Below are 113366 nucleotides of genomic sequence, written 5' to 3'. Positions count from 1 at the left end.
TCAAGCGACCTTGCGCTCGCTAGAATTGCGCACTTTTTGATCAGAGGCGCCGAAAGCGCCCGTCGGGATTGCCCTCGCCACCGCCAGGGCAACCGCTTTCAATGCCGAGGTTAGCTATGTCCACCACCCCCGCTCCTACCACGCCGAAGGTAGGGTTTGTCTCTCTCGGATGCCCGAAGGCATTGGTCGATTCCGAGCGCATCCTGACCCAGCTGCGCATGGAAGGCTATGAAGTCGTGCCGACCTACGAGGACGCCGACGTAGTGGTGGTCAACACCTGCGGCTTCATCGACAGCGCCAAGGCCGAGTCGCTGGAAGTGATCGGCGAAGCGATCAAGGAAAACGGCAAGGTCATCGTCACCGGCTGCATGGGTGTCGAGGAAGGCAGTATCCGTGACGTGCACCCAAGCGTGCTGTCGGTGACCGGCCCGCAGCAGTACGAGCAGGTAGTCAACGCCGTGCACGAAGTGGTGCCCCCGCGCCAGGACCACAACCCGCTGATCGACCTGGTGCCACCTCAAGGCGTCAAGCTGACCCCACGTCACTACGCCTACCTGAAGATTTCCGAAGGCTGCAACCACAGCTGCAGCTTCTGCATCATTCCATCGATGCGCGGCAAACTGGTCAGCCGTCCGGTAGGTGAAGTGCTGAGCGAGGCCGAGCGCCTGGTCAAGGCCGGCGTCAAGGAGATCCTGGTGATCTCCCAGGACACCAGCGCCTATGGCGTCGACGTCAAGTACAAGACCGACTTCTGGAACGGCCGCCCGGTCAAGACGCGCATGCTCGAGCTGTGCGAGGCCCTGAGCAGCCTGGGTGCCTGGGTGCGCCTGCACTACGTCTACCCCTACCCCAACGTCGACGACGTGATCCCGCTGATGGCGGCCGGCAAGATCCTGCCGTACCTGGACATCCCGTTCCAGCACGCCAGCCCGAAAGTGCTCAAGTCGATGAAGCGCCCAGCGTTCGAAGACCGCACCCTGGCGCGAATCAAGAACTGGCGCGAGCAGTGCCCTGAGCTGGTGATCCGTTCGACCTTCATCGTCGGCTTCCCAGGCGAAACCGAAGAAGACTTCCAATACCTGCTCGACTGGCTGACCGAAGCCCAGCTCGACCGCGTTGGTTGCTTCCAGTACTCCCCAGTCGAAGGCGCCCCGGCCAACGACCTGGGCTTGGACGAAGTGCCGGACGACATCAAGCAAGACCGCTGGGACCGTTTCATGGCCCATCAACAGGCGATCAGCGCCGCGCGCTTGCAGCTGCGCATCGGCAAAGAGATCGAAGTGCTGATCGATGAGGTCGAGGAACAAGGCTCGGTTGGCCGCAGCTTCTTCGATGCGCCCGAGATCGACGGCAGCGTGTTCATCGACGGCGACCATGGCTTCAAGCCCGGCGACAAGGTCCGTTGCCGCGTAGTCGATGCCGACGAATACGATATGTGGGCTGAGCCTGTCTGAGGCTTTTCCCCACCGCGAGCCCCGCCAACTGGCGTAATGCTGTTCACTTAAGGTTTTGGGACTGCTTTGCAGCCCCTCGCGGGCAAGCCCGCTCCCACAGGTAGAGCGCTTGATCAGAGAACAGCGCAATCACTGTAGGAGCGGGCTTGCCCGCGAAGGGCTGCAAAGCGGCCCCAAAGCAGACGACACATGTCTTGAGTGAGCAGCGTACGCCAACTGGCGGGGCTTTTTTTTGCATCTATGGTTCATGAGAGGGCCGCCAGGCCTGCCGCCTCCCGCAGAGGCGGCGATCGAGACAACGCACTCGGAGGATCACAGGGATGCGCTCGGCATTGACGCTGCAAACCCCGCATGTAAGCGACTACCCCGAGCTGGTTCGAGTCTGGGAAGCCTCGGTTCGCGCCACCCATGACTTCCTGCCCGATGCCTACATCCTGCTGCTGCGTGAGCATGTCCTGCGTCAGTACCTGGATGCAGTAATGCTGATCTGCTGCAAGGACAACGCCCGGCGCATCCTTGGTTTTGCCGGGGTGGCCAACGGCCGCGTCGATATGCTCTTCGTCGCCCCCGAGCAGCGTGGCAAAGGGGTCGGCAAGCGTCTGCTGCACTACGCCATCGATGAGCTGAACGCCGAACGGCTGGACGTCAATGAGCAGAACCCGCAAGCGCTGGGCTTCTACCTGCATGAAGGCTTCGAAATTGTCGGACGCTCGGCTACCGATGGTCTTGGCCAGCCCTACCCTCTGCTGCATCTGCAATTACAGCCGCGCAAACGCGAGCAACCCCGCTAGGAAACAGGGCAAATGGTACAGATTCCCAGCCCCAAGCACGTCTTGGCAGGTACAATGGCCGGTCTTTCCCTGCCTTTAGCGAATCGTCTCCATGTCTGAACCCGTGCGCCTGTCCAAACGCCTCATCGAGCAACTCGGCTGCTCCCGCCGCGAGGCCGAGCAGTACATCGAGGGCGGCTGGGTGACAGTCGATGGCGTAGTGGTCGAACAGCCCCAGTTCAAGATCGACGGCCAGCAGGTCGCCCTGCTCCCTGGCGCCCGCGCCGAGGCGCTGGAGCCGGTCACCCTGCTGATCAACCAGCCTGCCGGTATGGACGCTGAAAGCGCCCGCGCCAGCATTGGCATGGACAACCTCAGCCAAGCCCACAGCCAGGACGTGCGGCCGTTGCACGGCCACTTTGCCCGGCTGGCCTGTGTCGCACCGCTGGAGCGCGGGGCGACTGGCCTGCAGCTGTTCACCCAGGACTGGCGGGTAACCGGCAAGATCGAACGAGACCTGCGCAAGCTGGAGCAGGAATACATCATCGAGGTACGTGGCGAGGCCACCCCGCAAGCGCTAGAGCGCCTGGCCCGGGGCATCACCCGCAATGACCGCGAACTGCCCAAGGCCAAGGCCAGCTGGCAGAACGAGACCCACCTGCGACTGGCCTTGAAGAACCCCCAGCCCGGCCAGATCAGCGAACTGTGTGCCAGCCTGCGGCTGGAGATCGTCAGCATGCGTCGGATCCGCCTGGGCGGTGTGGCGATGGGCAAGTTGGCCCTGGGCCAATGGCGCTACGTCGCCGTTACCGAACGTTTCTAAGCGATACCGCCGCGCAGCCTGTGCGTGGCATTGAACAGGATTTGCCGCAATGAACCACAACGACGTCCTGCGCAGCGTGCGCTACATGCTCAAGCTCAATGACCCGAAGATCGCCAAGATCATCGAGTTGTCTGGCTTGGCAGTGTCCACCGAAGCAGTCGCCAGCTACATGAAGAAGGAAGAAGAACCCGGCTTCGTGCGCTGCCCAGATGAGGTCATGGCGCACTTTCTCGATGGCCTGGTGATTCATCGCCGTGGCCGCGATGACAGCCGCGCGCCGCAGCCACTGGAGCTGCCGGTGACCAACAACACCATCCTCAAGAAGCTGCGGGTGGCGTTCGAGCTCAAGGAAGAAGACCTGCACGCCATTCTCAAGTCGGTCAATTTCCCGGTGACCAAGCCTGAGCTCAGCGCACTGTTTCGCAAGGTCGGCCATGAGAACTATCGCCCCTGCGGCGATCAGCTGCTGCGCAACTTCCTCAAGGGCCTGACCTTGCGCGTGCGCGGCTGAGTGGTCATGCAGCATACGGTTTCGCCCGTCGGCATCGTGCGTTCCTGCTTCAAGGAAAAGTTCGCCATCCCGCGCCAGCCACAGCTGGCCCCGGCTGCGCGTGGCGTGCTCGAGCTGTTGCCGCCGTTCGACCAGGGCGATGCCGTGGCGGGCCTGGAACAAGTCAGCCACGTCTGGCTGTTGTTCCTGTTCCATCAGGCCCTGGAAGACAAACCGCGGTTGAAGGTGCGTCCGCCGCGCCTGGGCGGCAACAAGAGCATGGGTGTGTTCGCCACCCGCGCCACCCATCGCCCCAATGGCATCGGTCAGTCGGTGGTCCGCCTTGAGGGTGTTGAGCCGGGGCGTTTGCTGCTGTCGGGGATCGATCTACTTGACGGCACCCCGGTACTGGATATCAAGCCGTACGTGCCCTACGCCGACAGCGTCAGCGGCGCCAGCAACCTGATGGCCGACGGCGCCCCTGTGGCGATTGCCGTGGACTGGACCGACAGCGCCCTGCTTCAGGCAGGCGAGCACGCCCAGCGCCTTGGCGAGCCGCTGGTGGAGCTGATCGAGCAGTGCCTGGCGCAGGATCCGCGTCCGGCCTATCAAGTGCCGCCGGTTGAGCGGGTGTATGGGGTCAAGTTCTGGGATGTGCAGGTGCGCTGGCATTATCCGCAGACCGATCGGATTCGGGTGCTGGAAGTAGCGCTCGACTGCTGATCCGCTGCCTGTACTGGCCCTATCGCGGGACAAGCCCGCACCCACGAGCGCTGCAACCAACGTGGGAGCGGGCTTGTCCCGCGATGAGGCCAGTGCAGGCAGCACAATTAAGGCATAAAAAAACGCGAGCCAAAGCTCGCGTTTTCTTTTGCTGCTTTCGCCTTACTTCTCGACGAAAGCACGCTCGATCAGGTAGTCACCCGGCTCACGCATACGCGCCGAAATCTTCAGGCCGAAGCTGTCGAGCACTTCGCTGGTTTCGTCGAGCATGCTCGGGCTGCCGCAGATCATGGCGCGGTCGTCTTGCGGGTTGATCGGTGGCAGGCCGATGTCGCTGAACAGCTTGCCGCTGCGCATCAGGTCGGTCAGACGGCCTTGGTTCTCGAACGGCTCACGGGTCACGGTCGGGTAGTAGATCAGCTTGTCACGCACCGCCTCACCGAAGAACTCGTTTTGCGGCAGGTGCTCGGTGATGAACTCGCGGTACGCCACTTCGTTGACGTAGCGTACGCCGTGAACCAGGATCACCTTTTCGAAACGCTCGTAGGTTTCTGGGTCCTGGATGACGCTCATGAACGGCGCCAGGCCAGTGCCGGTGCTCAGCAGGTACAGGTGCTTGCCCGGGTTCAGGTCATCGAGAACCAGGGTGCCGGTTGGCTTCTTGCTGATGATGATCTCGTCGCCTTCCTTCAGGTGCTGCAGCTGGGAGGTCAGCGGACCGTCTGGCACCTTGATGCTGAAGAATTCCAGATGCTCTTCCCAGTTCGGCGAAGCGATGGAGTAGGCGCGCATGAGCGGACGACCGGTCTCCTGCTGCAGGCCGATCATCACGAACTGACCGTTCTCGAAGCGCAGGCCCGGATCACGGGTGCACTTGAAGCTGAACAGGGTGTCGTTCCAGTGGTGAACACTGAGGACACGTTCGTGGTTCATGTTGCTCATCTAAGGTGACTCCTGAAGAAATACGCAGCGCGGACCAAGCGCACAGTTGCGCGATAGTTTAGGGGCAGCGACAATATCTGTTAAATGGATTATCAAGATATGTCTTATCGGTTATATAGATATGCGATTCACCTTACGCCAGCTTCAAGTGTTCGTCGCCGTGGCTCAGCACCAAAGCGTGTCCAAAGCCGCCGGGGTGCTGGCGTTGTCGCAATCGGCCGCTAGTACCTCGATTACTGAACTGGAGCGCCAGTCCAGCTGCCAGCTGTTCGACCGCGCCGGTAAACGCCTGAGCCTCAACGCCCTGGGCCATCAGTTGCTGCCCCAGGCCGTTGCCCTGCTCGACCAGGCCAAGGAGATCGAAGACCTGCTCAATGGCAAGTCCGGCTTTGGCTCACTCTCGGTCGGCGCCACCCTGACCATCGGCAACTACCTCGCTACCCTGCTGATCGGCAGCTTCATGCAGGTGCACCCAGAAAGCCAGGTCAAGCTGCATGTGCAGAACACTGCGCACATTGTGCAACAGGTAGCCCACTACGAAATTGATTTGGGTCTGATCGAAGGCGATTGCAACCATCCCGATCTTGAAGTGCAACCCTGGGTTGAGGACGAGCTGGTGGTGTTCTGTGCGCCGCAGCATCCCTTGGCCAAGCTCGGCCGGGCGGACATCGAAACGCTGTCCCAGGAAGCGTGGATCCTGCGCGAGCAGGGCTCCGGCACTCGCCTGACATTCGACCAGGAAATGCGCCACCAGCGCGCCAACCTCAACATTCGCCTGGAGCTGGAGCACACCGAGGCGATCAAGCGCGCCGTTGAGTCAGGCCTGGGTATCGGTTGCATCTCGCGCCTGGCCCTACGCGATGCGTTTCGCCGCGGCAGCCTGGTGCCGGTGGAAACGCCCGAGTTAGACCTGTCGCGCCAGTTCTACTTCATCTGGCACAAGCAGAAGTACCAGACTTCCGCCATGCGCGAGTTCCTGGAACTGTGCCGCAGCTTCACCGCCGGGGTAAGGCGCAGTGACGAGATCGTATTGCCACCAATCGCCTAGAGCAGGATCACGCCCCAGACCAGCGCCACCATGACCAGTGACACCAGCTGCGCAGCGCTACCCATGTCTTTGGCGTTCTTCGACAGTGGGTGGCGCTCCAGCGAGATGCGGTCGATAGCAGCCTCAACCGCCGAGTTGAACAACTCGACGACCAAGCCGAGCATGCACACGGCGATCATGATGGCTCGCTCGGCGCGGCTGACCGGCAGCCAGAACGCGGTCGGGATCAGCAGCACATTGAGCAGGACCAACTGGCGGAAAGCGGCTTCGCCCTTGAAGGCAGCGCGCAGGCCGTCCAGCGAGTAGCCGGCGGCGTTGAAGATACGTTTGAGGCCGGTCTGGCCCTTGAATGGCGACATGTGCGTCACTTCACCGATGAAAGGCCAGCAGGCTATAGGAATACGGGTCAAAAAAGCGTGAAGTTCACGCGCTTTAGCTGCTGGCAACTGATTCAAGCTGTTGCAAGAGCAGCGCGGCCTGGGTTCGGGTACGTACGCCGAGTTTGCGGAAGATCGCCGTCACGTGGGCCTTGATGGTCGCCTCCGAGACGCTCAGCTCATAGGCGATCTGCTTGTTCAGCAAACCTTCGCAGACCATGGTCAGCACGCGGAACTGCTGCGGAGTCAGGCTGGCCAGGCCCTCGCTGGCGGCCTTGGCTTCAGGCGAGACATCGACCTTGTCAAAGGCCTGCGGCGGCCACCACACCTCGCCGTCGAGTACCTTCTGCACGGCGTCCTGGATCACCTCCAGCGGGCTCGACTTGGGAATGAAGCCGCTGGCGCCGAACTCGCGCGACTTGACCACCACCGCGGCCTCTTCCTGGGCCGACACCATCACCACCGGAATCTGCGGGTACTGCCCGCGCAGCAGGACCAGCCCGGAGAAGCCATAAGCCCCCGGCATGTTCAGGTCGAGCAGGACCAGGTCCCAGTCGGACTTTTCGGTCAGGCGGGTTTCCAGCTCGGCGATGCTCGCCACTTCTACCAGGCGTACATCCGGGCCAAGGCCGAGGGTAACGGCTTGGCGCAGGGCGCTGCGAAACAGCGGGTGGTCATCGGCAATCAGGATTTCGTAAGTGGCCATCGATCTGTTGATCCTGTTCTGTGCCAGGCGCGTGAGGGATAGGTGCGCCGCCTGACAGGCAACTCAAGGCGCGAACGGCAGGGCCGCCGGCCGGTAAGGCACGGCGAAGTCCGGGGTAACAGCAGCTTCGTCGTGCCCGAAACGGCGCCAAGAATGCCGAGCACGGTCCGGGTGGTCAAGCCCGCCGTACCCGCCCACCCTGGCTGCCAGCGTGGTCATTATGAACCAATATGCCATCCCTGCCCCTTGGACTATAGGAAGGTATGCAAACGTTGATGAGGGTCATCCTGCATGTCCAGCGGCAAATGGCGCTTGGCACTCAAGTAATGCAGGCTGAACACATCCAGGTAAGCATCCAGGGCTTGCGAGGCCTGGCCATCACCTGCCAGATCCAAGCACATCGCCGCTACTTCCGCGGTGCAGAAGTGGTCATCGCGCTTGGAGCGGCGCAGGCGGTAGCGCGACATCTGCTCGGCCTCAAGGCTGAGGACGGGGAAGCGATCCAGGTAGGGGCTTTTGCGAAACATCTTGCGCGCCTCGGTCCAGGTCGCGTCGAGCAAGATGAACAGCGGCCGCTTGCCCGGCGCCAAGCTGACTTCACTGACCACGCGCTCCTGGGCGACGAACTCGCCAGGGAAGACGATATAGGGCTGCCATTGCGGCTGATCGAGCAGCGCCAGCAAGCCTGGGTCGACCGCCGTGCGCTGCCAGCCGAACGCCGAGGTGTCTTCGACCAGATCGGCAATCAGCCAACCGGTGTTGGTCGGTTTCAGTGGCTCGGTGTCATGCATCAGCAGGCATACGCCAGCATTGGCATTGACCTTGGGCTTCAAGGCGCACAGGCAATGGCTGGCGATCACTCGGCAATCGTTGCAGCGTACCGCTCGCGAACCACGCGCAACGAAGGGTTTGATGCTGCGCGCCAGACGCTCGGCGCGCAGGCGCGCGACCGCGTGACTCATGACGGCAAGCCTGGGGACAGGGAAGGAATGGGCACTTCGACAACTCGGGGCGAATAAAGCGACAGTCTACCAGAGCGCAGGTCATTTGCCGTGCAGGTGTGCCAGCGGCTCCCTTATAATTGGCGCTTTGGCGGCCTGGATTAACCCCGCGCACGCGAGGTTTGATGGAACGCCGCCCGCCGGCGCAGGTCAAAGCGCCAGTCATCGAACCAGGAGAGATTCATGCTGCGTCTTATCGTCCCGACCCTGAGCCTTCTGCTCACCCTGCCCCTGGCGGCCCAGGCGGCTTCCAAGCAGGACTACGAGCTGAACCAGTTGCTGCAGAAGGTCGCCAAGGAAAGCAGCGTTGGCACCCCGCGTGCGATCAACGAAGACATCCTCGATCAGGGCTACACCGTTGAAGGCAAGGCGCTGATCAATCACCTGAGCGTGCGTCAGGAACATGCCGAGCGTATGCAGTCCAACCCGCAACAGGTGCGCAGCCAGCTCGGCGACAGCGTGTGCAGGAACAACGGCTATCGCAACCTGCTGTCCAGAGGCGCGGTGCTGGTCTATCGCTTTACCGTGTACAAGAGCAATAGCCCGGTCATGGATCAAGCGTTCGATGCCGCCAGCTGCGCGGCTGGCAGTAAAAAGAACAAGTAATTCAGGCCATCTGATCGGCTTCACTTGGCGCGCCGCTGCTCTTCCTCGGCGCGCAACTCAGCCAACAAGGCCTGGAGATAGCGCGAATGTACTTCGCCGCTACCCAACCTGCGCCGGCATTCTGCTTCAAGGCTCAGGTGATGAGCCCGGGCCGCGTTCTCCAGCAGCTTGTACAACTGCTGATCCACTTCGATGACCAAACGATGCATGGGGCCACCTCCCGCATCGAGCCCTCTGTCCCCAGTTAACCAAAGCCGCACAGCGGTTGGAGGCCATCCGACCAGCGGCGATCATCCAGCCATTCGGCACGATCATGCGCCAGCGTCTAGATTGATAACCAACACCTGCGAATTTCCGGCGAGCATGGCCGGGCACGCGGCGTTGCGTTACTCAGTACAACAACGAGATGGACTTATCAGCACTGCATCATGGCCTTGAAGGCCTACTGCAACGCTCGGGGAGCACACTCGAGCCACAGCAGCCAGCGACACACGCAGTGTCGCGGCCGGGCATCACCATCGGCCCGGTCAGAGGTTTTGCTGCAGAAGGAGACGTTGAATGCCTTACCAACCCAATGAGCTTCTGTTCAAACATTTCAGGGACAACGGGATCGACCTGAGCAAGATCGACGAGCAACTGCAACTGGTTGCCCCTACCAGCGCCAACCTGCCGCTGTACCGCGACATGATGCTGACCATCCTGCGCATGGCCCATGACGACAGCAATCGCTGGAACGCCAAGATCACCCTGCAGGCCCTGCGCGAGCTGGATCATTCTTTCCGCATCCTCGAACGCTACCGCAGGCGACGCAAAGTCACCGTGTTCGGCTCTGCCCGTACCCCGATTGAACATCCGATGTACGCCTTGGCACGCGAGCTGGGGGCAACCTTGGCCCGTTCGGATTTGATGGTGATCACAGGTGCCGGCGGCGGCATCATGGCCGCCGCCCACGAGGGGGCGGGCAGCGAGCACAGTCTGGGGTTCAACATCACCCTGCCCTTCGAGCAACACGCCAACCCGACGGTGGATGGCACCGACAAGCTGCTGCCGTTCCACTTCTTCTTTATCCGCAAGTTGTTCTTCGTCAAAGAGGCCGATGGCTTGGTACTGTGTCCGGGCGGCTTCGGTACGCTCGATGAGGCGCTGGAAGTATTGACCCTGATCCAGACCGGCAAAAGCCCGCTGGTGCCGGTGGTATTGCTCGATTGCCCTGGTGGCAGCTTCTGGCAAGACTGTTTGAACTTCATCAGCCGACAGCTGGAGGAGAACCGCTACATCCTTCCCACCGACCTCAAGCTGGTGCGCCTGGTGCACAGCGCCGATGAGGCAGTGGAAGAGATCAACCAGTTCTACAGCAACTATCACTCAAGCCGCTGGCTGAAAAATCAGTTCGTGGTCCGCATGCACCATCCGCTCAGCGAAGCTGCGCTGTACGACATTCAGGAGGGATTCGCTGACCTGCGCCTGAGTGGCAAATACCACCAACTGCCAGATACTAACGTGGAACATGAAGTAGGCAACTACAGCCATTTGACTCGCCTCACGTTCGCCTTCAACGGCCGTGATCAAGGTCGCCTACGGGAGCTGGTGGACTTCATCAACCTGCCAGAGAACTGGGCCAAACCGCAGCCGATGCATACCACCCAGAGGGCACGGGAAGCGCTTAAGGTCAGCCAAGCAGCAAACTAGTAGTCATCCAAATCTCGGCCGCTCAAGAGGCGGCCGATCATCTCCATGGAAAACCCACGGTAGGCGAGAAAGCGTGTCTGCTGGGCACGACTGCGCGGATCGACCGGACGCTGCCCGGCAAACTTGCGCTGCCAGACATCCTGCAAGCGGGCCGCCCAGTCCACTCCGCTTTCGCGCAAGGCCTGTTCAACATCGCCTCGATCCAGACCACGCTGGCCAAGCTCCTCACGAATACGTGCTGGGCCATAACCGGCGTTGGAGCGATAGGAAATGAAACTCTCGAGATAACGGGCTTCACTGAGCAGCCCTTCTTCGGCGAGCCGATCGAGCGCGGGCTCGATCAACTCATCCGAAGCGCCGCGCTGACGCAGTTTGCGCGTCAGTTCGACCCGCCCATGCTCGCGACGTGCGAGCAGGTCCATGGCTGTCCGTCGAACGGCGACGGGGGTGTCGAGTACGACGGACATAACGGTAGATCAATAACCCGCTTCGGCGTCAGCCAAGTCATCCGCACCGGCATCAGCAGCAGCAGCCTTGCCTGCAGCGGCAACGGCACCGACGTTGAGCAGCTTGTCGCGAATCTGCTTCTCGAGTTCGGCACCGATGGCCGGGTTCTCTTGCAGATACTTGGCCGCGTTCGCCTTGCCTTGGCCAATCTTGTTGCCTTGGTAGCTGTACCAGGCGCCAGATTTCTCCACGAAGCCGTGAGCAACACCCAGGTCGATGATCTCGCCGTTGCGGTAGATGCCCTTGCCGTAGAGGATCTGGAATTCAGCTTGGCGGAATGGCGGCGAGACCTTGTTCTTGACGATCTTCACGCGGGTTTCGCTACCCACGACTTCATCGCCTTCCTTGACGGCGCCGGTACGACGGATGTCCAGGCGCACCGAGGCGTAGAACTTCAGGGCGTTACCACCGGTGGTGGTTTCCGGGCTGCCGAACATCACGCCGATCTTCATACGGATCTGGTTGATGAAGATGACCAGGCAGTTGGCGTTCTTGATGTTACCGGTGATTTTACGCAGCGCCTGGGACATCAGACGGGCCTGCAGGCCCACGTGCATGTCACCCATTTCGCCTTCAATCTCGGCCTTGGGTACCAGGGCTGCCACGGAGTCGACGATGATCACGTCAACCGCGTTGGAGCGCACCAGCATGTCGGTGATTTCCAGGGCTTGCTCGCCGGTGTCCGGCTGCGAGACCAGCAGGTCGTCGACATTGACGCCCAGCTTGCCGGCGTATTCAGGATCGAGGGCATGCTCGGCGTCGACGAAGGCACAAGTAGCGCCATTTTTCTGGGCTTCGGCGATGACCGACAAGGTCAGCGTGGTTTTACCCGAAGACTCCGGGCCGTAGATCTCGACGATACGGCCTTTTGGCAGACCACCAATGCCCAGGGCGATGTCCAGCCCCAGCGAGCCAGTGGAGATAGCCGGGATACCGGTACGCTCCTGATCGCCCATGCGCATGACTGCGCCTTTGCCGAATTGGCGTTCGATCTGACCCAGGGCCGCAGCCAAGGCGCGCTTCTTGTTGTCGTCCATTGAAATCCTCACGTGATCGACTGGCCCTGTATGGCCGGAATAACTGTATAAGTAGCCAGTATTATTCCACAGGGATGCATTTCCGCAAACCCCTGTTGTCGAATTACTCGGCACCAAGCTGTAACAAGCCGTCTAACGCGGCGATCACCGTTTGTCGGCGCACCGCTTCGCGGTCGCCGTCGAAGTGGCGGCGCTCGCTGCATACACGGCTACCGTCGGCCCAGGCCAGCCATACGGTGCCTACCGGTTTGGCCGGTGAGCCGCCGTCGGGCCCGGCCACACCGCTGACCGCCACGGCAAAGCGTGCCCCGCTTGCGGCCTGGGCGCCACGCACCATGGCCTCGACCACTTCCTGGCTGACCGCCCCAACCTGGCCGAACAACACCTCGGGCACGCCCAGCTGGCGGGTTTTCTGTCGATTGGAATAGGTCACATAACCTGCTTCGAACCAGGCCGAACTGCCGGAGACACGCGTGATGGCCTCGGCGATGCCACCGCCCGTGCACGACTCAGCCGTGCTCACCTGGGCATTGAAGCGGCGCATGTGCTCGCCAAGACGGGCGGAAAGAACAGTGATCGGGTCCATGACGAGCTCCTGGGAAGATTGGCCACTACCCTAGCAGAGAGTTTCCGGGCTGGTTACTGCCAGATCTTGCCCACACGCTGCGCCAGCCAGCGGGGCCGGAAAATGAATGAAACGCAGGTAACTGATTAACCCCGCGCAGCCAGGCGAACAGTCACTAGGGCGCGCCATGGTATCGCCCGCCGAGGCCTTGTCAATTGACGCGCAAGGATCAAGCCCCCAGGCGCGTAATAATGCTCGACGCGCAAGACTGATCAGTGCTGCAAGCCCCGAATGTAGTCCTGACAGGCGCGCAGGGCGATCAGTCCGCGATCGCCGTCGTCGCTGATGGCGATAATTCGTCGAGCATGCGCCGGGTCAAGTCGGGCGCGTACGGGGCCATGATCCATGCCGCCGGGGGCGGCGGTGGCAGGCACGCCGGCACAGGCGGCGTCGCGCTCGACCAGGACCGACAAGCGCAGATCGGCAGTAGCAAGGCGATCACGCAGGCGTGCTTGAGTCTGTTGCACATCGGCAAGCTCCTGGAAATGTCTCGATTCACTGTCATGCAGGCGTTGTTCAAGCCCCAGGCGCTGGTCACGCTCGGCCAGCAACTGGCGATTGATCAGCAGCGCCTGCTCGCGCAGCTGCTGCTCATGCCGCTGGGCCTGCTGCGCCAGTTGCCCGCCATAACGCCAGGCCTGGACTTGCCAGGCCAGCGTCACACAGAGCACAACCAGCAGCGCGTACAGCCCGAACTGCACACGGTTCAACACAGCACCTCGCGGGCACGCGCCCACCGCTTGAGGCGGTCATCCAGGCCATTGAGGCCGCCGTTGATGTGGCGGGTAATGCGGTTGAACTCACCGCGATCGGCCAGCGCATTGAGCCCGCGTGAATGCCAGAACCAGGCCGCCGACTCACAGGCCCAGCGTGGCTGCTCGAGCATCTGCGGTTGTGCCAGCAAGCGCTCGTCACCGAACAGGGCTCGGCTGCAGGCTTGGTAATTGTTGCGCCCGGTGACCTGGATCAGGCCACGGCCGCAATACAGCTGGCCATCGCCATCGGCCTGGGGCGTATTGCCCAGGCGCAGGGCCAGGCTGCCGGTGTCATAGCGTGCCAGATAGCGATCGCTCCCCAGCTCTTTTACGTAACGCAGCTGGCCGGACTCATGGCCAACCTGGGCGAGAAACGCGGCAATTCGCTTGGGATGATTGATCTCCCAACGGGCCATGGCCTCGTTGAGTGGTGCGAGAAACGCGCCGGCTCGTTGGCCGGCGAGAGGATAAATCTGCTTGAGTTGGCTCTCCGTGAGCATGGGGTACCTCCTGGTTTAGTTCGAACTCCAGTTGAAGCCTAGAGCCTTCATGTGACCCTAAGTGCTCGACAATAGAGAGCAGTGGCTTCTTCGGGCACAGGGAAACCCGTACTGGGGATAAATGATGAGAACCACTTAACCTAAAACGAAAAAGCCCAGACGAGGCCTGGGCAAAAGTTGCGACTTTAACTTTCAGCCGCCTTAACTGCATTATCCGATGTAAGAACCTGAACTTAGCACGCATTATTCCTACATCACGCGCAGAAATCACCTACAAACAACAACTCAACACCAAAAATATGCAAGCCGCAACTCATTAACTATCGGCCTCTAGAGCGCCATGCGACCAGGGCAGCAAAAACAAAGCAGGGTATTGCCACGACAATACAGAAAATCGCTAATCGTGTAGACTGCTCATTGTACAAGGTAACGATTTGACGATTCATTCGATCATCGAACAAGATTCGCCCTTGCTGGGTAGCCATTTGGCGAATTGTAACACCCTGCTCTTTGTCTTCTACGGTCAGCCTTACTTTGTAACCTATTCGCAGCCCCAATTGATCGAAGGCGTCTTTGTACGCAAACATGGCCTTACCGTACAGCACACCTTGCAGCCTGTAGGACACGCCAAACTGCAACAGCGACTTATCAACTCTCCATTCATCAGCGTATCCACTAACCCATCCATCCAAAGTAATCTGACTAAGGGGATCTGGCGCTATGTAAGTTTTTTTGTCGTAGCAATAAAATGTAGCAAAGACCATCATCGTCACACCTACACATAGCAGGTAGACTATCTGCATTCGTGTCGTCTTCGGCGGGGGATTTTCGCAGGAATACTCCATTGGCTTACTTTAAGCTTCCGTAAAATTAATGTGTCCTTAGCATGAAGAAATCAGTGATAGCGATCAATACCCCCGAAGCTCCATTGCAAGCCAGGATGTTCGAAGGGTCCGATATCTATGTTCCAGCCACGAGAAATGGGGAGAGGAAAAATCATCGGAAGCGAATCAACCTCGACATAACCTGCGCCGCCACTACTAGCACGCGTGTCTACGTAGTGAACAACCTCATCGCTGGCAAGCACTACAGCCTTGCTAACAGGGTTCCAACGAGTGACTGCGATACGGCTCTTGTATTTGGCTTTAATCTGCGCCAACGAGACGAGCTTCAGGTCAGGCGCGATCCAATACTGCGGGTAGACCGCATTTGAATTGGCCCTCAGGTGCTTCTCCCAAACCGGCTTCACCAAGGACTGATACACATTACGTGCAACGTCAGATGTAATAATTCCCGCAACCCCAGCGCCTACACCTATAGCGGTTAAGGGCACAGACAAGCTCGAAGCTCCGGCGAGAATGGTTACACTGCCCAACACCCCAGCTACATTTCCTACCAAGCTGATAACATCCCCCACTTGGAAAGTGCCATGATTACGGTACTCTGCGGTAATTTTCAGAAAGACCGTAGTGCCCGCCAGCAGATTGGTTTTAATGTTGAGAAAGGGCGTGAATCCTGCGGTCAATTTGACGATCGAAGTCACTCCCGCCACTGCGGCGCCAGCCTGTGCAGCCTGATTGACCAAAGCAAAGCCACGTTTATCACTATTGTACTGGTCAACCAGCGACGTCCCCGCGACGCCAACACCAATGGGTTTATCGACATACCCAAGGATGATTTCCACTTTCTTTCCCATGCCCTATCGCTCCTTGATAATGGTCTTGAACGCCACACTCATGCGCAGCCGGTTACAGCTTGCCGCTGGCGCCCTAGCAGCGTGCGGTACTTCACCATTCATGACGACAACGCGCCTTGGCTTGGGCTGAACCGTCATGACGATGCTGTCCTTGTCATCGTCGTAGAACACTAGCTCGCCACCCCAGCAGCTTGCCCAGTGGTCATTACAAAATACGATGACGCTTTGTCCCGGCTCCTCGGGAGTGTTGTCCCGGTGAATTGGTCCGTCCTGCGCACTGGTCTGACCATTGGCATAGACACCTAAAAGAGTAGCGTTGGGCATATGCGCCGCTTTGATACGCGCCCAGAAGTCGGCAAGAAAACCCCAGCCGGGCCGCTCGCGTAACTCCTGCTCACAATCCTCCAGTTCGTTTCGCCGTGAGCCTGCAATGAAACTGTGCCAGGAGGGCCGCTCAAGTGGTCCATACGGATAGGGCCAGCCATATCGCCAGATAGACTCACTCAGTTTTTGATGGAGCTGGGCGTGATCTTCTGCACTAATACCTTCATCGATCACGCAGATATCCCTATAAGCAATTACACCACTCATTCTTCGACTCTCCTTTGTCGTCAGATTCCTGGTACGGGATCTGACAATAGAGAGCATTGCTTTCAAGGGGCATAGGGAAACCTCACCAGAAGTTGGGTGTTCCTTCCCTATGCCTGGATAAAATCAGCATGCTCAGGTGCCCTACCCTTGGCCTGCGCCTTGCCCGCCTTGCCACCATTGCACTGCACCGTGGTGCGCCAGCCGGAGCTGGTGAACACCTGCTCCACCGACTCGATCAGGTACAGGCCATCGAGCCCGGCGATAAAGCCCGTGGCCTCGATGCTGCGCTCGGCAAACAAGTCGGTGCGCCCGGGCATGTCCAGGCGCACGCTGGCAGTGGCGCGATTGAAGCTGGCCAGACGTGCCTTGGCGGCCTGCTCGGCAGCGTTGCGGTTGGGGTAGACATGGCGATCGGTGTGCACCGGCTGATCACCCGGCGGCACCTCGCTGTTGTTCAGCTCGACCACTTGCAGGGCGCCGCTGGCACTGTCCTGGTGACGCGTACGCACCGCTTTGTGGGCGTGTTTGTTATCCAGCCTGAACTGCCACTGGCTCACCGCGCTGCGCTCAAGGGTAACCACCCCCAGTGGCTTGCCACTGGCGCTCTGCCCGGCTTGGCGGGGAAGCACCAGCAGTTGGCCGTTGGCAAGCTTGGCGGTGCAGTCGTACAGCCGTGCCAGGCGGGTGATGAAATTGAGATCCGACTCGCTGTATTGATCGACCCGGTCGACGTGGCTGAGCACCGGACACACTGCCTGCCAGCCGTTGCGCGCGGCGATCTGGGCGACGATCTGTTGCACTGAGACGAACTCCCAGCTGCCGCTGCGAATGGTCTTGCCGCTGCCGCACAGGTCACTGGCCTTGCCACGGATCACCAGGCTGTCGGGCGGGCCGGACAGCTCTACCTCGTCGACCGTATAGCGGCCCAGGCGAGTCAGTGGCTGTCCGGCGTACCCCAACTGCACCTCGATCGAGGCTCCCCGCGCAGGCAGGGCCACGGCGCCATCACGGGCATCGATGCGCAACTCGAAATCATCCGACTCCATGCCCGGTTTATCCGTGGTGCGCAGCAGGAGCAGGCGGTCGTTGATCAGTGCGGTGATGTCGTGACCGTCGGCGACGATGCGAAAGATCGGTTGCATGACAAGACTCCTCTATCAGTCCCACAGCAGCAGCGTGCCGCTGGTTTGCACCGCCAGGGCTGGCAGCAGGATGAGCACACCGGCCCGAAACGGTTGGGCCTCGTCCGCCAGGCCCTGATTGGCGGCCAGCACGGCCTCCAGCGTGCCATTGAGATGGCCGTAGTAGTGGTGGCAGAGGCTATCGAGCAGATCGCCCTCAGACGTCATGCAGGTCTTGGCCATAGCTGACGAACTCCAGTGAGAATCCTTGTTTGCGTGGAATACCGCCGGCCAGCAAGCTGGCCTGTTCTTCCTCGATACTGGTCAAGCACCAGGTGCCAAGCACCTCACCGTAGCCAGTGATCAAAGACAGCGGCAGCAACTGGCGGCCAATGCCGCGCAAGGTCTGCAGCTGGCCCAGGCCACCTTTGAAACCAGGGAAGATCGCACCACGAATGCTGATGGTCTCCTCGCCGCGGCTGACCGCCTGCTGCGCGTTGTCGCGGCTCAGGCGCTCCTGGCCGGCCCAGCGAAAACGCGTCTGCCGGCGTAGTTGATCGAACGCGGCGGTATCGAGGTTGAAGTAGTACGGTGCAGCGCCAGGCTTGAGTGGTTGCAGCACCAGCAGGTGGGGAAACGGTTTGATCGCCTGCGCCGCGGGTGTGGTGTCAGGCGCAAAGCCCAAGGTCGACAGCGCGTCACTGACCGTCGTACGCACCTCGCCCACCACCCGACGAATCGCCGCTCCCGCCTTGCCCGCATGTTCGGCAAAGCTATCGATGCGCTCGCGCACCTGGCGTACCACGGCGAGCGTCTGGTCATATTTGCCAATCGCCTTGTCGACCCTGGCCTGGGCTGCGGAGATCGCACGCAAGGTGCGCTGCAGCCGCAGTCCAATCGCCGGCCCGACCACCGGCAGGCCTTCAAGATCGGAGGCCGCACTCTGCACGTGATCGATTGCCTGGTTGAGCGGGTCAAGCATGGCATCGGCACGCTGGCGCCCGGCCTCCCCGGCCTTGACCAAGGCATGCAGCCCGGCTTGTAGCTGTTGCAGGTAAGTCATGAAGCGTCCTCAGGCAACGTGGGGGGTGTCGGCCAACTGCACCGACTGCGCCCGCTCCATCAACTCGCTCAGGGTGCGCCGGGCAATTGCCTCCATTTGCTGCAGCACCGAGGGGTCATCGAGGGTGGTGTTCAACGTCAGGGGCATGTTGGCAGTGAAGGTGAACTGCTGATTGATCGGCGGGCGGGGGCTGGTTGCTGGAGTCGGCACTGTCGTAGCGGGTATCGATGGCTGCTCAGTGGCGGTATCCAGCCTGCGCGCCGCCTCACCCACGGAGGTAGGTGCCTTGCGCTGCTCGCTGACAGGGGCTGGTGGATTTTGGCTGGAACCCATGGACAGGGTTCTGGCCAGCCAGCCGCCGACGCTTTCTCCGCCCATGCTGCCCAGCGCCCCACCGATCAGGCCTCCGATCGCCGTACCAATGACGGGCACTACCGAGCCGATGGCGGCGCCGGCTGCGGCGCCGGCCAGGGTGCCGCCCAGCCCACCCACGGCAGCGCCGTAACCTTCGAGCTTTTCTTGCGAGCTGCCTTCACTGCTGAAGGTTTGGGCAATCTGCAGACCGGCATCCACCAGGGCGCCACCTGGGACACGCTTGAGCAATCCTTTTGCCAAGGGGCGCGCGCCACTGACCGCCTTGAACATCGATGGCTGGCCTGGCACAGGAGACATCTTGGGAACATTGGTTTGCTTCGTAGATTGCGCGGAGCGGATGGCGCCACCGGCAGTATCGCTGCCCATCTGCGCAAGCCGGTTTGGCGCCGCAAAACCAAGCCGTGGGGTGCTTGAAGCGTTGTTTCGTCTAGATTCATCAGCAAGTGGAGCGTCTGCGAAGACGCTAGTTACCGTTTGAGCAAGCGCGGTGACCGAAGTGGGGTTCTGCGCCCGTTCCTGCTCTTGGCCGTCCTCCTGGTCTTCGATTTCCTCCTCTTCCTCCTCTTCTTCTATTACCGGTCCGGGTCCACCCGTTTGCTGACCTTCAGCAACCTGGGAAAGTGTTGTCGGCACTTTTCCTGGACCTTGTGCTGCCTCAGGGGAATCCTCGCCTGCGAAATACTTGTAGATAAATTCACCGGCTACGCCACCGAACTTCTCCCCGACATAGCCGCCGACCAGCTCGCCGATGTCATCAGCGTTTTTCTTGCCAATTACGCCACCCAGTGCGGCACCTATCAGGCTGCCGCCCAACTCACCCAGTGCGCCGCCAACCGCCTTGGCTTTCTCTTCACCGGGATTGCCAAGGACCAACGAGTCAACAACCTTCAGACCCGCTGAGGCCCCGGCCATATTGCGCCTGCTTTTTACCGCTTCTGTCGCTCGCTGCTTTTGCTCAGGTGAAAGCTTCTGCTTCGCTTGGTACCCAGCCCAAGCGGTGGCAAACACAGCGCTCCTGACAGCGAACAATCTCGATTCGGCCTTAAAGGCCTCAAAACTCACTTCCACCTGGGGCAGCTCCGGGCGCTTGGCAGGCTTCGCAGTGCCCTCGTTCGGTGCAGCGTCGGATACATCCGTTGCAGCATGTGCTGCCTTGGCTTGGGTCGCTACAGGTAGCGGCATGGGGATCTGCCACGGGCCAGGCGCAATCAGCGCCTGGCGTGCCAAGATCTGGTAGCGGCGCTGCAAGCGCTCGACGGCAGCGGCCTCACGCTCGAGCCTGTCGATCTGCGCCTCGTGCGTTTGTGCCTGGTCAATCGCCAGCGCACCCTCCACTTGACCGGTCTTGTCCAGTTCAAGCCCCAGGCGAAACACCTCTGAGCTGATCCGCCCTAGGCGGATGCTATCCGCTTGCTTGCGCAGCGGCGCCAGCCGTTGGCGCAGCAAGTCAAAGGTGATGCCCAACGTCTGAGCAAGCGTGACGGCGGTGCCGAGCGCGGATACTTGTGTATCGGCCATCCGTTCCTCCTTTTACTCCGAAAGCCACCAGACCATGTCGCTGTGCGACATGGTCATGATTTCGCTCGCGGAAAAGTTCAACTCCTTGGCCAGCCGCTTGGCAGCGGCTTTCTGCCGAGCCGGGTCAAAGCTCGTCGTCCTGCACCAGGCGAAAGTAGCCGCTCTGCAAGCGGCTGTAGTCTTTCAGGGCCAGGCCTTCGAGGTCCTTGACACCGACCTCGGCCAGCGAGGCGAACAGGTTCAGTTCACGCTGCTCGTCATCGCCCGCGCCACCCGCTTGGGCATTGCGGATGTCACGCACAGTCGGCGCACGTAGCGACAGGCTGTCGACCTGTACGCCGTTGGCTTCGCTGGCACGAGACAAGCGCACCGTCACCCGCTCAGCGTTCAGGGTCAGCCATTGCGGAAGCTTTTTCGCTTGAGCCATGTCGGTTCTCCTTACAGGCCAAGGGCTGCACGTTGCGCGGCCAGTTGGTCGACACCGTCGATCACGCGCTTCATGCCCAGGGCATCGATCTCGTAGACCAGGCGGCCATCGACTTCGAGCTTGTAGTAGGTGACGGCGACGCTGTGCTTGATCTCGGCTTTGTCGCCGGATTTCCAGTCGCCCATGTCGACTTCCTTGAGCGAGCCACGCAGGGTGACCACCACTGGATTGATCTTGCCCTTGAGGCCCTTGAAGGCGCCGCGGAAGGTGCCGTTGAAGGCACTGGCATCGGCCAGGCCGAAGAACTTCAGGGCTTCACGGCGCACACCGGTCGTGGTGAACGCAGCTTCCTGTTTCTCCATGCCCTGGTCCATCTCGACCGGCATATCCATGCCGCCGGGGCGGTGCTCTTCCATCTTCAGGGTGAGTTTGGGCAGGGTCAGGCTGGGTACATCGCCCTGGAAGCTGACGCCGTCGACGAACAGGTTCAGGTTGGCCAGGGTTTCGGGAATCATTGCCATGTAGATGCGCTCCTTAAGCGGCGGAATCGAGGACTTCGGTCAGCCACTGGTTGGTGACTTCGACGCGGAAATTGGGGTTTTCGGCAGGCGGGACATCGGTGAAGCGGATGTTCCAGTACACCTTGCCCTGCTCCAGTTGGCTGGCGGTGTTCAGTTCAGGGTCGGCGTAGACCTCGAAATTGATGATCGCGCCCTGGTTCTTCAGGTCGCGCATGAAGGCCTGCAGGCCCTCGGTGACGTCCTTGACGTAGGTGGCGGTGATCGCCCGGTCGACTGCCCATTTGTGGCCGTAGAGAATCGCGTCCATGACGATGTCCATGGTTCGCACACGAGTGACGAAGGCCCATTTCGGGTCGCTGGACAGGGTGCGGTTACCCCACAGGCGGAAACCGTCGTCGCGAATGATGGTGGCGATGTTGGCGTTGTTCAGCAGGTTGGCGCGGCAGCTGTCGTCGCCATCGAGGAACTCCACCGGACGGCGGGTACCCGTGATACCGACGAACTCCTTGTTCGACGGCGAGGCCCAGAAGCCGTATTCGCTGTCAGTCCAGGCGAACAGGCCGGCGACCCAGGCCGAACCTGGTGCATCGACGGTGGCCTCGGCGTCGTTGTCCCAGTAACGCACGCCTGGGTCGACCAAGAAGGCTCGCTTGGCGCCAAAGTTGCCAGCGTAGGCGATGGCCGCCTCGTCGGTGGTGTTCGGCCCATCGATGATGGCGATGGCGCGCAGTTTGTCGGCCAGCGCGACCAGCGCGGTGCCAACGGCCTCGACGGCACTGTGCTGGGGCGCCACCAGCAGGCGTGGCTGGGCGTTGAAGCGGCTCTTGCCGTCGAGTAGCGCTTGCAGGCCGGTGCGTTTGCCGTCCGCTTGAACCGCGCCGATGATGGCTGCGGTCTGCTCGGCGGCGTCTTCGACCTTGGCTACGCCACAGGCGACGATGACGGCCTTAGCGCGGCTGTAGATTGCCCGGCAGGCCTTGGTGATGGCCGCGCTAGCGCCGAACGCGGCCACCGCTTCGCGCTCGCTGGTGATCATCACCAGGTCATTCGGCTTCGCGGTGGTGTCCGCGCCAGGGGTGAAGGTGTCGACCAGGCCAATGATCGAGGAAGACGGCAAGGCGATAGTGCGCGCGCCGGTGTCAATGTTCGTTACGGTAACGCCGTGAAAGAAGCCAGACATAGACTCTCCAGATACGAAAAGGCCCCGCGTCAGCGAGGCCAGAAGGGATACAGCAGAAAGGAAAACGCCCCGTTAGTGCGGGGCGTCATTGGGTGTGGTCGTTGATCCAGGGCGGCGCTAAAGGGCGAAAGTCGCTGTAGGGGAAACGGCTGTCTTGCGGCCAGTCGCGCAGGGCCTGGCGATACATTAACAAGGTAGTGAATTGGTCAGCGGGAAGCGTGGTAGGGAGAAACATATCCTGCTCGTCGCGGTGACGGGTTACCAGCCACTCGCTGGCAGACACTTGGCCGTCCCGCCAATTTCGCTCGACCATTTCAAGGTCAGCTATGGTCGGCTTATACACCGGAGGCTCGATAAGGATCGGCAAGCCGTCTGCATCATGGCTTCTGACCTTACCCCGTTCAGGATTGGCGATCGTACTCTGATAGAGCTCCTCGCTGATTTCCTTGGCATCATCCGGAATATCGTTGTGAATACCTGGCAAGTAACAACAGCCAGTAATTGCGCTATACAAACGCATAAATCCTCCAGTTATTTACCAATAGCGAGCCAGTACAACGTTCCCGCCACCACAGTGACAGCGGCATCACGCGCGGCGATGGTCACGCCGACATTGGTACGGTTGAAACCGTTCAAGTCAGGGGTGGTTGTACCGGCATCCGAAATGCACTGCACGTTGTAGCAGGCGCTGGGGAACGCAATATTGAACGGGACATTGGCTGCCACATAGTTGACTGCCTCACCGTGGGCGTAGCCTCCCCACTGTATGACCAATCCTCCTAGCCAAGACGGAAATACGATATAGCCATTGGGTGCCAAGCTTGCTGTAAAGCCGAAACGCATTTTCTTAGGTGTGATCACCACATCATCAGCAATGCCTGCATCGACCTGGGCTTGGGTAGCGATTTGATCGGTAGTGAACGCGGACGACCAGAACATGCTGGACACGCCGCCTACCACGTTGTATTGCCCGAACCAGAAACGCCGACGATCCGCGAGGCTGCCGTTTTCAAATGCCAGGTAATACGTAGCATCAGCCCTGGGTGAAATTGCCAACACGGAGAGCAGATTATTACCAGTTGAAGGCGGGCCGCCGGGCGTGGGGCTGGTCGGATGGCCCCCGGTATACGCCAAATACAAGCCACCCGAAACTACAGCCTCAAATGTAGCTAGCAGTGGCGCGGTTGAAGTAGCCAAGCCCACCCCGTTCAAGCGCTTGAGTACAGACTGGGCAACCGCCAGCGCTGTCATCCATTTGGTATTGTCAGCGCCCGTTTCGGCGATTGACTGGGTAGCCTTGTCCGCCAGATTAACCTTTCCTGCCAACGCATTGGTCATGGTGGCAGCAAAATTGGGATCATTGCCCAAGGCAGCTGCCAGCTCATTCAAAGTGTCCAACGCAGCCGGCGAGGATGCCACCAAGGCCGCAAGAGCATTTTGCACAAAGGCCGTATTCGCCAACTGATTAGTATTGGTTCCAGCTGCGGGCGTCGGTGCGGTTGGCACTCCTGTAAAAGTCGGGCTGGCTAATGACGCCTTGAGCGCCAGCGCCTGGTCCACCTGGGTCTTGGTGTAAACATCAGTCAGTCCGTAACCGGCAGCCGTGGTCGGATTGGTCGCAGCCACCACGCGCCCGTAAATATCAACGGTTACGCTACGGTACGTCCCGGCTACAATTCCCGTGCGACCAAAAGCCAAGCCAAAGGTAAGGCCCGTAACGCCGAGGGCAATGGTCGCATCAGTCAACAGTTGCCACGCTGTATCGCTGTTGACCGTGCCGCGCTCGACCATCACCAGCAGACCAGGAGTGACCTTGGCGCTGGTGTCCGCATCCGCGCAACGCGTCCAGGGGCCGCCCGCAACGACCTGGTACAGGCCATTATCTTTGGCAGCGGCTTGGTTCTTCACCAGTACACGCGAACCGGCCGGCAGTGCCACCCCGTCAATGGTTTGCAGCCCGCTGAGGGTAATGGCATCCGTCGTAGCAGCGAGCACCGAATGCTTGAAATCCTGCTTGGCCAGCTCCTCAGTCACCCATTCACGAGTGGCCAGCACCACGCTTGGATCGATCTTGAGTTGCACATTGCTAGAGCTGCTGACGATCAGGTTCAACCGTACCACCTGGGTACGACCCGACCCCTGACTAAGCAACGGCTTGAAGGTCGGCGCGCAGTTGGCCACCGCCACCATGTCACCGTCCGCGTCATAAAGGGCAATTTCGCGAATCCAGCGGCCGCCGACGTCGGCGGGAATGACCTGCTCGGCCACGATCACCGCATTGTTCTTCTCATCGACCTTGAGCTGATTGAGCGGCGCGCGGCGCCACTCGTTGAGCAGCGAGGTCCACGCCGCCGTCGGCATCGGCAAGACGGGGTTATCCACGCCTGATGGATTGCCATCACCAACGGCCATTTGCGTGATGGTCCAGGGAATGCCCAGGGCATCGGCATTAGCCTGCTTGGCCGCGCCGACGTTGGTCAGGATCGCGTAAAACTGTGAGGTCTGGTCAACCATAATGAACGTCCAGATAGTCAATTGTGTGATCGCGGCCACCACGCCCAATCTCGCCTGTGACCTCCAGGTCAACGGCTTGCGGCGGGTAGACGTCGAGTTCGTCGCCGTCGTAGATCGACGGGGCTAGGTACAGGCGACCGGTCGCTTCCAGGCTGATCGCCAGGCCAGTCATGTGCCGGCTGACCGGTCGGGCGTCATCGATCAGCCAGGTCAGTTCCCGATAGGTTTCTTCGCTGATCCCTTGGTCAGTCACGCCGACCTTGAGCGCGAACGTACCCGGCACGCCCTTGGGTTCTGTCTGCCACCACTCGACCACCTCGATCAGGTAGCCGAACGGCTCGACCACCCGGCGCAGCGCGCCGATGGTTCCTTTGTGGGCATGGATGAAGAACGCCGAGCGGATCACTGAGCGCTTGATCGCTTCCGGCCAATTGTCATCCCAGCGATCCACCGACCAAGCCCAAGCGAGCTGGTACAGCAAATGCGCCGGGCAGGTGTCGGGGTTGTACAAATCGCGCAGGGGAACATCTGTACTTTGCGTGGCAGCGACCTCTAGGGCGCGCTCCAGAGGGGTACGGTTGAGCGGCAGGAGGCTGGTCATCAGTCACCCCGCACAACGGTATAGCCCTCGCACCACGCCGCCTGAGCCTTACTTGGCTTGATGTCGACCCAGCCGGGTATTTCCACACGTGATACGCCGCTGATGTGCAACTGGGCATCCACAGCCGAGCGCGCTACCTCTACTCCCAAGCGACGACGTGGGTTTATCCACGCCTCAAGGCGCGCCTTGCACAGCGCCATTACCGCTTCATTTTCCGGTCCGGTTCCGGCCAGGTAGACCTTGGCATCGATTCGATAGGGCAGGATCTCGGCGCTCTGCACCACAACGCGATCAGACACCGGTCGAACGTCGTCATCATTGAGGTAGGCACTCACAATGCTCTGCAATGGCGCCCCTGCCGAGCCGTCGCCTTCAAGCGAAAGTACGGTCACCACCACCTGCGCCGGTAGCGGACTCTCCGCAGTAGCGTCGGCCACCAGTGCAGAGGCATTGCGTGCATGCAGGATGTAACTGTTGCGAGGCCCGGCTGTAGTCAGTCCCTCATAGACCAGCTGTACACGTTCGCGTAATGCATCATCCTCCTCCATGATCGCCTCTACAGGCGGCACCGCGCCCATATCCCCAGCCTGGATCACCAGGCGCTGAAGGTGGACGTTCGCGGCTAACTGGTCCAGATCCGAACCCGTTGCATAGGCCAGCAACAACGCCTTGGCCGCATCGTTGATACGCGCCCGGTTGAGCAGCTTGCGATAAGCCCCGACCTCCAGCAGCTTGGTGACCGGATCGCTTTCGAGCTGCGCCGTCCAGTCATCCCCCAGGTGGGCGCGGAAGGTCTCTAGGTCGGCTTGGTAAAGGTCTTCATAGTTAAGGTCTTCGAGTAGCTGCGGTGCGGGCAAGCGGGAGAGGTCTACCTGGCTCATACGCTCACCTCCAGCAGGGCTTCGTCGCCCAGATAGCGGCCACTCAGGAGCAGGCTGACCTGGCCATCGAGTACCGCGACCACCTTGACCCGCTCAAGCTTCAGGCGCGGTTCCCAGCGGCCCAGGGCACGAGCGACCTCGGCTTGCACGGCACTCTTCCAGCCTTCGTTGACCGGCATGTCGACATAGCGACGCAGCTGACTGCCGTATTCGGGGCGCATGCGGCGGCTGCCAAGCGGGGTGGAGAGAATGTCGTCGATCGATTGGCGAAGGTGAGCGATGCCGGCCAAGGGCTGGCCGCTGCGGCGGTCCATGCCGATCATGGGGCACCTCCTGCCGCGGACCAGCCTGCACAGGCAGGCGCATGCTGATGGAGTTTCATAGTTGCCTCCTGATATGAAAAAGCCCGCAGCAGCGGGCTTTGTTCAATGTTTGTGATTGGCCGTATTCCCGGCCGTATCGATGATCCGGCCGCTGCCGTGGATATCGCCGCTAACCTGCAGCGGGCCGTTGATCGCGACGCTGCCGGTGAGGGTGATGGCTGCACCATCGAGCGTGATGGCGCCATCGCTGACCTGTACGGTGCTGGCGCCGACTGTGACCGTGGCGTTACCGCTGGGCAGGTGGATGTCGTAGCGACGCGCTTGCCAGTCATAGGCCAGCGAGCCGCCATCGTCGAAATACCACGCCGCCACGTGATCGCGGTTATCCGGCGGGCTACCCGCATTGCCATACAGGCCTGGCACGAAGGTGCCCTGGGCCGGCTCCCCGCTGGGGCTGACCAGTACGCCCTGCTCGCCCAGGCTCGGCGCCCGCCAATGCCGAGCCTTGCCGGCAGCGAGGGAATGCCAGCGCAGCCAAGCACTGGTCCAACCACTGCCGTCGGCAACCCGCACTCGCGCGGCCGCAAGGTCAACCGCTACCACCCGGCATGGGATCAGCAAGCTGGCAAGCATGCGATCGTGCATGGCACTGGCGTAACTCATGCCAGGTCCTCCGGGGCGAAATAGCGGCTCTGATTACCAGGCCCGGTATCTGGATCGATGCCCAGCAGCAAGCTACCTGCGGGCTGATCCGGCCAGGGCCATTGAGGCTCGCCGAGCAGCACCGGCTGATCCCAGCGCACTTTCCAATCGCCCGCTTCGAACTGCGCCTGCACATTGCGGCTGGCTTCGACGAAATCCAGCCCCCAGAACTGTTGGCGCAACAGGTCCATCAATTGCGCCGCCAGCAGGCTGCCTTGCAGGCGAGCCTCAGGGTTGAGGGCATCGGCGGTAATATCAGCCTCGAAACTGGCGATCAGCACCGAGCGTCCATCGCGCGGCGCAGCGTCAGCTGTCATGCGCACGATGCCATGGCGCAGCGCCGGCAAAGCGGGGGTATTGCCTAGGGTTGAATGTGCATCGACTGACGCCAGCTCGGGCATCGCCTCACGGATCGTCGCGGTCAATGCCGCATATAAAGTGGTCAATTCGCTCATGCCATGCGCTCCTACCGCTCGTCCGTGGGGGATGCGTCGCGCAGCCCAAGTCGCTTCGCTGCCCAGCGCTCGTAAAGGCCGATGGCGACATCGGCGCCGGCCATGGCGGTCAAGCAGCCAAAGGCGCTAGCCGTCCAGATCGACATACCAGTGGCATACAGCAGCATCACGGTGGATACCCCACATACCATGCATGCCCCAGAGCGCAGCGCCAGCCGTCGCACCAGCGACCAGCCGCGGGCGCCAGCTTTGTCGGCGCGCCACATTTCGCCAGAAATACCCCCCAGCAATGCCAGGACGATTACCAGCCAGAGCGGCATCTCCAGCAACGCTTGTTGCTCGTTCGTCACTGTCCTGTCTCCTGTGTGATGCCCGCCGGCAACTGCCGGCGGATCGATTACCGTTGATCGCGGCATTCCAAAAAGCCCGGCCCGCCAGGCTTTTCAGTAATGCGTTGGCAAACCGCCGGCCACGACTGGTGACGCCGCACGGTTACGCTTCAAATTGGTGACTCCGACCGCGGCCGCCTGCCCGCCGGATAACTGTTCGTGGTGCTTTACGCTGCACACCCGGGCCAGTTGCCAACCCTCTGAACAGTTGAGGCCTGTTCATCGCTGCCTGTGTAACAACCGGTTGCTGACCGGCTTGAGACACAGGTTATGCATTGATGCATATGCAGTCAATGCATTTCTTCAAATTTCTATGCGTAGGAATTTGCAGATATGCATCCAAGCTATGCGCCATGCAGGCTGTAGGAGTTTTCACAAGGCAAAAAAAAACCCGCCGAGGCGGGTTTTCTGTCGAGCAGGTTATTTAGCGGGCGTACATGCCCCACCAGAACACATGGCCGAGCAGGCTGATCTGCTCCTCCTGCATTTGCTGGAAGCTGTAGTCTTCGTCGGGATGCTCATCGCGGTTGAAGCTGCGCAGCCGAATCCCGGTGGGCAGGCGGTAGACCTGCTTTACCCGCAATTGGCCGTTATGGTTGATGGCATAAAGGTCGCCGTCGACGATGTCACCGATCGAGCACTTGCCAGTATTGACCCCCACTGTGGCGCCATCGCGAAGCACTGGCAGCATGCTGTTGCCGCGCACTGTCACGCACTTGGCATTATCGAACTGCACACCGTTGTGGCGTAGGCTGCGCTTGCCGAAACGCAGGCGCGCGCGCTCGCTTTCCTCGATGACGAATCTTCCTGATCCTGCTGCCAATTCGACCTCACGAAGAAAAGGTACCGACACCTCGTCATCCTCGACGGGGGTTTCATCGTCCCACAGGCTGATGTCACTGAGCTCGGCGTGCCCATGGGCCGGTTGCGCCGCTTCACGCGACTCGCCCAGCTCGACACGGCCACGCAACTGATCGGTGCTCACGCCAAAATACTCGGCGATCCTCGACACGTGCTTGTCCGAAGGATCGACGATCTTCTCGCTGAGGATCCGCGACAGGGTGGATTGGGGAACGCCCGTGCGCCGGTACAGCTCCGTCGGGGACAGGCCGTGGCGGTCGAGCAAGGTTCTGAGTACGGAGGCTACGTTGCGTTTTTGCATAAGATGCATAATGCAGGCAGAGCAATGGAAATGCAATCGATGCATTAACGCGAGAATACCGGGGCTGCGCAGATTTGCCCCACCCTCCCGCACCTGCAACACCCACAAAAAGCCTGTACCATTGCCGGTTTGAAAATCGCCAACCGAATCACCCGCTGTAAGGCCCCGAATGTCTGATCTCTCCGCACACACACCGATGATGCAGCAGTACTGGAAGCTGAAGAATCAGCATCCGGACCAGCTGATGTTCTACCGCATGGGCGATTTCTACGAGATCTTCTACGAAGACGCGAAGAAAGCCGCCAAACTGCTGGACATCACCCTGACCGCACGCGGTCAGTCGGCCGGCCAGTCGATCCCGATGTGCGGGATTCCATTCCATTCGGCGGAAGGTTACCTGGCCAAACTGGTCAAGCTCGGCGAGTCGGTGGTGATCTGCGAGCAGATCGGCGATCCGGCTACCAGCAAGGGCCCAGTCGAGCGTCAGGTAGTGCGCATCATCACCCCGGGTACGGTGAGTGACGAAGCACTGCTCGACGAGCGCCGCGACAACCTGATCGCTGCCTTGCTCGGTGACGAGCGGCTGTTCGGCCTGGCGGTGCTGGACATCACCAGCGGCAACTTCACTGTGCAGGAGATCAAAGGCTGGGAAAACCTGCTGGCCGAACTTGAGCGGATCAACCCGGTCGAGCTGCTGATTCCTGACGATTGGCCACGTGATCTGCCGGCCGAGAAGCGCCCAGGCTGCCGCCGTCGTGCACCGTGGGACTTCGACCGTGATTCGGCACGTAAAAGCCTCTGCCAGCAGTTCGCGACCAAGGACCTCAAAGGCTTTGGCTGCGACAAGCTGACCCTGGCCATTGGCGCGGCTGGCTGCCTGCTGAGCTACGCCAAGGAAACCCAGCGCACCACCCTGCCCCATCTGCGCAGCCTGCGCCACGAGCGCATGGACGACACGGTCGTGCTCGACGGTGCCAGCCGGCGCAACCTGGAACTGGACATCAACCTGGCCGGTGGTCGCGACAACACCCTACAGTCGGTCATCGACCGCTGCCAGACCGCCATGGCCAGCCGTTTGCTGAGCCGCTGGCTGAACCGTCCGCTACGCGACCTGAAGGTGCTGCAGGCGCGTCAGGATTCGATCCGCTGCCTGCTCGATGGCTACCGCTACGAGAAACTGCAGCCGCAGCTCAAGGAAATCGGTGACCTGGAACGGATCCTCGCCCGGATTGGCCTGCGCAACGCCCGTCCTCGTGACCTTGCCCGCCTGCGCGATGCCCTTGGCGCCCTGCCCGAGCTGCAAAACGCCATGGCAGAGTTGGAGGCGCCGCACCTGGCCCGCCTGGCCGCGATCACTGGCACCTACCCGGAACTTGCCAGCCTGCTGGAACGAGCGATCGTCGATAACCCACCCGCGGTGATCCGTGACGGTGGCGTGCTCAAGACCGGCTACGACAGCGAGCTTGATGAGCTGTTGGCCATGAGCGAGAACGCCGGCCAGTTCTTGATCGACCTGGAAGCACGCGAGAAAGCACGCACTGGCCTGGCCAACCTCAAGGTCGGCTACAACCGCGTGCACGGCTACTTCATCGAACTGCCGACCAAGCAGGCCGAGCAAGCCCCCGGGGACTACATTCGCCGCCAGACCCTCAAGGGCGCCGAGCGCTTCATCACCCCAGAGCTCAAAGCCTTTGAAGACAAGGCACTGTCAGCCAAGAGCCGTGCCCTGGCGCGCGAGAAGATGCTCTACGACGCGCTGATGGAAACCCTGATCGGCCACCTGGCGCCGTTGCAGGACAGCGCCGCGGCACTGGCCGAGCTGGACGTCTTGAGCAACCTGGCCGAGCGCGCCCTGACCCTGGACCTGAACTGCCCAAGCTTCGTCGACGAGCCATGCCTGCGCATCGAGCAAGGCCGCCACCCGGTGGTCGAGCAGGTCTTGACCACCCCGTTCGTGGCCAACGACCTGGGCCTGGACAACGGCACGCGGATGCTGATCATCACCGGTCCGAACATGGGCGGTAAATCGACCTACATGCGTCAGACCGCGCTGATCGTGCTGATGGCGCACATCGGTAGCTTCGTCCCGGCGGCGCACTGCGAGCTGTCGCTGGTCGATCGCATCTTCACCCGTATTGGCTCCAGCGACGACCTGGCCGGCGGGCGCTCGACGTTCATGGTCGAAATGAGCGAAACCGCCAACATTCTGCATAACGCCACCGACCGCAGCCTGGTGCTGATGGATGAAGTCGGTCGCGGCACCAGTACCTTCGATGGCCTATCGCTGGCCTGGGCCGCTGCCGAGCGCCTGGCGCAGCTGCGTGCCTATACGCTGTTCGCCACGCACTACTTCGAGCTGACCGTACTGCCGGAGAATGAGCCGCTGGTGGCCAACGTGCACCTGAACGCCACTGAGCACAATGAGCGCATCGTGTTCCTGCACCATGTGCTGCCTGGCCCTGCCAGCCAGAGCTACGGCCTGGCCGTGGCGCAGCTGGCCGGTGTACCGGCGCCAGTGATCCAGCGTGCCCGCGAGCACCTGGGCCGCCTGGAAACGACCAGCCTGCCGCATGAGGCGCCGGTGACCAAGGCTGCCAAGGGCGAACCGCAAGCGCCGCACCAGAGCGATCTGTTCGCCAGCCTGCCTCACCCAGCCATCGAGAAGCTGGGCAAGCTAGACCTGGACGACATGACGCCGCGCCAAGCTATCGAAATGCTATATCAACTGAAGAACCTGTTATAACGGCCGCCTGCGCAAGCTGGTAGAATCCCGCGCGGTTTGCTGGTGCTGCAGGTTATTAGCCTGGCCTGCAGCCACATACCTGTGAACCGCGCTGCCCTGCAAGGAAGGGCACGCTGCCGTTGCCTGAGGAGAAAATTAGAAATGACCTTCGTCGTCACCGACAACTGCATCAAGTGCAAGTACACCGACTGTGTTGAAGTCTGTCCGGTGGACTGCTTCTATGAAGGCCCGAACTTCCTGGTCATCCACCCGGACGAGTGCATCGACTGTGCACTGTGCGAGCCAGAGTGCCCGGCTCAAGCCATTTTCTCGGAAGACGAAGTGCCTGCGGGCATGGAGAACTTCATCGAGATCAACGCCGAGCTGGCGGAGATCTGGCCAAACATCACCGAGAAGAAAGACGCGCTGCCGGATGCTGAAGAGTGGGATGGCAAGACCGGTAAGATTGCTGATCTGGAACGCTGATACGCTTAGCGTTTCGGTTCAAGGAAGGTGGCCTTAGGGCCGCCTTTTTTATTGCCTGGGATTTGATCAGCAACGAAAACGCCCAAGGCTGAGCTTGGGCGTTTTCTGGAAGCTGGGTGAGGATTGCTCTGGCACTGAACGGCGGGCAAAAAAAAGGGGCGGTTTGACCCGCCCACATTTTTTCCGTAGTCCCTGTTTGTCCCAAACATCGTCCTGATGAATCGCTCCTGCGATGTCCTTGGCCTTCTTCCTGAGGGCCTGTGCCTGTCCGTCGGCACAGTTCGAATACTAGCGATTTCATTTTGCGAGACAAGCGCTGCGGCTTTCAAAACATTACTACGGAAACACTTCTTCATATTTAATAAATCGTTAATTTTCAATTGGTTAAGAAACGGATAGGTTTGAAAACGACAATGATTTACTAATCTGTAGGTCGATGACTTACAGCATGTGTGAGCAATTTCTTACACGGGATGCAACTGGGGTAGCAGTCGACACATTCCTTCACTTGCAAAATGGGGATGCTTTGGGGGCTTTGGACTTTGGACTTTGGTATTGCAGGCTTATCCATTCTTTGTGGCGACGCCACTGGCCCCTTCCGCCTTTACGGCGGCTTACTTTTCTCTTGGGAAAAGTAAGCAAAACCGCTCGCTCCTGCATACGGCCCTACGCTGCGCTTCGGGTTCCCTCGCTGCGGGCTTGCTCCCGTGAGGACCGCGCTGTACGGCCCCTCCTGGGCCGCAGCGCTTGACGGCCATCCATGGCCGTCACCTCACTCCGCAAGCCCTCCGCTCGGCCTCCTGACGTCGCGAATCTGTAGCGTCTGAACCTGCGCGCACTAAGATCAAAAGCAGGCGAATCGCTACGCTCTCGCAGAAACCAAAGCCAAAGCCAAAGCCAAAGCCAAAGCCAAGTATCGAATTTTTATTTTGTGTTGTTTGTTCAGGCCTCTTCGCGGGCAAGCCCGCTCCCACAGGTACCGCACTGTTCTCCCGGCTGGCGGTGAGCCTGTGGGAACGGGCTTGCCCGCGAAGAGGCCGGAGTATCCAGCGCAGATGCCACTATCGCCAGATAACGCCAGCCCAGGCGCCGCCACTAACTTCGCGACGTCAGGAGGCCGAGCGGAGGGTTTGCGAAGGGAGGTGACGGCCATGGATGGCCGTCAAGCGCTGCGGCCCAGGAGGGGCCGTACAGCGCGGTCCTCCCGGGAGCAAGCCCGCAGCGAGGGAACCCGAAGCGCAGCGTAGGGCCGGATGCAGGAGCGGGCGGTTTTGCTTACTTTTCCCAAGAGAAAAGTAAGCCGCCGTAAAGGCGGAAGGGGCCGGTGGCGTCACCACAAAGAATGGATAAGCTCCCGATTCAAGAACTCAAGAAACTCAAACTCCCCGCAAAACAAAACGCCCCGAGATTATCGGGGCGCTTAGCGAACAAACGGTAAAACAAAAAACACTACTTACTGAAACAACGACTCACTAGACAGCCCATTCTTCTCAAGAATCTCCCGCAGCCGCTTCAGGCCTTCAACCTGAATCTGCCGCACTCGCTCCCGAGTCAGGCCAATCTCCAACCCCACATCCTCCAGCGTACTGCTCTCATGCCCCCGCAACCCAAACCGACGTACCACAACCTCACGCTGCTTGTCGGTCAACTCTCCCAGCCACTGGTCAATGCTCTGCGACAGGTCATCATCCTGCAGCAACTCACACGGGTCGGTAGGTCGATCATCCGTCAGGGTATCGAGCAGCGTCTTATCCGAATCCGGCCCCAGTGAAACGTCTACCGACGACACCCGCTCGTTAAGCCCAAGCATACGCTTGACCTCAGCGACCGGCTTCTCCAGCAGGGTGGCGATTTCTTCCGGGGACGGCTCGTGATCGAGCTTTTGCGTCAGCTCCCGCGCAGCACGCAGGTAAACGTTGAGCTCCTTGACCACGTGGATCGGCAGGCGAATGGTGCGGGTCTGGTTCATGATCGCCCGTTCGATGGTCTGGCGGATCCACCAGGTCGCGTAGGTGGAGAAACGGAAACCACGTTCCGGATCGAATTTCTCCACGGCGCGAATCAAGCCCAGGTTGCCTTCCTCGATCAGGTCTAGCAACGACAAGCCACGATTCACATAACGGCGGGCGATTTTCACGACCAAGCGCAGGTTGCTCTCGATCATGCGTTTGCGACCGGCAGGGTCGCCTTTTTGCGAGAGGCGTGCGAAGTGCACTTCCTCTTCGGGGGAGAGCAGCGGCGAGAAGCCGATCTCGTTCAGGTACAGCTGGGTAGCATCAAGCGCCCGGCTGTAATCGATGTACTTGTGTTGCTTGAGCGACGAGGCCTGTTTGGCCTTGGTCCGAACCGAAGGTACAGCAGGTTCGTCTGACACCACATCCGTTTCCAAAACGATGCCCGTCTCCATCAGGAGGAGGTCATCGTCGATGTCAAACTCCGGCACTTCTTTACTGAGAGCCATTGTTATAGTCCTTTGCTGAGTTCGAACTCAGACTCTAGCGACACCTGATTCCCTGGCAGCGCTGGAGCCTGTCCCCTCTACATCCAAGGAACAGGCCGGGTACAACGATCAACGACGTGGCAAGAACTGGAGCGGATCGACGGGTTTGCCCTGGCGGCGAATTTCAAAATGCAGCTTAACCCGATCGGTGCCCGTAGACCCCATTTCAGCGATAGCCTGCCCTGCCTTGACCTGCTGCCCCTCCCGAACCAAAAGCCTGCGGTTATGACCGTAGGCACTGACGTAGGTATCGCTGTGCTTGATGATGATCAGTTCGCCGTAGCCCCTCAAGCCACTCCCGGCGTAGACCACTGCACCACCAGACGCAGCAAAAACAGGCTGTCCCAAATCACCGGCGATATCAATGCCTTTATTCAAACTACCGTTTGAAGCGAATTTTCCAATCAGCACGCCGTTGGCCGGCCAGGTCCAACCACCGGCTGTACGCTCTGCGGCAGGCACTGTGGTGACCACTGGTGTGGTGGTTGCCGGGGTTGTTACAACGGGTTTACCACTGCTCGCGGGTGGCGTCGTGGTGGTCCCAACCGGGCGCCGGATGACCGTGGTCTTGCTCGACGAAGAAGGGCTGGAGACCACTGTGGTACTACCGGTCGAACCACTGCTGAAACGAATCGGTTGCCCCGGGCGGATGGTATACGGCGCACTGATATTGTTGCGTGCGGCCAGCTCCTTGTAGTCCCAACCGTAACGGAAGGCGATCGAGAACAGCGTGTCGCCCGGCTTGACGATGTACTGCCCCGACGTCACGGTCGGACGCTTGGGCGCCGCGTTGTTGCGGTCGACCACCCGCGCGCCGCTCGAGCCGGTGCTGGAACAGCCCGCCAGCAGGGTGCCCATGGCCAGTGCAACCAGCAGGAGCTTGAAACCCGACCGATCCTTGCGCTGCAGACTGATTGTGTGACCCACCCGCGCTCCCCTCATGGTGCCGAAAACCGATATGACGAAACGAAATGCAATATTGTTGCAATTATAACCGAGCCCACGGCCATTGGGTGGGCTGGAGAAAGATCCGACGCCGCTTCAGGACTTACGGACACCCCGCCAGATAGACACAGCCACGCGGCAAGAATTCGTCAGCGCGGTAAATATTCCGTGTGGCTCAAGCCAGCGGGCCATTGAGCAGGGGCACGAAGCGCACCGCGCCGAGCACCCGCCTGGAGAAGCCATGCTCCTCGCGCACGATCAGCATCAGTTGCTGGGTCTCCCCTGCCGGCCCTACCGGGATCACCAGGCGTCCACCGGGCGCCAACTGATCGAGCAACGCCTGGGGTACCTCAGGTGCAACCGCGGTGACGATGATGCCGTTATACGGCGCCAGCGCCTGCCAGCCGTCGCACCCGTCGCCCCAGCGGAACACCACGTTGCGCAGGTTGAGCTCGAGCAGGCGCTCCTTGGCCCGGTCTTGCAGAACCTTGATCCGCTCCACCGAGAACACGCGCTCCACCAGTTGCGCCAGGATCGCGGTCTGGTAGCCCGAGCCAGTTCCAATCTCCAGCACCTTGTCCAGTGGCCCCGCCTCCAGCAGCAGCTCACTCATGTGCGCAACCATGAAGGGTTGGGAGATGGTCTGGTTATGCCCGATCGGCAGCGCGGTGTCCTCGTAGGCCCGATGGGCGAGCGCTTCATCGACGAACAAGTGACGCGGCGTACGGCGAATGGCCTCGAGCACCTTGGGGTTCGAGACGCCCTCCTCGCACAAGCGCTGGATCAACCGCTCCCGGGTACGCTGGGAGGTCATGCCGATACCGCGGCGCAGCAGATCGTCTTGTTCGCGCATCAGAGCACGCCCTCCAGCCAGCCATCGAGCTGCTCGAAGGCATCGTTGAAGGTGCGGTCGAGCTGCAAGGGGGTGATCGACACGTAGCCTTGCATCACCGCATGGAAGTCTGTCCCCGGCCCGCCGTCTTCGGCGTCACCGGCCACGGCTATCCAGTAGCCTTCCTTGCCGCGCGGATTGACCACCTTGGTCGGTGCCGCCGCCCGCGCTCGATGCCCGAGGCGGGTGAGCTGGATGCCACGGATGTGCTCCAGCGGCAAATTCGGGATATTGATATTGAGAACAATGCGCGCTGGCAGTTGCAGACGCGCCTGCGCCTCGACCAGGCGCCGGGCGATGTAGGCCGCAGTCGGCAGGTTGTCTGGCGCGCGCGACAGCAGCGAGAACGCCAGCGAGGTGCCCCCCAGGAAGCGCCCCTCAAGGGCCGCAGCGACTGTACCGGAGTACAACACGTCATCGCCCAGGTTCGCCCCCAGGTTGATACCCGAGACGACCATGTCTGGCGTCTGCGGCAACAGGCCGTTGAGCCCCAGGTGCACACAATCGGTCGGCGTGCCATTGAGGCTGATAAAACCATTGGCCAGCACCTGCGGGTGCAGCGGGCGGTCCAGCGTCAGCGAACTGCTGGCGCCGCTTTTGTCTTGATCCGGGGCGATCACCACGCACTCGGCATAATCGGCCAGCGCAGCATGCAGCGCGGCAAGGCCGGGTGCGGTAACACCATCATCATTGGAAATCAGAATACGCATGGGCTGTCCGTCTGCCCTACCGGCACCAGATCGACAAGCTCGCGCACCACCACGGTGGCGAAGCATCCGGCCGGCAGGACGAATTCCAGTTGCAGGATATCAGGCTCGGGATAATGCCACGTCAGGCCGCCAATAGGGAGCCGCAGGATGCGTCGTTCGTGACTCATGCCCGCTCGTGCCAGCCAATTGCACAGATCGGCATGCCGTTCAGCGATGCTCGACTCCAGCTCGGCGGTCGCGCCGCCGGCGGGCGAGGCCCCTTCGCCCCACATCGGGCCGGTCGGATGCAGGTCGAGAATGGCCAAGCGCGGATCGGAACATTCAGCCTCACCCGCAGGAAAGAAGCTACGACTGTCGGTGAAAGCCAGCAGATCGCCAACCTGTGCCCGCTGCCAGCTGCCATCGGCGACCCGCGCTGCCAGCACTTGGTTGAACAGGTAGCTACGCCCAGCCGAAAGCAGACGTGAGCGGACATTGCGCTGTTCCGGCAGGGCAGCACGCGCAGCCCACTGCTGCGCATCATGCACGTTGCCGCCCGCATGGCCGAAGCGTTGGCTGCCGAAGTAGTTGGGCACGCCTTGAGCCTTGAGCTGCTGCAAACGCACATCCAGCGCCACGTGATCAGCTGCCAGGGCAGTCAGGCGCAGGGTAAAACCGTTGGCCGAGTGGGCGCCGCGTTGCAGTTTGCGCTGGTGGCGCACCTGTTTGAGGATACGCAGGGTGTCGTCTTCGGCGCGCGCCAGGTCGGGGTCGGCCTTGCCCGGCAGATGCAGGCTGAACCACTGGCGGGTCAGGGCCTGGCGATCCTTGAGACCGGCATAACTGATCGAACGAACTGGCACACCAGCCGCGCGCGCCAGACGGCGAGCGGCTTCCTCGGTGTTCAGGTCGCGCTTCTCGACCCACAGCCACAGGTGCTCACCCTGGCCAGACAACGGAATGTCGAGCACTTCGTCGACCTGGAAGTCTTCGGCCACAGCCTTGAGCACTGCGCTACCCAGCGCCGCACCCGAGGCCCGTGGGCCGAGCAGTTCGAGTTCGGTCATGCTGGCAGCAACAGGGCGACCGCGTGCACAGCGATACCCTCCTCGCGGCCGGTGAATCCGAGCTTCTCGGTGGTCGTGGCCTTGACGTTGACCTGGTCGAGTTCAACCTGCAGGTCTTGGGCAATGAGTTGGCGCATGGTCTCGATATGCGGGGCCATCTTCGGCGCCTGGGCGACGATGGTGGCATCGATGTTGCCGACCATCCAACCCTTGGCCTGGACGATGCCAACGACATGGCGCAGCAGCACCCGGCTGTCGGCGCCCTTGAACTGCGGATCGGTATCGGGGAAGTGCTTGCCGATGTCGCCCAACGCGGCTGCACCGAGCAGTGCATCGCTCAAGGCGTGCAACACCACGTCGCCGTCGGAATGGGCCAGCAGGCCGTATTTGTGAGGGATATGCACCCCACCCAAGGTAATGAAATCACCGTCGGTGAAACGGTGCACATCGTAGCCATGGCCAATACGCATAGAAAAACGCCCTGATTAAGTCAGGGCGGGATTCTACCTGCTTTGGCCGGCATTGGGCGCATGGTTTTGGGCCCGCAGCGCCCCGTCACAAGCTCCGCGCACTCCCTGTAGGAGCTGGCTTGCCTGCGAGGGGCTGCGCAGCTGCCCCAACAACGCCTACAGCCGCCCCAACGCTACCGCATGATGGCGCAGATGCTCATCGATGAAGCTGGCGATGAAGTAGTAGCTATGGTCATACCCCGGCTGCAAGCGCAACACCAGCTCATGACCAGCCTTGCGCGCCGCCTGCTCCAACGCCTCAGGCTTGAGCTGCTTCTCAAGAAAATCGTCGCGATCGCCTTGGTCCACCAACAGTGGCGGACACTGTCCGGCCGGCGTTTCGGCCAGCAGCACACTGGCATCCCATTCACGCCAGCGCGCACGGTCTTCACCCAGATAACGCGAGAACGCCTTCTCGCCCCACGGGCAATCCATCGGATTGCTGATCGGCGAAAACGCCGATACCGAACGGTACCGCCCAGGGTTACGCAAGGCGCACACCAATGCACCATGACCGCCCATCGAGTGACCACTGATACTGCGCTGATCGGACGCCGGGAAATGCGCCTCGACCAGGGCCGGCAGTTCCTCTACCACGTAGTCATGCATGCGGTAGTGCTGGGCCCAGGGCTGCTGGGTAGCATTGAGGTAGAAACCTGCCCCCAGACCGAAGTCCCAGGCGCCGTCCGGGTCGCCCGGCACCTGATCGCCACGCGGGCTGGTATCGGGTGCGACGATGATCAAGCCCAGCTCAGCGGCCAGGCGCTGGGCGCCGGCCTTTTGCATGAAGTTCTCATCGGTGCAGGTCAAGCCGCTGAGCCAGTACAGCACCGGCAGCTTGGCACCCTGCTCTGCCTGCGGCGGCAGGTAGACGGCGAACACCATGTCGCAACCGAGGACCTTGGAGTGATGCCGGTAACGCTTGTGCCAGCCGCCGAAGCTCTTCTGGCAAGAGATGTTTTCCAGGCTCATGGCTGACCTCAGAAGTGGATCACGCTACGGATGCTCTTACCTTCATGCATCAGGTCGAAGGCTTTGTTGATGTCCTCCAGGCCCATGGTGTGGGTGATGAAAGTATCCAGCGGGATCTCGCCCTTCTCGGACATTTCCACGTAGCTGGGCAGCTCGCTGCGTCCGCGCACGCCGCCGAACGCCGAACCACGCCAGACGCGACCAGTCACCAACTGGAACGGACGGGTAGCGATTTCCTGGCCGGCACCGGCGACACCAATGATCACCGATTCGCCCCAGCCCTTGTGGCAGCATTCAAGCGCCGCACGCATCAGTTGGACATTGCCCACGCACTCGAACGAATAATCGACGCCGCCGTCGGTAAGGTCGACGATGACTTCCTGGATCGGGCGGTCGTAGTCCTTGGGGTTGACGCAGTCGGTGGCGCCGAGCTGGCGGGCGATCTCGAACTTGCTCGGGTTGATGTCGACGGCAATGATCCGCGAGGCCTTGGCCTTTACGGCACCGATGATCGCCGACAGGCCGATACCGCCCAGGCCGAACACCGCCACCGTGTCACCTGGCTGGACCTTGGCGGTATTGAGCACGGCGCCAATGCCGGTGGTGACGCCACAGCCGAGTAGGCAGACCTTCTCCAGGGGTGCTTCTTTCTGGATCTTGGCCACGGAAATTTCCGGCAGCACGGTGTACTCGGAGAAGGTCGAGGTGCCCATGTAATGGAACAACTGCTGGCCTTTGTAGGAGAAACGGGTAGTACCGTCCGGCATCAGGCCCTTGCCTTGGGTAGCGCGGATGGCCTGACACAGGTTGGTCTTGCCGGAAAGGCAGAATTTGCACTTGCCGCACTCGGGGGTGTACAGCGGGATGACATGATCGCCGACTGCCAGCGAGGTGACGCCCTCGCCCACTGCCTCGACGATTGCCCCGCCCTCGTGGCCGAGAATCGACGGGAAGATGCCTTCCGGGTCGGCGCCAGACAAGGTGTAGGCATCGGTATGGCAGACACCGCTGGCGACCACGCGCAGCAGCACTTCACCGGCCTTGGGCATGGCGACGTCGACTTCGACGATTTCCAGGGGTTTCTTGGCCTCGAAGGCTACGGCAGCACGGGACTTGATCATCAGGGTCTCCAGACAGTGGGTCGATTCGATCCATCCAGTGTAATTCACCGCTGTTTGATGAATAATCAGGGCAAAGACAAAACATTATTGCCATACAGGGATAATCGATGAGTAATCGCTGGGAAGGCATCGACGAATTCGTCGCGGTGGCCGAGTTGGGCCAGTTCACCGCAGCCGCCGAGCGCCTGGGGGTTTCCTCCTCTCATATCAGCCGGCAGATCGCCCGCCTGGAAGAACGCTTGCAGACCCGCCTGCTGTATCGCAGCACCCGCCGGGTCACCCTGAGCGAGGCGGGACAGACGTTCCTGCAACATTGCCAGCGCTTGCAAGATGGCCGCGAAGAAGCGCTGCGGGCCATGGGCGACCTGGCCAGCGAGCCCAAGGGCCTGCTGCGCATGACCTGCGCGGTGGCCTATGGCGAACGCTTCATCGTGCCACTGGTGACGCGCTTCATGGCGCTGTATCCGCAGCTACGGGTGGAAGTGGAACTGAGCAATCGCACCTTGGACTTGCTGCATGAGGGCATGGACCTGGCGATCCGCCTGGGCCGCTTGCAGGACTCAAGGTTGGTCGCCACCCGCTTGGCGCCACGGCGGATGTTCCTGTGCGCCTCGCCGGCCTACCTGGAGCGGTATGGCCGCCCGCACAGTTTGTCTGAATTGGCGCGGCACAATTGCCTGATCGGCAGTTCGGATATCTGGGCGTTGAAGCAGGACGGGCGCGAATTCAGCCAGCGGGTGCAAGGCAACTGGCGTTGCAACAGCGGCCAGGCGGTGCTGGATGCGGCGTTACAGGGGATGGGGCTGTGTCAGCTGCCCGATTACTACGTGCTCGAACACTTGAACAGTGGTGCGCTGGTGTCGTTGCTCGAGGCGCATCAGCCGCCCAACACGGCAGTGTGGGCGCTGTATCCGCAGCAGCGGCATCTGTCGCCGAAAGTGCGGCGGTTGGTGGATTATCTGAAGCAAGGGTTGGGGCAGTTGCCGGAGTACGCCAGCCATCAAGCAAGCAGATGAACCTCCCACGCTGCCAGACTGATGTCTCGCTCTGGGTGCAATCAGCGGCGAGCAGCCCAACGCTGGCGCAACCACTCCAGATCTTCCGGGCGGGTAACCTTGATGTTGTCACTGCGCCCCTCGATCAGGCGCGGTGCCAGCCCCGCCCATTCCATGGCCGAGGCCTCGTCAGTCACCGCCACATCAGACACCAGGCACTCGGCCAATGCCCGATGCAACGCGCCGAGCCGAAACATCTGCGGGGTAAATGCCTGCCAGATGGTGCTGCGATCAACCGTAGCGCTGACCCGACCATTGCCATCGGCTCGCTTGAGCGTGTCACGCGCCGGCACTGCCAGCAAGCCACCCACCGGATCATCCGCCAGCTCCGCCAGCAGCCGGTCCAGATCGCTACGGGCCAGGTTCGGCCGCGCAGCATCATGCACCAACACCCAGTCACCGTCCGCCGCCCCTTGGGCATGCAACAGCAACAAGGCATTGAGCACCGAGTCAGCCCTTTCGCGTCCGCCGGCAGCGCGCTGGATACGCGCATCGCTGGCGCAAGGCAGGCCGGGCCAGTAAGGATCATCGTCAGCAATACTGACCACCACGCCCTTGAGCGCAGGATGGCCGAGGAAACAGTCGAGACTATGCTCGAGAATGGTCTGCCCACCCAATTGCAGATACTGCTTGGGCCGATCGGCAGCCATGCGGGCACCGACGCCCGCCGCGGGAATCACGGCCCAGAAAGCCGGTAGTAGTGGGGTCATTTTTGCGGCAGCTGGTAGAGGGTTTCGCCCTCCTTGACCATCCCCAATTCATGACGAGCCCGTTCCTCCACGGTCTCCATACCTTTCTTCAACTCCAGGACCTCTGCATCGAGCACGCGATTACGCTCCAGCAGCCGCTCGTTCTCGGCATGCTGTTCGTCAATCTGCTGCTTGAGCTCGGTCACTTGCGCAAGGCTGCCGCTGCCGACCCAAAGGCGGTACTGCAGGCCACCGAGCAACAGGAGCAAGATGAGAAACAACCAATAAGGACTGCGCATCAAAGTATCCAGGGTTAAAAGGCCGCAGCCACGAGGCTCCCGATAGCACGAAGCCTGGCCAAGGCCAGGCTTCGTCGACAGAAACCCCGTAGGAGGTGTCTGAGGGTTCAGTACGAACGTTCAGACATCCTCGGCTGCTGCCTTTTTACCATCTCTTGCTTAGCCGCGAAACTCGGCACGACCACGGTACACCGCCTTGGCGCCCAGTTGCTCTTCGATGCGCAGCAGCTGGTTGTACTTGGAGACGCGGTCGGAACGGCACAGCGAACCGGTCTTGATCTGGCCAGCAGCGGTACCCACGGCCAGGTCAGCGATGGTCGAATCTTCGGTTTCGCCCGAACGGTGCGAGATGACCGCGGTGTAGCCAGCGGCCTTGGCCATCTGGATAGCTTCCAGGGTCTCGGTCAGCGAGCCGATCTGGTTGAACTTGATCAGGATCGAGTTACCGATGCCCTTCTCGATACCTTCCTTGAGGATCTTGGTGTTGGTCACGAACAGATCGTCACCGACCAGCTGCACCTTCTCGCCGATCTTGTCGGTGAGGATCTTCCAGCCAGCCCAGTCGGACTCGTCCAGGCCATCTTCGATCGAGATGATCGGGAAACGCTCGGTCAGGCCTTTGAGGTAGTCAGCGAAACCTTCGGCATCGAACGACTTGCCTTCGCCGGACAGGTTGTACTTGCCGTCTTCATAGAACTCAGAAGCGGCGCAGTCCAGGGCCAGGGTCACGTCGGTACCCAGCTTGTAGCCAGCGTTGGCGACAGCTTCGGCGATAGCGGCCAGGGCATCTTCGTTGGAGGTCAGGTTCGGCGCGAAACCGCCTTCGTCACCGACGGCAGTATTCAGGCCACGGGCCTTGAGCACAGCTTTGAGGTGGTGGAAGATTTCGGTGCCCATGCGCAGGCCATCGGAGAAGGTCTTGGCGCCAACCGGCTGAACCATGAACTCCTGGATGTCGACGTTGTTATCGGCGTGCTCACCACCGTTGATGATGTTCATCATCGGAACAGGCATGGAGTACTGGCCAGGGGTGCCATTGAGGTTGGCAATGTGCGCGTACAGCGGCAGGTCCTGGTCCTGGGCGGCGGCTTTGGCGGCAGCCAGAGACACAGCCAGGATAGCGTTGGCGCCCAGCTTGGCCTTGTTCTCGGTACCGTCCAGCTCGATCATGGCGCGGTCGAGGGCTTTCTGATCGAGTGGATCCTTGCCCAGCAGCAGGTCGCGGATCGGGCCGTTGATGTTGGCAACGGCTTTCAGCACGCCCTTGCCCATGTAACGGCTCTTGTCGCCATCACGCAGCTCCAGCGCTTCGCGCGAGCCGGTGGAAGCACCGGACGGCGCGCAAGCGCTGCCGATGATGCCGTTGTCGAGCAGTACATCGGCTTCCACGGTGGGGTTGCCACGCGAATCGAGAACTTCACGACCTTTGATGTCGACGATCTTTGCCATTGTTGTAAGCACTCCAGAATTGACGAAAACAACGCAGCTTAGGGAATTCGAGCCTTTCACCAGGCGAATATGCAGAGGGCAGGCCTGGCGAAGGGGGAGCCCCTGACCGGAAGGTCAGGGGTAGAACGGGCGGTACTTTACCCGAGAAATGAGCTTTACGCGGTTTCTACCGTCGGAAAACTTTTCACCAGGTCGTCCAGCTGCTTGAGCTGAGCCAGGAACGGCTCCAGCTTGTCCAGACGCAGGGCACACGGGCCATCGCACTTGGCGTTGTCCGGATCCGGATGGGCTTCCAGGAACAAGCCCGCCAGGCCTTGGCTCATACCCGCCTTGGCCAGGTCGGTAACCTGCGCACGGCGACCACCGGCGGAGTCGGCGCGACCACCCGGGGTTTGCAGGGCGTGAGTCACGTCGAAGAACACCGGGTACTCGAATTGCTTCATGATGCCGAAGCCGAGCATGTCGACCACCAGGTTGTTGTAGCCGAAGCTCGAACCACGCTCGCAGAGGATCAGCTGGTCGTTACCCGCTTCGACGCACTTGTTGAGAATGTGCTTCATCTCTTGCGGGGCGAGGAACTGGGCCTTCTTGATGTTGATCACCGCGCCGGTCTTGGCCATGGCCACGACCAGATCGGTCTGCCGCGAGAGGAAGGCAGGCAGCTGGATGATGTCGCACACCTTGGCTACCGGCTCGCACTGGTAGGGTTCGTGGACATCGGTGATCACCGGCACATTGAAGGTTTGCTTGATCTCTTCGAAGATCTTCAGCCCTTCTTCCATGCCAGGACCACGGTACGAGGTGACCGAGGAACGGTTAGCCTTGTCGAAGCTCGCCTTGAACACGTAGGGGATACCGAGCTTCTCGGTAACCCGCACGTACTCTTCGCAGACCTTCATGGCCAGGTCACGCGATTCCAGCACGTTCATGCCGCCGAACAGGACGAACGGCTTGTCGTTGGCGATCTCGATGTTACCGACGCGAATGATCTTCTGGGTCATGGATCAGGCCTTGTTCTTCTGCGCCAGGGCCGCCTTGACGAAACCACTGAACAGCGGGTGGCCGTCACGCGGGGTCGAAGTGAACTCTGGGTGGAACTGGCAAGCGACGAACCATGGATGATCCTTGGACTCGACCACTTCGACCAGCGCGCCGTCGCCGGAACGACCGGAAATCACCAGGCCAGCATCGACCAGCTGTGGCAGCAGGTTGTTGTTGACTTCGTAGCGGTGGCGGTGACGCTCGACGATCACGTCCTTGCCGTAGCAGTCGTGGACTTTCGAGTTGCCGCTGAGCTGGCATTCCTGTGCACCCAGACGCATGGTGCCGCCCAGGTCGGAGGCCTCGGTACGGGTTTCGACGGTACCGGTGTTGTCGGCCCACTCGGTGATCAGGCCAACCACCGGATGACCGCTGTTGCGATCGAACTCGGTGGAGTTGGCGTCGGTCCAGCCCATGACGTTACGGGCGAACTCGATCACGGCGACCTGCATGCCCAGGCAGATGCCCAGGTATGGCACCTTGTTCTCACGGGCGAACTGCACCGCCTTGATCTTGCCTTCGACACCGCGCAGACCGAAACCACCCGGAACCAGGATGGCGTCAGCGCCTTCGAGCAGGCTGGTGCCTTGGTTCTCGATGTCTTCGGAGTCGATGTAGCGCAGGTTGACCTTGGTACGGTTCTGGATACCGGCGTGGCTCATCGCTTCGATCAGCGACTTGTAGGCATCGAGCAGTTCCATGTACTTGCCGACCATGGCGATGGTGACTTCCTGCTCTGGGTTGAGCTTGGCGTCTACCACCTTGTCCCACTCGGACAGGTCGGCACCGTTGCACTGCAGGCCGAAGCGCTCGACGACGAAGTCATCCAGGCCCTGGGCATGCAGTACGCCTGGGATCTTGTAGATGGTGTCGACGTCTTCCAGGGAGATCACCGCGCGCTCTTCAACGTTGGTGAACAGTGCAATCTTGCGGCGCGAGGAAGCGTCGACCGGGTGGTCGGAGCGGCAGATCAGCACGTCAGGCTGCAGGCCGATGGAGCGCAGCTCCTTGACCGAGTGCTGGGTCGGCTTGGTCTTGGTTTCGCCTGCGGTGGCGATGTACGGGACCAGGGTCAGGTGCATCAGCATGGCGCGCTTGGAGCCCACTTCGACGCGCAGCTGGCGGATGGCCTCGAGGAACGGCTGCGACTCGATGTCACCCACGGTACCGCCGATTTCCACCAGGGCTACGTCGGCATCGCCGGCGCCCTTGATGATGCGACGCTTGATCTCGTCGGTGATGTGCGGGATGACCTGGATGGTTGCGCCCAGGTAATCACCACGGCGCTCTTTGCGCAGCACGTGCTCGTAGATACGGCCGGTGGTGAAGTTGTTGTTCTGGGTCATCGTGGTGCGGATGAACCGCTCGTAGTGGCCCAGGTCAAGGTCGGTCTCGGCGCCGTCGTGGGTGACGAACACCTCACCGTGCTGGAACGGGCTCATGGTGCCCGGATCGACGTTGATGTACGGATCCAGCTTGAGCATGGTGACCTTCAGGCCCCGCGCTTCCAGGATGGCCGCCAGGGAAGCCGAGGCAATGCCTTTCCCCAATGAAGAAACAACACCGCCCGTGACGAATATGTAGCGCGTCATGAAAAACCCTAGAAGTCTGCGTTAAAGCGGCCAGCGCCGCCGGAGAAAGCGAAGGAAGGCCGAAGCCCCCGATCACCTGCGTCAATCACAGTGCATCTCGAAAAACTGCCGCGTCTGTACAGACCAGGGGTTTCCCCGGCATGGAGCTCGCTCGTCATTTTAAGAAATCAGCCCAGCAAAAAACTGCTTGGTAATCGGCAACTGCTGTGTTTTCGATGAACCCACAGAAGTTGTATCAAGAAGGGAGGGTAGTCTACCGGAATGTACCCTTCAGCTCAAACCTTGCGCGTTCGTCGGCATCTGCCAATGCAACTGGCAGTCGCCCTGCCCCAGTGCGGGCAAATTGGCCACTGCCAGCAAACGCTCGCCCTGGTACAGCAAAGGCAAGCGCGAACGCAGGAAATGCGGGACCTGCTGCTCGTTGAGCAGGCGCTTGAGATCGCGCCGGCCTCGCCCGGCCAGTTCCAGCACTTCACCGCCCTGGCGATAGGCTATGTGCAGGTTTTGCCGGAACGACGGGCCGCTAAGATGCACGCTGCCATTGTATGGAAGGTGCAGCGGCTTGCTGGGATCAGCCCACGGCTGGGGACCCTCAGGGGTTTTGAGCCAGTCGCCGCTCAGCCACCAGATGCGGCCATGGCTGCGCTGCAGCACACCGTCGGTCAGACGCCACACCGGCTGGGCATCGACAGCGGCATCACGCAGGGCCTCCCAGCCTACCCAGTGCCGTGCGTCGGGTAACCGCGTGCGCGCACTGAGCCAATACTGCAAGGCGTTGCGCTGACGAGTGACTGACAACGCCCGCAAGGCATCCAGGGCCAGTGAATCCAAGCCCTGCCATGGCGCCGATGCACTTTGCCCTGCGCCGGCAAGGTCATCTCGAGCGAGCTCGTCGAGCAAGCCTAACGCTTCGCTCAGGTGTTCGGCACTGCGCGCCAGGTTCTGCTCCGCCTGCGGCCAACGCTCACGTAGCAGTGGCAATACTTCCCTGCGCAGGTAGTTGCGCGCGAACGTGGTATCGCCATTACTGGGATCTTCGATCCAGGCCAGCCGGGCGTGTTCGGCATACGCTTGCAACTGCCTGCGCGACAGGTTCAGCAGCGGCCTGACCAGCCGACCCTGCCCTACCGGCCGGGATGAGGGCATGCCGGCCATACCGCGCAGCCCTGCCCCGCGCAACAAGCGAAACAGCAGGGTTTCAGCCTGGTCGTCGCGGTGCTGCCCGGTGAACAGCACATCGCCTGGGCCGAGGATATCGATAAAGGCCTTGTAGCGCGCATCACGGGCTGCCTGTTCAAGGCTGGCGCCGGGTGCGACCTGGACGTGGATAACCTGCAGCTCGATAGCCAGGCTGTCGCAGATGGATTGGCAATGGGCAGGCCAGCCGTCGGCAGCAGGCTGCAGGCCGTGGTGGACATGGAGGGCGCGCAAGGGCGGTGTAGCGTGGGTGCTGGCGTAGTCAGCCAGAACATGCAGGAGGGCGGTGGAGTCCAGGCCGCCGGAGAAGGCGACGTACCAGTTTGCGCTGTTCAGCCATGGAGACAGAGCTAACTTGATCATCGGTTTCCCGCCTGGTAGCGCACTGGGGCCGCTTTGCGGCCCTTCGCGGGCAAGCCCGCTCCCACAGGGATAACGCCGAACTTGAGAGCGCGCTGTACCTGTAGGCCCACAGAGTTAGCGCTTGCCTCGAGCACCTCGCTAACCTTGTGGGAGCGGGCTCGCCCGCGAAGGGCCGCAAAGCGGCCCCCAGCAGATCAGAGGCCGTAGCTCATCAGGCGATCATAACGGCGCTTGAGCAGGGATTCGTTATCGAGCTTGCCGAGCATATCCAGCTGCTCGACCAGGTCGGCACGGATGCTTTCGGACATTTTCGCAGGGTCACGGTGGGCGCCGCCCAGCGGCTCCTGGATAACCTTGTCGACGATGTTCAGGCTCTTCAAGCGCTCAGCCGTGATACCCATCGCTTCCGCGGCATCGGCAGCCTTGTCGGCGGTCTTCCACAGGATCGAAGCGCAACCTTCCGGCGAGATCACCGAGTAGGTGGAGTACTGCAGCATGTTCAGCTGGTCGCACACGCCAATGGCCAGTGCGCCGCCTGAACCACCTTCACCGATCACGGTAGCGATGATCGGGGTCTTCAGGCGGGCCATGACGCGCAGGTTCCAGGCAATCGCCTCGCTCTGGTTGCGCTCTTCGGCGTCGATACCTGGGTAGGCACCCGGAGTATCGATGAAGGTCAAGATCGGCATCTTGAAGCGTTCGGCCATTTCCATCAGGCGGCAGGCCTTGCGGTAGCCTTCCGGACGCGGCATGCCGAAGTTGCGGCGCACCTTTTCACGGACTTCACGGCCCTTCTGGTGACCGATGACCATCACCGGCTTGCCATCCAGACGCGCAGTACCACCTACGATGGCGGCGTCATCGGAGAAGTGCCGATCACCGTGCAGTTCTTCGAACTCGGTGAAGATGTGCTGCAGGTAGTCCAGGGTATAAGGACGACGCGGGTGACGTGCCAGGCGGGCGATCTGCCAGCTGGTCAGATTGCCGAAAATGCTTTCGGTGAGGGTGCTGCTCTTGTCTTGCAGACGGGCAATCTCATCGCTGATGTTCAGCGAGTTGTCGTTACCGACCAGGCGCAGCTCTTCGATCTTGGCTTGCAGGTCGGCAATCGGCTGTTCGAAATCGAGGAAATTCGGGTTCATAGGCATCCGTCTTGGGTCTACGGCCAGGCGGCCGGCCGGTTGATCCGTTTGGCGCCCTACCTTAAGGGATCAGGCGCGTTCAGGTCGAGATTAAAATTCGTCGCTTTAGCGGTATTGCAGGAAGACGTTCTCACGCCCGAACTGGTCACGCAGGGCCTGAATCAGGCCATCGGCGGGGTCAATTGACCATTCGTCGCCAAAGCGCAACATAGCTTTGGCATCACTGCCGGTGTATTCCAGGGTGATCGGGCACCCCCCGCGATGGCGGGTGATCAATTCGCCCAGCCAGCTCAGGCGATCGCCCTTGAGCGCGTCGTGCGCCACTTTAAGGCGCAGGCTTTCGGCCAGCCGCGTGCGCGCATCTTCCATGGTCATCACTTGCTTGACCCGCAGGCGCAGGCCGCCGGAGAAGTCGTCGTTACTGACCTCGCCCTCGATCACCACCATCGCATCGGTCTGCAACAGCGCTTGCGCGGCCATGAAGGCATCGGCGAACAGCGAGGCCTCGATCCGCCCTGAGCGGTCGTCGAGGGTAACGAAGCCCATCTTGTCGCCCTTCTTGTTCTTCATTACCCGCAGAGCAATGATCATGCCGGCCACCGTCTGTACTTCCCGAGACGGTTTGAGGTCGATGATGCGCTGGCGGGCGAAGCGGCGGATCTCGCTTTCGTATTCGTCGATCGGGTGACCGGTGAGGTACAGGCCCAGGGTGTCTTTCTCGCCCTTCAAGCGCTCCTTGAGGGTCAGCTCACGGACCTTGTGGTGGTTGGCGTAGACGTCGAGATCTTCTTCGACGAACAGCCCGCCAAACAGGTCGACGTGACCACTGTCGGCCGTACGCGCGGTCTGTTCGGCGGATTTCACCGCTTCTTCCAGTGCCGACAACAGCACGGCACGGTTGCGGTCGATGTTGGCCTGGTACGCCTTGATCTCGTCATGGAAGTGCGGGCCGAGACGGTCCAGCGCACCACTGCGGATCAACGCATCGAGGGTACGCTTGTTGACGCGCTTGAGGTCGATGCGCTCACAGAAATCGAACAAGTCCTTGAACGGGCCGCCCTTGGCCCGCGCCTCGACGATCGCTTCCACCGGCCCCTCACCGACGCCCTTGATCGCGCCCAGGCCATAGATGATGCGGCCATCGTCGTTGACCGTGAACTTGAACTCGGACATATTCACATCCGGCGCATCGAGGCGCAGCTTCATGCTGCGCACTTCCTCGATCAGCACCACCACCTTGTCGGTGTTGTGCATATCCGCCGACAGCACCGCGGCCATGAACGGTGCCGGATGGTGGGTCTTGAGCCAGGCGGTTTGATAAGAAACCAGGCCATACGCTGCCGAGTGCGACTTGTTGAAGCCGTAGCCGGCGAATTTTTCTACCAGGTCGAAAATGTTGCCTGCCAGATCAGCATCGATGCCGTTGTTGGCACAACCTTCGATGAAGCCCCCGCGCTGCTTGGCCATCTCTTCGGGCTTTTTCTTACCCATCGCACGCCGCAGCATGTCGGCGCCACCGAGGGTATAGCCGGCCATGACCTGGGCGATCTGCATCACCTGTTCCTGATACAGGATGATGCCGTAGGTCGGTGCCAGCACCGGTTGCAGGCCTTCGTACTGGTAGTCCGGATGCGGATAGGCCAGCTCGGCGCGACCATGCTTACGGTTGATGAAGTCATCCACCATGCCCGACTGCAGCGGCCCTGGGCGGAACAGCGCCACCAGTGCGATGAGGTCTTCCAGGCAGTCGGGCTTGAGCTTTTTGATCAGCTCTTTCATGCCGCGCGATTCGAGCTGGAACACCGCCGTGGTTTCGGCCTTTTGCAGCAGCTCGTAGGTTTTCTTGTCGTCGAGTGGGATGAAGTCGATATTCAGGTCGGGCAGTCCGCTCTTGGCCTGCTCACGGTTGATCGTCTCCATCGCCCACTTGATGATGGTCAAGGTCCGCAGACCAAGGAAGTCGAACTTCACCAGGCCAGCAGCCTCGACGTCATCCTTGTCGAACTGGGTTACCAGGCCGCCGCCTTCCTCGTCACAGGCAATGGGCGAGAAATCAGTGAGCTTGGTCGGTGCGATAACCACACCCCCGGCGTGCTTGCCGGTACCGCGGGTAACCCCCTCGAGCTTGAGGGCCATTTCCCAGATCTCGCGCGCATCCTCATCGCCCTTGAGGAAGTCACGCAGGATCTCTTCCTGCTCGTAGGCCTTCTCCAGGGTCATGCCGACTTCGAACGGAATCATCTTCGACAGACGGTCGGCCAGGCCATAGGACTTGCCCTGCACCCGCGCCACGTCGCGCACCACTGCCTTGGCCGCCATGGTGCCAAAGGTGATGATCTGGCTGACCGCGTTACGCCCGTAGGCATCGGCCACATACTCGATCACCCGGTCCCGACCGTCCATGCAGAAGTCAACGTCGAAGTCGGGCATCGATACCCGTTCCGGGTTGAGGAAACGCTCGAACAGCAGGTCGTAGGCCAGTGGGTCGAGGTCGGTAATCTTCAGTACATACGCAACCAGCGAGCCTGCACCCGAACCCCGGCCTGGGCCTACCGGCACGCCGTTGTTCTTGGCCCACTTGATGAAGTCCATAACGATCAGGAAGTAACCGGGGAAGCCCATCTGGATGATGATATCCAGCTCGAACTTCAAGCGGTCGAGGTAGACCTGGCGCTTGGCCTCATAATCTTCAGTGGTGTCCTTGGGCAGGATGACCGCCAGGCGTTCTTCCAGGCCTTCATGGGAAACATGGCGCAGATAATCATCAATGCCCATGCCGTTGGGCGTGGGGAAGTCAGGCAGGAAGTGCTTGCCCAGTTGTACCTGGATGTTGCAGCGCTTGGCGATTTCGACGGTGTTGGCGATGGCATCCGGCAAGTCGCTGAACAGCTCGGCCATTTCTTCCGGGCTTTTCAGGTACTGCTGGTCGCTGTACATGCGTGGACGACGTGGGTCGTCCAGGGTCCAGCCCTCGCCGATGCAAACGCGCGTCTCGTGGGCATCGAAGTCGGTTTGCTTGATGAAGCGCACGTCGTTGGTTGCCACCAGCGGCGCCCCCAGCCGGTCGGCCAGGGCCACGGCAGCGTGCAGGTACTCTTCGTCGCCAGCGCGATTGGTGCGCTGTACCTCGACATAGAAGCGCTCAGGGAACAACGCCATCCAGTCGCGCAGCAACGCCTCGGCGTCATCGGTGCGACCACCAAGCAAGGCCATGCCGATATCACCCTCGCGGGCCGCAGACAGGGCAATCAGCCCCTCGCTGGCCGGCGCGATCCAGTCACGCTGGATGACCACCAGGCCATTGCGCTGACCATCGACCCAACCGCGCGAGATCAGCTCGGTGAGGTTGCGATAGCCCTTGGGGTTCATGGCCAAAAAGCAGATGCGCGACAGCGGTGCTTCCGGGTCTGCACCGGCCAGCCAAAGGTCGGCGCCGCAGATCGGCTTGATCCCGGCGCCCATGGCGTTCTTGTAGAACTTCACCAGCGAGCACATGTTGCTCTGGTCGGTAATCGCCACCGCCGGCATGTTCATCCCGGCCAAGGCCTTGGCCAGCGGCTTGATCCGCACCAGGCCATCGACCAGGGAGAATTCGGAGTGCACGCGAAGGTGAACGAAGGAAACCGACATGGAAGGTCCTATAGCAGAGCAAGACAACAAGCGCGGGATTGTACCGCAACAGGCAAAGATTGAGTGGCGCGGTGAAACAATTGGGGCCGCTGCGCGGCCCCAATAAGCGGATCAGATCAGCGAGGTAGAGACGCCCTCACGCGCCTCCCAGGCCGCACGCACCGGCGCGAACGAGCGCCGGTGAATCGGCGTTGGCCCCAACCGTGCCAGCGCTTCCAGATGCACCGGAGTCGGATACCCCTTGTGCCCGCCCATCCCATAACCCGGATAGATCAGCTCGAACGCGCTCATCTCCCGATCACGGGTGACCTTGGCCAAAATCGATGCCGCAGCGATCGCCGGCACCTGGGCATCGCCCTGCACCACCGGCGCCGCCGGTACGGCCAGCTTGGGGCAACGATTGCCGTCGATCAGCGCCAGTTTCGGCATGATGCTCAAACCCTCGACCGCGCGCTGCATGGCCAGCATGGTCGCCTGGAGGATGTTCAGACGGTCGATCTCTTCGACCTCGGCGCGAGCAATGCAAAAGGCCAGGGCCTTTTCACAGATTTCGTCGAACAGCGCCTCGCGCTTGGCCTCGGTGAGCTTCTTCGAGTCGTTCAGGCCCAGGATCGGCCGATTGGGGTCAAGAATCACCGCAGCGGTGACCACCGCGCCGCACAGCGGACCGCGACCGACTTCATCGACACCGGCGACCAGCTCTTCGACCAGGTTGAAATCCAGTCCCATCTGCATCTAGCGTTGCTCCAGCAAGGCAAGCACCGCCTCTGCCGCCTGGTTCGAGGCGTCACGACGCAAGGTGCGGTGAATCTGATCAAAGCTCTCGGTTTGCTGGCTGCCATCGGCCACCAGTGGGGCCAGGGTCTGCGCCAGGGCCTCGCTGGTCGCAGCGTCCTGCAGCAGCTCGGGCACCAATAGGCGTTGAGCCAGCAGGTTGGGCAACGACACGTACGGGCTCTTCACCAGGCGCTTGAGGATCCAGTAGGTCAACGGTGCCAGGCGATAGGCGACGACCATCGGCCGTTTGTACAGCATCGCCTCCAGCGTCGCCGTGCCCGAAGCGATCAACACCGCGTCGCAGGCTGCCAGCGCTTGGTGCGACTGACCGTCAAGCAAGGTCAAGGGTAGGTCGCGGCCTTCGAGCATCTGTTCAACCTGGGCGCGACGCGCCTGATTGGCACATGGCAGCACGAAGCGCACCCCCGGCACCAACGCTCGCAGGCGCTCGGCGGCATCCATGAACAATGCGCCCAAACGGCCGACTTCACCGCCGCGGCTGCCCGGCATCAGCGCGACCAGAGGCCCCGCGCTCAAACCCAGTTCAGCGCGCGCGGCCTGTCGATCAGCGTCCAGCGGGATGGTATCGGCCAGCGGATGCCCGACAAAGCGCACCGGTACGCCCTGCTCTTCGTAGAACCGCGCCTCGAATGGCAGCAGCGTCAGCATCAGGTCGCAACCTTCACGGATCTTCAGCACCCGCTTCTGCCGCCACGCCCACACCGAAGGGCTAACGTAGTGCACGGTCTTGATCCCGGCCTGACGCAGCTTGAGTTCGATATTGAGGGTGAAATCCGGCGCATCGATGCCGATGAACACATCCGGCTTCTCGGCGATCAGGGTCTGGATCAAGGCCTTGCGGCGCTTGAGCAGCTCGCGCAGGCGCCCCAGCACTTCCACCAGGCCCATCACCGCCAGGCGCTCCATGGGGAAGTACGACTGCATGCCTTCGGCTTCCATCAACGGACCGCCGACACCGATGAACCGCACCTGGGGGTGACGCGCCTTGAGCGCACGCATCAAGCCCGAGCCAAGAATGTCGCCGCTGGCCTCGCCCGCGACCAACGCTACGCAGAGCTGGCCCATGTCAGCGAGTGATGCCGCGAGCGGAATTCACGATCGACTCACGGAACAGCGCAACCTCAGGGTGTTGGCTGGCGAGCTCTTCGAGCTCTTTGAGCGCGTCTTCAACCGTCAGGCCTTGGCGATAGACAGTCTTGTAGGCGCGTCGCAACGCATGGATCACTTCATCGCTGAAGCCACGACGGCGCATACCCTCGAAGTTCATGCTGCGCGCTTCGGCAGGGCTGCCGAACACGGTGACGAAGGCTGGTACGTCTTTGCCGATCGCGGTGCCCATGCCAGAAAACGCATGCGCGCCGATATGGCAGTACTGATGCACCAGGGTGTAACCGGACAGGATCGCCCAGTCGCCAACGTGCACATGGCCCGCCAGTGCAGTGTTATTGACCAGGATGCAATGATTGCCGATCACGCTGTCGTGGCCGATGTGGGCATAAGCCATGATCAGGTTGTGATCGCCCAGGGTGGTTTCCGCGCGGTCCTGGATGGTGCCACGGTGGATGGTCACGCCTTCGCGAATGACATTGTGGTCGCCAATCACCAGGCGCGTGGCCTCACCCTTGTACTTGAGGTCAGGGGTGTCTTCACCAATCGAGGAAAACTGGTAGATGCGGTTGTGCTTGCCGATCCGGGTCGGCCCTTTGAGCACAACGTGCGGGCCGATGACGGTGCCCTCCCCGACTTCGACATCGGGCCCTACGATCGACCAAGGGCCCACCTCGACGCCTTCGGCCAGCTTGGCCGAAGGATCGATGATCGCCCGCGGATCAATCGAATTCATAGGGAACGTTCCGCGCAGGTAATTTCAGCCGAGCAGACTGGCTTGCCATCGACCAGGGCGCGGCACTCGAACTTCCAGATCATGCTCTTGCGGCTGAGGAACTTGGCTTCCAGCACCAGTTGATCGCCCGGCAGTACCGGCTGACGGAAACGCAGCTTGTCGGAGCCGACGAAATAGTAGAGCGTGCCATCGGCAGGCTTGGCGTCAAGCATCTTGAATCCGAGAATCCCGGCCGCCTGGGCCATCGCCTCGATGATCAGCACGCCCGGCATGATTGGATGCGCGGGGAAATGGCCATTGAAGAACGGCTCATTGATGCTGACATTCTTGTAGGCACGAATGCTCTGGGCCTCGAAGTCCAGCTCCGTCACACGGTCCACCAACAGGAACGGGTAACGGTGAGGCAGGTATTCGCGAATCTCGTTGATGTCCATCATTTCGGGGGGAAGCCTGTAATAAGAATAGGGAGCGCAGGTGCTGACCACACGCTCCTTTTGCAATCCAAAGAGGAGCCAGCTAGCGACGGTTCACTCTTGCTCAGGAAATGGTATCAGCCTTCTGATGTCGGCTGGCCACCTGAGGTCACGGTATCGACACGTTTTTCCAGTTGCTGGAGACGCTTGGCCATCTCGTCCAGCTGACGAATGCGCGCCGCGCTTTTGCGCCAATCGCCCAAGGTCTGCATGGCCGTACCCGAAGAATAGCCACCCGGCTCGGTGATCGAACGGGTAACCATGGTCATGCCGGAGACGAATACGTTGTCGCACACATCGATATGACCGACCATGCCAACGCCGCCGGCGATGGTGCAATGCTTGCCGATGCGGGTGCTACCAGAAATGCCGACACAGGCCGCCATCGCGGTGTGGTCGCCAATCTGCACGTTGTGGGCGATCTGGATCTGGTTATCCAGCTTGACCCCGTCACCAATGCGCGTGTCCGACAGCGCGCCGCGGTCGACCGCAGTGTTCACACCGATCTCGACGTCGTCGCCAATGGTCACGCCGCCGATCTGGGCGATCTTGCGCCAAACGCCCTTCTCGTTGGCAAAACCGAAGCCTTCACCGCCGATCACGGCGCCGGACTGAATGGTCACGCGCTGGCCGATGGTCACGTCGTGATACAACGTGACCCGCGGCGCCAACCAGCCACCTTCGCCAATCACGCAGCGAGCACCGATGAAGCAGTGCGCGCCGACGGTTACGTTGGCCGCAATCTGCGCACCGCTCTCGATCACCGCGAACGGTCCGATGCTGGCGCTGGCGTCCACCTGGGCATCTTCGGCAACCACGGCGCTGGGATGAATACCCGCCACAGCCTTGGGCTTGGGATCGAACAGATGGGAGATGCGTGCATAGGCAAGGTAAGGATCAGCAACGATCAGCGCATTGCCTGCGTAACCTTCGGCATCCGCAGCCTTGAGCAGTACCGCCGCAGCCTGAGCGTTATCCAGGTACTTGCGGTACTGCGGATTGGCCAGGAAGCTCAACTGCCCGGGACCGGCCTCCTGCAAGGTGGCCAAGCCGGTGATTTGCAGCGACTCGGGCCCCTTGAGGGTGGCGCCGAGCGCCTCGGCCAGTTGGCCGAGCGTCATGGTCAGGGTCATATCAACGGGCTTGGTTCATGCGCTCGATGACTTGGCGAGTGATGTCGTACTGCGGTTTGACATCGATCACTGCGCCGCGCTCGAGCACCAGGTCAAAGCCACCCTTCTTGATCACTTCTTCCACAGCGCCGTCCAGCTTAGGCTTGAGCTGCTTGAGCATGTCACGGTCGGCAACGGCCTTGGCTTCGTTGAGTTCCTTGGACTGGAACTGGAAGTCACGGGCTTTTTGCTTGAATTCGAGCTCCAGGCGCTCACGCTCTTGCTGCTGCATCTTATCGCCGCCCTTGATCAGACGGTCCTGGATGCCCTTGGCGCTGCTTTCCAGGCTCTTGAGCTTGGTCAGCTGTGGGCCGAACTTCTTCTCCGCATCCACTGCGTACTTTTTCGCAGCGTCCGACTCGAGCAGTGCCATCTGGTAGTTCAGCACGGCAACTTTCATTTCGGCGAAAGCCGGGGTGGCGACCAGCGCCGCGGCCATAACGGCCATTTGAGTCAACTTACGCACGATGCACTCCTGAATAAACCGTTGTCGTTAAGCGAGGGCCGACCTTAGAAGGTCTGGCCCAGAGAGAATTGGAACACCTGGGTATCGGCTTCGTCCGGCTTCTTGATCGGCATCGCCAGGCTGAAGCTCAGCGGGCCCAAGGCTGTAATCCAGGTCACGCCCAGGCCGACCGAGCTGGCCAGGCCAGACAGGCCGACTTTCTCGCAATCAGGCTTGGAGCCGCAATTGGTGTCGAACACGTTACCCACATCCCAGAACACGGAAGTACGCAGCGAGCGCTGGTCCTTGACGAACGGCAGCGGGAACAGCAACTCGACACCACCTTGAACCAGCACGTTACCACCGAATGGCAGCGGATCCTGATCCGGGTCGGCGACAGTGCCTTGGTTGCCGGTAACACCCGCACCACGGCTTGGCGTACTACGTGGACCCAAGCTGCTGTCCTTGAAGCCACGCACCGAGTTGAAACCACCCGCGTAGTAGTTCTCGTAGAACGGCAGGCCGGAAGTGCCGCCGAAGCCGTCGCCGTAACCCAACTCAGTGTGCAGACGCAGGGTGTAGTCGTTGTTGATTGGCTTGAACAGCTGGCCGCGGTAGTCGAGCTTGTAGAACGACAGGTCGCTGCCCGGCACTGTGGTTTCCAGGGTCAGGCTTTGCGAATGACCACGGGTTGCCAGCACGCCTTTGTTCAGGGTCGACTCGGACCAACCGACCGACGCCTTGAAGTTGAGGAAGTTATCGCCTTCCTTCTCGACGAAGTCGAAGATCTCGTCAACGGTGTAACGGCCAGTCTTGAGTTTGTCCTGCTGTACGGTCAGGCCGTAGGTCAGACGCGACGTTTCGCTGATCGGGTAACCGATGCTGACACCGGCGCCCAGGCTGTCTACCGCGTAGCTGGCTACGTCGACGTCGAGGTCGTCGTAGTCGGTGCTGCGGTAGAAGGCGTTGTAACCCAGGCTGACGCCATCGGCAGTCCAGTAGGGGTCAACGAAGCCGAAGTTGTAGCGGGTCTGGTATTCGCTTCGGGTCAGGCCGATCGACACCTTGTTACCGGTACCCAGGAAGTTGGTCTGGCTGATCGAGCCACCGAGGATCAGGCCCGCGCTCTGGGCGAAACCGACGCTGGCGGTGATCGAGCCGGAAGCCTGCTCTTCAACGCTGTAGTTGACGTCGACCTGGTCGTCGGTGCCTGGCACTGGCGGGGTCTCGACGTTGACTTCCTTGAAGAAGCCCAGGCGCTCCAGACGGGTCTTGGACTGGTCGATCAGGTAGGTTGACGCCCAGCCGCCTTCCATCTGGCGCATTTCGCGACGCAGCACTTCGTCTTCGGTCTTGGTGTTCCCGCGGTAGTTGATGCGGTTGACGTAGGCACGCTTACCCGGGTCGACCACGAACATGATGTCGACGGTGTGGTCTTCATCGTTCGGTTGCGGCACGCCGTTGACGTTGGCGAAGGTATAGCCTTCGTTACCCAGGCGACGGGTGATCAGGTCGGACGTGGTGGTCATCACCTTGCGCGAGAACACCTGGCCAGGCTGCACCAGCAGCAGCGACTTGACCTGGTCTTCCGGCACCTTGAGGTCGCCGGACAGCTTCACGTCACGAACGGTGTACTTCTCACCTTCGTTGATGTTGACGGTGATGTACACGTGCTTCTTGTCCGGGGTAATCGATACCTGGGTCGAAGCGATGTCCATGTTGATGTAGCCGCGGTCCAGGTAGTAGGAACGCAGGCGCTCCAGATCACCGGAGAGTTTTTCGCGGGCATACTTGTCGTCGTTCTTGAAGAACGACAGCCAGTTGGTGGTCTTGAGCTCGAACAGTTGACCAAGCTCTTCATCATCGAAAACGGTGTTGCCCACCACGTTGATGTGCTGGATGGCAGCGACCGTGCCTTCGTTGATCTTGATCTTCAGGCCAACGCGGTTGCGCGGCTGCGGCACCACCTCGGCGTCGACTTCAGCCGAGTAGCGCCCCTGGGCCACGTACTGACGCTGCAGCTCGTTACGCACACCTTCAAGGGTGGCGCGCTGGAAGATTTCGCCTTCGGCCAGGCCCGACTGCTTCAGACCTTTCATCAGGTCTTCGGTGCTGATCGCCTTGTTGCCTTCGATCTCGATGCTCGACACCGACGGGCGCTCGACCACGTTGATGATCAGGACATTGCCGTCGCGGCTCAGCTGGATGTCCTGGAAGAAGCCGGTCTTGAACAGCGAACGGGTGGAGTCCACCAGGCGACGGTCGTCGACCTGATCGCCCACGTTCAGGGGCAAGGCGCCGAACACGCTGCCGGCGGAAACCCGCTGCAGGCCGTTGACACGAATATCGGAGATGGTGAAGGACTCGGCGTGAACTTCAGCGATCATCAGTGCGGAGAGGACCGCAGTTAGCAGCAGACGTTTCATGAAGTCCTTTTATTCCAACTGGCAATAAACAACCTGCCGCGAAAGGGCGGCAGGTTCGCAATGCGAAGCTTTTATAGTCGACCCAGATCGTTGATCAGGGCGAGCAACATCACCCCTATGACCAAACTGATACCGATCTGGACCCCCCAACCTTGCACCCGATCCGACAGCGGACGACCGCGCGCCAACTCGATCAGGTAGAACAGCAAATGCCCCCCATCCAGTACTGGAATGGGCAGCAGGTTAAGAACCCCCAGGCTTATGCTCAGGTAGGCCAGGAAATTCAGGAAATCCCCAACGCCCGACTGGGCTGAAGCGCCCGCCACTTTAGCAATGGTTATCGGTCCGCTCAAGTTTTTTACCGAGAGCTCCCCGAACAGCATTTTCTTCAGCGATTCAAGGGTCAGTATGCTCATGTTCCAGGTACGCGAGAGGCCCTCGCCCACCGCTTCGAGCGGCCCATAGCTGACTTCGCGGAGCATCTTGGCGGGCCATTCGCCACCTTTGACGCCAGCCCCGAGGTAGCCACCGGAGGCTTGACCTTCGCCTTTACGGGCCAAGGTCACCGGGATATCCAGCACCGCGCCGTCACGCTCGACGCGCAATTGCACCTTGGCCTCGGGACGAGCACGGACACTGTCGACCACTTGTTGCCAGTCGTTCAGGGCAGCGCCATCCAGGCTCAGCAGCTTGTCACCGGTCTTGAGCCCGGCAGCCGCAGCCGGCCCCTTCGGATCGATCTCGGCCAGCACCGGGCTGATTACTGGACGCCAGGGGCGCAAGCCCAGCGACTGGATCGGGTCAGGCTCATCCGCGCCTTTGAGCCATTGATCGAGCTTGATCTCGTGCTGACGCTCGGCTGTGGCGCCTTCATCGAGAACGCCAACACGCAGAACACCGCTTTCGCCAAGACGCCGTACCAACTGCAGATTGACCGCTGACCAACCATTGGTCGCCTTACCGTCAACCGAAACGATTTCTTGACCTGCGACCAAGCCAGCAGAAGCGGCCAGGCTCGCCGGCTCAACGGCACCAATCACCGGGCGCACCTGCTGAGTGCCGAGCATGGCCAGGGCCCAGAAGAACACGATGGCCAGGAGGAAGTTGGCTATAGGCCCGGCAGCAACGATGGCGATACGCTGCCCTACCGGCTTGCGATTGAACGATTGATCGACCAGCGCAGGCGGCACGTCGCCCTCGCGCTCGTCGAGCATCTTGACGTAGCCACCCAGCGGAATCGCCGCGACGACGAACTCGGTGCCATGGCGGTCGTGCCAGCGCAGCAGCGGCGTGCCGAAGCCGACCGAGAAACGCAGCACCTTGACCCCACAACGGCGGGCCACCCAGAAGTGGCCGAACTCATGGAAAGTGACAAGTACACCCAGCGCCACCAGGGTGCCGATAATCATGTAGAGCGCAGTCATATCCATCTCCGAATGACGTTCAGCACAACTCTGGAGCCACTACGCATCAGCGAGCGTGACGCCGCAACCATTCACGGGACAGCTCCCGGGCACGCTGGTCGGCAGCAAACACCGCATCCAGCGAGGGCAATGACACCACCGACTCCTGGTCGAGCACCTGTTCGATCATACCCGCGATCTCCGGGAAGCGGATACGCCGCTGGAGAAATGCCTCGACCGCCACTTCATTGGCCGCATTGAGTACCGCCGGGGCGCTATTACCCGCCTCGGCCGCCTGGCGCGCCAGGCGCAGGCAAGGGAAGCGCTGCTCGTCGGGGGCCTGGAAGTCCAGGCGAGCTACCGCGAACAGATCCAGCGGGGCAACCCCGGAGTCGATCCTTTGCGGCCAGGCCAGGGCGTTGGCGATGGGGGTGCGCATGTCCGGGTTACCCAACTGGGCCAGCACCGAGCCATCGACATAATCCACCAGCGAGTGGATCACGCTCTGGGGATGCACCACCACTTCCACCTGCGCCGGCGCCGCATCGAACAGCCAGCAGGCTTCGATCAGCTCCAGGCCTTTATTCATCATGCTCGCCGAATCGACGGAAATCTTGCGCCCCATCGACCAGTTGGGGTGCGCGCACGCTTGTTCTGGAGTGACATCCTCAAGCTCGGCTGCCGACGTTTCGCGGAACGGCCCACCAGAGGCAGTCAGCAGGATGCGGCGCACCCCCACAGCACTCAAGCCCTGGGCATAATTGCCCGGCAGGCACTGGAAGATGGCGTTGTGCTCGCTGTCGATGGGCAGCAGTACCGCGCCACTGCGCCGCACGGCGTCCATGAACAGCGCGCCGGACATCACCAGGGCTTCTTTATTGGCCAGCAAGACCTTCTTGCCCGCCTCGACTGCCGCCAGGGTTGGCCGCAGGCCGGCAGCGCCGACAATCGCCGCCATCACCGCATCCACGTCGCTGGCAGCGGCCACTTGGCAAAGCCCCGCCTCGCCTTCCAGTACTTCGGTGACGCTACCCGCGGCACTCAGACCAGCACGCAAACGGCTAGCGGCCTCGGCGCTCGGCACCACGGCGTAGACCGGACGATGACGCAGGCACAGGGCCAGCAACTCATCCACCTGCGAGTAACCGCTCAGGGCGAACACCTGGTAACGCTCAGGATGACGGGCGATCACATCCAGCGTGCTAAGGCCGATCGAGCCGGTGGCACCCAGCACCGTAATGCGTTGCACTCGGCTCACATGACACCCCATTCAGCAGCCCAGAGCAGCACGGCGAACATCGGAATCGCGGCGGTCAGGCTGTCGATGCGATCGAGCACGCCGCCATGCCCAGGCAGCAGATTGCTGCTGTCCTTGATCCCTTCGCGGCGCTTGAACATGCTTTCGGTGAGGTCGCCGACCACCGAGGCCATGACTACCACCACGGCGCCCAGCAAGCCCAGCAGCAGCTGGCCGATGCTCCACTCGCGCACCAGACCGACACCCAGCGCAATCAGCAGGCTGACGGTGAGGCCACCATAGACGCCCTCCCAGCTCTTGCCTGGACTGACGTGCGGGGCCAGCTTGCGCTTGCCAAAGGCACGACCGGAGAAATACGCGCCGATATCGGCGGCCCAGACCAGCACCATGACCGACAGGATCAGGCCGTTTCCCAGCGGCCAATGCTTGAGCAGCACCAACCCCTGCCAAGCCGGCAGCAACACCAGCAGACCAATCAACAGACGGCAAGCGGCGCTGCTCCACAGCTCGCTGCTACGCGGATACGTCAGTACCAGCCAGGTGGCCAACCCCCACCAGATCACCGAAGCGCCGAGCACCCAGGGCGCCAGGTCCGGCATCAGGTACAGCAGCATCAGCGCCCCGGCAACCACCGCGGCGTAGGCAATGCGCAGCGGCTGGGCCATCAGCCCAGCCAAGCGTGCCCATTCCCAGGCGCCAAGCGTTACTACGAAGCCGATGAAGAGGGCGAAATCCCCGCCATTGAGCAGGAAGAAGCCACCCAGCGCGATCGGCAGCAGGATCAGCGCGGTAATGATGCGTTGTTTAAGCATTAAGCACGAGCTCCAGCCTCGACCTGCTCGCTGGTCTTACCAAAGCGGCGCTGGCGCGAAGCGAAATCGGCCAGGGCGGTACGCATGGCCTCGTGTTTGAAGTCCGGCCAGAACAGGTCGGAGAAATACAGCTCGGCATAGGCCAGCTGCCACAGCAGGAAATTGCTGATGCGGTGCTCGCCACCGGTCCGGATACACAAGTCAGGCAACGGCAGATCGCCCGTCGACAGGCAGGTCTGCAACAAGCCAGGGGTGATGTCGTCCGGGCGCAGATGACCGGCCTGGACCTCACGGGCCAACCGCTGGGCGGCCTGGGCGATGTCCCACTGACCACCGTAGTTGGCGGCGACCTGGAGAATGAAGCGATTACCCCCCGCAGTCGCAGCCTCGGCCTCGCGCATGGCTGCTTGCAGCTCCGGATGGAAGCGCGAGCGATCACCAATGATGCGCAGGCTGATGTTGTTCTCGTTGAGGCGCCGAGCTTCGCGGCGCAAGGCCGTGAAGAACAGCTCCATCAACGCGCCGACTTCTTCCGCCGGACGCTGCCAGTTTTCACTGGAGAAGGCGAACAGGGTCAGCACCTCGACCCCAGCCTCGGCACAGACCTCAATCACCGCACGCACGGCATCGACGCCTGCTTTGTGACCGGCAACGCCGGGCAGCAGACGCTTCTTCGCCCAGCGATTGTTGCCGTCCATGATGATCGCAACGTGGCGCGGCACCGAGGACGGTGCCGCTTGCTTGGTCTTATCCATGAAGAAAACCCTGGCCTCAGACGGCCATCAGGTCCTTCTCCTTGGCTTTCACGGCGACTTCGATCTCGGCCACGAACTTGTCGGTCAGCTTCTGGATGTCATCAGCGGCGCGACGCTCTTCGTCTTCGCTGATTTCCTTTTCCTTGACCAGGTCCTTGAGCTGGCTCAGGGCGTCACGACGGATGTTACGCACAGCGATACGACCGTCTTCTGCCGCATCACGCGCCTGCTTGGTGAAGCCCTTACGGGTTTCTTCGGTCAGCGGCGGCATGTTGATCAGCAGCAGTTCACCAAGGTTGGTCGGGTTCAGGTTCAGACCTGCACTGGCAATCGCCTTGTCGACCGCGCCGAGCATGTTGCGCTCGAAAGCGACGACCTGCAGGGTGCGCGAATCCTTGACGGTGATGTTGGCCACTTGCTTGATAGGGGTGTCGGCGCCGTAGTAAGGCACCATCACACCCTCCAGAATGCTCGGGTGGGCGACACCGGTGCGGATACGGCTGAACGCGTGCTGGAGCGACTCCAGCGACTTGGTCATGCGTTCCTGAGCATCTTTCTTGATTTCGTTGATCATGCTTGGCCTTCCTCGATCAAAGTACCTTCAGCGCCACCCACCACGATGTTCAGCAGGGCACCAGGTTTGTTCATGTTGAATACCCGCAATGGCATCTTGTGGTCGCGGCACAGGCAGATTGCGGTCAGGTCCATCACGCCAAGCTTGCGATCCAAGACCTCATCATAGGTGAGGTGATCGAACTTCTCGGCATGCGGATCCTTGAATGGATCGGCAGTGTACACACCGTCGACCTTGGTCGCCTTCAGCACCACATCAGCATCGATTTCGATGGCACGCAGGCAGGCTGCGGAGTCGGTGGTGAAGAACGGGTTGCCGGTACCGGCGGAGAAAATTACCACATCCCCGGAGTTGAGGTGGCGAATAGCTTTGCGACGATCGTAATGATCGGTGACGCCAACCATGGAAATGGCCGACATGACCAGGGCCGGGATGTTCGAACGCTCGAGGGCGTCGCGCATGGCCAGGGCGTTCATCACGGTGGCAAGCATGCCCATGTGGTCGCCAGTAACGCGATCCATGCCGGCTGCGCTAAGCGCTGCGCCGCGGAACAGGTTGCCGCCACCGATGACCAGGCCTACCTGGACACCGATACCGACCAACTGGCCCACTTCCAGGGCCATACGATCCAATACTTTCGGGTCGATCCCGAACTCTTCCGAGCCCATCAGGGCCTCGCCGCTAAGTTTGAGCAAAATGCGTTTATAGCGAGGTTGGCGACCACTCACCTGCTGAGCCATTGCGAGTCTCTCCTGCGGCGTCTTTAAGAAAATTCTGCGCGGGCTGGATACAGCCTGCTAACTGTAGCGTGGCGCTGCTTCAGCGCCAGCGGAGCCAGGTCGGATAAACCCGGCACCGGTTTGACAAAGAGGCTGCGCGCGTGAGCGGGCAGCCTCTTTGGGGCGACAGACGGAGTCTGTCTTACTGCTTGGCAGCAGCCAGCTGAGCGGCAACTTCTTCAGCGAAGTTGTCAACTGGCTTCTCGATGCCTTCGCCGACTTTGAAGTAGGTGAAGGAAACGATTTCAGCACCGGCTTTCTTGGCCAGTTCGCCGACCTTGATCTCCGGGTTCATGACGAAGGCTTGCTCTTTCAGCGAGGCTTCGGCTTTGAACTTGGTGATACGACCGTTGATCATGTTCTCAACGATGTTCTCAGGCTTGCCAGCGATTTTGTCGGCGTTCAGCTGCAGGAAGACAGCCTTCTCGCGCTCGATGGCTTCGGCGGAGATTTCCGACGAATCCAGGAACTCTGGGTTCGACGCAGCAACGTGCATAGCGATTTCTTTGGCCAGCTGGACGTCGCCGCCCTTCAGGACCACAGCCACACCGATCTTGTTGCCGTGCAGGTAGGTACCGACCACGTCGCCTTCGACGCGCACCAGGCGGCGAATGTTGACGTTCTCGCCGCACTTGGCAACCAGGGCTTCGCGAGCGGCTTCACGGGAAGCGATCAGCGGAGCTGCGTCGGTCAGCTTCTCGGCGAAGGCTTGCTCAACGCTTTCAGCGACGAAGTTCTTGAAGTCGTCTTGCAGGGCCAGGAAGTCGGTCTGCGAGTTGACTTCCAGCAGAACGGCTACCTTGTCGTCGGCCTTGATGGCGATAGCGCCTTCAGCGGCAACGTTGCCAGCCTTCTTGGCGGCCTTGATGGCGCCCGAGGCACGCATATCGTCAATGGCTTTCTCGATGTCGCCGCCAGCCTTTTCCAAGGCCTTTTTGCAATCCATCATGCCTTCGCCGGTACGCTCGCGCAGTTCTTTTACCAGCGCTGCAGTAATTGCTGCCATTTCAAAATCCTCTTGGAAAGTTTTTCAACCATTCCACCCGCTCGTCACGGGCGTTCAATTCTGTAAATCCACTGTCTTCTCGCCTGCGAAAAACATGATGCGGCGCTAATGCTGACAGGAGGATTTCAGGTGGCAAAAAGGGGGCCAAGCCCCCTTTTCGCGTGCTAAGTAGACGCCAGGCGTCAATTACTCAGCAGCTGGTGCCGCCGCTTCTTCAGCGTAGACTTCGGTGCCGCCAGCAACGTTGTTGCGGCCGCGGATGACAGCGTCAGCCATCGAAGTCATGTACAGCTCGATGGCGCGGATGGCGTCGTCGTTGCCTGGGATGATGTAATCAACACCTTCCGGGCTGCTGTTGGTATCGACAACGCCGATAACCGGGATGCCCAGCTTGTTAGCTTCGGTGATCGCGATGCGCTCGTGATCAACGTCGATAACGAACAGAGCGTCAGGCAGACCGCCCATATCCTTGATACCACCCAGGCTGCGGTCCAGCTTCTCCAGATCGCGCGAACGCATCAGAGCTTCTTTCTTGGTCAGCTTGGTGAAGGTACCATCTTCGGCCTGGGTTTCCAGGTCACGCAGACGCTTGATCGAAGCGCGGATGGTTTTGTAGTTGGTCAGCATGCCGCCCAACCAGCGGTGATCAACGTATGGCGAACCGCAACGAGCTGCTTGCTCGGCGACCAGTTTGCCGGCGGAACGCTTGGTGCCGACGAACAGGATCTTGTTCTTGCCCTGGGCCAGGCGCTCTACGAACGACAGAGCGTCGTTGAACATTGGCAGGGTTTTTTCCAGGTTGATGATGTGGATCTTGTTACGCGCGCCGAAAATGTATTTACCCATTTTCGGGTTCCAGTAACGGGTCTGGTGACCGAAGTGCACACCGGCCTTCAGCATATCGCGCATGTTGACTTGGGACATGATAGTTCCTTGATAAGTCGGGTTGGGCCTCCACGTATCCCAATGACCAACCCGCGAAGCCGAAGCGTTCGGGGCACCCAGGCCATCGTGTCGACACGTGTGTGGGTTTAAGCTTGCCGGGACCTCCCGGAAAGCGGCGCATTTTATACCACAGACCGCGCACGAACGGAACCCGAATACTGCCTCGTCCGTCAGCGGCTTTTGCAGCCAGCGGCCAATCGCGCCAAAATGCCTCCAATAGACCGCAGCAACAGCGTCTTTATCCCGACAGATCGACGCCCTGCTCTGCTAGAATCCGGCCTTTCCCGTTTGTTCGCGCCCCATGTGGCGCCGTAGAGAGCCTGTAATGACCGTTACCATCAAGACCGCAGAAGACATCGAGAAGATGCGCATCGCCGGCCGCCTGGCCGCTGAAGTGCTGGAAATGATCGAAGAGCACGTCAAGCCCGGTGTCACCACCGAAGAGCTCGACCGCCTGTGCCATGACTATATCGTCAACGTCCAACAGGCCATCCCGGCGCCGCTCAACTACAAGGGCTACCCCAAGTCGATCTGCACCTCGATCAACCACGTGGTCTGCCATGGCATTCCCAATGACAAGCCCTTGAAGAACGGCGACACGCTGAACATCGACGTCACCGTGATCAAGGACGGCTACCACGGCGACACCAGCCGCATGTTCCATGTCGGCACGGTCCCGGTATGGGCCGAGCGCCTGTCGCAAGTCACCCAGGAATGCATGTACAAGGCCATCGAGCTGGTCAAGCCAGGCTGCCGCCTGGGTGACATCGGCGAAGTGATCCAGAAACACGCCGAGAAGAACGGTTTCTCGGTGGTGCGCGAGTTCTGCGGCCACGGCATCGGCAAGGTGTTCCATGAAGAGCCGCAGATCCTGCACTACGGCCGCGCGGGTACCGGCATGGAGCTCAAGGAAGGCATGACCTTCACCATCGAGCCGATGATCAACCAGGGCAAGGCTGACACCAAGGTGCTGGGCGATGGCTGGACCGCCATCACCAAGGACCGCAAGCTCTCGGCGCAGTGGGAACACACCCTGGTGGTGACGGCTACCGGTTACGAAATCTTCACCCTGCGCAAAGACGACACCATCCCCCGTACGTCGGCCTAATACCTTCAGGAAAGCGACTCGATGCCCCAGGTGGATCCCGAGCTGTTCGACCGCGGCCAGTTCCAGGCGGAACTGGCGCTCAAGGCAAGCCCCATCGCTGCCTTCAAGAAAGCCATCCGCCTGGCCCGCGAGGTGCTCGACAAGCGCTTTCGCGAAGGCCGCGAGATCCGCCGGCTGATCGAGGACCGCGCCTGGTTCGTCGACAACATCCTGCAGCAGGCCTGGAACCAGTTCCAATGGCAGGACCCTAGCGGCATCGCCCTGATCGCCGTGGGCGGTTACGGACGCGGCGAACTGCACCCGTTCTCCGACATCGACCTGCTGATCCTGCTCGATGGCGCCGAACACGAGCAGTACCGCGAAGCCATCGAAGGTTTTCTGACCCTGCTCTGGGACATCGGCCTGGAAGTCGGCCAGAGCGTACGCAGCGTCGAGGAATGCGCCGAGCAGGCCCGCGCCGACCTGACGGTGATCACCAACCTGATGGAAAGCCGCACCATTGCCGGCCCCGAGCCCCTGCGCCAGCGCATGCTCGAGGTGACCAGCACCGCCACCATGTGGCCGAGCAAGGAGTTTTTCCTGGCCAAGCGCGCCGAGCTCAAGGCCCGCCACCACAAGTACAACGACACCGAGTACAACCTGGAGCCCAACGTCAAAGGCTCACCCGGCGGCCTGCGCGACATCCAGACCGTGCTCTGGGTCGCCCGTCGCCAGTACGGCACACTCAACCTGCACGCCCTGGCTGGCGAAGGTTTCCTGCTGGAGAGCGAAAACGAACTGCTCGCCTCCTCCCAGGCCTTCCTCTGGCGGGTGCGCTACGCCCTGCACATGCTTGCCGGACGCGCCGAAGACCGCCTGCTGTTCGACCACCAGCGCAGCATCGCCGCGTTGCTTGGTTTCAGCGATGACAACCCCAAGCGCGCCATCGAGCAGTTCATGCAGCAGTACTACCGGGTGGTGATGAGCATCAGCCAGCTGTGCGACCTGATCATCCAGCACTTCGAGGAAGTCATCCTCGCTGACGACGACAGTGGCACCACCCAACCGCTCAACGCTCGCTTTCGCCTGCACGATGGTTATATAGAAGCGGTCAGCCCCAACGTGTTCAAACGCACGCCGTTCGCCATGCTGGAGATCTTCGTGCTGATGGCCCAGCACCCGGAGATCAAGGGTGTGCGCGCCGACACCGTGCGTCTGTTGCGCGAGCATCGCCATCTGATCGATGACAACTTCCGCAACGATATCCGCAATACCAGCTTGTTCATCGAGCTGTTCAAGTGCGAGATCGGCATCCACCGCAACCTGCGCCGGATGAACCGCTACGGCATTCTCGGCCGCTACTTGCCGGAGTTCGGCCTGATCGTCGGGCAGATGCAGCATGACCTGTTCCACATCTATACGGTCGATGCGCACACCCTCAACCTGATCAAGCACCTGCGCAAGCTGCAGTACACCCCGGTTTCGGAGAAATTCCCGCTGGCCAGCAAGCTCATGGGCCGCCTGCCCAAACCCGAGCTGATCTACCTGGCCGGGCTCTACCATGACATCGGCAAGGGTCGCCAGGGCGATCATTCCGAACTCGGCGCGGTCGACGCCCAGGCCTTTGGCGAGCGCCACCAGCTGCCAACCTGGGATACCCGGCTGATCGTCTGGCTGGTACAGAACCACCTGGTGATGTCCACCACTGCCCAGCGCAAGGACCTGTCCGACCCGCAAGTGATCAACGACTTTGCCCTGCACGTGGGCGACGAGACGCGCCTGGACTACCTGTATGTGCTGACCGTGGCCGACATCAACGCCACCAACCCCAGTCTGTGGAACTCCTGGCGCGCCAGCCTGCTGCGCCAGCTCTATACCGAGACCAAGCGCGCACTGCGTCGGGGCCTGGAGAACCCGCTGGACCGCGAAGAGCAGATCCGCCAGACACAGAGCGCCGCGCTCGACATCCTGATCCGCGAAGGCACCGATCCGGACGACGTCGAGCAACTGTGGTCGCAACTGGGCGATGATTACTTCCTCAAGCACACCGCCGCCGACGTGGCCTGGCACAGCGATGCGATTCTGCAGCAGCCGGCCGATGGCGGCCCATTGGTGCTGATCAAGGAAACCACCCAGCGTGAATTCGAGGGTGGCACGCAGATCTTCATCTATGCCCCCGACCAGCACGACTTCTTCGCCGTGACCGTGGCGGCGATGTCCCAGCTCAACCTGAACATCCATGATGCGCGGATCATCACCTCGAGCAGCCAGTTCACCCTCGACACCTACATTGTCCTGGACAACGATGGCGGCTCGATCGGCGATAACCCCCAGCGGGTCAAGCAGATCCGCGAGGGCCTGACCGAGGCCCTGCGCAACCCCGAGGACTACCCGACCATCATCCAGCGCCGGGTGCCGCGCCAGCTCAAGCACTTCACCTTTGCCCCGCAGGTGACCATTCACAACGATGCCCAGCGTCCGGTGACCATCCTCGAGATCATCGCCCCTGATCGCCCAGGCCTGCTGGCGCGGATCGGGCGGATCTTCCTGGAGTTCGACCTGTCGCTGCAGAACGCCAAGATCGCCACCCTCGGCGAGCGCGTGGAAGACGTGTTTTTCATTACCGACGCCGACAACCAGCCGCTGTCCGATCCACAGCTATGCAGCCGCCTGCAGGAAGCGATCATTCAGCAGTTGCAAAAAGGCCAGGCCAGCGATGCCAGCCCTACCCGCGTGACCTTCTAACGATTGACGAGACCTTGCGCCGATGAACCATGCCTTGACCCAGCTTCAGCCCTACCCGTTCGAGAAACTCCGCGCCCTGCTGGGCAGCGTGCAGCCGGCGGCGGACAAACGTGCCATCGCCCTGTCGATCGGCGAGCCGAAGCACGAATCGCCGGCGTTCGTCGCCAAGGCCCTGGCCGACAACCTCGACAAGCTGGCGGTGTACCCCAGCACCCTCGGCCTGCCGGCGCTGCGCCAGGCGATTGGCCAGTGGTGCGAACAGCGCTTCGGCGTGCCAACCGGCTGGCTGGATGCCGACCGCCATATCCTGCCGGTCAACGGCACCCGGGAGGCGCTGTTCGCCTTCACCCAGGCAGTGGTCAACCGCGCCGATGACGGCCTGGTGATCAGCCCCAATCCGTTCTACCAGATCTACGAAGGCGCAGCCCTGCTTGCCGGTGCCACCCCGCACTACCTGCCGTGCCTGGAAGACAACGGCTTCAATCCGGACTTCGACGCAGTGCCGGCAGAGGTGTGGCAGCGCTGCCAGATCCTGTTCCTGTGCTCCCCAGGCAACCCCACTGGCGCCCTGGTGCCGATGGACACCCTGAAAAAGCTGATCGCCCTGGCCGATGAGCACGACTTCGTGATTGCCGCCGACGAGTGCTACAGCGAGCTGTACTTCGACGAAGACGCGCCACCACCAGGCCTGCTGAGCGCCTGCGCCGAGCTTGGTCGTAGCGATTTCAAACGCTGCGTGGTGTTCCACAGCCTGTCCAAGCGCTCCAACCTGCCAGGCCTGCGCTCGGGCTTCGTCGCCGGTGACGCCGAGATCATCAAGCCATTCCTGCTGTACCGCACCTACCACGGCTGCGCCATGCCAGTGCAAACCCAGCTGGCCAGCGTCGCCGCCTGGCAGGATGAAGCCCACGTACGCGCCAACCGCGACCAATACCGGGCCAAGTACGATGCGGTGCTGGATATCCTTCAACCGGTAATGGATGTTCAGCGTCCGGACGGCAGCTTCTACCTGTGGGCCAAGGTGCCGGGCTGCGATGCAGAATTCACCCGCGACCTGTTCCAAGCACAGCACGTGACCGTGGTGCCGGGCTCCTACCTGTCGCGAGAGGTGGATGGGGTCAACCCAGGAGCAGGCCGGGTGCGCATGGCGCTGGTTGCGCCGTTGGCTGAGTGCATCGAGGCGGCTGAACGGATTCGGGACTTCCTGAGCAACCGCTGATTCCAGCAGCGAGCAAGCTGGCAAATTGACGATCAGGGGCCGCTTTGCGGCCCCCTTCGTCTTATTTGACCTGCCCCAAGTTCGCCTCACTCATATCCAGCTCACCCAGCACCTGGCGCACCACCTCATCGCCTACCAGATGCTGACGGTGCAGGTTGTACAATTCCAGACGCTGCGCCCGCAGTGCTTTCACCCGCAGGCGACGCTCCAGCAGGTCCATCTGCTCAGCCAGGGTGCGCGCTTCGGCAGTGTCGTTGTAACTGTCCAGCTCATCCCGATACTCAGCCATCAAACGTGCCTTGAGCTCGGTAGCCAAAGTCGCCTGCGCGGCGTCCTGCGGCGCATTGGCGTCGATCACCTCCTCTGCTTCCAAGGCATGAATGGCTGCCTCGGCCGTGCGCCGCCAGGCTTCTTGTACTTCTTGCTGCAAACGCTCGTCCGGGCTTTTGGTCACACCGCGCAACAGGATCGGCAACGCAATACAGGCGCCGATCAACGACAGCAGGATTACCCCCGCCGCGATGAAGATGAGCAGGTCTCGCTCAGGAAACGCCTGGCCTGCCCCCATCAGCAGCGGTACCGACATCACGCCCGCCAAGGTCACCGCGCCGCGCACGCCACCGAGCGTCAGCAGCCAACACGAACGGGCGGTGGGCATCAGTACCAGCTCGGGCTTGCCGCGCCAGCGGCGCACCACGCCAATCGCCCGCCAGATGCTCTGTACCCAGATGAAGCGCAACAGGATCAGCGCGGCGAAAATCGCCAGTACGTCCAGGCAGCGATAGGCCAGGGTCGGCCAGATGGTCGCCTCATGACTGACCACAGCCTTGATGATGTCCGGCAACTGCAGGCCCAGCAGCAGGAAGATCAGCCCATTGAAGGCGAACTCCAGCAGCGACCAGACGCTACGGTTGAGCAGACGTGTGCTGGTCTGGCGTGGCAGCAGATCGAGCCAGCTTTGCATCATCCCCGCCGCCACCGCCGAAAGAATGCCCGAAACACCGAGGCGCTCGGCCAGTACATAGGCAGCGAAAGGCAGCAAAAGCATGAACACCACGTGGGTGGCAGGGTCATCCCAGCCACGGGCGATCATCCAGGCACGCAGGCGACCGATCAGCCAGCTCAGCGCAACCCCCACCGCCAGGCCTCCCAGCGCCACCAGCACGAATGTGAAACTGGCCTCGGCCAACGAGAAGGCACCGGTAATCGCCGCCACCAGGGCGAACTTGAAGGTCACCAGGCCCGTGGCATCGTTCATCAGCGCCTCACCCTGAAGCATGTGCATCAACGGCGTAGGCAAACGGTCCTGGGTAATCGCCGAGACTGCCACGGCATCGGTAGGCGACAACACGGCAGCCAAGGCGAAGGCCACTGGTAGCGGGATGCTCGGCAGCAACCAGTGGATGAAGTAGCCGGCCCCGACCACCGTGAACAACACCAACCCCACCGCTAACGCAACCACCGGGCCACGTATACGCCACAGCTCACGCTTGGGGATGCGCCAGCCATCGGCGAACAGCAACGGCGGCAAGAACAGGAACAGGAACAACTCCGGCTCCAGCGCCACATGCAGGCCCAGGCTCGGCCAGGCCAGCAGTGCCCCGGCCGCGATCTGCACCAGCGGCAGAGGTAGCGGGATCATCCGCCCCACCAGTTTTGACACGCTTACCAGCGTCAGCAGGATGAGGACGGTATAGGCTGACTGCATCAGCAAGCTTCCTGTGTAATTCGAAAAACCCTGGCGGGGCAAAACATCGCCATTGAAACAATATGTTAGCGGCGTGCAGCAATAATGCACCGCTGCACCATAGTCGCAGGCGAGCGGAGAATATGTAACACAATGCTACCCGACATCAGGTGACACGCTTCGCCCTTGCGCGCTCGGCAGCCAGCCGTGGCGCCAGGCTCGTCGATGTCGCATAATCGCCCTCACCTTTTCTTCACGGAGTATCGGGACGCCTACCCCAAGGCGCCCCAGGCATTCAATGGCTTACACTCTCTACGGCATCAAAGCCTGCGACACCATGAAAAAAGCCCGTACCTGGCTCGAAGAAAAAGCCATCGGCTATCAATTTCACGACTACAAGACTCAAGGCATCGACCGCGACAGCCTGAATCGCTGGTGCGACGAGCACGGCTGGGAAGTCATCCTCAACCGTGCCGGCACCACCTTCCGCAAGCTCGACGATGCCAGCAAAGCCAACCTCGATCAGGCCAAGGCCGTCGAATTGATGCTGGCCCAGCCGTCGATGATCAAGCGCCCGGTGCTTGACCTCGGCGAGCGTACCCTGGTCGGCTTCAAGCCTGACCTGTACGCCGCAGCGCTGGCCTGAGTCCGCTCCGCTTCCACCCTATTTCGCAAGAGGTAATCGCATGTCCACTACTCTGTTCAGCCTGGCCTTCGGTGTCGGCACCCAGAACCGCCAGGGCACCTGGCTGGAAGTCTTCTACGCGCAACCACTGATCAACCCGAGTGCCGAGCTGGTCGCTGCGGTCGCGCCGATTCTCGGCTATGAAGGCGGCAACCAAGCCATCGCCTTCAGCAACGCCCAGGCTGGCCAGCTGGCCGATGCGCTCAAGGCCGTCGATGCCACCCAATACGCCCTGCTGACCCGCCTGGCTGAAAGCCACAAGCCGCTGGTCGCGACCTTGCTGGCCGAAGACAGCGCGCTGACTTCGACCCCAGAGGCCTATCTCAAGCTGCACCTGCTCTCGCACCGCCTGGTCAAGCCGCACGGCCTGAGCCTGGCTGGCGTGTTCCCGCTGCTGCCAAACGTTGCCTGGACCAACCAGGGCGCCGTCGACTTGGCCGAGCTTGCCGAACTGCAACTCGAAGCACGCCTGAAGGGCGAGCTGCTGGAAGTGTTCTCGGTCGACAAGTTCCCGAAAATGACCGACTACGTGGTCCCGGCCGGCGTACGTATCGCCGATACCGCCCGCGTGCGCCTGGGCGCCTACATCGGCGAAGGCACCACCATCATGCACGAAGGCTTCGTCAACTTTAACGCCGGCACCGAAGGCCCAGGCATGATCGAAGGCCGCGTGTCCGCTGGCGTATTCGTCGGCAAGGGCTCGGACCTGGGCGGCGGTTGCTCGACCATGGGCACCCTCTCCGGTGGTGGCAACATCGTGATCAAGGTCGGCGAAGGCTGCCTGATCGGCGCCAACGCGGGTATCGGCATTCCGCTGGGCGATCGCAACACCGTTGAAGCTGGCCTGTACATCACTGCTGGCACCAAGGTGAACCTGCTCGACGAGAACAACCAACTGGTCAAAGTGGTCAAGGCCCGCGAGCTGGCCGGCCAGACTGACCTGCTGTTCCGACGCAACTCGCTGAACGGCGCAGTGGAGTGCAAGACCCACAAGTCGGCCATCGAGCTGAACGAGGCGCTGCACGCGCACAACTGAGAACCTCGCGGGGTTTGAAGTGATAAGATCGGGTCTGGCGTTAGCGCCAGGCCCGTTTTTATTTCCAGGTCCCTCGATCATGTTTCAGCCCTCCCCGTGGCGTGCCGACTTTCCCGCCATCGCCGCTCTAGAACGCCAGCACCAGACCTATCTGGACAGCGCCGCCACCACGCAAAAGCCCCAGGCCCTGCTCGATGCCCTGAGCCATTACTACGGCCATGGCGCGGCCAACGTTCATCGTGCCCAGCACCTGCCCGGTGCGCTGGCCACCCAAGCCTTCGAGACCAGCCGCGACAAGGTCGCCGCCTGGCTCAATGCCGCCGATTCGCGGCAGATCATCTTCACCCATGGCGCCACTTCCGCGCTGAACCTGCTGGCCTATGGCCTGGAACATGGCTTCAACGAAGGCGACGAGATCGCCATCAGTGCCCTGGAGCACCACGCCAACCTGCTGCCGTGGCAGCAATTGGCGCGGCGGCGCAATTTGCGCCTGGTCATCCTGCCGCTGGATGAGCAGGGGCACATCGACCTCAATCAGGCGCTGCAACTGATTGGCCCGCGCACCCGCCTGCTGGCAGTCAGTCAACTGTCCAACGTGCTCGGCACCTGGCAAGCACTGCCCGCCCTGCTCGCCCACGCCCGCGCCCAAGGCGCATTGACCGTGGTCGACGGCGCGCAAGGCGTGGTGCATGGCCGCCACGATGTGCAGCAGCTCGAATGCGACTTCTACGTGTTCTCCAGCCACAAACTGTACGGACCTGAAGGCGTAGGCGTCCTGTATGGGCGCCCGCAGGCCTTGGAACAGCTGCTTCATTGGCAGTTTGGCGGCGAGATGGTGCAACTGGCCGACTATCACGGCGCCAGTTTTCGCCCTGCGCCGCTGGGCTTCGAGGCGGGAACGCCGCCCATTGCCGGGGTCATTGGCCTGGGTGCGACCCTCGACTACCTGGCCAGCCTCGACCCACACGCCGTCCAGGCCCATGAAACCAGCCTGCATCAGCACTTGCTGCGCGGCCTGGCCGATCGTGACGGCGTGCGTATCCTCGGCATGCCGCAAAGCGCCCTGGTGAGCTTCGTCGTCGACGGTGTGCACAACGCCGATATCGCTCACCTGCTGACCGAGCAGGGCATTGCCGTACGCGCCGGGCATCATTGCGCGATGCCGCTGCTCAAGGGGCTGGGGCTGGAAGGGGCAATTCGGGTATCGCTGGGCCTGTACAACGACAGTGACGACTTGCAGCGCTTCTTCGACGCGCTGGATCAGGGCCTGGAGTTGTTACGATGAGCCTGTCGAGCGAGGCCAGCCAAGCGCTGCAGGCATTCCAGCAGGCTCGGGGGTGGGAACAACGAGCGCGCCTGCTGATGCAATGGGGCGACCGACTGGCGCCGCTCAACGAGCGCGAAAAGACCGAGGACAACCGTGTCCATGGCTGTGAGAGCCTGGTGTGGCTGGTCGCCAACCAGCAAGGCGGACAATGGCAATTCAAGGCCGCTAGCGATGCACGCTTGCTGAGGGGGCTGCTGGCCTTGCTGTTGGTCCGGGTCCAGGGGCTCGATAGCGCCGAGCTGTCGCAGCTTGAGCTGGGAGCGTGGTTCACCGAGCTTGGCCTTGAGCGCCAACTGTCGCCCTCGCGCAGCAACGGCCTGCATGCAGTACTGCAACGCATGGCTCAGTTGGCATCCGCCGCCTGAACGTGGCTGGGAAACCGCCGCTAAGGGCTGCAAAGCAGCCCCGGTGCCGGAATCTGCAAACGCTGCGCTAAGCCTTCAAGGCCTTCTTCGGATAGATGTCATAGCGACTCGATTTGCCCTCAAGACTATGACTGGGCTTGGGCCCGTCGATAATCGGCGCCTTACGCGGCCGCTTGACCACGACCCGGTGCGAAGCCAACGCCAAGGCTGCCTCGAGCAACGCCGGCGCATCCAGGTCGTCACCGACCAACGGCCGGAACACGCGCATTTCCTTCTTCACCAAGGCACTCTTGTCGCGGTGCGGGAACATCGGATCCAGGTAGATCACCTGTGGCGCCTCGCCCTGCCAGGTGCGCATGCGCTCGATGGCGTTGCCCACCAGCAAACGCATCCGCTCAACGATTGGCCCGACCTCGACATCCCCACGGCCGCGCGCCAGGCCATCTTCGAGTAACGCGGCAATCAGCGGCTGGCGCTCGATCAAGGTCATCTGGCAGCCAAGGCTGGCTAGCACGAAAGCATCTTTCCCCAGCCCGGCAGTTGCATCCAGCACCTGCGGCCGCACGCCCTGAGCGATACCGACCGCCTTGGCGATCATCTGCCCATTGCCACCCCCGAACAAGCGCCGATGCGCCGCCTGGCCCTCGACGAAGTCGACGCGCACCGGACCCGGTGCCTGCGGCCCCAACTGCTGGATCTGCAAGCCGTCCACACCTACCTGCACGGCAAACTCCGCCGCCTCGTCAGCCAATGGCAACCCCAGCCGCTCAGCCCATACGGCCGCCTGCGCCTGGTACTCGGGCGCCAGCGCCTCGACCCTGATGCCTGTGCCCTGCTCTTGCTCTACCATCCGATCCCGCATCCAAAATAATTAATGAAACGCCGGCCACGGCCGATACACGCAGTATCCGCTATTCTGCCAGAGCACAACACGCGCGACTGCCATGTCAGATACCCTTCCCATCGGCTTGACCTACCTGTCGCCTGTCGGCAACTACGGTCGACAGAATACCCAGGCCCTCGGCGGCGTCAGCCACCTGTGGCAGGATTTCTTCGCCCAGGCGTTGGCCGACCAGCAAGGGCAAGAGGCCGACGCCGTCAGCCAAGCGCTGGTGCAGTACGACAACGAAAGCGGAGAACCGATCGGGGGCGCCCGTGCCCTGGCGTTGATCGATGCCCAACGTGCTTGCAGCGTGCAAGACACCGAGGTCAAGCCTCCCGAGCCGCTGTTCCTGCCCAAGGCCGAACTTGAAGCCAACCTGCTCGAGCCTGCCCCCGAACCGTTCAGCGCCGCCGAGTTGATCGAGCAACAACGCGATCTCGATCTGAGCAACAGCTGGCTGCGTCCGGTGGTCATGAGCCAGGGCCATGCGCAACCTGAACCTGGTGCCGCGCCTTCGCCGCGCCCACTGCACCTACCGATCGCCGAATTTGAAATGGACCTGCTGGACCCGGCGCCAGAACCGTTCGATGAGCCGACCCTGGCCCAGCAGCAGAATGCGCTGGAGTTCGACATTCACTGGGCACGCCCTGTCGTGCTGAACAACGTCCGCGCCCACGCTTGAGCTCAGCGGCAGATCTGCCAGAGCCCCATGTCGAGATGAAAGTGGTTGTGGTGCGCCGCGTTGTAGTCAGGCCCTAATACCGTATTGAAACTCTCGCAGGCCGCTTGCCGCACTTGCCTGAGAAACTGCGCGTTCTGCCCCCCGCCCTGCCAGTGCTGCGCCAACACGATGCGCTGACCGTCCTTGAGCCGAAAGGCGCTGATGTCCAAGGCATTGGCCGTGGCATGCTGGCTCAGCCGACCTTGCTTGCGGTTGTAGACGTTGCGACAGGCAAAGCTGCCAAGGTGCTCAACCTCCACCACCGGCTGGCCAAATACCCGCTGCGCCGCCGGTTGCAAGCCATGCGCCTCGAACAGGGCATAGGCCACCGCCAGCGGGCAGGTGGCGAGAAAACTACTGCTCAGCCGCGCCTCACCAGCCTCTACTCGCCACACGTTCTGCAGCGGACATTGCGCCGTCGCTGCGCTGTCGGCCTGGGCTCGGTAGCGCAAGACCGAGGTTTGCAGCGCCTGCTGGCACAAGGCCGGGTCCTTGCGCAGACGCGACAGCTTATAAGGTGTGAGCAAGTTCGGCGGCTGCCGCACATCCAGCGCCGCCCACGGATTCCACTGCGCGGGTGGACGCCAGCCCAGGTACCAGGCCTGGCCCGCTGCGAGCAGCAGCACCAACAGCAGCCAGCCAAGCCAGCGCATCTGGGCTCAGCGTCGGAACAAATCGTTGAGCTGGGCAAACGGCAGCGCCTGCTCGGCGTAGCTGAAGGTGCCCTGCTCGCGAATCTCCAGCGCCGCCCGCTGCAACGCGCCGAGTGCCGCCCGGGCCAGCGATGAGCCGACGCTGATACGTCGCACCCCCAGGTCTTGCAGTTGGTTGACGCTCAGCGGCACGCCCGCCAAGCCCATCAATACATTCACAGGTTTCGGTGCCAGCGCCTGGACCACCGCACGCACCTCATCGACACTGCGCAGCCCTGGGGCATACAGCACATCAGCGCCGGCTTCGGCATACGCCTGCAGGCGCAGGATGGTGTCATCCAGGTCCATGCGCCCATGCAGCAGGTTCTCGGCGCGGGCACACAGGGTGAACGCAAATGGCAGGCTACGCGCCGCCTGTACCGCTGCACGCACGCGTTCCACGGCCAGGCCGAGGTCATAAATGGGCGCTTCGCGGCGACCGCTGGCGTCCTCGATCGAACCGCCGACCAAGCCCACCTCAGCGGCGCGCAGAATGGTCTGGGCGCAATCGTCTGGCAGGTCGCCGAAACCATTCTCCAAGTCCGCAGCCACCGGCAATGGCGTGGCATCGACAATCGAGCGGGCATTGGCCAGGGTTTCGTCCAGGCTCAGCTCAGCCTCGGCATCCGGCCGCCCCAGGCTGAAGGCCAACCCCGCACTGGTCGTGGCCAGCGCCTCGAAGCCCAGACTGGCCAGCAGCCGAGCCGAGCCAGCATCCCAGGGGTTGGCAATGACAAAGGCGCCATCACGCTCATGCAGCGCCTTGAAGGCCTCCGCTCGCAGGGTTTGCACATCCATGGTTACAGCTCCGGCAGGTTGAGAAGTGGTCAGAGTAGCCCTAGTTGTTCGACCTCAGGGGCACGTGGCAATTCAGCTAAAGGCGCAAGGCCCGGCAAGCGCCCGCTCAGCCGTTGATGAAAACGCTGGGCCAAGGCCGCTGCCAGGCGGTTATCCGAGGTATGCAGGAAGATGTACGGGCTACGCCCCTGTTCGATCCACTCAGCGACCTTGCCCACCCACGGCGTGAGGAAGTGCTCATTCGCCTCAAGCTGCGGATGGCCAATGAAGCGCACCTGTGGGTGCTGACTGAAGGCCGCAGGTCGCGCTGGCACATTAGGTTTCTTCGACTGGGCATGCAGCACTGCCGGCTCGCGCGAGTTACAGCTGAACAGGGCCCGCGGATCCAGGCAGATGCGCTCCACCCCGCGTCCATGCAGCAGGCGGTTCAGCGCCCGCTCTTCATCGCCACGGGCAAAGAACCGCGGATTACGCACCTCGACCGCCACCGGTACGCCAATGTGTTCAAGGAAGTGCGCAAGCTCACCCAGCCGCGCCGGGCTGAACACCGCTGGCAGTTGCAGCCAATAGGGCGAAACCCGTGGACCAAGGGGTGCTAGCAGGCGAGTGAAGTCGATCGCCGATTGCAGCTGCTCACGCAGGTCACCGGCATGGCTGACATCTCGCGGAAATTTGGCGGTAAAGCGAAAGTGCGCTGGCATGACCTGAGCCCAGCGCTCTACCGTGGAAGGCGCTGGACGGGCATAAAAGGTGGTATTGCCCTCGACCGCGTTGAATACCTGGCTATACAGGCCTAGAAACTCAGTGGCGCGGGCGTCGGCGGGATACAGGTAATCGCGCCAGGCGTTTTCGCTCCAGGACGGACAACCGAGAAAATAAGGCAGAGGCGATGGATTCATCCATCAAATGTACAGATCCAGCCCCAGCACTTCCATATCCCAATCGGTGAAGCCGGCAGTGGCCAGGTAGCTGGCCAAAGCGGTCGCGGTGCGTCGATCGCGCGCACGCGGGAAGATCAGATCCTGCTGACGGGCTGGCAGACCAGCGCCACCACGGCGGGTCCTGGCCTCTTGTGGGACTTCGCTGTCTTCGATCAGCTCGGCATCTTCGACAGACTCATCACGCACCTGCGCCTTGCGCGGTGCGCGCTTGATCGGGTAGGACTGAGAAGAGAAGCCGTCGATACGCATGGAATGAACACTCAGGATCAATGATGGCAATTTAGCAGCATCAGAGATCCATCGCTAATGCCGTTGTGATAACTGGACCACAGTTCCCACGAAAGGTTTAGCGCGAATGTAAATAGCCGACGAACTGCGGTTAACGAGGCGCCTTGGGCGTGGCCACGTTATCGCGCAAATAGACGGGCTGAGCCTGGTCGGCGGCAATCGCCTCACCGCGTGCCCAAGCGTAGCCGGCCAAGCTGAGGATATCCAAGGCGGTGGGCAGCAGGCTGGCATCACTGTCGCTCACCTGCGCAGCCAGGCGCGGCGCGTAACCCCAGCCAGTCCCCGCACCGAACCAATCACCGCCTGCCTCAGGCAAGGCCACTCGCTCTGGCGGCAAGACGGCTTCGCGGCCGAGCAGGCGCATCTCACCCTCGCAGGCCTGGTAGCAGCCCCAGTAGACCTCATCCATCCGCGCATCGATGGCCGCCGCAACGTGCTGCGTGCCACGCTCGCGCAAGGCCCGTTGCGCCAAGGCGGCCAGGTTCGATACCGGCAGCACCGGGCGCTCCAAGGCGAAGGCCAGGCCCTGCACCACACCAATGGCGATGCGCACCCCGGTGAACGCACCTGGGCCACGACCAAAGGCGATGGCATCCAGATCACTCAGCGCCACGCCAGATTCCGCCAGGATCTGTTTGATCATCGGCAGCAGCTTCTGCGCGTGTTGGCGGGGGATCACCTCATGGTGGCTGGTCACCTTGCCGTCATGCAGCAGCGCAACGGAACAGGCTTCGGTGGCGGTATCCAGGGCCAGCAGGGTGGTCATCGAACGGGTTTCCAGGGGCAAAGAGAAAAGAGCGCCAGTATAAACGACAACGGCCCGCAAGCGGGCCGTTGTCGTGCATAGGCGTGGATCAGCTCAAGGCTGCCAGGACCTTGGCGGTGATCGCTTCAACCGAGCCGACACCTTCGATGTGGCTGTACTTCGGCTTGCCAGCGTTGGCGGCCGACAGCTTCTGGTAGAAGTCCACCAGCGGCTTGGTCTGGCTGTGGTAGACCGACAGGCGATGGCGCACGGTTTCTTCCTTGTCGTCATCACGCTGGATCAGTTCTTCACCCGTGACATCGTCCTTGCCTTCCACTTTCGGCGGGTTGTACTGAATGTGGTAGGTGCGGCCCGAGGCCAGGTGCACGCGGCGACCGGCCATACGGCCAACGATTTCTTCGTCGTCCACGGCGATCTCGACTACAGCATCGATATCGACACCGGCGGCAACCATGGCTTCAGCCTGAGGGATGGTCCGTGGGAAGCCGTCGAACAGGCAGCCCTTGGCGCAATCAGGCTGGGCGATACGCTCCTTGACCAGACTGATGATCAGGTCGTCGGAGACCAACTGACCGGCGTCCATGACTTTTTTCAGTTCCAGACCCAGTGGGGTGCCGGCTTTGACGGCAGCACGCAGCATGTCACCGGTGGAGATCTGTGGAATGCCGAACTTCTCGGTGATGAACTTTGCCTGAGTACCTTTACCGGCCCCGGGAGCTCCCAGCAGAATTACGCGCATCTTGTGCTCCTCATATTTTTTTATGCAAATCAATGGATTCGGCGTCAGGGCCAATTCCGGAAAATCGGGTATCGACCAGAAAATCGGTCAAAAGGCTGCTCAAGATACACAGCACCCGGCGACCAGACAAGCGTCCCAAAGTTGCAGCAAAGCGCCACTTGCGACCTGCCGCCGCAGGGGTTGCGCCCAGCGCAACCTCCCTTCTCGCCCCGGCCCTGCCCCGGCACTGGGCCAGACTCGCGGCTGGCCAGGCGCCGCTTAACCGGTGTTGCGCAGGCCGGCGGCAATCCCTGCCACAGTGACCAGCAAGGCCTGCTCTAACGGGCTGTCCAGAGCGGCTTGGCGGCTGCGCGAGCGCGCCAGCAGCTCGGCCTGGAGCCGATGCAGCGGGTCCAGGTAGGTGTTGCGCAGGCTGATGAATTCCAGCGTCTCAGGGCTGTGCGCCAGTAGCACCGGCTGCCCGGTCAGACTCAGCACCACCTGGCATGACTGCGACAATAGGTCGCGCAGCTGCGCCCCCAACGGGAGCAAGTCGGGTTGCACTAGACGTTGGTCGTAGGCCTCGGCGATTTGTGCATCGGCCTTGGCCAGGACCATTTCCAGCATGTCGATCCGGGTGCGGAAGAACGGCCACTGCTCACGCATCTGCGCCAACAGTTCGCCCTGGCCACGGGCCAAGGCATTGCTCAGCGCGGTTTCCCAGCCTAGCCAGGCTGGCAGCATCAGCCGGGTTTGCGTCCAGCCGAAGATCCACGGAATGGCCCGCAGGCTTTCAATGCCTCCGGCGCGGCGTTTGGCCGGGCGACTGCCCAATGGCAGGCGGCCCAGCTCCTGTTCAGGGGTCGACTGGCGGAAGTACTCGACGAAGTCGGGATTCTCCCGCACCACGTCGCGGTAGGCCTTGACCCCATCGGCGGCAAGCTGGTCCATCACCTCGCGCCAGGCAGGTTCCGGCAGCGGCGGCGGTAACAGGGTCGCTTCGAGCACAGCCGCTAGATAAAGGTTGAGGTTTTGTTCGGCGATGCCCGGCAGGCCGAACTTGAAGCGAATCATCTCGCCCTGTTCGGTCGTACGGAAACGGCCCGCCACCGAGCCCGGGGGTTGCGACAAGATGGCCGCGTGCGCCGGGCCGCCGCCACGGCCAACGGTGCCACCGCGGCCATGGAACAACAGCAGCTCGACCTGGTGCTCGCGACAGATGCGCACCAGGTTCTCCTGAGCGCGGTACTGGGCCCAGGCCGCCGCCGTGGTGCCAGCGTCCTTGGCCGAATCGGAGTAACCGATCATCACCTCCTGGGGCCCACGCAGACCGGCGCGGTAACCCGGCAAACCGAGCAGGCGCTGCATCACCGGCCCCGCGTTATCGAGGTCGGCCAGGGTCTCGAACAGCGGCACCACGCGCATCGGCCGGGTCAGCCCGGCTTCTTTGAGCAGCAACTGCACCGCCAGTACATCCGACGCCGCGCCCGCCATGGAGATGACGTAAGAGCCGAGTGAGGCGGCAGGCGCCGCGGCGATTTCCCGGCAGGTGTTGAGCACCTCGGCAGTGTCTGCCTGAGGCTTGAAGTGAGCAGGCAACAACGGCCGACGGTTGTTCAGCTCGGCCTGGAGAAACTCGATACGCTGCTCTTCGTTCCAGTCGGCGTAGCGGCCAAGACCTAGGTAGTCGGTGATTTCCGACAGGGCATCACGATGACGGGCAGCATCCTGGCGCACATCCAGGCGCACCAGGAACAGGCCAAACGTCACTGCCCGACGCAGGCAGTCAAGCAGCGGACCATCGGCGATCACGCCCATGCCGCACTCATGCAGCGAGTGGTAGCACAGCTGCAGTGGCTCGATCAGCTCACGTGTATCGACCAGCACCTCGGCACTGGCCGGCTGGCTGCTGGTCAGGGATGCATGCGCCCAGGCGCGCGTTGCACGCAGGCGATCACGCAGTTGCTTGAGCAGGCTGCGATACGGCTCGGCGCTGTCACCGACCCGCTCGCGCAATGCGCCGCTGGCTTGCTGCATCGACAACTCTGCGGCCAGGTAATCGATATCGCGCAGGAACAAATCGGCGGCCATCCAGCGCGCCAGCAACAACACTTCGCGGGTCACGCAAGCGGTGACGTTGGGGTTGCCGTCGCGATCGCCGCCCATCCACGAGGCAAAACGAATCGGCGCCGCCTCCAGCGGCAGGCGCAGGCCGGTGGCCTCGAACAGCGCCTTGTCGACCTTGCGCAAGTGGCTGGGGATCGCCTGCCACAGCGAGTGCTCGATCACTGCAAAACCCCACTTGGCCTCGTCCACTGGGGTGGGTCGAGTGCGACGGATTTCTTCGGTGTGCCAAGCTTCGGCGATCAAGCGGCGCAGGCGCTCGCGAATCTGCTGGCGCTCGGCAGGGGTCAAGTCGCGGTGATCCTGCGCAGCCAACTGAGCGGCGATGGCATCGTATTTCTGGATCAGGGTCCGCCGGGCAACTTCGGTGGGATGAGCGGTGAGCACCAACTGGATGTCCAGCTTGGCCAGCTGGCGGGCCAGGGCGTCATTGCTGTGTCCTGCTTGCTTGAGGCGCGCCAGCAACTCGGGCAGCACCCGCGCCTCGAAAGGCTCTGGCTGACCGGCTTCGCGGCGGTGGATCAGCTGATACTGCTCGGCGATGTTGGCCAGGTTGAGGAACTGGTTGAAGGCGCGCGCCACCGGCAGCAGCTCTTCGTCGGCCAAATCGTCCAGGGTCGAGCTCAACTGCTCGGCGCCGCCACGCCTATCAGCCTTGGCGCTGTGGCGGATGTCCTCGATCTTCTGCACAAACGCATCGCCGTGCTGCTGGCGAATGGTTTCGCCAAGCAACTCCCCCAACAGATGGACATCTTCACGCAAGCGAACATCGATATCGGTCATCAGGCCCTCTCTGTGGCGCGGCTGCTCCGCGCTCCGCTCAGGAAACTGCATGTAGCCAAGAGTGCCCATAGCGACCCGCTCAAGGCAAGCCTGCGGCGGGGTTAGCAACTAAAGTGAATGCAGGGCAGTCCACTCACTGCCCCTTTTGAGGCTTCACCATCGTAGGGGGCTGTTGCGCAGCCCATCGCCGGCAAGCCAGCTCCTACACACAGCGCAGACCTTGTAGGAGCTGGCTCGCTGGCGATAAGCCGCAGCCGCCCTGAAAACGACGTCCACACGAGGTCACCATGAAAATCCGCGAACTCGCCCAGCACTGGGAACAGAACGCCACCGGCAGCTTGAGCCCCACCAGCCATGTGTTGCATCTGGACCTTGAGTCCGAAGCGCGCCTGGCCGCGCTGATCGACATGTACCCCAAGCGCACCGCCGAAGAACTGCTCGGCGAACTGGTCGCCTGCGCCCTTGAAGAGCTGGAAGCCAGCTTCCCCTATGTCCAAGGCCGGCAGGTGATTGCCACCGATGAAGAAGGCGATCCGCTGTACGAAGACATCGGCCCTACCCCGCGCTTCCTAGCCCTGTCACGGCGCCACTTGCATGAGCTGAGCAACACCGCTGAAGAGCCCGGCAACTGACGCTTTGCTTGCGCACCACACGGCTGTGCGCTGCCGTGCGGGCGCAAGCTTGCCCGCCATTCGTGACCACCCCCCCCCGCCCAGCCCGCTGACTGATCAGTCAGAAAAATACTTGCCAAGCCTAGGTATTTTTTTCTGAACTATTGGAAAAACGCTCCGGTCCGACCAAATAGCCATCACGCTAAAACCCTGCACACAGTTGGCTGTGCACAGTTCAGCTGAAATGCGCGCACTGTCAGGGAATAGGCGATGGACTGCTACGGACATTGTTATCAGGAGTGATCCAATGGAGCTGACCAACATGAAGACCCGCACTTCGCCAACCTCATCCACTCACTTGCGCGGGCTCAAGCTGGCCGCGCTGGCCCTGGGCAGCAGCCTGGTACTGGCCGGTTGCGCGGGCAAGCCGCCAAGTGAGCAATATGCCGTGACTCAATCGGCGGTGAACTCCGCTGTCAGTGCCGGTGGCACCGAGTTCGCAGCCGTGGAAATGAAGGCCGCGCAGGACAAGTTCAAGCAAGCCGAAATCGCCATGCACGACAAGAAGTACGACGAAGCCAAGCTGCTCGCCGAACAGGCCGAGTGGGACGCGCGTGTCGCTGAGCGTAAGGCGCAAGCGGCCAAGGCCCAGAAGGCCGTGCAGGACTCCCGCCAGGGCGTCCAGGACTTGCGTGAGGAAGGTCTGCGCAGCGCCGAATGAGCCTGCCCAGCGTTCCCTGAGCCTTCGTAACTGATCAAAGGATGAACATTATGCGCAACTACGTCATGATCCCCGCCCTGCTGGCCCTGAGCGTTGGCCTTGCCGCCTGCTCGCATGACCCAAACCCTAACCTGGAATCGGCCCGCACCAACTTCTCGGCGCTGCAAAGCGACCCGCAGTCGAGCAAACTGGCCGCGCTGGAAACCAAGGACGCCCAGGATTGGCTGAACAAAGCCGACAAAGCCTACCTGGACCGCGAGAACGACAAGAAGGTCGACCAACTGGCCTACCTGACCAACCAACGGGTTGAAGTTGCCAAGCAGACGATTGCCCTGCGTGCCGCCGAAGGCGAGCTGAAAAACGCTTCTGCCCAGCGCGCCCAGGCTCGCCTGGATGCCCGCGATGCACAGATCAAAAAGCTGCAGGACAGCCTCAACGCCAAGCAGACCGACCGCGGCACCCTGGTGACCTTCGGCGACGTGCTGTTCGACTTCAACAAAGCCGAACTCAAGAGCAGCGCCCTGCCCAACGTGACCAAGCTGGCCCAGTTCCTTCAGGAGAACCCTGAGCGCAAGGTGATCGTCGAGGGCTACACCGACAGCGTCGGTTCGGCCAACTACAACCAGACCCTGTCCGAGCGCCGCGCCGCTGCCGTACGCATGGCCCTGGTACGTGCTGGCGTCGACCCAGCGCGCATCGTTGCCCAAGGGTATGGCAAGGAGTACCCGGTAGCGGAAAACTCCAGCAACTCGGGCCGCGCGCAGAACCGTCGGGTGGAGGTGACCATCTCCAACGACAACCAGCCAGTGGCACCGCGTACCGTGAGCCAAGCGCAGTAAGGCTTGGTGCACGAACGAAAACCACGGCGTAAAGCTGTTCACTGATGTTTTGGGCCGCTTTGCGGCCCTTCGCGGGCAAGCCCGCTCCTACAGGTACGGCGCCGACCGTTAGAGCGGCGCTATCCCTGTGGGAGCGGGCTTGCCCGCGAAGGGCTGCAAAGCGGCCCCAAAATCTTCAGTGGGTAGCTTTAGGCTTTAATGTCGCTTTTTGGGGTGGGCGCTGAGAGTTTAGGCATCCACTTGGACATGCCCAAGCGACTCACCAATCACTGAACCTGCTGCGGCGTCTCTTCGCCCATGCAGCGCACCGCGCGCTTGCGGTTGTCCACCAGCACGCCAGTCAGGCCTTTTTGCTGGGTATCGAACAACACCAGTACACCATCCACGCATTGCGCCACCTGCGGCGCTGCGTCCAACGACACCTTGTAATCCTCGCCGGGCACGGTCTTGAGCATGGTGTAGTCCTGCAACAGCAGGGCATCCTCAGGCTTGGCGAAATGCAGGTAGCCGTAATACCACAGAGCCCCAACCGTCACGATGATGCTGCCGACACCGGTCAGGATCAGCGGGATGGCGTTGCGTTCTTCACTCATTGCTGGTTCTTCTCGTCAGGGTAGTTGGGCACTTCGGCCAAGCGGCGCAGGCCGTTGAAATGGCTGGGGTCGTCCATGAAGCGCAGCATTACCTGGCGCCAGGTCGGGTCGGCGAAGGTCTGCACATGGCCGCCTCGGGTCAATTGCAGCACCCGCGGCGGCGGAGCGTGCTGATACAGGCGGATGCCGTTGTCCATCGGCACCAGGTTGTCATCGATGCTGTGGAAGAACAGTTTCGGCGGGCTACGCACGTGCTCGATGGAGCGAATCGCACTGTCACCGTCCGGTACCAGCCAGGACAGCGGCACCTGTAACGGCCAGGTCAGCCATGAGGTGCTCAAGGCGAAGCGGCCGACCGCGCGGTAGCTGGCCGGTACCCCATCGAACACCAAGGCGCTGAAGCGCTGTTGCTGCTCGGGATGCGCGGCCAGGTAATGAATGGCCATGGCGCCGCCCAGGCTCTGTCCCAGCAGCACCAGCGGCTTGCCACGCACTTCAGGGGCCTGATCCAACCAGGCCATGGCCGCCGCAATGTCCTGGTAGACGTCGGGCAGGCTCGGCGTGCCCTGGGACAGTCCATAGCCGCGGTAATCGATCATCAGCACCTGATAACCCTGCTCCGGCAGCCAGTAGCTGCCACCTAAATGCCCGGGCAGGTTGCCGCCATTGCCGTGCAGGTGCAGTACCGTTCCCTTGACCTCGACCCCCGCCTTGGCCGGCAACCACCAGCCATGCAGGCGCACGCCATCGGCAGTGGTAAGCGTCACGTCGCGATAGGCCAACTTGGCCCGCTCAGGGGTGAACGGCTGGCCGGGCTCTGGATAGAACAGCAGGCTGCTGCAACCGCTCAGGGCCAACAGCAGCCAGCCGAGGAGCAGGCCGCGCCTGGCCTCAGAGAATGTTCGCGTAGTCGGCTTCAATGCGATCCAGGCTCAGGTGGTTGAGGAAGTTGGAGAAGCACATCCAGGCCGACAGCGCGTTGAGGTCGCGGAACTGCTCAGGCAGGTACTTGGGCGGCTCGACCAGGCCTTCCTCGACCAGTTGGCGCAGGGTGCGCATGTCTTCCAAGGTGGTCTTGCCGCAGAACAGCAACGGAATCTGCTCGAGCTTGCCCTTCTTCACGGCCAACTGAATGTAGTTGTAAACCATGATGAAACCCTTGAGGTAGGACAAGTCCTTGGTGAATGGCAGGCCATTGGGCACCGAGCCGCGAAATACCCGGCTGGCATTGCTGTAGCTCTGGCCGATCTCGAAGCCCTGGCCGCGGAAGAACTCATAGACCTGCATGAAGTCTGCGCCCTCCTCGACCATGTGGATGGCGCGGGTGCGGTTGGTCAACTTGCGCAGGCGGCTGGGATAGGAGGCAAAGGCAATCACCTCCATGAGGATCGCCAGGCCTTCCTGGGTCACCGTCGACGAGGGCGGGCCCTTGGCCAGGAAGGTGCAAATCGGCTGGTTCAAGCCATTGAGCGTGGTGCCGACATGCACCAGCCCCTCGTGGACCTCCAGCGCGCGCACGTCGCGGCTGTTGAACATGGCGTCGGCGCGCACCTTGATGTAGTCGGCACCGGCCGCGGCGTCAGCGACGATGCCGTCGGACTCGAACACACGAATGGTGCTTTCAGCCTCACCGAACACCTTGTTCAGGCGGCGCTGGAGAATGTCCACCGCCTCCTTGGCAGTCAGGTTCTTCGGTTCGTCCTTCAGATCGCCCCGGCCATCGATGTTGTTCAGGTAGTCCGAGAGCATCAGGCCCAGGTCAGCCAGGGTCGGGTCGCCGGCATGGAAGGCATCGGAAGCGGCGCCATACAGCTCCTGGGAGATCAAGCCGAAGTCTTCGGTGCCGCGCGCTTCGAGCATGCGCACGACCATGCGGTACTCCTTGCACATGCGCCGCATGATCTGCCCGACCGGGTTGAACTGGCCGAGCTGGCGGGTGATATCCCGCTCGATGTTCTGGAACTCTGCTTTCAATGCAGCAGAATCGAACGACAGCGGCCGCGACTGGTAATAGGCTCGGTCCACCGCCGGCGGCTCCTTGCCTTTGGTCTTGAGAAAGCCCTGGCGGATGCTGTCATCCCACTTCACGGCATCGAGCACGCGAATCGGGGTTTGCGCGGCGACAATACGGTCGGACAACGCACGGATAGTCTGCTGGTACTCGTCCACACCGAATTCCTTGTATCGGCTATTACTTGCCAGCGCGCTGGAAGCGCGCCACTTCGACGAACAGATCGGAGTTGGCTGGATCGTCCAGGTAGGCCAGGACGCGCTCTGTGGGGCTGTCGATCAGCACACCGGGGCCATTGTCTTCTGGCACTTCGGTACTACGCCCGGTCAGTTCCTTTTTCTGTACAGCCTGCTGCACCTGATCGACATCGAGGTTGTAGATCACCAGGTCCTTGCCGTCCTGGCTGACCTCGAAACCGCCAATCAGGAAATTGCCCCCCAGCCGCTTGGGAACGCCGGCTGAGAGATACCAGCGGTTGCCGTGGCGGGCAACGGTGAAGGTGTACTCCTCAGCCGGCTTGCCTTGTGCGCGCGCCACCGCCTTGTAGGTGTTGCCCCCGGCGCGACTGATCGCCAGCTTCAGCGGCTGGCCCCAGGCATCCTTGCTGCTCCACTTGCCCAGCAGGGCCTTGGGCGCCGCCTGATTAGCGGGGAGTGGATCACCGAAGGTCACCAGACAACCGCCCAGCAGCAGGAATGACAACGTCAACAACACCACACGCCAGGCTTTCATCAGGTTCTCCTTGAAAAGTCGGTCGCTACCTAGGCCGAGGCCAGCACCAGGTGCAGGTACCGGGTAAGGATAGCGAGCATCTGCCCATCGGCTTGCGCATTCGCATCCATGAGCAGGCCCTGATATTCCATCTGCTCGATAATCGCCGTCAACATCTGGGCGTCCTGTTCCGGCTGACGCGAGCCGACTACCTGGAGCATCTGCCGCGCGCCGTGCAGAAGAATCTGCTCATGGGCGCGGACCAAGTCAGCCAAACGCGGGCACAACAGCGCCTCTTGGCGAAAAGCCTGCTCGGCCATGAGGAAGTCACGCCGGTTATGCAGTTGGCGGCTGACGTAATCGGCGGTCATGCGCGCCACTTCGTCGACCAGGCGCGCGCGTGATTGCGCGCTGCCATCACCCTGAGCCAGCAACTGGCGCAACACCACTTCGGTGTTGGACCAGAGCTTGGCCATGTACGCGGCGCTGCGCTCGACGTACTGGGCGAAGGTGTCGGTGAGCAGGTCTTCGATGTCCTTGAAGTAATAGGTAGTGGCCGACAGCGGCACCCCAGCCTCGGCTGCCACCGCGCGGTGACGCACGCCGCGCACGCCATCGCGCACGACGATGCGCATGGCCGCGTCGAGAATCAGCTGGCGGCGCTGCTCGCTGCCCTGGCGGCTGGTCTTGCGCCCTTGGTACTGCACGCTCTCGGCGACAGCGCTGGCCACGCCGGCCGCGCCTTGTTGGGCGTTTGCTGGTGTCACGGTGGGTACCTCATAAAGTTGAATGTTGTCTGTGCCGTCTCTGTCGGGGGGCAAGCCCGCTCCCACGTAATCAACATCAGCAGCGAACTACGTGGGAGCGGGCTTGCCCCGCGATAGAGACGGCACAGGCACGCTAAGACTCAAGGCAAGAAAAAGCCGCCCAATAAGGCGGCTTGTTCAGATCACTCAGGCCTGCGGACGCATGTGCGGGAACAGGATCACATCGCGAATCGACGGTGAGTTGGTCAGCAGCATCACCAGACGGTCGATGCCGATACCTTCACCCGCAGTCGGCGGCATGCCGTACTCCAGCGCGCGCACGAAGTCGGCGTCGTAGTGCATGGCTTCGTCGTCACCGGCGTCTTTCTCGGCCACCTGGGCCAGGAAGCGCTCGGCCTGGTCTTCGGCATCGTTGAGCTCGGAGTAGGCGTTGGCGATCTCGCGACCACCGATGAACAGCTCGAAGCGGTCGGTGACGGCGGGGTTTTCGTCGTTGCGACGGGCCAGCGGCGAGACTTCGAACGGGTACTCGGTGATGAAGTGCGGCTGTTCCAGCTTGTGCTCGACCAGCTCTTCGAAAATCATCACCTGCAGCTTGCCCAGGCCTTCGTGGCCGAGCACCTTGGCACCGGCTTTCTTGGCGATCGCACGGGCCTTGTCGACATCTTGCAGGTCGGCGGCGGTGAGCTCCGGGTTGTACTTGAGGATCGAGTCGAATACCGACAGGCGCACGAACGGCTCGCCGAAGTGGAACACTTTGTCGCCGTACGGCACGTCAGTGCTGCCCAGCACCAGCTGCGCCAGCTCGCGGAACAGCTCTTCGGTGAGGTCCATGTTGTCGTTGTAGTCGGCATAGGCCTGGTAGAACTCGAGCATGGTGAACTCGGGGTTGTGCCGGGTCGAAACGCCTTCGTTACGGAAGTTGCGGTTGATCTCGAAGACCTTCTCGAAGCCACCGACCACCAGGCGCTTGAGGTACAGCTCAGGCGCGATGCGCAGGAACATGGCCATGTCCAGCGCATTGTGATGGGTCTCGAACGGCTTGGCCGCAGCACCACCAGGGATAGTCTGCAGCATCGGCGTTTCGACTTCGAGGAAGTCGCGCTCGATGAGGAACTTGCGGATGTGCGAAATCACCTGCGAACGCACACGGAAGGTGTGGCGGGTTTCTTCGTTGACCATCAGGTCGACGTAGCGCTGGCGATAGCGCTGCTCGGTGTCGGTCAGGCCGTGGTGCTTGTCCGGCAGCGGGCGCAGCGACTTGGTCAACAGGCGCACGTTGGTCATTTCGACGTACAGGTCGCCCTTGCCGGAACGGGCCAGGGTGCCTTCGGCGGCGATGATGTCGCCCAGGTCCCAGGTTTTCACGGCAGCCAGGGTTTCTTCAGGCAGGGTCTTGCGGTTGACGTAGACCTGGATACGCCCGGTCATGTCCTGGATAACCATGAACGAGCCACGGTTGAGCATGATGCGACCGGCGACCTTGACCGGGATCGCTGCAGCTTCCAGCTCTTCCTTGGTCTTGTCGACGTATTGCTTCTGCAGGTCATTGCAGTAGCTGTCGCGGCGGAAGTCGTTGGGGAAGGCCTGACCCTTCGCACGTTCTGCGGCAAGTTTTTCCTTGCGCAGGGCGATCAGGGTGTTTTCTTCCTGTTGCAGGTCTTGCGCTTCGGTCTTCAGATCGCTCATGTCGTCATTCTTTCCATCAGGTATTCATTGCCCTTTTCGGGCAGGGCGCGCGATGCCGGCAGGCGGCCGGGCATCGCGGCGGTGGTGTGGCTTACAGCCCCTGCTTCAGGCTCGCTTCCAGGTACTGGTCGAGGTCGCCGTCGAGGACTTTCTGGCAGTCGCTGCGCTCGACGCCAGTACGCAGGTCCTTGATGCGCGAGTCATCGAGTACATAGGAGCGGATCTGGTGGCCCCAGCCGATGTCCGACTTGCTGTCTTCCAGCGCCTGCGAGGCGGCATTGCGCTTTTGCATCTCCAGCTCGTACAACTTGGCCCGCAGCATTTTCATGGCGGTGTCCTTGTTGGCGTGCTGGGAACGTTCGTTCTGACAGGCCACCACGGTGTTGGTCGGCACGTGGGTGATACGCACCGCCGAGTCGGTGGTGTTCACGTGCTGACCGCCGGCACCGGAGGAGCGGTAGGTGTCGATACGCAAGTCGGACGGGTTGATCTCGATCTCGACCTTGTCGTCGATCTCAGGCGAGACGAACACCGCCGAGAACGAGGTGTGCCGACGGGCGCCGGAGTCGAACGGGCTCTTGCGCACCAGACGGTGAACGCCGATTTCGGTGCGCAGCCAGCCGAAGGCGTACTCGCCCTTGATATGCACGGTGGCACCTTTGATGCCGGCGACTTCGCCTTCGGACAGCTCGATGATGGTGGCGTCGAAACCGCGCTTGTCGGCCCAGCGCAGGTACATGCGCAGGAGGATGTTGGCCCAGTCCTGCGCTTCGGTACCGCCGGAGCCAGCCTGGATGTCCAGGTAGGCGTTGTTCATGTCCATCTCACCGCTGAACATGCGACGGAACTCAAGCTGGGCCAGGCTTTCTTCCAGGCCTTGCAGCTCGGTCACGACGTCGCTCACGGCGCCTTCGTCATTTTCCTCGACGGCCATGTCGAGCAGGTCCTGGCAGTCGGCCAGGCCGTTGGACATCTTGTCCAGGGTCTCGACCACCTGCGCCAGCATGGCACGCTCGCGCCCCAGGGCCTGGGCGTACTCGGGTTTGTTCCAGACGGCCGGGTCTTCCAGCTCGCGGTTGACTTCGATCAGGCGATCAGCTTTGTGATCGTAGTCAAAGATACCCCCGAATGGACTGGGAACGCTCGGTGAGGTCCTTGATGGTGTTCAGGATCGGTTGGATTTCCATGGGCAGGCTACTCGCGCGAATTCGGTGAAAAGCCGGTGAGTATAAACGAGTCTGTCCCATGGCGGCAGACCCGCCGGGCGGTGGGTTTGGCTTGCGTGCCGGTTTTTTCCAGCCCAGGTTGCAAGTGCCGGCCCAATCCTGGGGCAATCAGGCGATGCCGACCTGATTGCGCCCACTGTTCTTGGCCTGATACAAGCCCTTGTCCGCCGCCGAGATCAACTGCCGGCAATGACTGCCAATGCTCGGGGTCAGGGTGGCCAGGCCGATGCTGACAGTCAGGTGCGCGTCAGTTTCAGGGGCGCAATGGGGAATATTCAGGCCACGCACGGTCTGACGCAGCTTCTCGGCGATCAGCCGCGCGCCGCCTGGGGAAGTATTGGGTAGCACCAGGGCGAACTCCTCGCCGCCATAGCGCGCCGGCAGGTCGGTCGGTCGCGAGCACGAGCCACGAATGGCCTCGGCCACCTGGCGTAGGGCTTCGTCTCCGGCCAAGTGGCCGAAACTGTCGTTGTAGAGCTTGAAGTAGTCGACGTCGATCATCAGCAGCGATATCTGCTGCTGCTCGCGCATCGCCCGGCGCCACTCAAGCTCCAGGTATTCGTCGAAATGGCGGCGGTTGGACAGCCCGGTCAGGCCATCGGAATTCATCAGCCGCTGCAGCATCAAATTGGTGTCGAGCAGTTGTTGCTGGCTGACGCGCAAGGCTCGATAGGCCTCGTCGCGCTGCAACAGGGTCAGGTAAGAGCGCGAGTGATAGCGAATCCGCGCCACCAACTCGATGGTATCGGGCAGCTTGACCAGGTAATCGTTGGCGCCGGCGGCGAATGCCGCGCTCTTGACCAGTGGATCTTCCTTGGTCGACAGGACGATGATTGGAATGTCCTGAGTGGCCGGGTTATTACGGTATTCGCGCACCAGGGTCAGGCCATCCAGGCCCGGCATGATCAGGTCCTGGAGAATCACCGTCGGCTTGATGCGCATCGCTTGGGCCACGGCCTGGTGCGGGTCGGCGCAGAAGTGAAAGTCGATGTTCTCTTCATGGGCCAGGCCACGGCGTACCGCTTCACCGATCATGGCCTGATCGTCGACCAGCAGGACCATCGCCGAATTCTCGTTGCTGGTCGTGAAACCTTCGATCGGTAGATCATTCATGCCTATTCACCAGGTCACTGCCGGCCAGGCGGCGTGGTTCAATACATATCGTCATTTCGAAAAAATTTCCATCAGTCGCCCGGCAATCCGCTCCAGAGGACGGATCTCCACCGCAGCGTCGATCGCCGCAGCCGCCTTGGGCATGCCGTACACCGCGCTGCTCTGCTGGTCCTGGGCGATGGTGAGAAAACCCTGCTGGCGCATCATCTTAAGCCCTTGGGCACCGTCGCGGCCCATGCCGGTCAGCAGCACGCCGACGGCATCGCCACTCCAGTAACGGGCCACGCTTTCAAAGAACACATCGATCGAAGGCCGGTAGATTTCGTCCACTGGGTCGGCAGTGTAGGCCAACTGGCCGCCCTTCATCAGGCGGATATGGTGATTGGTGCCGGCCAACAGCACCTGCCCAGGCTGTGGCGGTTCGCCTTCGCGAGCCAGGCGCACCACCAGCCCGCAGGCGCTGCTGAGCCATTCGGCCATGCCTGCGGCGAACACCTGATCGACATGCTGGACCAGCACGATCGCCGCGGGGAAGTTCTTCGGCAGGCCCTTGAGCAATATCTCCAGGGCAGCCGGGCCACCCGCCGACGAGCCGATCGCCACCAGCCCCAGCCGTTGGGACGCCTCGCGCAGCGGCGCGGCGACCGGCCGTGGCGTGCTGGCCCGTTGTTGGCCGATCAGCCAGCCAATATTGAGAATCTTGCGTAATAGCGGCGCGGCCGCCTCGCGGGCATCGCCTGCGCCCAAGGCCGGGGTGTCGACCACATCCAGGGCGCCGTGGCCCATGGCTTCGAACACCCGATGCACGTTCTGCTTGCGATCGACCGTGACGATGACAATGGCGCATGGCGTTTCGGCCATGATCCGCCGAGTCGCCTCGACCCCGTCCATCACCGGCATGATCAGGTCCATCAGAATCAGGTCTGGGGTCTGCTCGGCGCAGCGCTGCACGGCTTCGGCGCCATTGGCCGCGACCCAGATCACCTGATGCGCGGGCTCAAAGGCCAATGCCCGGCGCAAGGCCTCCACGGCCATGGGCATGTCGTTGACGATGGCGATCTTCATCCCTGTGCACCTCCGATCAACTCGACCACTGCGTCCAGCAGAGCATCGTCATGGAAACTGGCCTTTGCCAAATAGTAGTCGGCCCCGGCATCTAGTCCACGCCGGCGATCTTCTTCGCGGTCCTTGTAGGACACCACCATGACCGGCAGCGATTGTAGGCGCTGGTCGCGGCGTACCAGGGTCACCAGCTCGATGCCATCCATGCGCGGCATGTCGATGTCGGTGATCAACAGGTCGAAGTCCTCCCCGCGCAGCGCGTTCCAGCCATCCATGCCATCGACAGCGACGGCCACGTCATAGCCGCGATTACCCAGCAGCTTGCGTTGCAGCTCACGCACGGTCAGCGAGTCGTCGACCACCAGCACGCGCTTGCGTGCCGCCCCTTTGAGTGGCTGGCCGCCACGCTCGATACGTTCCAGACGGCCCGTGGTGAGCAGCTTTTCCACCGAGCGCAGCAGATCCTCGACATCCACAATTAGCACCACCGAGCCGTCGTCGAGCAAGGCGCCGGCGGAAATGTCCTGGATCTTGCCCAGGCGCGGGTCGAGCGGCATCACTACCAGCACCCGCTCACCGATCAGCCGCTCCACTGCCACGCCATACAGCTGGTCACGCTCGCGGATCACCACCACGCGGATGCTGTCCTGCTCCCCCTGCCCTGCCGGGCGGTTGAGCAACTGACTGGCCGCAACCAGGCCAATATGGCGCTGTTCGTGCCAGAAGTGCTGTCGGCCTTCGATCTGCACAATGGCTTCGCTAGGCACATCCAGGGTACGTTCGATATGCGCCAGCGGGAACGCATAGGCCTCGCCGCCGACCTCGACCACCAGGCTGCGCACCACCGACAGGGTCAGCGGCACTTCGAGGTGGAAACAGCAACCTTGCCCAGCGACCTGGGTCAGTTCGATCGAGCCACGCAGCTCGCGAACCATGTGCTGCACAGCGTCCAGGCCGACCCCGCGCCCGGAGACTTCGGTGACCTTGTCGCGCAGGCTGAAACCGGGCAGGAACAGGAAGGTCAGCAGTTCGGCCTCGCTCATCTGCGCCACCGTCTCGACCGGCGACAGGGCGCGCTCGACGATACTCTGGCGCAAGCGCTCCAGATCGATACCTGCGCCGTCGTCGCTGATTTCAACAATCAACAACCCGGCCTGGTGCGAGGCGCGCAAGCGAATCACACCGTCGCCCGGCTTGCCGGCCAGCAGGCGCCGTTCTGGCAACTCGATACCGTGGTCGACGGCGTTACGCAGCAGGTGGGTCAGCGGGGCTTCGAGTTTTTCCAGCACGTCGCGGTCGACCTGGGTCTTCTCGCCTTCGATCTGCAACTGCACCTGCTTGCCCAGCGAACGACCAAGGTCACGGACCATGCGGCTCTGCCCGGCCAGCACATCGGCGAAGGGGCGCATGCGGCACGCCAGCGCCGTGTCGTACAGGTTCTGCGCACGCTGGCTGGCCTGCCAGCCGAACTCATCCAGCTCGGCGGCCTGCTGCTGCAGGATCTGCTGGGTCTCACCCAGCAGGCGCTGGGTTTGTGCCAAGGCGTCGAGCACTTCCGGGCTTTGGCCACTGCCTTCGAGCTCGGCCTTCAAGCCATCGAGGGCGCGCATACCCTGGCCATGCATGCGCTTGAGGCGCTGCAGGCTGGCTAAATAAGGTTTCAGACGCTGAGTTTCCACCAGCGATTTGCTCGACAGGTCGAGCAGGCTGTTCAATCGATCGGCGGTGACCCGCAGTACCCGCTCGCTGCCTTCGCTAGCGCGCTTGCCGGCTCTGCGCACAGTGGCGTCATCGCCTAGCGGTTCGGCGGCGAGCACGGCTGGCTCGATGGGCGGCGACGGTGCAGCAACCGGCTCGGCAGGCGTAGGCGCAGGCGCAACGGGTGCACTGACGTGGGTAAGCGCCGCGTTTGGATCAAGCAACATCGCCATTTGCACCAGGAAACCCGGCACCGCTGCCTCACCGGCAGGATCGCCGGGCGTGGCGATGTGCAATAGCAGGTCGGTGCCTTTGAGCAGCGCGTCGATGTGCTCCGGGCGTAGGCGCAGGCGGCCTTCCTGGGCGGCCACCAGGCAATCTTCCATGACGTGGGCAACGCTGACTCCGGCATCGATCCCTACGATCCGCGCAGCGCCCTTGAGCGAATGGGCAGCGCGCATGCAGGCTTCGAGTTGATCGGCCTGGGTTGGATTACGCTCCAGCGCCATCAGGCCGGCACTGAGCACCTGAGTCTGGGCCTCGGCCTCCAGGGCGAACAGTTCGAGCAGCGAAGCGTCGCGCATTTGCTCTGGGGTCATGACAGGCTCCGCTTCACGGCAGACAGTAGATGTTGCGCATCCAGCACCCTGACACTGCGCCCGCGCCACTGCAGCACCGCAGCGGTGAAGTGAGCGGCATCCTGGCCGTCATTGAGGTGCTCGACATCCAGGCGATGGATGCCATCGATCTCGTCCACCGGCACCACCACCGAACCGCCTTCGGCAGCCAGGATCAGCATGCGTGGCATGACTCGCCCGCTGCGCTCCTGGGCCGGCAGCACTTCGATGCCGAGCAGATCGGCCAGCGACAGACACGGCACCAGCGCACCGCGCACGTTGGCCACGCCTTGCAAAACACGCGAGCGCTGGTGCGGCAGGGAGTGGACCGGCTGCAGTGGCGCGATTTCCGCCAGGCACGCCGTGGCCAGGGCCAGCCATTCTTCACCCAGGCGGAACAGCAGCAGTGAGCGGCCGAGGTTCTCCACTACTGGCGCGGCGCTATCAACCTGTTCGTCCTGCATCAAGGCATAGCGGTCGAGCAGACGGGTGGCGGCCGAGGCGTAGACCTCGCAGTTGCGGCAATGGATATGCCGCTCCAGCAGCGGGCATTGCTTGGTGCCGTGCACACCAATGCGGTTCCAGCAATCGTCGATCTGCTCGTCGTCCTGGCGGACCAGCGGCATGTGGCTGGCAAAACTCATCGTTCAGACTCCCGTCCGACCCGGGCGGCTCGTTCTTGCAGGCGGCGAGCGCCTGCGATATCCCCTTGCGAGGCCAGCAAGGCCGCCAGGTGGATCAACGCCTCAGGATGCTGCGGCTCAAGGTACAAGGCCTTGCGGTAATGGATCAGCGCATCCTGGCTGTTGCCCTCGGTGTCGCTGAGCAAACCCAGCCAGTAATAGACCTGCGCGGTCGGCGCAAATAGCTGCAAGTAGCGCGCACAGTTGGCGCGGGCCTGCTCGCTGTCGCCAGCGTTGGCCTGACGGGCGATGGCCGCCAGTAAATCATCCTTGTCTTGCGCAGGCTGCGCAGCGCTGGGCGCAGCTACCGAACGCAACGGCCATGGCGCAGGTGCAGGCGCTCGCGGGGCAGCCAACGGCGCCGGCTGCGCGCGGGCAACCGGCAGCGGTTTGCTCACCGCCAGCGCTGCACTTTCCTGCTGGCGAACATAGGCGAACGACTGGGCGATGCCCACGGGTCGCATGCCCAGCCGCGCCAGCAAACTGCCTTCAGCGGGGCCGATAAACAAGACGCCCTGGGCATGAGTCAATTGCTTGAGCACCTCGAACACCCGACGCTGGGTCGGCACATCGAAATAGATCAGCAAGTTGCGGCAAAACACGAAATCGTACTGCCCCTCGCGGCTCTTGAGCTGCGGATCGAGCACATTGCCCACCTGCAAGCGAACCTGCTGAGATACCCGCTCATCCAGCTGATGGCCCTCGTCACGCTCAGTGAAGTGCCGTTGGCGAAAAGCCAGGTCGCTGCCGCGGAACGAGTTTCGCCCGTAGACAGCCTGCTGCGCCTTGGCCACCGAGATGGGGCTGATATCGAGGCCATCGATGCCGAACGCCGACGGGCTCATACCGCTGTCGAGCAGCGCCATGGAAATCGAGTAAGGCTCTTCACCGGTCGAACACGGCAGGCTGAGGATGCGCAGCGGCCTGGCTCCGGCCAGTTCGGCCAGGCGCTTATGCGCCAGGCCGACCAACGCAGCGAACGACTCCGGATAGCGGAAGAACCAGGTTTCCGGAACGATCACCGCCTCGATAAGGGCTTGCTGCTCCTCTGCCGACTGCTGCAAGCGTACCCAGTAATCGTCCAGACCGTTTGCCGCCAAGGCCGCGCAGCGCTGGCGCAAGGCACGCTCGACCATCGGCGCGCCAACCGACTCGACATCCAGGCCAATGCGCTCCTGCAAGAACCGGAAAAACCGCTGCTCGATCATGCCGGCTCCTGCCCTGGCTGCTCAGGAAACAACAGCCGACGCACTTCATCGGACAACAGGTCATCGAGTTGGATGCGCTGCAACAGGCCTTGGGCGTCCTGGCGTACCGGGCCCAGGTAAGGCGCAGCAGCGTTGTCCAGGCCATAGGGGCGGAACTCGTCGGGCTGACAGCGCAAGGTATCGGTCGCCTGCTCCAGGATCAGGCCAAGGCGCAGGTCAGGGCGGCGGGCATCAGCCCGATAATGCACCACTACCAACCGCGTGCTGGTACGCAGCGGCGCAGGCATGACAAAGCTCAGGGCCGAGAGGTCGATCACCGGGATCAGCGCGCCTCTATGGGTGAGGATGCCCGCGACCCAAGCCGGCGCCTGGGCAATCGGCTTGAGCGGACGACGCGGCAGCACTTCGACCACCTCGCGCACATCGAGGGCAAAGCGCTGGTCCTGTATGCGAAACAACAGGTACAGGGCGCCCTTGGCGCTGGCGGCCTGTTCCTCGCGAGGGTGCAAGTCGTTCATGCTCGTCAGACTTTGAAGCGCGACACACCGCCACGCAGCCCGGCGGCCACCTGGCTCAACTCATCGATGGCAAAGCTAGCCTGGCGCAACGACTCAACCGTCTGCGTACTGGCATCGCTGAGCTGGGCCAGTGCCTGGTTGATCTGCTCGGCTCCCGTCGCCTGGGCCTGCATGCCGTCGTTGACCATCAGCACCCGCGGTGCCAGGGCCTGGACCTGGTGAATGATCTGGCTGAGCTGCTCACCGACCTGCTGCACCTCGAACATGCCGCGGCGCACTTCTTCGGAGAACTTGTCCATGCCCATGACCCCGGCCGAGACCGACGACTGGATCTCACGCACCATCTGCTCGATGTCATAGGTGGCTACAGCGGTTTGATCGGCCAGGCGGCGCACTTCGGTGGCGACCACGGCGAAACCACGGCCGTACTCACCGGCCTTTTCCGCCTCGATGGCGGCATTGAGCGACAGCAGGTTGGTCTGGTCGGCGACCTTGACGATGGTCACCACCACTTGGTTGATGTTGCTGGCTTTCTCGTTGAGGATTGCCAGTTTTGCATTGACCAGGTCGGCAGCGCCCATTACCTGGTGCATGGTTTCTTCCATCCGCGCCAGCCCTTGCTGGCCGGAGCCAGCCAAACTCGACGCCTGGTCGGCGGCCGAGGTGACTTCGGTCATGGTGCGTACCAGGTCACGCGAGGTCGCGGCGATTTCCCGGGACGTCGCGCCGATTTCAGTAGTGGTCGCGGCGGTCTCGGTGGCGGTAGCTTGCTGCTGCTTGGAGGTAGCCGCGATTTCAGTGACCGAAGTGGTCACCTGCACCGACGAACGCTGGGCCTGGGACACCAGGTTGGCCAGCGCTTCGGCCATTTCATTGAAGCCGCTCTCGATGGCGCCGAACTCGTCCTTGCGGTCCAGGCTCAGGCGCATGCTCAGGTCGCCTGAACGCAGCTTGTCGAGGGCGTGGACAATCCGCTGCACGGGCGCCGTAATGGCACGCATCAGCAACAGTCCGCAGATCCCGGCAGCAATGATTGCCAGCACCAGCGAAACGATCATGCTGCCCTTGGCGGTGGCCACGGCGCTGACGATTTCGTTGGTGGCGGCGTCGGCCGACTCGCGATTGCGCTCGATCACCCCGTTGAGGTGCTTGCGCCCGGCCACCCACGCTGGCGTCAGGACTTCAGCGATCAGGCGTTCGGCTTCGGCGTAGTTTTTCTGCCGATAGGCTTCCAGTACCTGATCGACGGACTTGATGTACTCCTGCTCCAGGCGCACGAACTCATTGAAGCTGGCCTGGTCATCATCTGTGCGAATGGTCGCCTGGTAACTGGCCATGTGTTGCTTGAGGCGATCATCGAAGCTCTTGAACAGCTCCAGATCCGCCGAGGTCACTTCGCGGTGATCGGAGAGGCCGACCAACTGCTGGCTGGTGACATAGCTGTCGACCCAGGCACTGCGGATCATCGAGCTGTAGTAGACCCCAGGAATGCTGTCGGACCCTACCGCTTCTTCGCTGGTCGAGATCGCCACCAAGCGTGAGTAGGCGGCCACGATCATCAGCAACATGATGGCGATGATCACGGCGAAACTTGCCAGGATCCGTTGGCGCAAGGTCCAGTTCTTCACATTCAGCCCTCAAGAATTCAGTGCGAGCGGGGAAAAATCGCCGAAGTATAGCCCAGGCGGGTTTGCCGTTCGCAGCTCAATTGCAGAGGATTGGGGCTGGCGTGCCCGCACCGATGGCCAAATGCCTAACTATTGACCAGCAGCAAGCCTGACCTGGTTTTCCAGTTCCTGGCGCAAAGCCGGATCCAGGCGCAGCTGACGAGCCAGTTCGTCCAGGTAGGCGCGCTCCATGAAGTTTTCCTGGTCGACCATCATCACGCTGGCCAAGTACATCTCGGCGGCCATTTCCGGGGTTTGCGCAGCGCGCGCCACTTCGGCCGGATCCAGCGGTTTGTTCAGTTCGGCATGCAGCCAGTGTTGCAGCTCACGATCGTTATCGAGACGGGTGAATTCGCCCTCGATCAGCTCACGCTCGCGCTCGTCGATATGGCCATCGGACTTGGCCGCTGCCACCAGTGCACGCAGCACCGCCTGGCTGTGTTGCTCGGCCTCGGCGGGCGGCAGCCGATCGAGCGTCTGTGGCTCGTGACGCTGGCCGGCGGCCTGGTTGGCCTGCCAGTTGCCATAGGCCTTGTAGGCCAACACGCCAAGCGCGGCCAGGCCACCGTAGGTGAGGACTTTGCCGCCATATTTGCGCGCGCTCTTGTTGCCCAGCAGCAGGCCCATGGCGCTGCCCGCCAGCGCGCCCCCACCGGCGCCAGACAGCAGACTGCCAAGGCCGCCAGCGCCCAAACCTGGCTTGTTGGAGGTGCCTTTGCCTGCTTGCTTGGCGAGCAGTTCCTGGCCGGACTTGAGCAGTTGATCGAGCAAACCCCGGGTGTTCATGCGCGAGTCTCCACGGTGCGAAAGGTAACGCCCAGAGTAAGGCTTGCCTGGCCGTTCGCCACGGGGGGATTTGCTTCCGGATGTTGCATACCCAGGCAAAAACACAACTAGACTCGACATCGCCGCTGCGCTGCACCGGCGATAACCGCACTACGCTTATAACGATCGCTTCACTGCTTTCTTGATGACTGCCCGCCCCTACATCCGAACAAGAGGGAACACCATGTCAGTGCACAAGACCGCATTGCTCAGCGCCCTGAGCAGCGCCCTGCTGGCCAGCGCCAGCCTGCAGGCGGCCGAGCCGCTCAAGGCTGTAGGTGCCGGTGAAGGACAACTCGATATCATTGCCTGGCCCGGCTACATCGAGCGTGGTGAAAGCGACAAAGCCTACGACTGGGTCACAGGTTTCGAGAAGGACACTGGCTGCAAGGTCAGCGTCAAGACGGCGGCCACCTCCGACGAGATGGTCAGCCTGATGACCAAAGGTGGCTACGATCTGGTCACCGCCTCCGGCGATGCTTCGCTGCGCCTGATCGCCGGCAAACGCGTGCAGCCGATCAATACCGCACTGATCCCTAACTGGAAGAATCTGGACCCACGCCTGCAGAATGGCGGCTGGTACGTGGTCGACAAGCAGGTCTATGGCACGCCCTACCAGTGGGGGCCGAACGTGCTGCTGTACAACACCAACGTGTTCAAGCAGCCGCCGACCAGCTGGGCCGTGGTGTTCGAGCCGCAAGCGTTGCCCGATGGCAAGCCGAACAAAGGCCGGGTACAGGCCTACGATGGGCCGATCTACATTGCCGACGCCGCCCTGTACCTGAAATCGACCCAGCCAGCGCTGGGCATCCAGGACCCCTACGAGCTGAACGAAAGCCAATACCAGGCGGTACTCGATGTGCTACGCAAGCAACAACCGCTGGTGCACCGCTATTGGCACGATGCAACGGTGCAGATGAGCGACGTGAAAAACGAAGGCGTGGCCGCATCCAGCTCCTGGGGCTACATGGTCAACAGCCTGAAAGCCGATAACCAGCCGGTGGCCTCGACCATTCCCAAGGAAGGCGCCACTGGTTGGGCCGACACCACCATGCTGCACAGCCAGGCCAAGCACCCCAACTGCGCCTACAAATGGATGGATTGGTCACTGCAACCCAAGGTGCAGGGCGACGTGGCGGCCTGGTTCGGCTCGCTGCCAGCAGTACCGGCTGCCTGTACCGGCAGTGAACTGCTCGGCGCCGAAGGCTGCAAGACCAATGGTTTCGACAACTTCGACAAGATTGCCTTCTGGAAGACCCCGCAGGCTGCCGGCGGCAAATTTGTCCCCTATAGCCGCTGGACCCAGGACTACATCGCGATCATGGGTGGCCGCTAGGGCGGCGCAGCGTTTTGCGTTATCGGCGATCCTTGTAGGCGCGGGCTTGCCAGCGCCGACAAGGATCGCCTGCTGATGACCTCAGGAGTCGCCATGCCACTAGCCGTCCAGTTCACCCAGGTCTCGCGAACCTTCGCTGAGGTCAAGGCCGTCGACCAGGTCAGCATCGACATCGAAGACGGCGAGTTTTTCTCCATGCTCGGCCCCTCAGGCTCGGGCAAGACCACTTGCCTGCGCCTGATCGCCGGCTTCGAGCAGCCCAGTAGCGGCTCGATCCGCATTCATGGCATCGAAGCCGCGGGCGTGCCGCCCTATCAGCGTGATGTCAACACCGTGTTCCAGGACTATGCGCTGTTTCCGCACATGAACGTGCGCGACAACGTCGCTTATGGCCTGAAGGTCAAAGGCGTCGGTAAACAGCAACGCCACGCTCGCGCCGACGAAGCCCTGGCGATGGTGGCCCTGGAGGGCTACGGCCAACGCAAGCCCGCGCAGTTGTCTGGCGGCCAGCGCCAGCGCGTTGCCCTCGCTCGCGCCCTGGTCAATCGCCCGCGGGTACTGCTGCTCGATGAACCGCTAGGCGCTCTGGATCTGAAGTTGCGCGAACAAATGCAGGGCGAGCTGAAGAAGCTACAGCGCCAACTGGGCATTACCTTCATATTCGTCACCCACGACCAGACCGAAGCGCTGTCGATGTCCGATCGGGTCGCGGTGTTCAACCTTGGGCGGATCGAGCAAGTGGATAGCCCACGCAACTTGTACATGAAGCCGGCAACCACCTTCGTTGCCGAGTTCGTCGGCACCTCCAACGTGTTGCGCGGCGCGCTGGCCGAGCAGCTAAACGGCAGCCCGACGCCCTTCTCCATCCGCCCTGAACACATTCGCCTGGATGAGCTGAGCCCCGCCAGCCATGAGGTGCAGGTCAGCGGACTGCTGCACGATATTCAGTACCAAGGCAGCGCCACCCGCTACGAAGTGCAACTGGACAACGGCCAACTTCTAGCGGTGAGCCAGGCCAATGACCAGTGGCAGCAGCACCCACAGATCTGGCAGCCCGGCCAGCGGGTACAAGCCCGCTGGCCACGGCAGGCGATGACGGCCCTCAAGGAAACCGTCCTCGTCGAGGGCCAGTAGCATGAACCTGGCGCTGGACAAGCAGCATCCACATGCCCTTCGGCGCTTGTCTGATCTGCTCTATCGACGGCCGAACCTGTATCTGTTGCTGCTGTTGACCCCGCCTCTGCTGTGGTTCGGCGCCGTCTACCTGGGCTCATTGCTCAACCTGCTCTGGCAGGGTTTCTACACCTTCGACGACTTCACCATGGCGGTGACGCCGGACCTGACCCTGGCCAACTTCGCCGCGCTGTTCAACCCGGCCAACCTCGACATCATCCTGCGCACCCTGGGCATGGCCGTGGCGGTGTCGCTGGCCAGCGCGGTGCTGGCCTTCCCCATCGCCTACTACATGGCGCGCTACACCAGCGGCAAGACCAAGGCGTTTTTCTACATCGCAGTGATGATGCCGATGTGGGCCAGCTACATCGTCAAGACCTATGCCTGGACCCTGTTGCTGGCCAAGGGCGGAGTGGCCCAATGGTTTGTCCAGCAGCTGCATCTGGATGGCCTGCTGCAGCTGGTGCTGAGCGTGCCTGGGGTGGGCGGCAGCACCCTGTCGACGTCACACCTGGGGCGCTTCATGGTGTTCGTGTACATCTGGCTGCCGTTCATGATCCTGCCGATCCAGGCCTCGCTCGAGCGCCTGCCGCCATCCTTGCTACAGGCCTCGGCGGATCTGGGCGCCAAGCCGCGACAGACCTTTACCCAAGTGATCCTGCCGCTGTCGGTACCCGGGATTGCCGCAGGCTCGATCTTTACCTTCTCGCTGACCCTGGGCGACTTCATCGTGCCGCAATTGATCGGTCCGCCGGGCTATTTCATTGGCAGCATGGTCTACGCCCAGCAAGGCGCCATCGGCAATATGCCGATGGCCGCCGCCTTCACCCTGGTGCCGATCGTGCTGATCGCGATCTACCTGGCGCTGGTCAAACGCCTGGGAGCCTTCGATGCACTCTGAAAAAGCCTCGCTGAGTCTACGCCTGGCGGCGTGGGGTGGATTGCTGTTCCTGCATTTTCCGATCCTGATCATTCTGCTCTACGCCTTCAATACCGAAGATTCAGCGTTCAGCTTCCCGCCACGCGGCTTCACCTTGAAGTGGTTCGCCGTGGCATTCTCGCGCCCGGATGTGCTCGAGGCGATCAAGCTGTCGGTGCAAGTGGCTTGCCTGGCGACAGTCATCGCGCTGGTGCTCGGCACCCTGGCCTCGGCGGCGCTGTACAAACGCAATTTCTTCGGCAAAGAAAGCATTTCGCTGCTGCTGATCCTGCCCATCGCCCTGCCCGGGATCATCACCGGTATCGCGCTGCTCTCGGCGTTCAAGAGCCTGGGCATCGAGCCGGGCATCTTCACCATCGTGGTGGGCCACGCGACCTTCTGCGTGGTGATCGTCTACAACAACGTCATCGCCCGCCTGCGGCGCACCTCGCAGAACCTGATCGAAGCGTCGATGGACCTGGGCGCCGACGGCTGGCAGACCTTTCGCTACATCATCCTGCCCAACCTGGGCTCGGCGCTGTTGGCCGGCGGCATGCTGGCGTTTGCCTTGTCATTCGACGAAATCATCGTCACCACCTTTACCGCCGGCCACGAACGCACCCTGCCGATCTGGCTGCTCAACCAACTCAGCCGCCCGCGTGATGTGCCGGTGACCAACGTGGTCGCCATGCTGGTGATGCTGGTGACCATGCTGCCGATCCTCGGCGCCTATTACCTGACCCGCGGCGGCGAAAGCGTTGCGGGCAGCGGCAAATGACCTTGGAGGACTCATCCATGCAAACCCACATGCTGATCAACGGCCGCCTGGTAGCGGGCCAAGGCCCGACCTGGACCGTGCTCGACCCGGCCACCGGCAGCGCACTGGCGCAGATCAACGAGGCCACCGAGGCCCAGGTCGACAGCGCCGTGCGCGCCGCTGACAAAGCCTTCAGCGACTGGTCGCAGACCAGCCCCAAGGACCGCTCCCTGGCGCTGCTGGCCCTGGCCGATAGCATCGAGCAGCATGGCGAGGAGCTTGCCGGTCTTGAATCGCAGAACTGTGGCAAGCCGCTTGCCGCCGCGCTGAATGACGAAATCCCGGCGATCGTCGACGTGTTCCGCTTCTTTGCTGGCGCCGCCCGCTGCCTGGGCGGCTCGGCGGCAGGCGAATACCTGCCCGGGCATACCTCGATGGTGCGCCGCGACCCACTCGGCGTGGTCGCCTCGATCGCGCCGTGGAACTACCCGCTGATGATGCTGGCCTGGAAGATCGCCCCGGCCTTGGCCGCCGGCAACAGCGTGGTGCTCAAACCCTCGGAGCTCACCCCATTGACCGCCCTGCGCCTTGGCGAGCTGGCCCAGGACATCCTGCCCGCAGGGGTGCTGAACATTCTTTTCGGCCGTGGCCAGACCGTGGGCACACCACTGGTCAGCCACCCCAGGGTGCGGATGGTTTCGCTGACCGGCTCCATTCCCACCGGCGCGCACATCATCAGCGCTACTGCCGATAGCGTAAAACGCATGCACATGGAGCTGGGCGGCAAGGCCCCAGTGATCGTCTTCGATGACGCCGACCTGGACGCTGCCATCGAAGGCATTCGCACCTTTGGCTTCTACAACGCCGGGCAAGATTGCACCGCCGCGTGCCGGCTGTATGTTCAGGAGGGCATTTATGAGCGCTTCGTCGAACAACTCGGCCAGGCGGTGGCGAGCATCAAGCCAGGCTTGCAGAACGATGCCGACACCGAACTTGGCCCACTGATCAGCGCACTGCACCGCGACAAAGTGGCCGGCATCGTCCAACGCGCCATTGCCCAGCCGCACATCCGCCTGGTCACCGGCGGCAAATCGCTGCCTGGCGATGGCTTCTTCTTCGAGCCCACGGTGCTGGCCGATGCCCAGCAGGATGACGAGATCGTGCGCCAGGAAGTGTTCGGCCCGGTGGTCTCGGTCACCCGCTTCAGCGATGAGGCCCAGGCGCTGGCGTGGGCAAACGACTCCGAGTATGGCCTGGCGTCTTCAGTCTGGACCCGCGACAGCGGCCGCGCCCACCGCCTTGCGGCGCGCTTGCAGTATGGCTGCACCTGGGTCAATACCCACTTCATGCTCGTCAGCGAAATGCCCCATGGCGGGCAGAAGCATTCTGGGTATGGCAAGGACATGTCGATGTATGGGCTGGAAGACTACACCTGCGTGCGGCATGTGATGTTCAAGCATTGATTCTGTAGGAGCGGGTTTACCCGCGAATGCGATGGGGAATTCACGATCGCACTCGCGGATAAACCCGTTCCTACAGAGGACGAGTTGAGCTTGATAGCTTCGTTCTCAATCCCTTAGATCGGACTCATGGATCGGATTCGCCCGACTGGTCGCACGCTGATATTGGGCAGGCCAAGTCGCCTTGTTGCCACCCAGATCGTCATCGGCATGCAGCGGCCAGTATGGATCGCGCAGCAGTTCACGGGCCAGGAAGATCACGTCAGCCTGGCCGGTGCGCAGGATGTGCTCGGCCTGGGCGGGTTCGGTGATCATGCCGACGGTACCCGTGGCGATTTCCGACTCTTTGCGCACGCGCTCGGCGAAGCGGGTCTGGTAGCCGGGGCCGGTAGGGATCTCGGCGTTGACTGAGGTACCGCCTGAAGAAACGTCGATCAGGTCTACCCCGATCACCCGCAGTCGGCGCGCAAGCTCCACGGTTTCGTCCGGATTCCAGCCGTCTTCCACCCAATCGGTGGCCGATACCCGGACGAACAGCGGCAGCTCTTGCGGCCAGACCTTGCGTACGGCTTCGGTGACTTGCAGGGTCAGGCGGATGCGGTTTTCAAAGCAACTGCCGTACTCATCACGGCGCTGATTACTCAGCGGTGAGAGGAATTGATGCAGCAGGTAGCCATGGGCGGCGTGGATCTCTACGACCTTGAAGCCTGCAGCCAGGGCGCGCTCAGCCGATTTGACGAAGGCAGCGACGACATCCTGGATCTCGTCCGTGCTCAACTCCCGTGGTGAGGTGTGTTCCGGGTCGAAGGCAATTTTTGACGGGCCAACAGGCTGCCAGCCGCCGTCTTCGGGTTTTACGCTGCCATGTTTGCCGAGCCAGGGTCGGTGGGTGCTGGCCTTGCGGCCGGCGTGGGCCAGCTGGATACCTGGGACCGAACCTTGGGCGGTGATAAACCGAGTGATCCGCTGTAGGGGCTGGATTTGGGCGTCATCCCAGAGGCCGAGGTCTTCAGCGGTGATGCGGCCATCGGCGGTGACCGCTACCGCTTCGGTGATCACCAGGCCGGCGCCGCCTACCGCGCGACTGCCCAAGTGGACCAGATGCCAGTCGTTGGCCAGGCCGTCAGTGGCGGAATACTGGCACATGGGCGAGACAGCGATGCGGTTGGGCAGCGTTAGCTGACGCAGGGTGTAAGGCTCAAGCAGCAGGCTCATGAGGGCACCTCCCAAGGACTCCAAATGGTTGACCGGCCCGGACACTCATGCGCGTCCTTGGCCCGATACCGGTTTCTTTGAGCCTAGACTAGATTCACTTGGGGTATGGGTTGGGAGGTTGGATTGTGGGCTTGGGCTTGGGCTTGGGCTTGGGCTTGGGCTTGGGCTTGGGCTTGGGCTTTTAGAGTTTTGAGCATATCCATTGGCGATGGCGACGCTGAGTCACCTTTCCGCCCTTACGGCGGGTCACTTTTGGTCGTGGCCAAAAGTAACCAAAAGCCGTGCGCTCCACCATCCGGCCCTACGCTGCGCTCCGGGTCCTCTCGCTTCGGTGCCTTCCGGGCCCGCGCGGCCTACGATTTGCTGCGCAAATCTACATCTCGCGCCTTCGGCTACGCCGAAGGGTGCTGCGCACCTGGCCCTACAGACACCTACGCTCGGCCTCCTGAAGTCGCGAAGTT

General features: G+C 61.9%; 112 protein-coding genes. 27 read left to right on the top strand and 85 right to left on the bottom strand.

Annotated features, from left to right (window positions below):
* The first annotated feature begins 116 nt into the window (after positions 1-116).
* The 5 genes from rimO (at position 117) to tsaA (ending at position 4260) form a co-directional block, all read left to right on the top strand.
* Positions 117-1454: a 30S ribosomal protein S12 methylthiotransferase RimO gene (gene rimO / locus ACI2JX_RS08245; RefSeq protein WP_264236143.1), complete on the top strand. Its 1338-nt coding sequence runs from the start codon at positions 117-119 to the stop codon at positions 1452-1454.
* Positions 1455-1774: 320 nt separating this feature from the next.
* A complete protein-coding gene (locus ACI2JX_RS08240) occupies positions 1775-2245 on the top strand; it encodes a GNAT family N-acetyltransferase (RefSeq protein ID WP_368971513.1) in 471 nt (156 codons plus the stop codon).
* 91 nt (positions 2246-2336) lie between these two features.
* The gene (locus tag ACI2JX_RS08235) at positions 2337-3047 is read left to right on the top strand and encodes an rRNA pseudouridine synthase (RefSeq protein WP_404689859.1); all 711 of its coding nucleotides are present in this window, start codon (positions 2337-2339) and stop codon (positions 3045-3047) included.
* Between the two features lie 49 nt (positions 3048-3096).
* Positions 3097-3558 (top strand): DUF1456 family protein, encoded by a 462-nt coding sequence (locus ACI2JX_RS08230; RefSeq protein WP_264236140.1) that lies wholly within the window; start codon positions 3097-3099, stop codon positions 3556-3558.
* A gap of 6 nt (positions 3559-3564) precedes the next feature.
* A complete protein-coding gene (tsaA, locus tag ACI2JX_RS08225; protein WP_264236138.1) occupies positions 3565-4260 on the top strand; it encodes a tRNA (N6-threonylcarbamoyladenosine(37)-N6)-methyltransferase TrmO in 696 nt (231 codons plus the stop codon).
* 162 nt (positions 4261-4422) lie between these two features.
* Here tsaA and fpr read toward each other — a convergent pair whose 3' ends face one another.
* A complete protein-coding gene (gene fpr / locus ACI2JX_RS08220) occupies positions 4423-5202 on the bottom strand; it encodes a ferredoxin-NADP reductase (protein ID WP_186555377.1) in 780 nt (259 codons plus the stop codon).
* 121 nt (positions 5203-5323) lie between these two features.
* Between fpr and finR the strand changes: the two genes are divergently transcribed.
* Complete coding sequence (gene finR / locus ACI2JX_RS08215; RefSeq protein WP_186555378.1) at positions 5324-6250, top strand: LysR family transcriptional regulator FinR; 927 nt, start codon at positions 5324-5326, stop codon at positions 6248-6250.
* Here the strand turns inward: finR and ACI2JX_RS08210 are convergent.
* The 3 genes from ACI2JX_RS08210 to ACI2JX_RS08200 all read right to left on the bottom strand — a co-directional run bounded on the left by ACI2JX_RS08210 (position 6247) and on the right by ACI2JX_RS08200 (position 8295).
* Positions 6247-6609 (bottom strand): diacylglycerol kinase, encoded by a 363-nt coding sequence (locus tag ACI2JX_RS08210; RefSeq protein WP_186555379.1) that lies wholly within the window; start codon positions 6607-6609, stop codon positions 6247-6249. The genes finR and ACI2JX_RS08210 overlap by 4 nt on opposite strands.
* 73 nt (positions 6610-6682) lie before the next feature.
* Entirely contained in the window at positions 6683-7333 is a 651-nt protein-coding gene (gene erdR, locus ACI2JX_RS08205) for a response regulator transcription factor ErdR (RefSeq protein ID WP_264236136.1), read from the bottom strand.
* 251 nt (positions 7334-7584) lie between these two features.
* Positions 7585-8295: a tRNA-uridine aminocarboxypropyltransferase gene (locus tag ACI2JX_RS08200; RefSeq protein ID WP_186555381.1), complete on the bottom strand. Its 711-nt coding sequence runs from the start codon at positions 8293-8295 to the stop codon at positions 7585-7587.
* A gap of 222 nt (positions 8296-8517) precedes the next feature.
* Here ACI2JX_RS08200 and ACI2JX_RS08195 point away from each other — a divergent pair, with 222 nt between their 5' ends.
* Entirely contained in the window at positions 8518-8940 is a 423-nt protein-coding gene (locus ACI2JX_RS08195) for a quorum-sensing-regulated virulence factor family protein (protein ID WP_404689858.1), read from the top strand.
* 20 nt (positions 8941-8960) lie between these two features.
* On the opposite strand, the gene ACI2JX_RS08190 is transcribed toward ACI2JX_RS08195, so the two are convergent.
* Positions 8961-9149, bottom strand: coding sequence for a hypothetical protein (locus ACI2JX_RS08190; protein ID WP_186555383.1), 189 nt, complete (start codon positions 9147-9149; stop codon positions 8961-8963).
* A gap of 349 nt (positions 9150-9498) precedes the next feature.
* On the opposite strand from ACI2JX_RS08190, the gene ACI2JX_RS08185 reads away from it, so the two are divergent.
* Positions 9499-10629 (top strand): LOG family protein, encoded by a 1131-nt coding sequence (locus tag ACI2JX_RS08185; protein ID WP_404689857.1) that lies wholly within the window; start codon positions 9499-9501, stop codon positions 10627-10629.
* On the opposite strand, the gene recX is transcribed toward ACI2JX_RS08185, so the two are convergent.
* From recX to ACI2JX_RS08065, 24 genes are all read right to left on the bottom strand, one after another.
* Positions 10626-11096, bottom strand: coding sequence for a recombination regulator RecX (recX, locus tag ACI2JX_RS08180; RefSeq protein ID WP_186555385.1), 471 nt, complete (start codon positions 11094-11096; stop codon positions 10626-10628). The genes ACI2JX_RS08185 and recX overlap by 4 nt on opposite strands.
* A gap of 9 nt (positions 11097-11105) precedes the next feature.
* Entirely contained in the window at positions 11106-12173 is a 1068-nt protein-coding gene (gene recA, locus ACI2JX_RS08175; protein WP_186555386.1) for a recombinase RecA, read from the bottom strand.
* Between the two features lie 103 nt (positions 12174-12276).
* Entirely contained in the window at positions 12277-12759 is a 483-nt protein-coding gene (locus ACI2JX_RS08170) for a CinA family protein (RefSeq protein WP_368971507.1), read from the bottom strand.
* 251 nt (positions 12760-13010) lie between these two features.
* Complete coding sequence (locus ACI2JX_RS08165) at positions 13011-13508, bottom strand: lysis protein (protein ID WP_404689856.1); 498 nt, start codon at positions 13506-13508, stop codon at positions 13011-13013.
* Positions 13505-14053 carry a glycoside hydrolase family 19 protein gene (locus tag ACI2JX_RS08160; RefSeq protein WP_404689855.1) on the bottom strand — a complete coding sequence of 183 codons (549 nt, stop codon included), beginning with the start codon at positions 14051-14053 and terminating at the stop codon, positions 13505-13507. The genes ACI2JX_RS08165 and ACI2JX_RS08160 overlap by 4 nt, the downstream gene beginning before the upstream one ends.
* Positions 14054-14373: 320 nt before the next feature.
* A complete protein-coding gene (locus ACI2JX_RS08155) occupies positions 14374-14856 on the bottom strand; it encodes a hypothetical protein (protein WP_404689854.1) in 483 nt (160 codons plus the stop codon).
* Between the two features lie 92 nt (positions 14857-14948).
* Complete coding sequence (locus tag ACI2JX_RS08150) at positions 14949-15749, bottom strand: hypothetical protein (protein WP_264236129.1); 801 nt, start codon at positions 15747-15749, stop codon at positions 14949-14951.
* 3 nt (positions 15750-15752) lie between these two features.
* On the bottom strand, positions 15753-16340 hold the full coding sequence (locus ACI2JX_RS08145; RefSeq protein ID WP_264236128.1) for a 2OG-Fe(II) oxygenase: 588 nt from the start codon (positions 16338-16340) through the stop codon (positions 15753-15755).
* 107 nt (positions 16341-16447) lie between these two features.
* Positions 16448-17482 (bottom strand): phage late control D family protein, encoded by a 1035-nt coding sequence (locus ACI2JX_RS08140; protein ID WP_264236127.1) that lies wholly within the window; start codon positions 17480-17482, stop codon positions 16448-16450.
* A 15-nt stretch (positions 17483-17497) separates the two neighbouring features.
* Complete coding sequence (locus ACI2JX_RS08135) at positions 17498-17704, bottom strand: tail protein X (RefSeq protein WP_392466289.1); 207 nt, start codon at positions 17702-17704, stop codon at positions 17498-17500.
* Positions 17679-18524: a phage tail protein gene (locus ACI2JX_RS08130; RefSeq protein WP_404689853.1), complete on the bottom strand. Its 846-nt coding sequence runs from the start codon at positions 18522-18524 to the stop codon at positions 17679-17681. Before ACI2JX_RS08130 ends, ACI2JX_RS08135 begins: the two co-directional genes overlap by 26 nt.
* Before the next feature lie 9 nt (positions 18525-18533).
* A complete protein-coding gene (locus tag ACI2JX_RS08125) occupies positions 18534-20417 on the bottom strand; it encodes a hypothetical protein (protein WP_404689852.1) in 1884 nt (627 codons plus the stop codon).
* Positions 20418-20541: 124 nt separating this feature from the next.
* Positions 20542-20844 carry a phage tail assembly protein gene (locus ACI2JX_RS08120; protein WP_186555395.1) on the bottom strand — a complete coding sequence of 101 codons (303 nt, stop codon included), beginning with the start codon at positions 20842-20844 and terminating at the stop codon, positions 20542-20544.
* 11 nt (positions 20845-20855) lie between these two features.
* The gene (locus ACI2JX_RS08115) at positions 20856-21365 is read right to left on the bottom strand and encodes a phage major tail tube protein (RefSeq protein ID WP_186555396.1); all 510 of its coding nucleotides are present in this window, start codon (positions 21363-21365) and stop codon (positions 20856-20858) included.
* A 13-nt stretch (positions 21366-21378) separates the two neighbouring features.
* The gene (locus tag ACI2JX_RS08110) at positions 21379-22545 is read right to left on the bottom strand and encodes a phage tail sheath family protein (protein ID WP_312152059.1); all 1167 of its coding nucleotides are present in this window, start codon (positions 22543-22545) and stop codon (positions 21379-21381) included.
* Between the two features lie 85 nt (positions 22546-22630).
* Positions 22631-23065: a phage tail protein gene (locus ACI2JX_RS08105; RefSeq protein ID WP_404689851.1), complete on the bottom strand. Its 435-nt coding sequence runs from the start codon at positions 23063-23065 to the stop codon at positions 22631-22633.
* 11 nt (positions 23066-23076) lie between these two features.
* Positions 23077-25059 carry a phage tail protein gene (locus ACI2JX_RS08100; protein WP_404689850.1) on the bottom strand — a complete coding sequence of 661 codons (1983 nt, stop codon included), beginning with the start codon at positions 25057-25059 and terminating at the stop codon, positions 23077-23079.
* A complete protein-coding gene (locus ACI2JX_RS08095; RefSeq protein WP_404689849.1) occupies positions 25052-25660 on the bottom strand; it encodes a phage tail protein I in 609 nt (202 codons plus the stop codon). The genes ACI2JX_RS08100 and ACI2JX_RS08095 overlap by 8 nt, the downstream gene beginning before the upstream one ends.
* Complete coding sequence (locus ACI2JX_RS08090; protein ID WP_404689848.1) at positions 25660-26541, bottom strand: baseplate J/gp47 family protein; 882 nt, start codon at positions 26539-26541, stop codon at positions 25660-25662. Before ACI2JX_RS08090 ends, ACI2JX_RS08095 begins: the two co-directional genes overlap by 1 nt.
* Positions 26538-26864: a GPW/gp25 family protein gene (locus tag ACI2JX_RS08085; protein WP_404689847.1), complete on the bottom strand. Its 327-nt coding sequence runs from the start codon at positions 26862-26864 to the stop codon at positions 26538-26540. The genes ACI2JX_RS08090 and ACI2JX_RS08085 overlap by 4 nt, the downstream gene beginning before the upstream one ends.
* Before the next feature lie 102 nt (positions 26865-26966).
* Complete coding sequence (locus ACI2JX_RS08080; protein ID WP_404689846.1) at positions 26967-27527, bottom strand: phage baseplate assembly protein V; 561 nt, start codon at positions 27525-27527, stop codon at positions 26967-26969.
* Positions 27524-28021, bottom strand: coding sequence for a hypothetical protein (locus tag ACI2JX_RS08075; protein WP_368971495.1), 498 nt, complete (start codon positions 28019-28021; stop codon positions 27524-27526). Before ACI2JX_RS08075 ends, ACI2JX_RS08080 begins: the two co-directional genes overlap by 4 nt.
* An 11-nt stretch (positions 28022-28032) precedes the next feature.
* Positions 28033-28371, bottom strand: a complete 339-nt coding sequence (locus tag ACI2JX_RS08070) for a phage holin family protein (protein WP_186555404.1) — start codon at positions 28369-28371, stop codon at positions 28033-28035.
* Positions 28372-28834: 463 nt separating this feature from the next.
* Entirely contained in the window at positions 28835-29581 is a 747-nt protein-coding gene (locus tag ACI2JX_RS08065; RefSeq protein WP_264236115.1) for an XRE family transcriptional regulator, read from the bottom strand.
* A 160-nt stretch (positions 29582-29741) separates the two neighbouring features.
* Between ACI2JX_RS08065 and mutS the strand changes: the two genes are divergently transcribed.
* Together mutS and fdxA are read left to right on the top strand one after the other, a co-directional pair.
* Positions 29742-32315, top strand: a complete 2574-nt coding sequence (gene mutS / locus ACI2JX_RS08060) for a DNA mismatch repair protein MutS (RefSeq protein ID WP_264236114.1) — start codon at positions 29742-29744, stop codon at positions 32313-32315.
* Between the two features lie 141 nt (positions 32316-32456).
* Positions 32457-32780, top strand: coding sequence for a ferredoxin FdxA (fdxA, locus tag ACI2JX_RS08055; RefSeq protein ID WP_186555408.1), 324 nt, complete (start codon positions 32457-32459; stop codon positions 32778-32780).
* A 1453-nt stretch (positions 32781-34233) separates the two neighbouring features.
* Here fdxA and rpoS read toward each other — a convergent pair.
* From rpoS to ACI2JX_RS08015, 8 genes are all read right to left on the bottom strand, one after another.
* The gene (gene rpoS, locus ACI2JX_RS08050) at positions 34234-35241 is read right to left on the bottom strand and encodes an RNA polymerase sigma factor RpoS (protein ID WP_186555409.1); all 1008 of its coding nucleotides are present in this window, start codon (positions 35239-35241) and stop codon (positions 34234-34236) included.
* A gap of 108 nt (positions 35242-35349) precedes the next feature.
* Entirely contained in the window at positions 35350-36207 is an 858-nt protein-coding gene (locus ACI2JX_RS08045; protein ID WP_186555410.1) for a peptidoglycan DD-metalloendopeptidase family protein, read from the bottom strand.
* A gap of 193 nt (positions 36208-36400) precedes the next feature.
* Entirely contained in the window at positions 36401-37039 is a 639-nt protein-coding gene (locus ACI2JX_RS08040) for a protein-L-isoaspartate(D-aspartate) O-methyltransferase (RefSeq protein WP_186555484.1), read from the bottom strand.
* A 38-nt stretch (positions 37040-37077) separates the two neighbouring features.
* Positions 37078-37827, bottom strand: a complete 750-nt coding sequence (surE, locus tag ACI2JX_RS08035) for a 5'/3'-nucleotidase SurE (protein WP_404689845.1) — start codon at positions 37825-37827, stop codon at positions 37078-37080.
* Positions 37815-38873, bottom strand: coding sequence for a tRNA pseudouridine(13) synthase TruD (gene truD / locus ACI2JX_RS08030; protein WP_404689844.1), 1059 nt, complete (start codon positions 38871-38873; stop codon positions 37815-37817). The genes surE and truD overlap by 13 nt, the downstream gene beginning before the upstream one ends.
* Positions 38870-39343, bottom strand: a complete 474-nt coding sequence (ispF, locus tag ACI2JX_RS08025; protein ID WP_404689843.1) for a 2-C-methyl-D-erythritol 2,4-cyclodiphosphate synthase — start codon at positions 39341-39343, stop codon at positions 38870-38872. The genes truD and ispF overlap by 4 nt, the downstream gene beginning before the upstream one ends.
* A gap of 156 nt (positions 39344-39499) precedes the next feature.
* The gene (fghA, locus tag ACI2JX_RS08020) at positions 39500-40354 is read right to left on the bottom strand and encodes an S-formylglutathione hydrolase (RefSeq protein WP_264236110.1); all 855 of its coding nucleotides are present in this window, start codon (positions 40352-40354) and stop codon (positions 39500-39502) included.
* 8 nt (positions 40355-40362) lie between these two features.
* Positions 40363-41475, bottom strand: a complete 1113-nt coding sequence (locus ACI2JX_RS08015) for an S-(hydroxymethyl)glutathione dehydrogenase/class III alcohol dehydrogenase (RefSeq protein ID WP_186555415.1) — start codon at positions 41473-41475, stop codon at positions 40363-40365.
* Positions 41476-41582: 107 nt separating this feature from the next.
* Between ACI2JX_RS08015 and ACI2JX_RS08010 the strand changes: the two genes are divergently transcribed.
* Positions 41583-42491: a LysR substrate-binding domain-containing protein gene (locus ACI2JX_RS08010; protein ID WP_264236109.1), complete on the top strand. Its 909-nt coding sequence runs from the start codon at positions 41583-41585 to the stop codon at positions 42489-42491.
* Between the two features lie 41 nt (positions 42492-42532).
* Here ACI2JX_RS08010 and ispD read toward each other — a convergent pair whose 3' ends face one another.
* The 23 genes from ispD to rpsB all read right to left on the bottom strand — a co-directional run bounded on the left by ispD (position 42533) and on the right by rpsB (position 68600).
* Positions 42533-43240: a 2-C-methyl-D-erythritol 4-phosphate cytidylyltransferase gene (gene ispD / locus ACI2JX_RS08005; RefSeq protein ID WP_368971492.1), complete on the bottom strand. Its 708-nt coding sequence runs from the start codon at positions 43238-43240 to the stop codon at positions 42533-42535.
* On the bottom strand, positions 43237-43518 hold the full coding sequence (gene ftsB, locus ACI2JX_RS08000; RefSeq protein WP_186555418.1) for a cell division protein FtsB: 282 nt from the start codon (positions 43516-43518) through the stop codon (positions 43237-43239). Before ftsB ends, ispD begins: the two co-directional genes overlap by 4 nt.
* 159 nt (positions 43519-43677) lie before the next feature.
* Entirely contained in the window at positions 43678-44967 is a 1290-nt protein-coding gene (gene eno / locus ACI2JX_RS07995; protein ID WP_186555419.1) for a phosphopyruvate hydratase, read from the bottom strand.
* A gap of 155 nt (positions 44968-45122) precedes the next feature.
* Positions 45123-45968, bottom strand: a complete 846-nt coding sequence (gene kdsA / locus ACI2JX_RS07990; protein ID WP_186555420.1) for a 3-deoxy-8-phosphooctulonate synthase — start codon at positions 45966-45968, stop codon at positions 45123-45125.
* 3 nt (positions 45969-45971) lie between these two features.
* Positions 45972-47600, bottom strand: a complete 1629-nt coding sequence (locus ACI2JX_RS07985) for a CTP synthase (protein ID WP_186555421.1) — start codon at positions 47598-47600, stop codon at positions 45972-45974.
* A 270-nt stretch (positions 47601-47870) separates the two neighbouring features.
* Complete coding sequence (tilS, locus tag ACI2JX_RS07980) at positions 47871-49160, bottom strand: tRNA lysidine(34) synthetase TilS (RefSeq protein WP_404689842.1); 1290 nt, start codon at positions 49158-49160, stop codon at positions 47871-47873.
* 194 nt (positions 49161-49354) lie between these two features.
* Entirely contained in the window at positions 49355-50302 is a 948-nt protein-coding gene (gene accA, locus ACI2JX_RS07975) for an acetyl-CoA carboxylase carboxyl transferase subunit alpha (protein WP_404689841.1), read from the bottom strand.
* A gap of 105 nt (positions 50303-50407) precedes the next feature.
* Entirely contained in the window at positions 50408-53932 is a 3525-nt protein-coding gene (dnaE, locus tag ACI2JX_RS07970) for a DNA polymerase III subunit alpha (RefSeq protein ID WP_264236106.1), read from the bottom strand.
* A gap of 111 nt (positions 53933-54043) precedes the next feature.
* A complete protein-coding gene (gene rnhB, locus ACI2JX_RS07965; RefSeq protein ID WP_404689840.1) occupies positions 54044-54667 on the bottom strand; it encodes a ribonuclease HII in 624 nt (207 codons plus the stop codon).
* Positions 54668-55795, bottom strand: coding sequence for a lipid-A-disaccharide synthase (gene lpxB, locus ACI2JX_RS07960; protein WP_264236104.1), 1128 nt, complete (start codon positions 55793-55795; stop codon positions 54668-54670).
* Position 55796: 1 nt separating this feature from the next.
* On the bottom strand, positions 55797-56573 hold the full coding sequence (gene lpxA / locus ACI2JX_RS07955) for an acyl-ACP--UDP-N-acetylglucosamine O-acyltransferase (RefSeq protein WP_368971486.1): 777 nt from the start codon (positions 56571-56573) through the stop codon (positions 55797-55799).
* Positions 56570-57010, bottom strand: coding sequence for a 3-hydroxyacyl-ACP dehydratase FabZ (gene fabZ / locus ACI2JX_RS07950; RefSeq protein WP_011535269.1), 441 nt, complete (start codon positions 57008-57010; stop codon positions 56570-56572). Before fabZ ends, lpxA begins: the two co-directional genes overlap by 4 nt.
* 113 nt (positions 57011-57123) lie before the next feature.
* Entirely contained in the window at positions 57124-58179 is a 1056-nt protein-coding gene (gene lpxD / locus ACI2JX_RS07945; protein WP_186555428.1) for a UDP-3-O-(3-hydroxymyristoyl)glucosamine N-acyltransferase, read from the bottom strand.
* A 1-nt stretch (position 58180) separates the two neighbouring features.
* Positions 58181-58684 (bottom strand): OmpH family outer membrane protein, encoded by a 504-nt coding sequence (locus ACI2JX_RS07940; protein WP_186555429.1) that lies wholly within the window; start codon positions 58682-58684, stop codon positions 58181-58183.
* 44 nt (positions 58685-58728) lie between these two features.
* Positions 58729-61089 carry an outer membrane protein assembly factor BamA gene (gene bamA / locus ACI2JX_RS07935; protein ID WP_264236101.1) on the bottom strand — a complete coding sequence of 787 codons (2361 nt, stop codon included), beginning with the start codon at positions 61087-61089 and terminating at the stop codon, positions 58729-58731.
* 71 nt (positions 61090-61160) lie between these two features.
* On the bottom strand, positions 61161-62513 hold the full coding sequence (gene rseP / locus ACI2JX_RS07930) for an RIP metalloprotease RseP (protein WP_264236100.1): 1353 nt from the start codon (positions 62511-62513) through the stop codon (positions 61161-61163).
* 46 nt (positions 62514-62559) lie between these two features.
* Positions 62560-63750 (bottom strand): 1-deoxy-D-xylulose-5-phosphate reductoisomerase, encoded by a 1191-nt coding sequence (gene ispC / locus ACI2JX_RS07925; protein WP_404689839.1) that lies wholly within the window; start codon positions 63748-63750, stop codon positions 62560-62562.
* Positions 63747-64562, bottom strand: coding sequence for a phosphatidate cytidylyltransferase (locus ACI2JX_RS07920; RefSeq protein WP_404689838.1), 816 nt, complete (start codon positions 64560-64562; stop codon positions 63747-63749). Before ACI2JX_RS07920 ends, ispC begins: the two co-directional genes overlap by 4 nt.
* Entirely contained in the window at positions 64562-65317 is a 756-nt protein-coding gene (gene uppS / locus ACI2JX_RS07915) for a polyprenyl diphosphate synthase (protein WP_404689837.1), read from the bottom strand. Before uppS ends, ACI2JX_RS07920 begins: the two co-directional genes overlap by 1 nt.
* Before the next feature lie 16 nt (positions 65318-65333).
* The gene (gene frr / locus ACI2JX_RS07910) at positions 65334-65891 is read right to left on the bottom strand and encodes a ribosome recycling factor (protein WP_186555435.1); all 558 of its coding nucleotides are present in this window, start codon (positions 65889-65891) and stop codon (positions 65334-65336) included.
* Entirely contained in the window at positions 65888-66631 is a 744-nt protein-coding gene (pyrH, locus tag ACI2JX_RS07905; RefSeq protein ID WP_084854362.1) for a UMP kinase, read from the bottom strand. Before pyrH ends, frr begins: the two co-directional genes overlap by 4 nt.
* A 181-nt stretch (positions 66632-66812) precedes the next feature.
* A complete protein-coding gene (gene tsf, locus ACI2JX_RS07900) occupies positions 66813-67676 on the bottom strand; it encodes a translation elongation factor Ts (RefSeq protein ID WP_264236097.1) in 864 nt (287 codons plus the stop codon).
* A 186-nt stretch (positions 67677-67862) separates the two neighbouring features.
* Positions 67863-68600 (bottom strand): 30S ribosomal protein S2, encoded by a 738-nt coding sequence (gene rpsB / locus ACI2JX_RS07895; protein WP_186555437.1) that lies wholly within the window; start codon positions 68598-68600, stop codon positions 67863-67865.
* A gap of 346 nt (positions 68601-68946) precedes the next feature.
* Here rpsB and map point away from each other — a divergent pair, with 346 nt between their 5' ends.
* Genes map through dapC form a run of 3 tightly spaced genes read left to right on the top strand, consistent with a single transcriptional unit; the run spans position 68947 to position 73672 of the window.
* Positions 68947-69729 (top strand): type I methionyl aminopeptidase, encoded by a 783-nt coding sequence (gene map, locus ACI2JX_RS07890; RefSeq protein WP_186555438.1) that lies wholly within the window; start codon positions 68947-68949, stop codon positions 69727-69729.
* A gap of 21 nt (positions 69730-69750) precedes the next feature.
* Positions 69751-72453: a [protein-PII] uridylyltransferase gene (locus tag ACI2JX_RS07885; protein ID WP_404689836.1), complete on the top strand. Its 2703-nt coding sequence runs from the start codon at positions 69751-69753 to the stop codon at positions 72451-72453.
* A 22-nt stretch (positions 72454-72475) separates the two neighbouring features.
* Entirely contained in the window at positions 72476-73672 is a 1197-nt protein-coding gene (gene dapC, locus ACI2JX_RS07880) for a succinyldiaminopimelate transaminase (RefSeq protein ID WP_404689835.1), read from the top strand.
* 61 nt (positions 73673-73733) lie between these two features.
* Here dapC and ACI2JX_RS07875 read toward each other — a convergent pair whose 3' ends face one another.
* Positions 73734-75380, bottom strand: a complete 1647-nt coding sequence (locus tag ACI2JX_RS07875; RefSeq protein ID WP_404689834.1) for a Na+/H+ antiporter — start codon at positions 75378-75380, stop codon at positions 73734-73736.
* A 277-nt stretch (positions 75381-75657) separates the two neighbouring features.
* Between ACI2JX_RS07875 and ACI2JX_RS07870 the strand changes: the two genes are divergently transcribed.
* The 4 genes from ACI2JX_RS07870 to ACI2JX_RS07855 all read left to right on the top strand — a co-directional run bounded on the left by ACI2JX_RS07870 (position 75658) and on the right by ACI2JX_RS07855 (position 78772).
* Positions 75658-76005 (top strand): ArsC family reductase, encoded by a 348-nt coding sequence (locus tag ACI2JX_RS07870; RefSeq protein ID WP_186555442.1) that lies wholly within the window; start codon positions 75658-75660, stop codon positions 76003-76005.
* A 40-nt stretch (positions 76006-76045) separates the two neighbouring features.
* Entirely contained in the window at positions 76046-77080 is a 1035-nt protein-coding gene (gene dapD / locus ACI2JX_RS07865; RefSeq protein ID WP_264236092.1) for a 2,3,4,5-tetrahydropyridine-2,6-dicarboxylate N-succinyltransferase, read from the top strand.
* Positions 77081-77159: 79 nt separating this feature from the next.
* On the top strand, positions 77160-78365 hold the full coding sequence (locus ACI2JX_RS07860) for a cysteine desulfurase (protein WP_186555444.1): 1206 nt from the start codon (positions 77160-77162) through the stop codon (positions 78363-78365).
* Positions 78362-78772: a SufE family protein gene (locus tag ACI2JX_RS07855; RefSeq protein ID WP_264236091.1), complete on the top strand. Its 411-nt coding sequence runs from the start codon at positions 78362-78364 to the stop codon at positions 78770-78772. The genes ACI2JX_RS07860 and ACI2JX_RS07855 overlap by 4 nt, the downstream gene beginning before the upstream one ends.
* 67 nt (positions 78773-78839) lie before the next feature.
* Here the strand turns inward: ACI2JX_RS07855 and ACI2JX_RS07850 are convergent, their stop codons facing one another.
* Positions 78840-79622, bottom strand: a complete 783-nt coding sequence (locus tag ACI2JX_RS07850) for a class I SAM-dependent methyltransferase (protein WP_264236090.1) — start codon at positions 79620-79622, stop codon at positions 78840-78842.
* A 94-nt stretch (positions 79623-79716) separates the two neighbouring features.
* On the opposite strand from ACI2JX_RS07850, the gene ACI2JX_RS07845 reads away from it, so the two are divergent.
* Positions 79717-80337 (top strand): energy transducer TonB, encoded by a 621-nt coding sequence (locus tag ACI2JX_RS07845; protein WP_264236089.1) that lies wholly within the window; start codon positions 79717-79719, stop codon positions 80335-80337.
* Between the two features lie 2 nt (positions 80338-80339).
* On the opposite strand, the gene ACI2JX_RS07840 is transcribed toward ACI2JX_RS07845, so the two are convergent.
* The 7 genes from ACI2JX_RS07840 to ppc form a co-directional block, all read right to left on the bottom strand.
* The gene (locus ACI2JX_RS07840) at positions 80340-81029 is read right to left on the bottom strand and encodes an extensin family protein (RefSeq protein WP_404689833.1); all 690 of its coding nucleotides are present in this window, start codon (positions 81027-81029) and stop codon (positions 80340-80342) included.
* Between the two features lie 6 nt (positions 81030-81035).
* Entirely contained in the window at positions 81036-81866 is an 831-nt protein-coding gene (locus ACI2JX_RS07835) for an oxaloacetate decarboxylase (protein ID WP_368971478.1), read from the bottom strand.
* 29 nt (positions 81867-81895) lie between these two features.
* Positions 81896-82765: a DUF72 domain-containing protein gene (locus ACI2JX_RS07830; RefSeq protein WP_404689832.1), complete on the bottom strand. Its 870-nt coding sequence runs from the start codon at positions 82763-82765 to the stop codon at positions 81896-81898.
* A gap of 3 nt (positions 82766-82768) precedes the next feature.
* A complete protein-coding gene (locus tag ACI2JX_RS07825; RefSeq protein WP_186555451.1) occupies positions 82769-83056 on the bottom strand; it encodes a hypothetical protein in 288 nt (95 codons plus the stop codon).
* A gap of 130 nt (positions 83057-83186) precedes the next feature.
* On the bottom strand, positions 83187-83861 hold the full coding sequence (tsaB, locus tag ACI2JX_RS07820) for a tRNA (adenosine(37)-N6)-threonylcarbamoyltransferase complex dimerization subunit type 1 TsaB (RefSeq protein WP_264236084.1): 675 nt from the start codon (positions 83859-83861) through the stop codon (positions 83187-83189).
* An 88-nt stretch (positions 83862-83949) separates the two neighbouring features.
* A complete protein-coding gene (gene adk, locus ACI2JX_RS07815) occupies positions 83950-84600 on the bottom strand; it encodes an adenylate kinase (RefSeq protein ID WP_186555453.1) in 651 nt (216 codons plus the stop codon).
* 258 nt (positions 84601-84858) lie between these two features.
* Positions 84859-87486: a phosphoenolpyruvate carboxylase gene (gene ppc, locus ACI2JX_RS07810; RefSeq protein WP_404689831.1), complete on the bottom strand. Its 2628-nt coding sequence runs from the start codon at positions 87484-87486 to the stop codon at positions 84859-84861.
* A gap of 287 nt (positions 87487-87773) precedes the next feature.
* Between ppc and ACI2JX_RS07805 the strand changes: the two genes are divergently transcribed.
* From ACI2JX_RS07805 to ACI2JX_RS07795, 3 genes are all read left to right on the top strand, one after another.
* Complete coding sequence (locus tag ACI2JX_RS07805) at positions 87774-88118, top strand: pilin assembly protein (RefSeq protein WP_404689830.1); 345 nt, start codon at positions 87774-87776, stop codon at positions 88116-88118.
* 286 nt (positions 88119-88404) lie between these two features.
* Positions 88405-88818, top strand: a complete 414-nt coding sequence (locus ACI2JX_RS07800) for a DUF4398 domain-containing protein (RefSeq protein WP_186555456.1) — start codon at positions 88405-88407, stop codon at positions 88816-88818.
* A 50-nt stretch (positions 88819-88868) separates the two neighbouring features.
* A complete protein-coding gene (locus ACI2JX_RS07795) occupies positions 88869-89657 on the top strand; it encodes an OmpA family protein (protein ID WP_264236081.1) in 789 nt (262 codons plus the stop codon).
* A gap of 266 nt (positions 89658-89923) precedes the next feature.
* Here the strand turns inward: ACI2JX_RS07795 and ACI2JX_RS07790 are convergent, their stop codons facing one another.
* From ACI2JX_RS07790 to ACI2JX_RS07720, 15 genes are all read right to left on the bottom strand, one after another.
* The gene (locus tag ACI2JX_RS07790) at positions 89924-90250 is read right to left on the bottom strand and encodes a hypothetical protein (RefSeq protein WP_186555458.1); all 327 of its coding nucleotides are present in this window, start codon (positions 90248-90250) and stop codon (positions 89924-89926) included.
* Complete coding sequence (locus tag ACI2JX_RS07785; RefSeq protein ID WP_404689829.1) at positions 90247-91170, bottom strand: alpha/beta hydrolase; 924 nt, start codon at positions 91168-91170, stop codon at positions 90247-90249. The genes ACI2JX_RS07790 and ACI2JX_RS07785 overlap by 4 nt, the downstream gene beginning before the upstream one ends.
* Positions 91142-92419 carry a flavohemoglobin expression-modulating QEGLA motif protein gene (locus ACI2JX_RS07780; protein ID WP_186555460.1) on the bottom strand — a complete coding sequence of 426 codons (1278 nt, stop codon included), beginning with the start codon at positions 92417-92419 and terminating at the stop codon, positions 91142-91144. The genes ACI2JX_RS07785 and ACI2JX_RS07780 overlap by 29 nt, the downstream gene beginning before the upstream one ends.
* A 22-nt stretch (positions 92420-92441) precedes the next feature.
* Entirely contained in the window at positions 92442-92993 is a 552-nt protein-coding gene (locus ACI2JX_RS07775; RefSeq protein ID WP_264236078.1) for a hypothetical protein, read from the bottom strand.
* Between the two features lie 29 nt (positions 92994-93022).
* A complete protein-coding gene (locus ACI2JX_RS07770) occupies positions 93023-93739 on the bottom strand; it encodes a TetR/AcrR family transcriptional regulator (RefSeq protein WP_186555462.1) in 717 nt (238 codons plus the stop codon).
* A gap of 186 nt (positions 93740-93925) precedes the next feature.
* Complete coding sequence (gene lysS, locus ACI2JX_RS07765) at positions 93926-95428, bottom strand: lysine--tRNA ligase (protein ID WP_264236077.1); 1503 nt, start codon at positions 95426-95428, stop codon at positions 93926-93928.
* A 91-nt stretch (positions 95429-95519) separates the two neighbouring features.
* Positions 95520-96615, bottom strand: a protein-coding gene (gene prfB, locus ACI2JX_RS07760) for a peptide chain release factor 2 (protein ID WP_404689828.1) whose coding sequence is annotated in 2 segments (ribosomal slippage) — positions 95520-96542 and positions 96544-96615 — 1095 coding nt in all. Because the reading frame shifts where the segments join, the coding sequence is not laid out codon by codon here.
* Between the two features lie 147 nt (positions 96616-96762).
* Positions 96763-97767, bottom strand: coding sequence for a diguanylate cyclase domain-containing protein (locus ACI2JX_RS07755; RefSeq protein WP_404689827.1), 1005 nt, complete (start codon positions 97765-97767; stop codon positions 96763-96765).
* Between the two features lie 51 nt (positions 97768-97818).
* Complete coding sequence (locus ACI2JX_RS07750) at positions 97819-98832, bottom strand: chemotaxis response regulator protein-glutamate methylesterase (protein ID WP_186555466.1); 1014 nt, start codon at positions 98830-98832, stop codon at positions 97819-97821.
* A complete protein-coding gene (locus ACI2JX_RS07745; RefSeq protein ID WP_404689826.1) occupies positions 98829-101126 on the bottom strand; it encodes a hybrid sensor histidine kinase/response regulator in 2298 nt (765 codons plus the stop codon). The genes ACI2JX_RS07750 and ACI2JX_RS07745 overlap by 4 nt, the downstream gene beginning before the upstream one ends.
* Complete coding sequence (locus ACI2JX_RS07740; RefSeq protein ID WP_186555468.1) at positions 101123-101788, bottom strand: chemotaxis protein CheW; 666 nt, start codon at positions 101786-101788, stop codon at positions 101123-101125. The genes ACI2JX_RS07745 and ACI2JX_RS07740 overlap by 4 nt, the downstream gene beginning before the upstream one ends.
* Positions 101785-103035 carry a CheR family methyltransferase gene (locus ACI2JX_RS07735; RefSeq protein ID WP_404689825.1) on the bottom strand — a complete coding sequence of 417 codons (1251 nt, stop codon included), beginning with the start codon at positions 103033-103035 and terminating at the stop codon, positions 101785-101787. The genes ACI2JX_RS07740 and ACI2JX_RS07735 overlap by 4 nt, the downstream gene beginning before the upstream one ends.
* On the bottom strand, positions 103032-103553 hold the full coding sequence (locus tag ACI2JX_RS07730) for a chemotaxis protein CheW (RefSeq protein ID WP_264236071.1): 522 nt from the start codon (positions 103551-103553) through the stop codon (positions 103032-103034). Before ACI2JX_RS07730 ends, ACI2JX_RS07735 begins: the two co-directional genes overlap by 4 nt.
* A gap of 5 nt (positions 103554-103558) precedes the next feature.
* Positions 103559-105181 carry a methyl-accepting chemotaxis protein gene (locus ACI2JX_RS07725; RefSeq protein ID WP_404689824.1) on the bottom strand — a complete coding sequence of 541 codons (1623 nt, stop codon included), beginning with the start codon at positions 105179-105181 and terminating at the stop codon, positions 103559-103561.
* A gap of 129 nt (positions 105182-105310) precedes the next feature.
* Positions 105311-106006, bottom strand: coding sequence for a tellurite resistance TerB family protein (locus ACI2JX_RS07720; RefSeq protein WP_368973149.1), 696 nt, complete (start codon positions 106004-106006; stop codon positions 105311-105313).
* Between the two features lie 223 nt (positions 106007-106229).
* Here ACI2JX_RS07720 and ydcS point away from each other — a divergent pair, with 223 nt between their 5' ends.
* The 5 genes from ydcS to ACI2JX_RS07695 all read left to right on the top strand — a co-directional run bounded on the left by ydcS (position 106230) and on the right by ACI2JX_RS07695 (position 111693).
* Entirely contained in the window at positions 106230-107381 is a 1152-nt protein-coding gene (ydcS, locus tag ACI2JX_RS07715; protein ID WP_404689823.1) for a putative ABC transporter substrate-binding protein YdcS, read from the top strand.
* Positions 107382-107474: 93 nt separating this feature from the next.
* Positions 107475-108515, top strand: a complete 1041-nt coding sequence (locus tag ACI2JX_RS07710) for an ABC transporter ATP-binding protein (RefSeq protein ID WP_404689822.1) — start codon at positions 107475-107477, stop codon at positions 108513-108515.
* Between the two features lies 1 nt (position 108516).
* A complete protein-coding gene (locus ACI2JX_RS07705; RefSeq protein ID WP_404689821.1) occupies positions 108517-109455 on the top strand; it encodes an ABC transporter permease in 939 nt (312 codons plus the stop codon).
* Positions 109445-110251, top strand: coding sequence for an ABC transporter permease (locus tag ACI2JX_RS07700; protein WP_264236064.1), 807 nt, complete (start codon positions 109445-109447; stop codon positions 110249-110251). Before ACI2JX_RS07705 ends, ACI2JX_RS07700 begins: the two co-directional genes overlap by 11 nt.
* Before the next feature lie 17 nt (positions 110252-110268).
* A complete protein-coding gene (locus tag ACI2JX_RS07695) occupies positions 110269-111693 on the top strand; it encodes a gamma-aminobutyraldehyde dehydrogenase (protein ID WP_404689820.1) in 1425 nt (474 codons plus the stop codon).
* A 105-nt stretch (positions 111694-111798) separates the two neighbouring features.
* On the opposite strand, the gene ACI2JX_RS07690 is transcribed toward ACI2JX_RS07695, so the two are convergent.
* Entirely contained in the window at positions 111799-112905 is a 1107-nt protein-coding gene (locus tag ACI2JX_RS07690; RefSeq protein ID WP_264236062.1) for an NADH:flavin oxidoreductase/NADH oxidase, read from the bottom strand.
* Between the last annotated feature and the right edge of the window lie 461 nt (positions 112906-113366).

Origin of the sequence: Pseudomonas sp. NPDC088890 (genome assembly GCF_044900155.1) — a bacterium.
GTDB lineage: Bacteria > Pseudomonadota > Gammaproteobacteria > Pseudomonadales > Pseudomonadaceae > Aquipseudomonas > Aquipseudomonas urmiensis.
Note: the sequence above shows the minus strand (reverse complement) of the source record. Positions and strands in the feature narration are given on the sequence as shown.

Bases quoted from the DNA above. Each gene is read 5' to 3' on its own strand.
- ftsB (WP_186555418.1), bottom strand. From the start codon at position 43,518: ATGCGCAGTCCTTATTGGTTGTTTCTCATCTTGCTCCTGTTGCTCGGT.
- dapD (WP_264236092.1), top strand. From the start codon at position 76,046: ATGTCCACTACTCTGTTCAGCCTGGCCTTCGGTGTCGGCACCCAGAAC.
- finR (WP_186555378.1), top strand. From the start codon at position 5,324: ATGCGATTCACCTTACGCCAGCTTCAAGTGTTCGTCGCCGTGGCTCAG.
- ydcS (WP_404689823.1), top strand. From the start codon at position 106,230: ATGTCAGTGCACAAGACCGCATTGCTCAGCGCCCTGAGCAGCGCCCTG.
- ACI2JX_RS08075 (WP_368971495.1), bottom strand. From the start codon at position 28,021: ATGAGCGAATTGACCACTTTATATGCGGCATTGACCGCGACGATCCGT.
- ACI2JX_RS07745 (WP_404689826.1), bottom strand. From the start codon at position 101,126: ATGACCCCAGAGCAAATGCGCGACGCTTCGCTGCTCGAACTGTTCGCC.
- ACI2JX_RS07705 (WP_404689821.1), top strand. From the start codon at position 108,517: ATGAACCTGGCGCTGGACAAGCAGCATCCACATGCCCTTCGGCGCTTG.
- ACI2JX_RS08110 (WP_312152059.1), bottom strand. From the start codon at position 22,545: ATGTCTGGCTTCTTTCACGGCGTTACCGTAACGAACATTGACACCGGC.
- rpsB (WP_186555437.1), bottom strand. From the start codon at position 68,600: ATGTCCCAAGTCAACATGCGCGATATGCTGAAGGCCGGTGTGCACTTC.
- ACI2JX_RS08140 (WP_264236127.1), bottom strand. From the start codon at position 17,482: ATGCAACCGATCTTTCGCATCGTCGCCGACGGTCACGACATCACCGCA.
- ACI2JX_RS07775 (WP_264236078.1), bottom strand. From the start codon at position 92,993: ATGAAAGCCTGGCGTGTGGTGTTGTTGACGTTGTCATTCCTGCTGCTG.
- ACI2JX_RS07985 (WP_186555421.1), bottom strand. From the start codon at position 47,600: ATGACGCGCTACATATTCGTCACGGGCGGTGTTGTTTCTTCATTGGGG.
- ACI2JX_RS07800 (WP_186555456.1), top strand. From the start codon at position 88,405: ATGGAGCTGACCAACATGAAGACCCGCACTTCGCCAACCTCATCCACT.
- frr (WP_186555435.1), bottom strand. From the start codon at position 65,891: ATGATCAACGAAATCAAGAAAGATGCTCAGGAACGCATGACCAAGTCG.
- fghA (WP_264236110.1), bottom strand. From the start codon at position 40,354: ATGAGCCTGGAAAACATCTCTTGCCAGAAGAGCTTCGGCGGCTGGCAC.
- ACI2JX_RS08105 (WP_404689851.1), bottom strand. From the start codon at position 23,065: ATGCGTTTGTATAGCGCAATTACTGGCTGTTGTTACTTGCCAGGTATT.
- lpxA (WP_368971486.1), bottom strand. From the start codon at position 56,573: ATGAATTCGATTGATCCGCGGGCGATCATCGATCCTTCGGCCAAGCTG.
- ACI2JX_RS08240 (WP_368971513.1), top strand. From the start codon at position 1,775: ATGCGCTCGGCATTGACGCTGCAAACCCCGCATGTAAGCGACTACCCC.
- ACI2JX_RS07840 (WP_404689833.1), bottom strand. From the start codon at position 81,029: ATGCGCTGGCTTGGCTGGCTGCTGTTGGTGCTGCTGCTCGCAGCGGGC.
- eno (WP_186555419.1), bottom strand. From the start codon at position 44,967: ATGGCAAAGATCGTCGACATCAAAGGTCGTGAAGTTCTCGATTCGCGT.
- ACI2JX_RS08235 (WP_404689859.1), top strand. From the start codon at position 2,337: ATGTCTGAACCCGTGCGCCTGTCCAAACGCCTCATCGAGCAACTCGGC.
- ACI2JX_RS08135 (WP_392466289.1), bottom strand. From the start codon at position 17,704: ATGGCCAAGACCTGCATGACGTCTGAGGGCGATCTGCTCGATAGCCTC.
- ACI2JX_RS07730 (WP_264236071.1), bottom strand. From the start codon at position 103,553: ATGAACGACTTGCACCCTCGCGAGGAACAGGCCGCCAGCGCCAAGGGC.
- ACI2JX_RS08200 (WP_186555381.1), bottom strand. From the start codon at position 8,295: ATGAGTCACGCGGTCGCGCGCCTGCGCGCCGAGCGTCTGGCGCGCAGC.
- ACI2JX_RS07850 (WP_264236090.1), bottom strand. From the start codon at position 79,622: ATGGTAGAGCAAGAGCAGGGCACAGGCATCAGGGTCGAGGCGCTGGCG.
- tsaB (WP_264236084.1), bottom strand. From the start codon at position 83,861: ATGACCACCCTGCTGGCCCTGGATACCGCCACCGAAGCCTGTTCCGTT.
- ACI2JX_RS08160 (WP_404689855.1), bottom strand. From the start codon at position 14,053: ATGCTCACGGAGAGCCAACTCAAGCAGATTTATCCTCTCGCCGGCCAA.
- rimO (WP_264236143.1), top strand. From the start codon at position 117: ATGTCCACCACCCCCGCTCCTACCACGCCGAAGGTAGGGTTTGTCTCT.
- ACI2JX_RS08090 (WP_404689848.1), bottom strand. From the start codon at position 26,541: ATGAGCCAGGTAGACCTCTCCCGCTTGCCCGCACCGCAGCTACTCGAA.
- fabZ (WP_011535269.1), bottom strand. From the start codon at position 57,010: ATGATGGACATCAACGAGATTCGCGAATACCTGCCTCACCGTTACCCG.
- ACI2JX_RS08145 (WP_264236128.1), bottom strand. From the start codon at position 16,340: ATGAGTGGTGTAATTGCTTATAGGGATATCTGCGTGATCGATGAAGGT.
- ACI2JX_RS08085 (WP_404689847.1), bottom strand. From the start codon at position 26,864: ATGATCGGCATGGACCGCCGCAGCGGCCAGCCCTTGGCCGGCATCGCT.
- ACI2JX_RS07735 (WP_404689825.1), bottom strand. From the start codon at position 103,035: ATGATCGAGCAGCGGTTTTTCCGGTTCTTGCAGGAGCGCATTGGCCTG.
- lpxD (WP_186555428.1), bottom strand. From the start codon at position 58,179: ATGACCCTGACCATGACGCTCGGCCAACTGGCCGAGGCGCTCGGCGCC.
- ACI2JX_RS07835 (WP_368971478.1), bottom strand. From the start codon at position 81,866: ATGGATGTGCAAACCCTGCGAGCGGAGGCCTTCAAGGCGCTGCATGAG.
- ACI2JX_RS07885 (WP_404689836.1), top strand. From the start codon at position 69,751: ATGCCCCAGGTGGATCCCGAGCTGTTCGACCGCGGCCAGTTCCAGGCG.
- pyrH (WP_084854362.1), bottom strand. From the start codon at position 66,631: ATGGCTCAGCAGGTGAGTGGTCGCCAACCTCGCTATAAACGCATTTTG.
- ACI2JX_RS08080 (WP_404689846.1), bottom strand. From the start codon at position 27,527: ATGAGTTACGCCAGTGCCATGCACGATCGCATGCTTGCCAGCTTGCTG.
- tsaA (WP_264236138.1), top strand. From the start codon at position 3,565: ATGCAGCATACGGTTTCGCCCGTCGGCATCGTGCGTTCCTGCTTCAAG.
- ACI2JX_RS08115 (WP_186555396.1), bottom strand. From the start codon at position 21,365: ATGGCAATGATTCCCGAAACCCTGGCCAACCTGAACCTGTTCGTCGAC.
- ACI2JX_RS07920 (WP_404689838.1), bottom strand. From the start codon at position 64,562: ATGCTTAAACAACGCATCATTACCGCGCTGATCCTGCTGCCGATCGCG.
- rpoS (WP_186555409.1), bottom strand. From the start codon at position 35,241: ATGGCTCTCAGTAAAGAAGTGCCGGAGTTTGACATCGACGATGACCTC.
- ACI2JX_RS08010 (WP_264236109.1), top strand. From the start codon at position 41,583: ATGAGTAATCGCTGGGAAGGCATCGACGAATTCGTCGCGGTGGCCGAG.
- ppc (WP_404689831.1), bottom strand. From the start codon at position 87,486: ATGACCGATATCGATGTTCGCTTGCGTGAAGATGTCCATCTGTTGGGG.
- ACI2JX_RS08185 (WP_404689857.1), top strand. From the start codon at position 9,499: ATGCCTTACCAACCCAATGAGCTTCTGTTCAAACATTTCAGGGACAAC.
- recX (WP_186555385.1), bottom strand. From the start codon at position 11,096: ATGTCCGTCGTACTCGACACCCCCGTCGCCGTTCGACGGACAGCCATG.
- ACI2JX_RS07825 (WP_186555451.1), bottom strand. From the start codon at position 83,056: ATGCGTATCGACGGCTTCTCTTCTCAGTCCTACCCGATCAAGCGCGCA.
- ACI2JX_RS08095 (WP_404689849.1), bottom strand. From the start codon at position 25,660: ATGACCAGCCTCCTGCCGCTCAACCGTACCCCTCTGGAGCGCGCCCTA.
- ACI2JX_RS08040 (WP_186555484.1), bottom strand. From the start codon at position 37,039: ATGACCTCCCAGCGTACCCGGGAGCGGTTGATCCAGCGCTTGTGCGAG.
- ACI2JX_RS08190 (WP_186555383.1), bottom strand. From the start codon at position 9,149: ATGCATCGTTTGGTCATCGAAGTGGATCAGCAGTTGTACAAGCTGCTG.
- truD (WP_404689844.1), bottom strand. From the start codon at position 38,873: ATGACCGAACTCGAACTGCTCGGCCCACGGGCCTCGGGTGCGGCGCTG.
- map (WP_186555438.1), top strand. From the start codon at position 68,947: ATGACCGTTACCATCAAGACCGCAGAAGACATCGAGAAGATGCGCATC.
- ACI2JX_RS08125 (WP_404689852.1), bottom strand. From the start codon at position 20,417: ATGGCCGATACACAAGTATCCGCGCTCGGCACCGCCGTCACGCTTGCT.
- ACI2JX_RS08195 (WP_404689858.1), top strand. From the start codon at position 8,518: ATGCTGCGTCTTATCGTCCCGACCCTGAGCCTTCTGCTCACCCTGCCC.
- ACI2JX_RS07805 (WP_404689830.1), top strand. From the start codon at position 87,774: ATGAAAATCCGCGAACTCGCCCAGCACTGGGAACAGAACGCCACCGGC.
- ACI2JX_RS07700 (WP_264236064.1), top strand. From the start codon at position 109,445: ATGCACTCTGAAAAAGCCTCGCTGAGTCTACGCCTGGCGGCGTGGGGT.
- accA (WP_404689841.1), bottom strand. From the start codon at position 50,302: ATGAACCCGAATTTCCTCGATTTCGAACAGCCGATTGCCGACCTGCAA.
- bamA (WP_264236101.1), bottom strand. From the start codon at position 61,089: ATGAAACGTCTGCTGCTAACTGCGGTCCTCTCCGCACTGATGATCGCT.
- ACI2JX_RS07845 (WP_264236089.1), top strand. From the start codon at position 79,717: ATGTCAGATACCCTTCCCATCGGCTTGACCTACCTGTCGCCTGTCGGC.
- ACI2JX_RS08120 (WP_186555395.1), bottom strand. From the start codon at position 20,844: ATGGCTCAAGCGAAAAAGCTTCCGCAATGGCTGACCCTGAACGCTGAG.
- mutS (WP_264236114.1), top strand. From the start codon at position 29,742: ATGTCTGATCTCTCCGCACACACACCGATGATGCAGCAGTACTGGAAG.
- ACI2JX_RS07695 (WP_404689820.1), top strand. From the start codon at position 110,269: ATGCAAACCCACATGCTGATCAACGGCCGCCTGGTAGCGGGCCAAGGC.
- ACI2JX_RS08150 (WP_264236129.1), bottom strand. From the start codon at position 15,749: ATGGGAAAGAAAGTGGAAATCATCCTTGGGTATGTCGATAAACCCATT.
- ACI2JX_RS08230 (WP_264236140.1), top strand. From the start codon at position 3,097: ATGAACCACAACGACGTCCTGCGCAGCGTGCGCTACATGCTCAAGCTC.
- dnaE (WP_264236106.1), bottom strand. From the start codon at position 53,932: ATGTCGGTTTCCTTCGTTCACCTTCGCGTGCACTCCGAATTCTCCCTG.
- ACI2JX_RS08155 (WP_404689854.1), bottom strand. From the start codon at position 14,856: ATGCAGATAGTCTACCTGCTATGTGTAGGTGTGACGATGATGGTCTTT.
- dapC (WP_404689835.1), top strand. From the start codon at position 72,476: ATGAACCATGCCTTGACCCAGCTTCAGCCCTACCCGTTCGAGAAACTC.
- ACI2JX_RS07830 (WP_404689832.1), bottom strand. From the start codon at position 82,765: ATGAATCCATCGCCTCTGCCTTATTTTCTCGGTTGTCCGTCCTGGAGC.
- ACI2JX_RS07720 (WP_368973149.1), bottom strand. From the start codon at position 106,006: ATGAACACCCGGGGTTTGCTCGATCAACTGCTCAAGTCCGGCCAGGAA.
- ACI2JX_RS08015 (WP_186555415.1), bottom strand. From the start codon at position 41,475: ATGATCAAGTCCCGTGCTGCCGTAGCCTTCGAGGCCAAGAAACCCCTG.
- recA (WP_186555386.1), bottom strand. From the start codon at position 12,173: ATGGACGACAACAAGAAGCGCGCCTTGGCTGCGGCCCTGGGTCAGATC.
- lysS (WP_264236077.1), bottom strand. From the start codon at position 95,428: ATGAGCGATCTGAAGACCGAAGCGCAAGACCTGCAACAGGAAGAAAAC.
- ACI2JX_RS07790 (WP_186555458.1), bottom strand. From the start codon at position 90,250: ATGAGTGAAGAACGCAACGCCATCCCGCTGATCCTGACCGGTGTCGGC.
- ispF (WP_404689843.1), bottom strand. From the start codon at position 39,343: ATGCGTATTGGCCATGGCTACGATGTGCACCGTTTCACCGACGGTGAT.
- rnhB (WP_404689840.1), bottom strand. From the start codon at position 54,667: ATGCAGATGGGACTGGATTTCAACCTGGTCGAAGAGCTGGTCGCCGGT.
- ACI2JX_RS08170 (WP_368971507.1), bottom strand. From the start codon at position 12,759: ATGGACCCGATCACTGTTCTTTCCGCCCGTCTTGGCGAGCACATGCGC.
- fpr (WP_186555377.1), bottom strand. From the start codon at position 5,202: ATGAGCAACATGAACCACGAACGTGTCCTCAGTGTTCACCACTGGAAC.
- surE (WP_404689845.1), bottom strand. From the start codon at position 37,827: ATGCGTATTCTGATTTCCAATGATGATGGTGTTACCGCACCCGGCCTT.
- ACI2JX_RS07740 (WP_186555468.1), bottom strand. From the start codon at position 101,788: ATGAGTTTTGCCAGCCACATGCCGCTGGTCCGCCAGGACGACGAGCAG.
- lpxB (WP_264236104.1), bottom strand. From the start codon at position 55,795: ATGGGCCAGCTCTGCGTAGCGTTGGTCGCGGGCGAGGCCAGCGGCGAC.
- ACI2JX_RS07860 (WP_186555444.1), top strand. From the start codon at position 77,160: ATGTTTCAGCCCTCCCCGTGGCGTGCCGACTTTCCCGCCATCGCCGCT.
- tsf (WP_264236097.1), bottom strand. From the start codon at position 67,676: ATGGCAGCAATTACTGCAGCGCTGGTAAAAGAACTGCGCGAGCGTACC.
- tilS (WP_404689842.1), bottom strand. From the start codon at position 49,160: ATGATCAAGTTAGCTCTGTCTCCATGGCTGAACAGCGCAAACTGGTAC.
- kdsA (WP_186555420.1), bottom strand. From the start codon at position 45,968: ATGACCCAGAAGATCATTCGCGTCGGTAACATCGAGATCGCCAACGAC.
- ACI2JX_RS07870 (WP_186555442.1), top strand. From the start codon at position 75,658: ATGGCTTACACTCTCTACGGCATCAAAGCCTGCGACACCATGAAAAAA.
- ACI2JX_RS08130 (WP_404689853.1), bottom strand. From the start codon at position 18,524: ATGACTTACCTGCAACAGCTACAAGCCGGGCTGCATGCCTTGGTCAAG.
- ACI2JX_RS07710 (WP_404689822.1), top strand. From the start codon at position 107,475: ATGCCACTAGCCGTCCAGTTCACCCAGGTCTCGCGAACCTTCGCTGAG.
- ACI2JX_RS08065 (WP_264236115.1), bottom strand. From the start codon at position 29,581: ATGCATCTTATGCAAAAACGCAACGTAGCCTCCGTACTCAGAACCTTG.
- ACI2JX_RS07750 (WP_186555466.1), bottom strand. From the start codon at position 98,832: ATGAAGATCGCCATCGTCAACGACATGCCCATGGCCGTGGAGGCCTTG.
- ACI2JX_RS07690 (WP_264236062.1), bottom strand. From the start codon at position 112,905: ATGAGCCTGCTGCTTGAGCCTTACACCCTGCGTCAGCTAACGCTGCCC.
- rseP (WP_264236100.1), bottom strand. From the start codon at position 62,513: ATGACTGCGCTCTACATGATTATCGGCACCCTGGTGGCGCTGGGTGTA.
- ACI2JX_RS07755 (WP_404689827.1), bottom strand. From the start codon at position 97,767: ATGAATGATCTACCGATCGAAGGTTTCACGACCAGCAACGAGAATTCG.
- ACI2JX_RS08210 (WP_186555379.1), bottom strand. From the start codon at position 6,609: ATGTCGCCATTCAAGGGCCAGACCGGCCTCAAACGTATCTTCAACGCC.
- fdxA (WP_186555408.1), top strand. From the start codon at position 32,457: ATGACCTTCGTCGTCACCGACAACTGCATCAAGTGCAAGTACACCGAC.
- ispD (WP_368971492.1), bottom strand. From the start codon at position 43,240: ATGACCCCACTACTACCGGCTTTCTGGGCCGTGATTCCCGCGGCGGGC.
- erdR (WP_264236136.1), bottom strand. From the start codon at position 7,333: ATGGCCACTTACGAAATCCTGATTGCCGATGACCACCCGCTGTTTCGC.
- ACI2JX_RS07795 (WP_264236081.1), top strand. From the start codon at position 88,869: ATGCGCAACTACGTCATGATCCCCGCCCTGCTGGCCCTGAGCGTTGGC.
- ACI2JX_RS07875 (WP_404689834.1), bottom strand. From the start codon at position 75,380: ATGCAGTCAGCCTATACCGTCCTCATCCTGCTGACGCTGGTAAGCGTG.
- ACI2JX_RS08100 (WP_404689850.1), bottom strand. From the start codon at position 25,059: ATGGTTGACCAGACCTCACAGTTTTACGCGATCCTGACCAACGTCGGC.
- ACI2JX_RS07855 (WP_264236091.1), top strand. From the start codon at position 78,362: ATGAGCCTGTCGAGCGAGGCCAGCCAAGCGCTGCAGGCATTCCAGCAG.
- adk (WP_186555453.1), bottom strand. From the start codon at position 84,600: ATGCGCGTAATTCTGCTGGGAGCTCCCGGGGCCGGTAAAGGTACTCAG.
- uppS (WP_404689837.1), bottom strand. From the start codon at position 65,317: ATGGATAAGACCAAGCAAGCGGCACCGTCCTCGGTGCCGCGCCACGTT.